The organism is Microbacterium sp., assembly GCF_031178445.1.
GTDB lineage: Bacteria > Actinomycetota > Actinomycetes > Actinomycetales > Microbacteriaceae > Microbacterium.
The window spans coordinates 1-115343 of record NZ_JAPSIY010000002.1 but is presented as its reverse complement, the minus strand read 5'-3'; the positions used below and the strand labels follow the sequence as shown (position 1 = coordinate 115343).

The 115343-nt window shown below is 69.0% G+C and carries 97 protein-coding genes and 5 tRNA genes (1 of these 102 running past the window's edge); 41 read left to right on the top strand and 61 right to left on the bottom strand.

Annotation, left to right across the window (positions count from 1 at the left end; translation table 11 throughout):
- A protein-coding gene (locus RIN43_RS03390; protein WP_309127470.1) for an alpha-L-fucosidase crosses the window boundary here: on the top strand, nt 1-256 show its 3' end. Its footprint begins 956 nt before the window's first position; the window shows 256 of its 1212 coding nt (coding positions 957-1212); its start codon lies off the left edge, out of view; its stop codon occupies nt 254-256.
- A 76-nt stretch (nt 257-332) separates the two neighbouring features.
- Here RIN43_RS03390 and RIN43_RS03385 read toward each other — a convergent pair whose 3' ends face one another.
- Nucleotides 333-2948, bottom strand: a complete 2616-nt coding sequence (locus RIN43_RS03385) for a polysaccharide lyase family protein (protein WP_309127469.1) — start codon at nt 2946-2948, stop codon at nt 333-335.
- Nucleotides 2949-3151: 203 nt separating this feature from the next.
- Here RIN43_RS03385 and RIN43_RS03380 point away from each other — a divergent pair, with 203 nt between their 5' ends.
- The 8 genes from RIN43_RS03380 (at nt 3152) to RIN43_RS03345 (ending at nt 11082) form a co-directional block, all read left to right on the top strand.
- Nucleotides 3152-3532: an L-rhamnose mutarotase gene (locus RIN43_RS03380; protein ID WP_309127468.1), complete on the top strand. Its 381-nt coding sequence runs from the start codon at nt 3152-3154 to the stop codon at nt 3530-3532.
- Complete coding sequence (gene rhaI / locus RIN43_RS03375; RefSeq protein WP_309127467.1) at nt 3529-4692, top strand: L-rhamnose isomerase; 1164 nt, start codon at nt 3529-3531, stop codon at nt 4690-4692. The genes RIN43_RS03380 and rhaI overlap by 4 nt, the downstream gene beginning before the upstream one ends.
- Nucleotides 4689-5990, top strand: coding sequence for an MFS transporter (locus RIN43_RS03370; protein WP_309127466.1), 1302 nt, complete (start codon nt 4689-4691; stop codon nt 5988-5990). Before rhaI ends, RIN43_RS03370 begins: the two co-directional genes overlap by 4 nt.
- 35 nt (nt 5991-6025) lie before the next feature.
- Entirely contained in the window at nt 6026-8062 is a 2037-nt protein-coding gene (locus tag RIN43_RS03365) for a bifunctional aldolase/short-chain dehydrogenase (protein ID WP_309127465.1), read from the top strand.
- Nucleotides 8059-9480, top strand: a complete 1422-nt coding sequence (locus tag RIN43_RS03360; protein WP_309127464.1) for a rhamnulokinase family protein — start codon at nt 8059-8061, stop codon at nt 9478-9480. Before RIN43_RS03365 ends, RIN43_RS03360 begins: the two co-directional genes overlap by 4 nt.
- A gap of 58 nt (nt 9481-9538) precedes the next feature.
- Nucleotides 9539-10357 (top strand): alpha/beta hydrolase fold domain-containing protein, encoded by an 819-nt coding sequence (locus tag RIN43_RS03355; protein WP_309127463.1) that lies wholly within the window; start codon nt 9539-9541, stop codon nt 10355-10357.
- Nucleotides 10358-10453: 96 nt separating this feature from the next.
- The gene (locus tag RIN43_RS03350; RefSeq protein ID WP_309127462.1) at nt 10454-10636 is read left to right on the top strand and encodes a hypothetical protein; all 183 of its coding nucleotides are present in this window, start codon (nt 10454-10456) and stop codon (nt 10634-10636) included.
- 59 nt (nt 10637-10695) lie between these two features.
- Nucleotides 10696-11082, top strand: a complete 387-nt coding sequence (locus tag RIN43_RS03345) for a VOC family protein (protein ID WP_309127461.1) — start codon at nt 10696-10698, stop codon at nt 11080-11082.
- An 18-nt stretch (nt 11083-11100) separates the two neighbouring features.
- Here RIN43_RS03345 and RIN43_RS03340 read toward each other — a convergent pair whose 3' ends face one another.
- Nucleotides 11101-11703: a TetR/AcrR family transcriptional regulator gene (locus tag RIN43_RS03340; RefSeq protein ID WP_309127460.1), complete on the bottom strand. Its 603-nt coding sequence runs from the start codon at nt 11701-11703 to the stop codon at nt 11101-11103.
- 97 nt (nt 11704-11800) lie between these two features.
- Between RIN43_RS03340 and RIN43_RS03335 the strand changes: the two genes are divergently transcribed.
- Genes RIN43_RS03335 through RIN43_RS03320 form a run of 4 tightly spaced genes read left to right on the top strand, consistent with a single transcriptional unit; the run spans nt 11801 to nt 17163 of the window.
- Entirely contained in the window at nt 11801-13081 is a 1281-nt protein-coding gene (locus RIN43_RS03335) for an MFS transporter (RefSeq protein ID WP_309127459.1), read from the top strand.
- A 58-nt stretch (nt 13082-13139) separates the two neighbouring features.
- Nucleotides 13140-15407 (top strand): glycoside hydrolase family 3 C-terminal domain-containing protein, encoded by a 2268-nt coding sequence (locus RIN43_RS03330; RefSeq protein ID WP_309127458.1) that lies wholly within the window; start codon nt 13140-13142, stop codon nt 15405-15407.
- Nucleotides 15404-16249 (top strand): SDR family oxidoreductase, encoded by an 846-nt coding sequence (locus tag RIN43_RS03325; protein ID WP_309127457.1) that lies wholly within the window; start codon nt 15404-15406, stop codon nt 16247-16249. Before RIN43_RS03330 ends, RIN43_RS03325 begins: the two co-directional genes overlap by 4 nt.
- Nucleotides 16249-17163 carry an alpha/beta hydrolase gene (locus RIN43_RS03320; protein ID WP_309127456.1) on the top strand — a complete coding sequence of 305 codons (915 nt, stop codon included), beginning with the start codon at nt 16249-16251 and terminating at the stop codon, nt 17161-17163. The genes RIN43_RS03325 and RIN43_RS03320 overlap by 1 nt, the downstream gene beginning before the upstream one ends.
- 404 nt (nt 17164-17567) lie before the next feature.
- On the opposite strand, the gene RIN43_RS03315 is transcribed toward RIN43_RS03320, so the two are convergent.
- The 5 genes from RIN43_RS03315 to serS all read right to left on the bottom strand — a co-directional run bounded on the left by RIN43_RS03315 (nt 17568) and on the right by serS (nt 21279).
- A tRNA-Ser gene (locus RIN43_RS03315) sits at nt 17568-17659 on the bottom strand.
- A 71-nt stretch (nt 17660-17730) separates the two neighbouring features.
- Nucleotides 17731-18987, bottom strand: a complete 1257-nt coding sequence (locus RIN43_RS03310) for an LCP family protein (protein WP_309127455.1) — start codon at nt 18985-18987, stop codon at nt 17731-17733.
- A 22-nt stretch (nt 18988-19009) separates the two neighbouring features.
- A tRNA-Ser gene (locus RIN43_RS03305) sits at nt 19010-19094 on the bottom strand.
- Between the two features lie 119 nt (nt 19095-19213).
- Nucleotides 19214-20008, bottom strand: a complete 795-nt coding sequence (locus RIN43_RS03300) for an HAD family hydrolase (RefSeq protein ID WP_309127454.1) — start codon at nt 20006-20008, stop codon at nt 19214-19216.
- Nucleotides 20005-21279, bottom strand: a complete 1275-nt coding sequence (gene serS, locus RIN43_RS03295) for a serine--tRNA ligase (protein ID WP_309127453.1) — start codon at nt 21277-21279, stop codon at nt 20005-20007. Before serS ends, RIN43_RS03300 begins: the two co-directional genes overlap by 4 nt.
- An 83-nt stretch (nt 21280-21362) precedes the next feature.
- On the opposite strand from serS, the gene RIN43_RS03290 reads away from it, so the two are divergent.
- The gene (locus RIN43_RS03290; RefSeq protein ID WP_309127452.1) at nt 21363-22361 is read left to right on the top strand and encodes a diacylglycerol kinase family protein; all 999 of its coding nucleotides are present in this window, start codon (nt 21363-21365) and stop codon (nt 22359-22361) included.
- A gap of 1 nt (nt 22362) precedes the next feature.
- On the opposite strand, the gene RIN43_RS03285 is transcribed toward RIN43_RS03290, so the two are convergent.
- The 3 genes from RIN43_RS03285 to RIN43_RS03275 all read right to left on the bottom strand — a co-directional run bounded on the left by RIN43_RS03285 (nt 22363) and on the right by RIN43_RS03275 (nt 24874).
- Nucleotides 22363-23106, bottom strand: a complete 744-nt coding sequence (locus RIN43_RS03285) for a hypothetical protein (protein WP_309127451.1) — start codon at nt 23104-23106, stop codon at nt 22363-22365.
- A gap of 40 nt (nt 23107-23146) precedes the next feature.
- Nucleotides 23147-24607 carry a cardiolipin synthase gene (gene cls, locus RIN43_RS03280; protein ID WP_309127801.1) on the bottom strand — a complete coding sequence of 487 codons (1461 nt, stop codon included), beginning with the start codon at nt 24605-24607 and terminating at the stop codon, nt 23147-23149.
- Between the two features lie 90 nt (nt 24608-24697).
- On the bottom strand, nt 24698-24874 hold the full coding sequence (locus RIN43_RS03275) for a hypothetical protein (protein WP_309127450.1): 177 nt from the start codon (nt 24872-24874) through the stop codon (nt 24698-24700).
- A gap of 138 nt (nt 24875-25012) precedes the next feature.
- Here RIN43_RS03275 and RIN43_RS03270 point away from each other — a divergent pair, with 138 nt between their 5' ends.
- Nucleotides 25013-26125 carry a DUF4192 family protein gene (locus tag RIN43_RS03270; RefSeq protein ID WP_309127449.1) on the top strand — a complete coding sequence of 371 codons (1113 nt, stop codon included), beginning with the start codon at nt 25013-25015 and terminating at the stop codon, nt 26123-26125.
- 17 nt (nt 26126-26142) lie between these two features.
- Here RIN43_RS03270 and RIN43_RS03265 read toward each other — a convergent pair whose 3' ends face one another.
- Complete coding sequence (locus RIN43_RS03265; RefSeq protein WP_309127448.1) at nt 26143-27327, bottom strand: MarP family serine protease; 1185 nt, start codon at nt 27325-27327, stop codon at nt 26143-26145.
- A gap of 16 nt (nt 27328-27343) precedes the next feature.
- On the bottom strand, nt 27344-28867 hold the full coding sequence (gene lysS / locus RIN43_RS03260; RefSeq protein WP_309127447.1) for a lysine--tRNA ligase: 1524 nt from the start codon (nt 28865-28867) through the stop codon (nt 27344-27346).
- 89 nt (nt 28868-28956) lie between these two features.
- Here lysS and RIN43_RS03255 point away from each other — a divergent pair, with 89 nt between their 5' ends.
- Nucleotides 28957-30801: a DUF2207 domain-containing protein gene (locus RIN43_RS03255; protein WP_309127446.1), complete on the top strand. Its 1845-nt coding sequence runs from the start codon at nt 28957-28959 to the stop codon at nt 30799-30801.
- A gap of 6 nt (nt 30802-30807) precedes the next feature.
- On the opposite strand, the gene RIN43_RS03250 is transcribed toward RIN43_RS03255, so the two are convergent.
- On the bottom strand, nt 30808-31848 hold the full coding sequence (locus tag RIN43_RS03250; RefSeq protein WP_309127445.1) for a LacI family DNA-binding transcriptional regulator: 1041 nt from the start codon (nt 31846-31848) through the stop codon (nt 30808-30810).
- Nucleotides 31849-31971: 123 nt separating this feature from the next.
- Here RIN43_RS03250 and RIN43_RS03245 point away from each other — a divergent pair, with 123 nt between their 5' ends.
- Complete coding sequence (locus tag RIN43_RS03245) at nt 31972-34626, top strand: family 20 glycosylhydrolase (RefSeq protein ID WP_309127444.1); 2655 nt, start codon at nt 31972-31974, stop codon at nt 34624-34626.
- Nucleotides 34627-34731: 105 nt separating this feature from the next.
- Here RIN43_RS03245 and RIN43_RS03240 read toward each other — a convergent pair whose 3' ends face one another.
- The 9 genes from RIN43_RS03240 to RIN43_RS03200 all read right to left on the bottom strand — a co-directional run bounded on the left by RIN43_RS03240 (nt 34732) and on the right by RIN43_RS03200 (nt 45335).
- On the bottom strand, nt 34732-35556 hold the full coding sequence (locus tag RIN43_RS03240) for a serine hydrolase (protein ID WP_309127443.1): 825 nt from the start codon (nt 35554-35556) through the stop codon (nt 34732-34734).
- Nucleotides 35553-36608, bottom strand: a complete 1056-nt coding sequence (locus tag RIN43_RS03235; protein ID WP_309127442.1) for a C45 family peptidase — start codon at nt 36606-36608, stop codon at nt 35553-35555. Before RIN43_RS03235 ends, RIN43_RS03240 begins: the two co-directional genes overlap by 4 nt.
- The gene (locus RIN43_RS03230) at nt 36605-37441 is read right to left on the bottom strand and encodes a serine hydrolase (protein WP_309127441.1); all 837 of its coding nucleotides are present in this window, start codon (nt 37439-37441) and stop codon (nt 36605-36607) included. The genes RIN43_RS03235 and RIN43_RS03230 overlap by 4 nt, the downstream gene beginning before the upstream one ends.
- On the bottom strand, nt 37438-38412 hold the full coding sequence (locus RIN43_RS03225) for an LD-carboxypeptidase (protein WP_309127440.1): 975 nt from the start codon (nt 38410-38412) through the stop codon (nt 37438-37440). The genes RIN43_RS03230 and RIN43_RS03225 overlap by 4 nt, the downstream gene beginning before the upstream one ends.
- Nucleotides 38409-40061, bottom strand: coding sequence for an ABC transporter ATP-binding protein (locus tag RIN43_RS03220; protein ID WP_309127439.1), 1653 nt, complete (start codon nt 40059-40061; stop codon nt 38409-38411). Before RIN43_RS03220 ends, RIN43_RS03225 begins: the two co-directional genes overlap by 4 nt.
- Before the next feature lie 3 nt (nt 40062-40064).
- Nucleotides 40065-40976: an ABC transporter permease gene (locus RIN43_RS03215; protein WP_309127438.1), complete on the bottom strand. Its 912-nt coding sequence runs from the start codon at nt 40974-40976 to the stop codon at nt 40065-40067.
- A complete protein-coding gene (locus RIN43_RS03210; protein WP_309127437.1) occupies nt 40973-42016 on the bottom strand; it encodes an ABC transporter permease in 1044 nt (347 codons plus the stop codon). The genes RIN43_RS03215 and RIN43_RS03210 overlap by 4 nt, the downstream gene beginning before the upstream one ends.
- A 61-nt stretch (nt 42017-42077) precedes the next feature.
- Nucleotides 42078-43922, bottom strand: a complete 1845-nt coding sequence (locus RIN43_RS03205) for an ABC transporter substrate-binding protein (RefSeq protein WP_309127436.1) — start codon at nt 43920-43922, stop codon at nt 42078-42080.
- A 300-nt stretch (nt 43923-44222) separates the two neighbouring features.
- Complete coding sequence (locus RIN43_RS03200; RefSeq protein WP_309127435.1) at nt 44223-45335, bottom strand: M20/M25/M40 family metallo-hydrolase; 1113 nt, start codon at nt 45333-45335, stop codon at nt 44223-44225.
- A 107-nt stretch (nt 45336-45442) separates the two neighbouring features.
- Here RIN43_RS03200 and RIN43_RS03195 point away from each other — a divergent pair, with 107 nt between their 5' ends.
- Genes RIN43_RS03195 through RIN43_RS03170 form a run of 6 tightly spaced genes read left to right on the top strand, consistent with a single transcriptional unit; the run spans nt 45443 to nt 52261 of the window.
- The gene (locus RIN43_RS03195; protein ID WP_309127434.1) at nt 45443-46207 is read left to right on the top strand and encodes a GNAT family N-acetyltransferase; all 765 of its coding nucleotides are present in this window, start codon (nt 45443-45445) and stop codon (nt 46205-46207) included.
- Nucleotides 46207-46884 carry an SIS domain-containing protein gene (locus RIN43_RS03190; protein WP_309127433.1) on the top strand — a complete coding sequence of 226 codons (678 nt, stop codon included), beginning with the start codon at nt 46207-46209 and terminating at the stop codon, nt 46882-46884. Before RIN43_RS03195 ends, RIN43_RS03190 begins: the two co-directional genes overlap by 1 nt.
- The gene (menC, locus tag RIN43_RS03185) at nt 46881-47996 is read left to right on the top strand and encodes an o-succinylbenzoate synthase (protein ID WP_309127432.1); all 1116 of its coding nucleotides are present in this window, start codon (nt 46881-46883) and stop codon (nt 47994-47996) included. The genes RIN43_RS03190 and menC overlap by 4 nt, the downstream gene beginning before the upstream one ends.
- Nucleotides 47997-48011: 15 nt before the next feature.
- Nucleotides 48012-48881, top strand: a complete 870-nt coding sequence (locus RIN43_RS03180) for an aminodeoxychorismate lyase (RefSeq protein WP_309127431.1) — start codon at nt 48012-48014, stop codon at nt 48879-48881.
- A 3-nt stretch (nt 48882-48884) separates the two neighbouring features.
- The gene (locus RIN43_RS03175; RefSeq protein ID WP_309127430.1) at nt 48885-50630 is read left to right on the top strand and encodes a membrane dipeptidase; all 1746 of its coding nucleotides are present in this window, start codon (nt 48885-48887) and stop codon (nt 50628-50630) included.
- Complete coding sequence (locus RIN43_RS03170; protein WP_309127429.1) at nt 50627-52261, top strand: serine hydrolase domain-containing protein; 1635 nt, start codon at nt 50627-50629, stop codon at nt 52259-52261. The genes RIN43_RS03175 and RIN43_RS03170 overlap by 4 nt, the downstream gene beginning before the upstream one ends.
- On the opposite strand, the gene RIN43_RS03165 is transcribed toward RIN43_RS03170, so the two are convergent.
- The 10 genes from RIN43_RS03165 to hpt all read right to left on the bottom strand — a co-directional run bounded on the left by RIN43_RS03165 (nt 52177) and on the right by hpt (nt 60745).
- Nucleotides 52177-52878, bottom strand: coding sequence for a DUF2520 domain-containing protein (locus RIN43_RS03165; protein WP_309127428.1), 702 nt, complete (start codon nt 52876-52878; stop codon nt 52177-52179). The two genes, RIN43_RS03170 and RIN43_RS03165, sit on opposite strands and share 85 nt — an antisense overlap.
- 4 nt (nt 52879-52882) lie before the next feature.
- Complete coding sequence (locus tag RIN43_RS03160) at nt 52883-54607, bottom strand: PH domain-containing protein (protein WP_309127427.1); 1725 nt, start codon at nt 54605-54607, stop codon at nt 52883-52885.
- Nucleotides 54604-55155: a PH domain-containing protein gene (locus RIN43_RS03155; RefSeq protein WP_309127800.1), complete on the bottom strand. Its 552-nt coding sequence runs from the start codon at nt 55153-55155 to the stop codon at nt 54604-54606. The genes RIN43_RS03160 and RIN43_RS03155 overlap by 4 nt, the downstream gene beginning before the upstream one ends.
- Before the next feature lie 169 nt (nt 55156-55324).
- On the bottom strand, nt 55325-55789 hold the full coding sequence (locus RIN43_RS03150) for a DUF3180 family protein (RefSeq protein WP_309127426.1): 465 nt from the start codon (nt 55787-55789) through the stop codon (nt 55325-55327).
- Nucleotides 55786-56340 carry a 2-amino-4-hydroxy-6-hydroxymethyldihydropteridine diphosphokinase gene (gene folK, locus RIN43_RS03145; protein ID WP_309127425.1) on the bottom strand — a complete coding sequence of 185 codons (555 nt, stop codon included), beginning with the start codon at nt 56338-56340 and terminating at the stop codon, nt 55786-55788. Before folK ends, RIN43_RS03150 begins: the two co-directional genes overlap by 4 nt.
- Nucleotides 56340-56708, bottom strand: a complete 369-nt coding sequence (gene folB, locus RIN43_RS03140) for a dihydroneopterin aldolase (RefSeq protein ID WP_309127424.1) — start codon at nt 56706-56708, stop codon at nt 56340-56342. Before folB ends, folK begins: the two co-directional genes overlap by 1 nt.
- A gap of 1 nt (nt 56709) precedes the next feature.
- Nucleotides 56710-57522 carry a dihydropteroate synthase gene (folP, locus tag RIN43_RS03135; RefSeq protein ID WP_309127423.1) on the bottom strand — a complete coding sequence of 271 codons (813 nt, stop codon included), beginning with the start codon at nt 57520-57522 and terminating at the stop codon, nt 56710-56712.
- On the bottom strand, nt 57519-58127 hold the full coding sequence (folE, locus tag RIN43_RS03130) for a GTP cyclohydrolase I (protein ID WP_309127422.1): 609 nt from the start codon (nt 58125-58127) through the stop codon (nt 57519-57521). Before folE ends, folP begins: the two co-directional genes overlap by 4 nt.
- 1 nt (nt 58128) lies before the next feature.
- Entirely contained in the window at nt 58129-60126 is a 1998-nt protein-coding gene (ftsH, locus tag RIN43_RS03125) for an ATP-dependent zinc metalloprotease FtsH (protein ID WP_309127421.1), read from the bottom strand.
- 67 nt (nt 60127-60193) lie between these two features.
- Nucleotides 60194-60745 carry a hypoxanthine phosphoribosyltransferase gene (gene hpt, locus RIN43_RS03120; RefSeq protein ID WP_309127420.1) on the bottom strand — a complete coding sequence of 184 codons (552 nt, stop codon included), beginning with the start codon at nt 60743-60745 and terminating at the stop codon, nt 60194-60196.
- 101 nt (nt 60746-60846) lie between these two features.
- On the opposite strand from hpt, the gene RIN43_RS03115 reads away from it, so the two are divergent.
- Nucleotides 60847-61425: a DUF937 domain-containing protein gene (locus tag RIN43_RS03115; protein ID WP_309127419.1), complete on the top strand. Its 579-nt coding sequence runs from the start codon at nt 60847-60849 to the stop codon at nt 61423-61425.
- 111 nt (nt 61426-61536) lie between these two features.
- On the opposite strand, the gene tilS is transcribed toward RIN43_RS03115, so the two are convergent.
- Nucleotides 61537-62526, bottom strand: a complete 990-nt coding sequence (tilS, locus tag RIN43_RS03110) for a tRNA lysidine(34) synthetase TilS (protein ID WP_309127418.1) — start codon at nt 62524-62526, stop codon at nt 61537-61539.
- A gap of 118 nt (nt 62527-62644) precedes the next feature.
- Here tilS and ppa point away from each other — a divergent pair, with 118 nt between their 5' ends.
- A complete protein-coding gene (gene ppa / locus RIN43_RS03105) occupies nt 62645-63136 on the top strand; it encodes an inorganic diphosphatase (RefSeq protein ID WP_309127417.1) in 492 nt (163 codons plus the stop codon).
- A 67-nt stretch (nt 63137-63203) separates the two neighbouring features.
- On the opposite strand, the gene RIN43_RS03100 is transcribed toward ppa, so the two are convergent.
- Nucleotides 63204-64592, bottom strand: a complete 1389-nt coding sequence (locus RIN43_RS03100; RefSeq protein WP_375163702.1) for a M23 family metallopeptidase — start codon at nt 64590-64592, stop codon at nt 63204-63206.
- A gap of 218 nt (nt 64593-64810) precedes the next feature.
- Here RIN43_RS03100 and RIN43_RS03095 point away from each other — a divergent pair.
- The 8 genes from RIN43_RS03095 to RIN43_RS03060 all read left to right on the top strand — a co-directional run bounded on the left by RIN43_RS03095 (nt 64811) and on the right by RIN43_RS03060 (nt 69148).
- Nucleotides 64811-64883, top strand: a tRNA-Glu gene (locus RIN43_RS03095).
- A gap of 27 nt (nt 64884-64910) precedes the next feature.
- Nucleotides 64911-64984 (top strand) — tRNA-Asp (locus RIN43_RS03090).
- A gap of 66 nt (nt 64985-65050) precedes the next feature.
- A tRNA-Phe gene (locus RIN43_RS03085) sits at nt 65051-65123 on the top strand.
- A gap of 149 nt (nt 65124-65272) precedes the next feature.
- A complete protein-coding gene (locus RIN43_RS03080; RefSeq protein WP_309127415.1) occupies nt 65273-65428 on the top strand; it encodes a hypothetical protein in 156 nt (51 codons plus the stop codon).
- A gap of 324 nt (nt 65429-65752) precedes the next feature.
- Nucleotides 65753-66271, top strand: a complete 519-nt coding sequence (locus RIN43_RS03075) for an AAA family ATPase (protein WP_309127414.1) — start codon at nt 65753-65755, stop codon at nt 66269-66271.
- An 84-nt stretch (nt 66272-66355) separates the two neighbouring features.
- Nucleotides 66356-67276, top strand: a complete 921-nt coding sequence (locus tag RIN43_RS03070; RefSeq protein WP_309127413.1) for an NADP-dependent oxidoreductase — start codon at nt 66356-66358, stop codon at nt 67274-67276.
- 142 nt (nt 67277-67418) lie between these two features.
- Nucleotides 67419-67688, top strand: coding sequence for a hypothetical protein (locus tag RIN43_RS03065; RefSeq protein ID WP_309127412.1), 270 nt, complete (start codon nt 67419-67421; stop codon nt 67686-67688).
- Between the two features lie 56 nt (nt 67689-67744).
- Nucleotides 67745-69148 (top strand): threonine/serine exporter family protein, encoded by a 1404-nt coding sequence (locus RIN43_RS03060; RefSeq protein WP_309127411.1) that lies wholly within the window; start codon nt 67745-67747, stop codon nt 69146-69148.
- 24 nt (nt 69149-69172) lie between these two features.
- Here RIN43_RS03060 and RIN43_RS03055 read toward each other — a convergent pair whose 3' ends face one another.
- The 3 genes from RIN43_RS03055 to RIN43_RS03045 form a co-directional block, all read right to left on the bottom strand.
- Nucleotides 69173-69385, bottom strand: coding sequence for a DUF6458 family protein (locus RIN43_RS03055; protein WP_309127410.1), 213 nt, complete (start codon nt 69383-69385; stop codon nt 69173-69175).
- Nucleotides 69386-69506: 121 nt separating this feature from the next.
- Complete coding sequence (locus RIN43_RS03050; protein ID WP_375163701.1) at nt 69507-70649, bottom strand: low temperature requirement protein A; 1143 nt, start codon at nt 70647-70649, stop codon at nt 69507-69509.
- A gap of 71 nt (nt 70650-70720) precedes the next feature.
- Nucleotides 70721-71953: a glycosyltransferase gene (locus RIN43_RS03045; protein WP_375163699.1), complete on the bottom strand. Its 1233-nt coding sequence runs from the start codon at nt 71951-71953 to the stop codon at nt 70721-70723.
- A gap of 108 nt (nt 71954-72061) precedes the next feature.
- Between RIN43_RS03045 and RIN43_RS03040 the strand changes: the two genes are divergently transcribed.
- The 4 genes from RIN43_RS03040 to RIN43_RS03025 all read left to right on the top strand — a co-directional run bounded on the left by RIN43_RS03040 (nt 72062) and on the right by RIN43_RS03025 (nt 77366).
- Nucleotides 72062-74344: an ABC transporter substrate-binding protein/permease gene (locus tag RIN43_RS03040; RefSeq protein WP_309127407.1), complete on the top strand. Its 2283-nt coding sequence runs from the start codon at nt 72062-72064 to the stop codon at nt 74342-74344.
- Between the two features lie 9 nt (nt 74345-74353).
- Nucleotides 74354-75133 carry an amino acid ABC transporter ATP-binding protein gene (locus RIN43_RS03035; protein WP_309127406.1) on the top strand — a complete coding sequence of 260 codons (780 nt, stop codon included), beginning with the start codon at nt 74354-74356 and terminating at the stop codon, nt 75131-75133.
- Between the two features lie 62 nt (nt 75134-75195).
- Nucleotides 75196-75459, top strand: a complete 264-nt coding sequence (locus RIN43_RS03030) for a glutaredoxin domain-containing protein (RefSeq protein WP_309127405.1) — start codon at nt 75196-75198, stop codon at nt 75457-75459.
- 131 nt (nt 75460-75590) lie between these two features.
- Nucleotides 75591-77366, top strand: a complete 1776-nt coding sequence (locus RIN43_RS03025; RefSeq protein ID WP_309127404.1) for an aldehyde dehydrogenase family protein — start codon at nt 75591-75593, stop codon at nt 77364-77366.
- A 1-nt stretch (nt 77367) separates the two neighbouring features.
- Here the strand turns inward: RIN43_RS03025 and pip are convergent, their stop codons facing one another.
- Nucleotides 77368-78333, bottom strand: a complete 966-nt coding sequence (gene pip / locus RIN43_RS03020) for a prolyl aminopeptidase (protein ID WP_309127403.1) — start codon at nt 78331-78333, stop codon at nt 77368-77370.
- Nucleotides 78334-78452: 119 nt separating this feature from the next.
- The gene (locus RIN43_RS03015; protein WP_309127402.1) at nt 78453-79328 is read right to left on the bottom strand and encodes a neutral zinc metallopeptidase; all 876 of its coding nucleotides are present in this window, start codon (nt 79326-79328) and stop codon (nt 78453-78455) included.
- A gap of 45 nt (nt 79329-79373) precedes the next feature.
- Between RIN43_RS03015 and RIN43_RS03010 the strand changes: the two genes are divergently transcribed.
- Nucleotides 79374-80363 (top strand): malate dehydrogenase, encoded by a 990-nt coding sequence (locus RIN43_RS03010; RefSeq protein WP_309127401.1) that lies wholly within the window; start codon nt 79374-79376, stop codon nt 80361-80363.
- Between the two features lie 58 nt (nt 80364-80421).
- Nucleotides 80422-80886 (top strand): recombinase family protein, encoded by a 465-nt coding sequence (locus RIN43_RS03005; RefSeq protein WP_309127400.1) that lies wholly within the window; start codon nt 80422-80424, stop codon nt 80884-80886.
- A gap of 97 nt (nt 80887-80983) precedes the next feature.
- On the opposite strand, the gene RIN43_RS03000 is transcribed toward RIN43_RS03005, so the two are convergent.
- From RIN43_RS03000 to eccCa, 3 genes are all read right to left on the bottom strand, one after another.
- Nucleotides 80984-81271, bottom strand: a complete 288-nt coding sequence (locus RIN43_RS03000; protein ID WP_309127399.1) for a WXG100 family type VII secretion target — start codon at nt 81269-81271, stop codon at nt 80984-80986.
- Between the two features lie 18 nt (nt 81272-81289).
- The gene (locus tag RIN43_RS02995) at nt 81290-81601 is read right to left on the bottom strand and encodes a WXG100 family type VII secretion target (RefSeq protein WP_309127398.1); all 312 of its coding nucleotides are present in this window, start codon (nt 81599-81601) and stop codon (nt 81290-81292) included.
- 159 nt (nt 81602-81760) lie between these two features.
- Nucleotides 81761-85762 carry a type VII secretion protein EccCa gene (eccCa, locus tag RIN43_RS02990; RefSeq protein ID WP_309127397.1) on the bottom strand — a complete coding sequence of 1334 codons (4002 nt, stop codon included), beginning with the start codon at nt 85760-85762 and terminating at the stop codon, nt 81761-81763.
- A gap of 86 nt (nt 85763-85848) precedes the next feature.
- On the opposite strand from eccCa, the gene RIN43_RS02985 reads away from it, so the two are divergent.
- Nucleotides 85849-87186 (top strand): hypothetical protein, encoded by a 1338-nt coding sequence (locus RIN43_RS02985; RefSeq protein ID WP_309127396.1) that lies wholly within the window; start codon nt 85849-85851, stop codon nt 87184-87186.
- A complete protein-coding gene (locus tag RIN43_RS02980) occupies nt 87183-88637 on the top strand; it encodes an FHA domain-containing protein (protein WP_309127395.1) in 1455 nt (484 codons plus the stop codon). Before RIN43_RS02985 ends, RIN43_RS02980 begins: the two co-directional genes overlap by 4 nt.
- Nucleotides 88638-88706: 69 nt before the next feature.
- On the opposite strand, the gene RIN43_RS02975 is transcribed toward RIN43_RS02980, so the two are convergent.
- The 19 genes from RIN43_RS02975 to RIN43_RS02885 all read right to left on the bottom strand — a co-directional run.
- The gene (locus RIN43_RS02975; RefSeq protein WP_309127394.1) at nt 88707-90023 is read right to left on the bottom strand and encodes a hypothetical protein; all 1317 of its coding nucleotides are present in this window, start codon (nt 90021-90023) and stop codon (nt 88707-88709) included.
- Nucleotides 90024-90035: 12 nt separating this feature from the next.
- Nucleotides 90036-90395 carry a hypothetical protein gene (locus tag RIN43_RS02970; protein WP_309127393.1) on the bottom strand — a complete coding sequence of 120 codons (360 nt, stop codon included), beginning with the start codon at nt 90393-90395 and terminating at the stop codon, nt 90036-90038.
- 127 nt (nt 90396-90522) lie between these two features.
- Nucleotides 90523-91326, bottom strand: a complete 804-nt coding sequence (locus tag RIN43_RS02965; protein ID WP_309127392.1) for a DUF2510 domain-containing protein — start codon at nt 91324-91326, stop codon at nt 90523-90525.
- A 239-nt stretch (nt 91327-91565) separates the two neighbouring features.
- Nucleotides 91566-92324 carry a hypothetical protein gene (locus tag RIN43_RS02960; protein WP_309127391.1) on the bottom strand — a complete coding sequence of 253 codons (759 nt, stop codon included), beginning with the start codon at nt 92322-92324 and terminating at the stop codon, nt 91566-91568.
- A gap of 2 nt (nt 92325-92326) precedes the next feature.
- Nucleotides 92327-93199, bottom strand: coding sequence for a hypothetical protein (locus tag RIN43_RS02955; protein WP_309127390.1), 873 nt, complete (start codon nt 93197-93199; stop codon nt 92327-92329).
- A gap of 27 nt (nt 93200-93226) precedes the next feature.
- Nucleotides 93227-94909: a type VII secretion target gene (locus RIN43_RS02950; RefSeq protein ID WP_309127389.1), complete on the bottom strand. Its 1683-nt coding sequence runs from the start codon at nt 94907-94909 to the stop codon at nt 93227-93229.
- A 16-nt stretch (nt 94910-94925) separates the two neighbouring features.
- Nucleotides 94926-95663, bottom strand: a complete 738-nt coding sequence (locus RIN43_RS02945; RefSeq protein ID WP_309127388.1) for a hypothetical protein — start codon at nt 95661-95663, stop codon at nt 94926-94928.
- Nucleotides 95664-95806: 143 nt separating this feature from the next.
- On the bottom strand, nt 95807-97087 hold the full coding sequence (locus RIN43_RS02940) for a S8 family serine peptidase (RefSeq protein ID WP_309127387.1): 1281 nt from the start codon (nt 97085-97087) through the stop codon (nt 95807-95809).
- The gene (gene eccB / locus RIN43_RS02935) at nt 97087-98403 is read right to left on the bottom strand and encodes a type VII secretion protein EccB (RefSeq protein WP_309127386.1); all 1317 of its coding nucleotides are present in this window, start codon (nt 98401-98403) and stop codon (nt 97087-97089) included. The genes RIN43_RS02940 and eccB overlap by 1 nt, the downstream gene beginning before the upstream one ends.
- A 3-nt stretch (nt 98404-98406) precedes the next feature.
- The gene (eccD, locus tag RIN43_RS02930; protein WP_309127385.1) at nt 98407-99759 is read right to left on the bottom strand and encodes a type VII secretion integral membrane protein EccD; all 1353 of its coding nucleotides are present in this window, start codon (nt 99757-99759) and stop codon (nt 98407-98409) included.
- A gap of 74 nt (nt 99760-99833) precedes the next feature.
- The gene (locus tag RIN43_RS02925) at nt 99834-100547 is read right to left on the bottom strand and encodes a hypothetical protein (protein WP_375163698.1); all 714 of its coding nucleotides are present in this window, start codon (nt 100545-100547) and stop codon (nt 99834-99836) included.
- A complete protein-coding gene (locus tag RIN43_RS02920; protein ID WP_309127383.1) occupies nt 100547-102190 on the bottom strand; it encodes a protein kinase in 1644 nt (547 codons plus the stop codon). The genes RIN43_RS02925 and RIN43_RS02920 overlap by 1 nt, the downstream gene beginning before the upstream one ends.
- Nucleotides 102187-103620, bottom strand: coding sequence for an FHA domain-containing protein (locus tag RIN43_RS02915; RefSeq protein WP_309127382.1), 1434 nt, complete (start codon nt 103618-103620; stop codon nt 102187-102189). Before RIN43_RS02915 ends, RIN43_RS02920 begins: the two co-directional genes overlap by 4 nt.
- On the bottom strand, nt 103617-104435 hold the full coding sequence (locus RIN43_RS02910) for a protein phosphatase 2C domain-containing protein (protein ID WP_309127381.1): 819 nt from the start codon (nt 104433-104435) through the stop codon (nt 103617-103619). The genes RIN43_RS02915 and RIN43_RS02910 overlap by 4 nt, the downstream gene beginning before the upstream one ends.
- Complete coding sequence (locus RIN43_RS02905; RefSeq protein WP_309127380.1) at nt 104432-105790, bottom strand: RDD family protein; 1359 nt, start codon at nt 105788-105790, stop codon at nt 104432-104434. Before RIN43_RS02905 ends, RIN43_RS02910 begins: the two co-directional genes overlap by 4 nt.
- Entirely contained in the window at nt 105787-108177 is a 2391-nt protein-coding gene (locus RIN43_RS02900; RefSeq protein ID WP_309127379.1) for a transglutaminase-like domain-containing protein, read from the bottom strand. The genes RIN43_RS02905 and RIN43_RS02900 overlap by 4 nt, the downstream gene beginning before the upstream one ends.
- Nucleotides 108174-109433 (bottom strand): DUF58 domain-containing protein, encoded by a 1260-nt coding sequence (locus tag RIN43_RS02895; RefSeq protein WP_309127378.1) that lies wholly within the window; start codon nt 109431-109433, stop codon nt 108174-108176. Before RIN43_RS02895 ends, RIN43_RS02900 begins: the two co-directional genes overlap by 4 nt.
- Nucleotides 109433-110404 (bottom strand): MoxR family ATPase, encoded by a 972-nt coding sequence (locus RIN43_RS02890; RefSeq protein WP_309127377.1) that lies wholly within the window; start codon nt 110402-110404, stop codon nt 109433-109435. The genes RIN43_RS02895 and RIN43_RS02890 overlap by 1 nt, the downstream gene beginning before the upstream one ends.
- A gap of 42 nt (nt 110405-110446) precedes the next feature.
- On the bottom strand, nt 110447-115343 hold a 4897-nt coding region (locus tag RIN43_RS02885; RefSeq protein WP_309127376.1), incomplete at its 5' end, for an Ig-like domain-containing protein.

Here is a 115343-nt window from a genome sequence, read left to right as displayed (position 1 = left end):
GGCGTCAGGCGTGATTCCCGATGTTCAGCTGCGCACCCTCGAAGGCATCGCGGCATGGCTCACCGCGCTGAAACCCCGTACACTCCGGCGGCGCGCACTGTCGGCCGAGGAGGCCGCCGCCATCGCCACGACGGATGGCAGCTGGGTCCGCGGGTGGGTCAGTGAGGGTGAGCTCGTCGTGATTGCCGAACGAGGCGAGTCGCTGCCCGATCGCATCGCGGACAGCGGGGCGCACGTGTACACACTGCCGCGCTGAACGCAGCGGACGCGACGAGAGCGAACCTTCGGACCGGCCTCTGGCTCGGCCTCCGAAGGTTCGCTCTCGTCGTGGGTCAGGACGCGATCTCGAGGCGGATCGCGTCGTAGGCCGCCTCGTTCCAGAGGTGCTCGGCGCCGTCGTTGATCTGCAACGTGATCACGTTCCCCTCGGGCTTGAGGATCGCTGCGTCGAACGTGAACTCGCGGTGGAAATTGCGTCCGCCTCGGCCGCTGCGGTAGGTCGCCCCGCGTGCGTCGTCGGGCTCGAACGTCCACACGAACGGCTCGCCATTGACGCGGATGGTGAGGTTGCTCTGCTCGGGCGGAACCGGCAGCGCCGACCCCATGGCCCACGCGGCGAGCCAGACCGACAGCGTCGCCTGCGCGCCGGCGGCGACGGGCTCGTCGAGGTCGAACAGGATCCGCCACGGCTTCTCCTGCCGCGTGACATGCAGCCGGTACGTCGACTGATCGCCGTCCGGCGACACCACGTGGATCTCCAGCACGGTGTGCTGACCCGAGACCGCGACGTCGAGTCCGCTGGCCGGGATCGTCACGCCGTCGATCTCGACCCGGGATCCACCGCGTGCCGTCGCCAGCACGCGCACGGTTTCGCGATCGTGCGGGAAGTCGACCGCGAAGTCCGATCGGAACGAGCTGAAGCCGGGTACGAGCTCAGCTCCGTCGACGCTCAGCGATTCGAGCACGGGCACAGCGGCATCCGTCGCCACGATCTCAATCGCGTTGATCCGGCCGTCGCCAGAGGCGACGACGTCGAGGCGTCCGCCTGAGACGACGACGCGAGCGGTATGCGTCGCATACTCACCCGTGCCAGACTGCAGATTGACCGGCTCGGCGTCGCCGATCCTGATGGTCGTCTTGTTGCCGGCGATCGCGTCTCCCGAGATCACGGTGACGTCGTACTCGCCGTCCGCCAGGTCGACCGAGAACGTGCCTCCTCCCACGACGAAGTCACGCCGCAGATCCCCGTCCTCTCCACGATCGCGGAAATCGGTGACGCGATCGAGCCCGAATCCGCCACCGGCGCTGTACAGCGTGTCGCGGGCGACGCGCTCGTAGCCGTCGGCGACCGGACTCGACGAGCTGCCGAAGTCGAAGAGTCGCACGCCTTCCGCATCCTCCGGCACGACCGAGCCCTCGGGGGCCGACACCTCATAGGAGCGCTGGTAATGCAGGTAGTTCCAGTCTTCGTCACTGCTCTCGCCGACGATGTAGGTGACGCCGTCCGGGAACTGCTCCCGGTACGTGTGGAACAGCCCGTACTGGCGGAAGTCGCGCCCATTGCGGAACTCGCGCGAATCGCGAGTCGGAGAGCCGATCTGGAAGATCGTCTCTCCATGGCGCTCCGGCTCCCAGATCATCTTCCCCAGCCGCACGTCGCTTCCTGGCTGGATCGTGACGTCGTCGATGACGTGCTCTCCCCAGATACCGTCACCGTAGATCGTCAGACGGTAGGTGCCGGCGCGCACGCCGTCGATCGAGAACTGTCCGCCGTTCTCGACCTCGCTCCAGTAGTTGTAGCCGAGCACCGTGTCCTGCATGGGCGTGCGATTGTCGGACAGCACGACGACAGCGCCGGCGAGATCCTTCGGCGATACGCCGGGGAGGTTCACCTTTCCCCGCACCCGCGAACGCTGGCGTTTCGGCGTCCACCCCTCAATCGCCAGCCGATCGTAGAAGTCGGCGTGAGCCGCAGGGCGGGCCTGCTTGTCGGCATCACGTCGCAGCGCTTTCGCGTCGGTGCCCTTGTTGAGGTACACGTAGTACGGGCCGTAGGTCTTCTGCCATGCCTGTCCCGCCGTGACCCGCACCGGGCGGGTGCCGTAGTGCGTCGCGTGCGGCTCGACGAGGAGCACGGGACCGGCATCGCGCTGATGCAGCACGAGGTCCTGTCGTACCGGTCCGCCCGAGAACGACTCGAGGTTCGGCAGCGCGGCCCAGATGCCGTATCCGCTGCCGTACAGACCGTGCAGTCGATGGTTCTTCATGTACACGGCCCAGTCGTACTTGGTGTAGTAGCGACGCGGGTACGCGGTTCCGGTGCCTTCGAGGTCGGTCGTGGCGTCCATGACGGTGCGGCCGGCCGACATCTCCGCGCGCGTCGGCATCTTCGCCGCTGCCTCGCGCCAAGGGGTCGCGTTCTCGTCGTCGGGCACCGACACATGTGTGAACGTGTCGCCGGCCATGTAGAAGACGTAGCGGTGCTGGTCGATGCGGAATCCGTGGAACTCGGCCGGGTGGTCGTAGCTGTATGCGAGATGGATGCCGGGTTCACCGGCACGGATGATGTGGTGCCGCACGAGGTAGCAGGGCATGCCGCTGGACGGTGCGTGACGGAAGGCGATGTCGACGAAGTCCTGCTCACGACGCACGAAGATGCCGTTGTCGGCGCCAGGCAGCGGGAGAGCGCTGCCCTCACGCCCCGCGTTCATGTCGTAGTTTCCGCGCCCTACCATCTCGACGCCGTCGTAGATGAGCGAAGTCATCCGACCATTGGACTTGTCTATGACGACACGGACGAGGCCATTGTCGACGATCACCTCCGTGGCCGTCTCGTCGAGCGCGGGTGGATCCTGCGCGGTGCTGGCGAACGCGGGACTGGCGAAAGCGCCGCTTACCAGCGTTGCTGCCGTGATTCCGGCGAGTTGACCGAATGTTCGACGCGTCATTGCGGGTACTGGTGTCATGGCCGGGAATGTAACACACCCGAGAAAACGCTTTCAAGCAATTCCTCGGATCTTTCCAGATCGCCTGGCGCAGGCCGCAGGAGCGCTGCGCCTGAACAGAGAACCGCATCGAGCAGGTTGTTGCGATTTCCGGCAAGGGGGTCGTAGGATTGCCTGAAACGATTCAACGGAGAGATGTGAGACGCATGACTCGCCACTGCTTCCAGCTGCGGGTGCGCCCCGAGCTCGTCGACGAGTATCTGGCCCGGCACACCCCTGTGTGGCCGGAGATGCTGGCCGAGATCGCCGCGGCGGGCCGACGCAATTACTCGCTCTTCCTCGGTGAGAACGGCGTCCTCGTCGGCTACTACGAGACCGACGACGACGAGGCGGCACAGGCGTACCTCGCGGCATCCGAGGTCGCAGCGCGGTGGGAAGCCGAGATGGGGCGGTTCTTCGTCGATCTCGACGGCCGTCCGGATCAGGCCGCCACCGCTCTCCCCGAGGTGTTCCACCTCGAAGACCAGCTCGCCGCGGCCGAGGACGCGACGACATCCGACAACGACGACGAAGGCAGCGCCGCATGAGCATCCTCTCCCCCAAACACCTCGACGCTCTCGAAGAGCAGTCGATCGAGCTGCCCAGCTGGGCGTTCGGCAACTCAGGCACCCGATTCCGGGTGTTCGGCACGCCGGGCACACCCCGCGACCCGTTCGAGAAGATCGCGGATGCCGCGCAGGTGCACAAGCACACCGCCCTCGCCCCCACCGTGGCGCTGCACATCCCGTGGGACATGTGCGACTTCGCCGACCTGCGCAAGCACGCCGAGGACCTCGGCGTCTCGCTGGGCACGGTGAACTCCAACACCTTCCAGGACGAGGACTACAAGTTCGGCGCGCTCACCCACGAGGACGCCGCGGTGCGCCAGAAGGCCATCGACCACCACCTCGCCTGCATCGACGTGATGGACCAGACCGGGTCGCGCGACCTGAAGATCTGGCTGGCCGAGGGCTCCAACTACCCCGGCCAGGCCGACATGCGCGGCAGGCAGGACCGCCTGCACGAATCGCTGGAGAGGATCTACGCCCGCCTCGGCGACGAACAGCGCCTGGTGCTGGAGTACAAGTTCTTCGAGCCCGCGTTCTACCACACCGACGTGCCGGATTGGGGCACCTCCTACGCCCAGGTGAGCGCTCTCGGTGACAAGGCGATGGTCTGCCTCGACACCGGGCACCACGCGCCCGGCACGAACATCGAGTTCATCGTCATGCAGCTGCTGCGCCTCGGCAAGCTCGGTTCGTTCGACTTCAACTCGCGCTTCTACGCCGACGACGACCTGATCGTCGGCGCCGCCGACCCGTTCCAGCTGTTCCGCATCCTGTTCGAGGTCGTGCGCGGCGGCGGGCTGAACAACCCCGATGTGACGTTCATGCTCGACCAGTGCCACAACATCGAGGAGAAGATCCCCGGTCAGATCCGCTCGGTGCTCAACGTGCAGGAGATGACCGCTCGTGCCCTGCTCGTCGACCGCGACGCGCTTGCCCGAGCACAGAAGTCCGGCGACGTGCTCGCCGCGAACGCGGTCTTCATGGACGCGTTCTACACCGACGTCCGTCCCGCCCTCGCCGAGTGGCGCGAGAGCCGCGGCCTGCCCGCGGACCCGATGGCCGCCTTCGCGGCATCCGGGTACCAGGAGAAGATCGCCGCCGACCGCGTCGGTGGCGTGCAGGCGGGATGGGGAGCATGACCGTGACCACTCAGAAGCGCACCCTCACGGCGTGGAAGGCCACCATCGCGGTGGCGATGTCGAACTACATCGAGGCGGGTGCGATCATCGCGCTGGCCACCAGCCTCACCCTGTGGCAGGGCGAGTTCGGATTCGATGACGGAGCCGTCGGCCTCGTCGCCGCCCTGAGCGCCAACGCCTTCGGCGCGGCGATCGGCGCTGCGATCGGCGGTCCGCTGTGCGACAGGCTCGGCCGGAAGTTCATCTACACGTACGACCTCATCGTGTTCATGATCGGTGCGCTGCTCGTGACGTTCTCGCCGAATTTCGCCGTGCTCCTCGTCGGCGTGGTGCTCATGGGAATCGCCGTCGGCGCCGGCGTGCCTGCGTCCTGGACGTACATCGCAGAGGAAGCGCCCAGCGAGCACCGTGCCGCCCACGTCGGCACCGCACAGCTCGCCTGGTCGATCGGCCCCGCGATCGGCTTCCTGCTCGCCGTCGTGCTCGGGCCGCTCGGCATCGTCGGCTCGCGCCTCATCTTCTTCCACCTGTTCGTCATCGCCGCCGTCACCTGGTGGGTCCGTCGTGGCCTGCCGGAGTCGAAGCGCTGGAAGGAGCAGCGCGAGTCGTCCCAGGAGCGCGGCGAGAAGGTCTCGATCTTCTCCGGAATCGGCGGCCTGCTCTCCGACCGCAAGAACCTCGGCGCCCTGCTCTTCCTGCTCGGCGTCTACGGCCTGTGGAACACGGTCGCCGGCCAGGCCGGCATCTTCCAGCCGCGCGTGTACGAGGCGGCGGGTCTGCACGACGCCACCCAGCAGAACCTGCTGCAGGTTCTGGTGTGGACCCTCACCGCCGCTGCCACCTACTTCGGCTTCATGCGCTACGGCGATCGTGTCAGCCGGCGCTGGCTGTACTTCGGCGGTGCGCTGCTCGGCGTCATCGCCTGGGTCGTGCTCGTCTTCGCCCCTCCCGGTCTCTTCTCCCTGCTGTTCTTCGCCGTCGCGTGGGGCATCTCGGCCGGTATCGGCGCGCAGGCGTTCTACGGCCTGTGGACCGCTGAGCTGTTCGCGACGCGGTACCGTGCGAGCGCCCAGGGAGTGCTGTTCATGCTCGCCCGCGTGATGGTCGGCCTGCTGAGCCTGGTCTTCCCCGTGCTCCTCACCACTTGGGGTCTCGGCCAGCTGGGCCTGCTGATCATCGGCCTGCTGGTGGCCGCGCTGCTCATCGGCACGATCTGGGCGCCGAAGACCGAGGGCAAGACTCTCGAGCAGATCGAGCACGAGCGCTATGGCACGCCGGTCGAGGCCGCGCGCGTCTGACATCCATCTCCTCACCTCGCGAAGGACTCCGACTCATGACCAACCCCACCGCCGCCGCTCTCATCGCGCGTTCCAATCGCCTGGGCGCCGATCCGAAGAACACCAACTACGCGGGTGGCAACACCTCGGCCAAGGGCACCGAGACCGACCCGGTCACCGGGCAGCCGGTCGAGCTGCTCTGGGTGAAGGGCTCGGGCGGCGATCTGGGCACGCTCACCGAGCAGGGCTTGGCCGTGCTGCGCCTTGACCGCATGCGCGCGCTCGTCGACGTCTATCCCGGCGTCGACCGCGAGGATGAGATGGTCGCGGCGTTCGACTACTGCCTGCACGGCAAGGGCGGCGCGGCTCCGTCGATCGACACCGCCATGCACGGGCTCGTGGATGCCGCGCACGTCGATCACCTGCATCCCGACTCGGGCATCGCGATCGCCACGGCTGCCGATGGCCCCGAGCTCACGCAGAAGATCTTCGGCGACAAGGTCGTCTGGGTGCCGTGGCGTCGCCCCGGCTTCCAGCTCGGCCTGGACATCGCCGAGATCAAGAAGGCGAACCCTCAGGCGATCGGATGCATACTCGGCGGACACGGCATCACGGCGTGGGGTGACACCTCGGAGCAGGCTGAGGCCAACTCGCTCTGGATCATCGACGCGGCAGCTGCCCACATCGCCGAGCACGGCGAAGCCGACCCCTTCGGCGGCGTCCGCGCCGGGTTCCAGGCGCTTCCCGAGAACGAGCGCCGTGAGCGAGCAGCCGCACTGGCGGGCACGATCCGCGGCATCGCCTCGACCGACAAGCCGATGGTGGGCCACTTCACCGACTCGGACGTCGTGCTCGACTTCCTGGCGTCGGAGAAGGCCCCGGCTCTCGCAGCGCTCGGTACGAGCTGCCCCGACCACTTCCTGCGCACCAAGGTCAAGCCGCTGATCCTCGATGTCCCGGCGACGGCATCCGTCGATGAGCAGATCGCCCGCCTGCACGAGCTGCACGCCGAGTACCGCGCCGACTACCAGGCGTACTACGACGCGCACGCGACGGCCGACTCCCCCGCGATCCGCGGAGCCGACCCGCTCATCGTGCTGGTCCCCGGCGTCGGCATGTTCTCCTACGGCGCGAACAAGCAGACCGCCCGCGTCGCCGGAGAGTTCTACGTCAACGCGATCAACGTCATGCGCGGGGCCGAGGCGCTGTCGACGTACGCCCCCATCTCGGACGCCGAGAAGTTCCGCATCGAGTACTGGGCGCTGGAAGAGGCCAAACTGCAGCGCATGCCGAAGCCGAAGACCCATCAGGGTCGCATCGCGTTCGTCACCGGCGCCGCGTCCGGCATCGGCAAGGCCATCGCCACCCGCCTCGCCGCCGAGGGTGCCTGCGTCGTCGTCGCCGACCTCGACCTCGAGAAGGCGCAGGCCGCGGCCGCAGAGCTGGGCAACGCGGACGTCGCCATCGGTGTGGCCGCGAACGTGGCGGATGCGGATGCCGTCCAAGCCGCATTGAACGAGGCGGTGCTCGCTTTCGGCGGAGTGGACCTCGTCGTCAACAACGCCGGCCTGTCGCTGTCGAAGCCGCTGCTCGAGACCACCGAGAAGGATTGGGACCTGCAGCACGACGTGATGGCCAAGGGCTCGTTCCTGGTCTCCAAGGCCGCGGCGAAGGTCCTCATCGACCAGAAGCTGGGCGGTGACATCATCTACATCTCGTCGAAGAACTCCGTCTTCGCCGGGCCCAACAACATCGCCTACTCGGCGACGAAGGCCGACCAGGCGCACCAGGTGCGGCTGCTGGCGGTCGAGCTCGGCGAGCACGGCATCCGGGTGAATGGCATCAACCCCGACGGCGTCGTGCGCGGTTCGGGTATCTTCGCCTCGGGCTGGGGCGCCAACCGCGCGGCGACCTACGGGGTCGCGGAGGAGGACCTGGGTCAGTTCTACGCGAACCGCACCATCCTCAAGCGCGAGGTCGTGCCCGAGAACGTGGCGGATGCCGTCTACGTGCTCACCGGCCCTGAGCTGTCGCGCACCACGGGACTGCACATCCCGGTCGACTCCGGCGTCGCCGCGGCATTCCTGCGATGACGGGGGCGACCGTGCTCCGCGCCGTCGCAGCCGTCGACCTGGGTGCCACCAGCGGTCGTGTGGTCATCGGCAGGGTGGGTGCGGACACGGTCGAGCTCGAACTCGTCTCTCGATTCCCCAACGGGCCGGTGGAGCAGGCGGACGGGCTGCACTGGGACTTCACGGCGCTGTACGAGAGCATCGTCTCGGGGCTCGCCGAGGCCGTGCGGCGCGAGCCCGCGATCGAGAGCATCGGCATCGACTCGTGGGCGGTCGATTACGGGCTGCTGCACGACGGGAGCCTTCTGGCCGAGCCCTTCCATTACCGCGATCGGCGCACCGAGCGCGGCGTGCAGAAGGTGCACGCCAGCGTGCCGCTCGCCGAGCTCTACCAGCGCAATGGATTGCAGTTCCTGCCGTTCAACACCCTGTACCAGTACGGTGTCGATGACCGACTGGACACGGCGGATGCCGCACTGCTGATTCCCGACCTCGTCGCATACCTGCTCACCGGCCGTCAGGTGGCCGAGCGCACCAACGCCTCGACGACCGGCCTGCTCGATGTGCACACGTCGGAATGGGACCTCGACCTCATCACGCGACTCGGGATCCGCGCCGGCGTGCTTCCTGAGCTGGTGAGCGCAGGCGAGAGGATCGGCCGGCTGCGTGCCGAACTCGCCGAACGCATCGGCAAGGACCTGCCGGTGATCGCCGTGGGCTCGCACGACACGGCATCCGCCGTGGTCGCCGCTCCCCTCGCCTCGCCGCACGCGGCTTACATCTCCTGCGGCACCTGGGGGCTCGTCGGGCTCGAGCTCGCCGCGCCGGTGCTCTCGGATGCCGCCCGCGAGGCGAACTTCACGAACGAACTGGGTGTCGACGGTCGCATCCGCTTTCTGCACAATGTGACCGGGCTGTGGCTGCTCAGCGAGACGATCCGCGCGTGGGAGGCGCAGGACGGTGCGTCGATCGATCTGCCGGCGCTGCTCGCCGAGGCCGCCGCCGTCACCACGGATGTGCCGCTGTTCGACGCGAACGACGCCACTCTGAGCGACCCGGGCGACATGCCGGCTCGCATCGCCGCCGTGCTGCGCGCGGCGGGAGCCGAGGCGCCTGCCGACCGGCCGGCGTTCGTGCGCACGATCCTCGAGTCCATCGCCGCCGCGTTCGCGGATGCGGTGCGCGTCGCCGGTGAACTCGCCAGCCGGCCGATCGACAGCATTCACGTGGTCGGTGGCGGTTCTCTCAACGCACCGCTCTGCCAGGCCACGGCCGATCGTGCGGGCCTTCCCGTGCTCGCCGGTCCTGTCGAGGCGACGGCTCTGGGCAACGTCCTGGTGCAGGCGCGCGCTCTGGACGCCGCACCGGAGTCGCTCGAAGATCTCCGGGCTCTCGTCGCGCAGACGCACGCACCCGTGCGGTACGAGCCTCGACACTGACGTCGCCGTCATACCAGGCTGCGGAGCGCAGCATGACGAGTGCACCAGAATCGAACCCATGACACACGCAGCGCTCGACGGCCTGGTCCGCGTCTATCCCGCGGAAGACGGGCCTCTGCAAGGCTCGGGCCTCGTCTGGGCGCACGGTGGCGGCTTCGTACAGGGCGATCTCGACATGCCCGAGGCGGATGCCGTCGCCAGGGCCTTCGCCGCCCGCGGCGCGGCCGTCGTGTCTATCGACTACCGCCTCGTCGGCGACGGCAGCGGCCGGTTCCCCGCAGCCTCCGACGACATCGTCAGAGCATGGTCGTGGGCTCACGACCGGGCGGCCTCCCTCGGGGTCGATCCCGCTCGCCTGATCATCGGCGGGGCCAGCGCCGGCGGCAACCTGGTCGCGGGTGCGGTGCTCAGGATGCTGGGACACGCGCCGGCAGCATCCGTGGCGGCGCTGCCGACGGGGGTGTTCCTCGCCTACCCCACGCTGCTGGCCGAGCAGCCCGCGCCCGATGCCGCGCTGCGGGCAGCGCTCGACGCTGACCCGGCCTTCGATCACTTCCCGCCGGCGAGGGTGCGCTCGATGTACGAGACGTATCTCGGTGGCCCGGTGAGGCCGGAAGCCCCACTGACGGCGATTCCGGGGCTCGCGACGCCTGCGGACGTCGCCGGCTTTCCGGCCACGATCATGGTCAACGATGACGTGGACGAGCTGCGCGTGTCAGGTGAGCTGTTCGCCTCGACCCTGATGGCGGCCGGGGTGCCGGTCGCACTTTCGACCGAGCCCGGCACCACTCACGGGCACCTGAACCGGCCAGAGGAGCCCGGCTTCGGACGCACCATTCAGCGCGTGGTCGAATGGATGGCGGCGGCCACCGCCTGATCACGGGCAAGCGTCCCACACGCGGAACGGTCCTCGCCCGTGACCCCTTGCGAGCGAAGGGTCTGTCGGGGCTACGGTGGGTTCCGAGGAGGAATCATGTCGACGGATGACCAGGTGATCGAACCAGGGTCCGGTGTCGACCTTGCCATCGAGCGGGCACTGGAGGCGGCGAACCTGCGTGCGGGAGATGCTCCCGCTGCTGCGGCCGTGATCGTCGAGGTTCGGCACCCCTCCGCTGCCGAGGCGGGCGACTTCGACGCAGCGGCCGATGGCGACTAGTCACCGGATTCCCCAGTGACCTCATGAGAACGTCTCGTAGCGGTTCTGCGATCCGCGGCGTGGATCACGTCGTGATCGGGGCGAGCGACTGGGCGGAGACCACGGAGTTCTACCGTCGGGTCCTGCACGCCGAAGTGATTCCGCTGGCGGGCGAGCGCGTGTCACTACGGATTGGCGTCTCGCAGTTGAACGTGCACGGTCCTGGCGTCGACCTGTCCTCGAACGTCGCGAGGCTCCCGGTGCGGCCAGGCAACAGCGACGTCTGCTTCGAGTGGGACGGTCCCATCGAGTCGGCGATCGCTCATCTGAACGCCTGTGAGGTGACGATCGAGACCGGCCCCATCGCTCGACCGGGCGCAAGGGGCGAAGGCGTCAGTGTGTACTTCCGGGATCCGGACGGAAGTCTGCTCGAGTTCATCAGCTACTTCCGCGGCCGGCCGGGCTGACCCGCGACCGTCTCCTGATCAGTCCTGGGGAGGCCCGTCGAGCACCGCGTCGAAGATGCGGAACAGGGTCGCCAGTGCCGCGGTCATGTCGATCTCGGGGTCGAGCAGCCAGCGCATCTGCAGCCCGTCGGTCGCCGCGAGCAGCAGCAGGGCGACGGCGTCCGGCTCGACGGCGCCGCGGTGTCTTTCATCGAGGTGGCGCTCGACGGTCTCGGCGATCCGCCGCCCGATGTCCGCCTCTCGGCGCAGGAAGAAGTCGTGTGCGGGATGATCGGGGTCGGTCGCCTCGACCGACAGGCGGGTGAACAGCTCGACCATCCCCGGGATGCGGGCGTTGCGTTCGACGACCTTCAGGTAGGCCGCCTCGAGATCGCCCAGCGACGCCGTTGGGTCGGCGAACCCCGACTCGTCGAGCTCGTCGCGCAGGCGCAGCACCTCGGTGAGCAGCTTCTCCTTGGTCTCGAAATGGTGCAGCACGCCGGTCTTGCTGAGGCCTGCCGCCTCGGCGATGCGGGTGACGGATGCCGCGGCGTAGCCCTCGGTGTCGATCACCTCGAGTGCCGTGCGAAGGATGCTGTCCCTTCTCGCCTCGCTCTTCGCATACGAACCGCGCTTTCCCATGCTTCGAGTAAACCCGAGGATTGCGGAAATGAAAACAGACTGCCAGACTGTTTTTGCATTCGCGCTCCTGGCGGATGCTGCGAGAAGAGGACATCGAGTGTCGACGACGACATCACCACCGGTCGAGCGCCTGCTGGACGGGGAATACGACGGACCCGTATCGGTGCGGGGCCCCCTTCGCCGGCTGCTGCTGTGGCTCGCGCCTGCGTACATGGCGATCTTCGCCGTGTGGGGCGCAGTCCCCGGTATCCTCCTGGCGCTGCAGGTCGAGCACATAGATCCGGTCAACAAGGTGGGCAACCTCGCACTGGTCACCACGCTCGGTGCGATCTTCTCCATGATCGCGCAGCCGATCGCAGGGCTGGTGTCCGACCGCACACGCTCGCGACTCGGGCGAAGGGCACCCTGGATGCTCGTCGGCTCCGCGCTCGGAGGCGCGCTGCTGGTCGTCCTGGGTTTTCAGAGCACGGTCGCCGGGGTTGCCATCGGCTGGATCGCGGTCTCCGTCGCGTACAACTTCGCTCAGGCATCACTCGGCGCGATCATGCCCGACCGCATCCCTCGGCTGGCGCGCGGAAGCTTCTCGGCAGTGAGCGGTCTCGGCACGCTGATCGGACTGCTGGGCGGGCAGTTCTTCGGCGCCTCGATGAGCGGCAGCATCCCGGTCGCCTACCTGGTGCTGGCGCTGCTCGGATTCACGATGTTCCTTCTCCTTGCGCTCTTCAACCGCGATCGCCCCAGCGTCCAGATGAAGCGCGAGCCGTTCTCGTTCGCGGTGTTCGTCTCCACCTTCTGGGTCGACCCGCGGCGGCATCCCGACTTCTTCTGGGCGTTCACGGGACGCCTCCTGCTCAACCTGGCGTACTACGTCGTCGCCGGCGGCTACCTGCTGTACGTGCTCGCCGATCACATCGGGCTGGGCACGGCGGCGGCCACCGCGACCGTCCCCCTGCTGGCGCTGGCCAGTGCACCAGGAGCCGTCGTCGCGACCACCTTCAGCGGCCCGCTCTCCGATCGACTCCGACGACGCAAGGTGTTCATCGTGACCTCTGGACTCGTCTTCGCGGCCGCCGTGAGCATCCCGCTGTTCTCCCCCACCGTCGAGGGGATGATCCTCACGTTCGCGCTGGGCGGGCTCGGATACGGCGTCTTCCAGTCGATCGACGCCGTGCTGATGAGCGAGGTGCTTCCGAGCGCCAGCTCGTTCGGCAAGGATCTGGGCATCGTGAACATCGCCATCACCCTGCCGCAGAGCCTCGCACCCGCACTCGCCGGCGCGATCGTGCTGACAGCCGGATACGCCTGGCTCTTTCCGATCGCAATCGTGCTATCGGTCTTCGGCGCTCTCGCCGTCATCCCCATCCGCTCCGTGCGCTGACCGCTTCAAGCATCACCGCCCCGGGTCGATCCGAACCGGGCCCGACCGAAGGACTCATATGGCATCGCCGATCTCAGCCGACGACCTCACCCTCTCCGAGAAGGCCTCGCTCGCCAGCGGCGCCGACGCGTGGCGCACGAAGCCGATCGCGCGACTCGGCGTGCGATCGGTGATGATGACCGACGGGCCGCACGGTCTTCGCAAACAGGTGCCCGGCGCAGAGCAGAGCGGCCTCGGCGAGAGCGTTCCGGCGACCTGCTTCCCGCCCGCCGTCGGTCTCGGCGCCAGCTTCGACGTGGACCTCGTCGAGCGCGTCGGGGCGGCGATCGGCCTCGAGGCGGCTCTCGAAGACGTCGCGGTGGTGCTCGGACCGGGGATCAACATCAAGCGCTCGCCCCTGTGCGGCCGCAACTTCGAGTACTTCTCGGAGGACCCTCTGCTCTCCGGTGCCCTCGGCGCGGCGATGGTGAAGGGGATCCAGTCGGCCGGCGTCGGAGCTTCCCTCAAGCACTTCGCCGCCAACAACCAGGAGACCGACCGCATGCGGATCTCGGCGGACATCGCCCCTCGTCCGCTGCGCGAGATCTACCTGCGCGGCTTCGAACACGTCGTTCGGCAGGCGCGCCCGTGGACGGTCATGTGCTCTTACAACCGCATCAACGGCGTGTACTCCTCGCAGAACCGGTGGCTGCTGACAGACGTCCTCCGACGCGAGTGGGGCTTCGACGGGCTGGTCGTATCCGACTGGGGTGCAGTCGACGACCGGGTCAGCGCTCTGCACGCAGGTCTGGATCTGGAGATGCCGGGTGGTGACGGTCGCACCGACCAGCAGATCGCCGCCGCGGTCGAGTCCGGGGACCTCGATGTGCGCATCCTCGACGCCACCGTCGAGCGGGCCCTCGAACTCGTGCGACGAGCGGGCGAGCGACCGGCGCCGTCGACCGCTCTCGATGTCGACGCGCATCACCGCCTGGCCAGGGAAGCGGCCTCGCGCTCAGTAGTCCTGCTCAAGAACGACGACGAGACGTTGCCGCTGACATCTGCGGCGCGCCTCGCCGTGATCGGCGCATTCGCGACGCAGCCGCGCTACCAGGGTGCGGGCTCCTCTCTCATCAACCCGACCCGGCTCGACAACGCATTGGACGAGATCCGCGCCCTCTCCGAGGCTCCCGTGACCTACGCCGCCGGCTTCAGCCTCGACCCGGCGTCCGACGCCACCGCTCTGCGTGACGAGGCTGTCCAGGCCGCGTCCGCGGCCGACACCGCGATCGTGTTCCTGGGGCTGCCTGCCGAAGCCGAATCCGAGGGATTCGACCGGGAACACATCGAACTGCCCGTCGAGCAGCTCGGTCTGCTCGAAGCGGTGCTCGCCGCGAACCCGCGCACGGTCGTCGTGCTGTCACACGGCGGAGTGGTCGCACTGCCGTTCGCCGATCGGGTTCCGGCGATCCTCGACGGGTCGCTGCTCGGACAGGCGGGCGCTGGCGGCACCGCCGACGTGCTGTTCGGCGAAGTCAACCCGTCCGGCCGGCTGACCGAAACGGTGCCATTGCGGCTGGAGGACACCGCGTCGTTCGGCAACTTCCCCGGGGAGCAGGGCCACGTGACGTACGGCGAAGGAGTGCTGGTGGGCTACCGCTGGTATGACGCGAAGAACCTCGACGTCGCGTTCCCCTTCGGACACGGGCTCTCGTACACCACGTTCAGCTACGGCGACACGCAGGCAGTCATGCGCGACGACGACGTGCTGATCCGCGTGCCCGTCACCAACACCGGACAGCGAGCCGGGCGCGAAGTGGTGCAGGTGTACGTATCGGCGCCGGAGTCGCGTCTGACCCGAGCACCGCGGGAGCTGAAGGCGTTCCGCTCCGTGATGATCGAGCCGGGCGAGACGGTCGAAGTCGAGCTGACCGTCAGCCGCGAGGACCTCGCGCACTGGGATGTGGAGAGCGACTGCTGGCGCGTGGAGGGCGGGTCGCGCGTGTTCGGCATCGGCGCGTCCAGCCGCGACATCCGCGGCACCGCAGTGGTGCAGGTCGCGCCTGACTCCTCGACAGCGCCGCTCACGCGCTCCTCGTCGCTCGAGGAGGTGCTCGCCGATCCGCTCGCCGCGGAACTGATCCGGCAGACCGTCTTCTCGATGTCCACCCAGATGCCGGGGGTGGCGGCCGTCCTCGACGACGACGTCATGATGCGGCTCATGGCATCCTTCCCCGTCGGACGGTTGCCGGGGTACGGCGGGCTGCCGATCACCTCAGAGATGGTCGACGGCCTCCTCGCCGCCGCGAACCAGGCGCGTGCCGCCGGTGCCGGGGAGACGCGGTGAGAATCCAGCGCCGCCGGCGCGCTCTCCTCCTCGCAGGACGGCGTGTGCTCGTCACCGGTGGCGGCAGTGGCATCGGGCGTCGCATGGCGCTCGAGGCGGCGCGCCGCGGCGCCGCCGTGATCATCTGGGATCTCGATGCCGACGCCGCCGCGCGAACATGCGAGCAGATCGAGAGCCGCGGCGGCTCAGCGTCCGCCCAGGCCGTCGACGTGTCGGACGAGGCGGCCGTCGATGCCGCCGCGCGCAGCGCAGGAGCCGTCGACGTGCTGATCAACAACGCCGGCATCGTCTCAGGGTCGATGCTGCTCGATGCGTCGAGTGCGGGCATCCGTCGCACCTTCGACGTCAACGTCCTCGCCCTGTACTGGACGACGAGGGCGGTGCTTCCCGGCATGATCGAACGCGATCGCGGCACGATCGTGAACATCGCCAGCGCCGCCGGCCTGGTGGGAGTGGCCAGGCAGACCGACTACTCGGCGAGCAAGTTCGCCGCCGTCGGGTTCACCGAGTCCCTGCGGGCGGAGCTTCGCGCGACGCAGAATCGTACGGTGAGCACGATGCTGGTCTGCCCGTACTACATCGACACCGGCATGTTCGACGGGGTCAAGACGCGCTTCCCGCGCCTGCTGCCCATCCTGAAGGAAGCAGACGTCGCTCGCGCGGTGATCGACGGCATCGAAGCCGGACGTGAGCAGTACATCGCTCCGCCGCTGGCCCGTTTCGTACCGGCGCTGCGGCTTCTGCCGGTGCGTGCCTTCGACCGGACGATGGACTTCTTCGGCATCAATCGCACCATGGACGGATTCGTCGGACGAGCGCGGCGCGACGGGGCGGCCGGCTGATGGATGCCGCACGAGTCGACCCCGAAGTACGCGCGGCACGTCGCAGACACCTCGACCTTCCCGTCGACAGGCGCTGGGCGCGCGCTCTCGTCCGCTTCGGCGCCCGGTTCCTCCCGCCCGTCGCGACACCGGGCGTCACCCTCGACCGCGTGCGGGACGGTTCGGTGCGAGCGCGCGTGCACCGCCCGGATACCCCGCGTTCGAGGGCCGCCCTGCTGTGGATCCACGGTGGCGGGCTCGTCCTCGGTGCGGCGGTCATGGACGACAGGTTCTGCGGGGAGGTCGCGAAGCGCCTCGGCATCACCGTCGTCGCCGCCGAGTACCGGCTCGCCCCGGAGCATCCGTACCCGGCAGCACACGACGATCTGCTCGCGACCTGGGAATGGATGCGCTCGCACGCGGAGACGCTGGACTTCGACCCTGACCGCGTGGCGATCGGCGGCGGAAGCGCGGGCGGCGGCCTGGCGGCATCCCTGGCGCTGCGACTGCACGACCGCGGAGGCGCCCAGCCCGCGGCGCAGCTGCTCGTGGCCCCCATGCTCGACGACCGCACCGCCGATCGGCGGGAACTCGACCAGGTCGATCACTGGGTCTGGAACAACCGCAGCAATCGAGCCGGCTGGGCGGCCTACCTCGGATCCGCAGCGGGTGGGGATGACGTCCACGAGTATGCGGCGCCCGCTCGGCGCGCCGACCTGAGCGGCCTCCCGCCCGCGTGGATCGGAGTCGGCGATCTGGACCTCTTCCTCGACGAGGACGTCGACTACGCCCGCCGCCTCGTCGCGGCCGGTGTCGACACGACGCTCGACGTGACCCCGAACGCACCGCACGGCTTCGAGGGCTGGGCACCGGATGCCGCCATCTCCCGAGATTTCCGGCAGCGCGCGCAGGACTGGCTCATGAAGGTGCTCTGAGTCGTTCGGCGCGGCGCCACGTCTGGGCGGGGCGGAGACGGAGGGATTTGAGTCCCTCGCGGCCACTCCACACGCCGCCACGTCAGGAGATCGGCTCACGTCGACGACGACGGGCGGCGTGCGGAGCCTCCGGCCGCGTGGGGCCCCGGCTGGCAAAGTGCCACCCGTCACAGCGAGAAATCCGGCTCCCGAGACTTCGTCCCGGGCACCGGATTTTTGGCGGAGACGGAGGGATTTGAGTCCCTCGCGGCCACTCCACACGCCGCCACGTCAGGAGACCGGCTCACGTCGACGACGACGGGCGGCGTGCGGAGCCTCCGGCCGCGTGGGGCCCCGGCTGGCAAAGTGCCACCCGCCTCGGAAAAAGGTTCAGCCCCGAGACTTCGTCCCGGGGCTGAACCTTTTGGCGGAGACGGAGGGATTTGAACCCTCGGTCCCCTTGCGAGGACTCCACCTTAGCAGGGTGGTGCACTAGGCCTGACTATGCGACGTCTCCATGTGCCCGACCGGAATCGAGCACGTCATGCAATCATAACCGGTCGGGCAGGGTCAGGCGAACCGGGCCGGTCAGCGGCGCACGTTGCCGTTCGAGCAGGTCTGCACGGCGGCTGACGTGCCCTTGATCGACGAAGGCAGCTCGACCACATCGGGCGACGGGGTGCTGCTCTCAGTGGGCTCCGGCGTCGCCGTCTCGCCGGTCGTCGGAGCCGGGTCCTTCACGACGACACCGTCGTTGTTGGTGTTCTCGTGGGTGATCTGCAGCTGCTTGTTCGCGGCGATCGCATCCCAGAGTGCGGCCGCCGCCGACTCGTCGGGCACGACCTTGTTCCGGTCGTACGGGTCCTCGACGGTCGGGTACTGCACGAACACGATGTCGTCGAACGCGACGTCCTTCACTGCGAGCGCGATCTGCACGATCTTCATCGGATCGGCCAGCGAGGTGGACGCCTCGAGGTTGTTCAGACCGGTGTCTGCGAGCTTCAGCATCGTCGGCACGTTTCCGAGCACCTCACCACTGATCAGCTTGCGCGACAGGCTCGACATGTACTGCTGCTGGTTGCCGATCCGGCCGAGGTCACTGCCGTCGCCTACGCCGTGGCGGGTGCGCAGGAACTGCAGCGCCTGCATCCCCTGGATCGTGTGGTCGCCCGCGGCCATGTCGAGTCCGGTGTAGCGGTCCTTGATGGGGTTCGCCAGGCACACGTCTACACCTCCGATCGCATCGGTGATCTCGATGACACCGCCGAAGGTCACTTTCGCCGCGAACTCGATGTCCTCGCCGGTCAGCTCGGAGATGGTCTTCGCCACGCAGTTCAGGCCTCCGCCCTCACCACCGTGGCCGTACGCGATGTTCAGTGGCTGCTTGCTCATCGCGGAGCTGGTGTTGCCGTCCTGGTCGGTGCACTCCGGGATGGGAAGCATCAGGTCGCGGGGAAAGCTCACCGCTGTGACGCGGCGCGGCTCGGACGACACGTGCACGAGCAGGTTGACGTCGTTCAGCGTGCCGCCGGCATCGGACCCGGTGCACCGCTCACCGAAGAGGTGGGCGTACTTCTCCTCGCAGGTGTCCACACCGGTCAGCAGGATGTCGAAGCCGCCCTTGTACGCCGCGATGTCGGGCGGGAGCTCCTTCTGGCCCTCGAGCTCGACGGCGTTCGCGCTGACGGTGGTCGTCCAGCTCGACAGGACGTAGCTGACCACGCCCAGTCCGCTCACGAGGACCACGGCGAGCGCTACCCCGATGAGCTTCATCAGCTGGCCGACAGCGGTCGGCGAATGCAGCTGACCGTGACGCGCGACGGGATGCCTTCTCGACTCGCTCACTCGGTACCTTTCGGAGATTCTGCGGAGGGTGTGGGATTCGAACCCACGAGACATCTCTGCCCACTGGTTTTCAAGACCAGCTCCATCGGCCGCTCGGACAACCCTCCCTCGCCCGGTTCGCACCGGACGATACAGGCGTCGAGTCTATCCGGTTCCCTGCGGAGCCGGATGCGCCGACCACCCATTTTCGCGTGCCCACCTGGAGAAGCGCTGGGCGGTCCGCATGTCAGAGCAGTGTGCGCAGCGCCGTCGCCAGGCCGCCTTCGTCCACATGCCCCGTCATCTCGCCCGCCGCATCCCGCACCTCGTCCGGCGCCTGCCCCATGGCCACGGCGCGGCCGCCGCCGGACAGCGCCCACGCGAACATCCCGACGTCGTTGCGGCCGTCGCCGGCGACGAGAGTCCGATCGGATGCCGTCCCGAGGCGCTCACTCACGCGGGCCAGCGCCGTGCCCTTGTCGACTCCCTGCGGGGCGATGTCCAGCCAGGCGGTCCATCCGATCGCGTACGAGACCTCGTTCAGACCCGCCTCGGCGACCAGCCGCTGGAAGTCCGCCTCGTCGTGCTGCGGCGACACCACGACCACGCGCGAGACCGGGTGCGAAGCGAGCTCACCGAAGGTCACCTCACGCCCGCCGTCGAGTGTCCAGTCGTCGAGCAGCGCGGTGTACAGCCGCTGACCCGATCCCAGCTCGACCATGTAGCGCGCCTCCGGCAGCCGGTCGCGCAGCAACGAGAGCACGGGTTTCGGGTCGAACACCTCGACGCGCCAGCGTTCCCAGCCGTCTCCGTCACGGCGCATGATGACGGCGCCGTTCGAGCACACCACGTACTCCGACGTCAGCCCGAGCAGGTCGACATATCGCTCCGTGGCCGACCAGCTGCGGCCGGTCGCCAGCATCACCTCGTAACCGGCATCGCGCACCTCCGCCACGGCCTCGACGACCCCAGGGCTGAGCGTTTCGTCCTGCAGCAGGATGGTGCCGTCGATGTCCAACCCGACCAGGCCGCGCGCGGTCATGCGGTCGGCACCGGGCTGAGCACCTCGAGCCCGCCAAGGTACGGCCGCAGCACCTCTGGAACGAGCACGGAGCCGTCCTCCTGCTGATGCGTCTCGAGCAGCGCGACGATCCACCGGGTGGTGGCGAGAGTGCCGTTCAGCGTCGCGACATGCTCGGTCTTACCGCCCTCCTCGGGGCGGTGGCGCACATCGAGACGGCGCGCCTGGTAGGTGGTGCAGTTCGACGTCGAGGTGAGCTCGCGGAACGCCTGCTGCGTCGGCACCCAGGCTTCGATGTCGTACTTGCGCGCGGCGCTCGAACCCAGGTCTCCGGCGGCGACGTCGATGACCCGGTACGACAGGCCGAGCGAGGTCAGCATCTCCTCCTGCAGCGCGACGAGACGCAGGTGCTCGGCCTCGGCATCCTGCGCCGTCGTGTACACGAACATCTCGAGCTTGTTGAACTGGTGCACCCGGATGATGCCGCGGGTGTCCTTGCCGTAGGAGCCGGCCTCGCTGCGGTAGCAGGTCGACCAGCCGGCGTAGCGCAGCGCTCCGCCGGAGAGGTCGACGATCTCGTCCTTGTGGAAGCCGGCGAGGGGCACCTCGCTGGTTCCGACCAGATACAGATCCTCCTTGTCGAGGTGGTACACCTCGTCGGCGTGCTCGCCGAGGAATCCCGTGCCCTGCATGATCTCCGGCCGCACGAGCGTCGGCACGATCATCGGCGTGAAGCCGTTGGCGAGGGCCTTGTCGAGTGCCAGATTCATCAGCGCGATCTCGAGGCGCGCACCGATGCCCTTCAGGAAGTAGAAGCGCGCCCCCGACACCTTCGCGCCGCGCTCCATGTCGATCGCGCCCAGCAGCTCGCCGAGCTCGAGGTGGTCGCGCGGCTCGAACCCGAACGCGGGCGTCTCGCCGACGCGGCGCAGCTCGACGAAGTCCGCCTCGCCCCCGGCGGGCACTCCGTCGATCACGACGTTCTCGATGAGCGCGAGAGCGGATGCGGCAGCATCCGCCGCTTCGTTCGCCACCTGCTGCGCCTGCTTGACACGGTCGGCGAGGTCCTTCGCCTGCGCGACGAGCGCGGCCTTCTCGTCTTTCGGGGCTTTGGCGACCTGCTTGCCGAAGGCGTTCTGCTCGGCACGCAGCTCCTCGAAAGCACTCAGCGCGGTGCGACGCGATCGATCCGCCTCGATGGCCGCGTCGACGGTTTCGGGCGCGTTGCCGCGCGCGATCTGTGAACGTCGGACGAGTTCCGGCTCGTCGCGGAGGAGGGTGAGATCGATCATTGTGCAAGTCTATCCAGCGCGCCGGAACGCCCGACCGGCGCCGGCAGCCAGGGCCGAGACCGCGCTGGCCGTAGAGTTGCCGCATGGCGGAATCGGAACGGGAGCGCGGGCACGCCGCGCTCGTGTTCAACCCGGCGAAGGTCGACGGACGCCGGCTGCGATCGGCATTGCTCGCGCAGTCGCACGAGCACGGCTGGGACCCTCCCCGGTTCTATGAGACGAGCATCGAGGACCCAGGGCGGGTGATCGCCCGACAGGCGCTCGAAGCTGGCGCCTCCGCCGTGCTCGCCGCCGGTGGTGACGGCACCATCCGTGCTGTGTCCGAGACCATGGCTGGCACCGGCATCCCGTTCGCCGTGATCCCGGGAGGCACCGGCAACCTCTTCGCCCGCAACCTGGGGCTGCCGCTGCTCGACCCCGAGCACGTGATCGAAGCGGTCTTCACCGGCTTCACTCATCCTGTCGACATGGGATGGGCGAAGCTCACGCGACCGGACGGCACCGAGACCGAACACGGCTTCGTGGTGCTCGCGGGCATGGGCCTGGACGCCGACATGATCGCCAACACCCGCCCCGACCTCAAGCGCTCGCTGGGATGGGTGGCCTACCTCGACGGCGCCGCCCGCTCGCTTCCCGGCGCGAAGCCGTTCCGCGTGGTGTACCAGCTCGACGACGGACGGCTGCACTCCGCGAAGGTGCACAGCGTGCTGTTCGCCAACTGCGGCGCACTGCCAGCCGGAATCGCGCTGCTGCCCGACGCGTCACTCGATGACGGCGAGATGGACGTCGCCGTCATCCAGCCGACCGGCCCATTGGGCTGGCTGGGCATCTGGCGCAAGATCTGGTGGGACAACTCGGTGCTGCGCCGCACCCGCGCAGGACGGCGGGTGCTCGAACGCCGCGGCAAGGACAGGTCGATCCACTTCCTTCGCGGCAGCGTGGCCGAGGCCGCCATGGTCGCGCCCACCTCGATCGAGCTCGACGGAGACGAGCTCGGCACGGCGGTGCGGATGCTGTGCCGCATCCAGCGTGGCGGCCTGACCATCGCGCTGCCCGCCGGTCACGACACCTCGCGGTTCTGAATCAGCCGCGGCCGAGCACATCGACGGTGCCGTCGAGGCCACCGCCCTTCAGCGTGAGCGCAAAGGGCGCGTCGTCGTCGCGGTCACCGGTCAGGCTGATGACCGTGAGCCGCGGCGCCATGTCCATCGTGCACACGCCGTCGTTGTCGGCGAACGTGACGGTGGCCCCTGCGTCCGACTGCGTGACCTCTTCGGCCTCGGGGCGGCACGATGACGAACCCCATGTCAGTAGCACGATGCCGTCGTCGTCGAACCATCCCGCGGAAGGCTGATAATCGGTGTCGATCGCTGCGGGGTCGGCGAGCCCGTCGAGGTCGGCGTCATCCGAGACGTCGCCGTGCGTCACTCGCAGCTCGACATCGTTCGTCACGTCGACACCCTCGGGCACGGGCACGAGGATTGCATGCGGTCCCAGATCCGACAGGCACACCGCATTCTTCTGCTCGGGGTCGCTCAGGGTGACCGACACGACCTGTCCCTCGGCCGTTGCCTCGGCCAGAGCGGGCTGGCAGGCCTCGCTCGACGAACCCCACGTCACGATCCCGAACGACCGACCGCCGTCCAGCCAGGCCGCCTCGATGTCATCGGGCATCGGGCCGATCGTGTCATCCGACTGCGGCGGCGCCGAATCCGCTCCTCCGGTGCTCGTGGGTGCCGGCGATGCGGGCCCTGCGGAGCACCCGGAGGCGAGCAGTGCCACCGCGGCGAGCGCGAAGACGGACGAGGCGAGGCGAAGACGGCGCATACCCCGATAGTGTCAGCAGGCGACGGATCGTCTCAACCGATCACTGCAGTGCAGAGGTGAGCCGGGCGAGGTTGTCGAGCACTGTGGAGCGCAGCGGCTGCTGCATCCATTCCTCCAGGGTCAGCTCGCGACTGAGCGCACGGTACTCGTCTTCGACGCTGCGCACCTCGGCGACGAACTCCTCGCCGCGCACGAGCATCGACACCTCCATGTTCAGGCCGAAGGAGCGCATGTCCATGTTGCTGGAGCCGATCACGGCGACCTGATCGTCGATGGTCAGGCTCTTGGTGTGCAGGATGTACGGCTTCGGGTACATCCAGATGCGCACCCCCGCCTTGAGCAGCGCCTCGTAGTAGCTGCGCTGCGCGTGGAAGACGATCGCCTGATCGCCCTCCTCGGAAACGAACACCTCGACCTGCACGCCGCGGTCGACCGCGGCGGTGACCGCGAGCAGCAGCGCCTCATCGGGCACGAAGTACGGGCTGACGATCATGATCTGGCGTTTGGCCGCGTACAGCAGCGCGAGGAACAGGCGCAGGTTGTTCTCGACCTCGAACCCGGGCCCCGACGGTACGATCTGGCAGTCCAGATCGCCACTGCCGGGCTCGACGTGCGTGATGTCGATACCCTCGGGCACGGTGTCGGTCTCGGCATAGTAATCACTGAGGAAGACCGCGTTCACGCTCGAGACGACCGGCCCGTCCACGCGCACCATCAGGTCGACCCAGTGCAGCCCGCGCTTGATGTTCTTGGGAAGGTTGTAGGAGGAGTCGGTGATGTTCTGCGATCCGAGGAATCCGACTCGCCCGTCGACCACGAGCAGCTTCCTGTGGTTGCGCAGGTCGGGACGCTGGATGCGCCCACGCAGGGGTTGGACAGGCAGCATCAGGTGCCAGTCCGCTCCCATCGCGTCGAGCCGCCGCACGGTCTCCCTGTACTTCGGCTTCCAGCGGTTGGCCCAGTAGTCGAGCAGCACGCGCACCGGAACGCCCCTCGCCGCCGCCTCCTCCATGGCGCGGAAGAAGCCGTCCGTCGACGCGTCGGACTGCAGGATGTAGAACTCGACGTGCACGTACTCGCGCGCGCCGCGAATGGCGTCCGCCATCTCGTCGATGGAGCGCTGGTAGTCGCTGATCAGGTGCGCACCGTTGTCGCCGGCCAGCGGCAGTGCGCCCATGCTCTGGCTCATCGTGACCAGCGGCGGGAACCACTCGGGTGCGTTGGGACGCAGGGTGCCGAAATGCAGGTGGCTGGCGGTGTCGCCGATGTACTCGTTGATCCGCTGCTGCTTGCGGCGGCGCGCTCGGGGCAGCTTCGGGTTTCCGATCAGCAGGAAGAGCAGCACGCCGACGACGGGGATGAAGAAGATCGCCAGCAGCCACGCCATCGCCGATGTCGGCCGACGGTTGCGGGGGATGGTGATGATGGCGATGACACGGACGGTGATGTCGACGATCGCGTAGGCGGTGACGACCCACCAGGCCGGATTCTCGAAGTTGATCACCGCCGCTCCCCTCCTCGCGGCGCCGAAGGGCGCTCTGGTTCAGAGTAGCCGCAGGCGCGGACTTCGAGCTGAGACGGGACCCGCCGCTCAGGACGCCTTGGGCGGCAGTCCCCGCGCGGCGCGCTCCTCGGCCTCGATCTGCGCGTGCACCTTCCGCTCGGTGCGATCGAATCGCAGGATGCCGCGCAGCACGAACGCGAAGACGATGCTGACGGTGAGGGTCGGCAGAATCGACCACAGTGCCGCGATCCAGAAGTTGTCCACGCTGCCATGGTACGCGGCGTGGCTGTGCCGGGGCAGGATGCCCCCGATCGTTCTGCACAGCTGCGGATCCAGGTCGATCCGTCCACAACGCGTCGTTCTCCGCCCCACCTGCCACCCCGTCTTCGCCACACTCCCGGCATGAGCACTGTGATGAGAGCAACAGATTCGGCCGAGTTCCTCGGCCTCGTACCGGCCCTGGCCGGCTTCACGCCACGCGACAGCATCGTGCTGCTTCCGTTCCACAGCGGCCGCACGCACGGCGCCATGCGCATGGATCTACCCGATCCCGCCGTCGATCCGGAAGAGTTCGCGGATGCGGCGCTGCACGTGCTGCTGCGCGTGCCCGACGTCGAGGCGGTGGCAGTGGTGGTGTACACCGATGATCTCGCGCAGCAGGTGCCTGACGGCCTGCTGCTGCCATGGGTGCCTCTGATCGAGGCGCTCCTCGGCACCGTGCACGAGACGGGCGTGCACATCGTGGAGGCGCTGTGCGTCACCCCTGACGGCTGGAGCGACTACCTCGAACACGAGAGCGCGCTGCGCGCGCTGTCCACGATCCCGGCCGCACCCGGTCTGCCCGGCGTCGGCGACGTCTCCGGCGACCAGCTTGCGGGTGCGGCGCTGCCTCCCTCGGACCTCGCCGAACGGGAACGAGTGGGCAGGGCGCTGTGCGATCTCGGCGAGGTGCTCGACCGCGAACTGCGCGGTGCGCCTCTGACCGGGCACCAGAACCCTCAGGCCCTGGCGGCGGCGATGCTGCTCGACGACGTACCCGCGTTCGCAGAGAATCTGCTCGACAAGCCCGACGATCTGCAGCCGTTCACCTGCGCCACGCTGCTGTGGTGCCTCGAACGACCCGCCATCCGCGACGCGATGCTGGTGCAATGGGCCACCGACCTCGGCTTCGGCAACCGCGCACTCGCAGCCCAGCTCGACTTCGCCGGTGCGCAGCAGACGATACCCGACGCGATCGGGCAGGTGTTCCTTGGCCGCGGCGCGCGTCCGGACCCCGACCGGTTGGGCTGTGCCCTGCACATCGTGCGGCTGGCTGCGGCGCGAGCGCCGCGGCACGCCAGGCCGGGGGCGCTGACCGCGGCGGCATGGCTGTCGTGGGCGCTGGGCCGCTCGTCGCACGCCGGCGCGTACGTCGACGAGGCACTGCGGATCGAGCCGGAGCACCGCATGGCATCGCTGATAGGCACCATGCTGTCGGCGGCCGTGCTGCCCGAGTGGTCGCTCCGGCGCGGCTGACCCGCGGCCGCATGCGCTCAGCCGATGCAGGCCCCCGTAGCCACCCGCTCCTGCGCGGCATCCAGGCCCGAGATCACGGGCAGCAGCTCGTCGTTGGTCATCGCGTACCCGACGTCTTCCTTCACCTGGTCCTTGGCGAAGACCATTCCGACGACACCGCCGTCCTGCGTGAGCAGCGGCCCGCCGGAATTGCCGGGGTTGATGTCGGAGCGCAGCACATACACGCCGCGATCGGCAGCGGTCTGTCCGTAGATGTCGTCGACCGGCGCCGTCACCGTCGAGACCACCCCTGCGGGAACGGTGCGGAACGGGCCGCCGTACGGGTATCCCAGCACGGCACCGCCATCGCCGGCTGCGAGAGCATCGGCGAGTGCGAGCGGGCGTGCGTCGACATCGGCGGCGACGACGGCGATGTCGTCGACCGGGTCGAAGTACACCACCCTCCCGTCCCGCGCCGGCTCGCCCGGCAGCTCCACCACCGGTGCATCGACGCCCGCGACGACGTGCGCATTGGTGAGGATGCGGTCCTCCGCGATGACGAACCCCGAACCGGTCGGGATGGTGCTGCACTGATGTGCCACGCCGGAGATGCGGGCAACCGATGCGGCGGCCGCCCTGACCTCGGGCGTCGCGATGTCGATGGCGCCGGCATCGGGTGCGGCGTCGAGATCCTGCGGGTCGAGCAGTCCTTCGATCGTGGGAAGCACCGAGTCTCCCAGCACGAGGGCGTGCAGGCGCGCCGCGGCCTCGGCCAGGGGTGCGGGCGTGTAACGGTCGATCGTGCGCAGCACCACGGAGGATGCCACCGCGCTCGACACCACCGGGACACCCGCCGATGCGACGGCCGCTCCGGTCATGGCGATCGCCAGAGTGCCGGCCACGAGTGCGGTGAGCCCGCCCAGCATCCGCTCCACGATGCGCAGGCGCAGCCTGTCGGCGCCGCGGCGCACGAGCGCGCCGATCGCGGAGCCGATGCTCACGCCGAGCAGCAGCAGCACGACGGCGCTGCCGATCACGATCAGGCCGTGCCATTCGCTCTCCGGCAGCGCGCGGGCCACCCACGGCAGCACCCAGGGCGCGGCGAGGGCTCCGGCGACGAGGCCGCACAGCGCGCCGAGCACCGAGAACAGGCCGACGCTCAGACCGGTCGCGAGTGCGGCGATCAGCAGCACCGCGATCAGCAGATCGACCAGGTTCGGCATCAGATCCGCCCGGGGCTCACTTCACCAGCGGGAAGAGGATGGTCTCGCGGATGCCGAGCCCGGTGACGGCCATCAGCAGACGGTCGATACCCATGCCCATGCCGCCGGACGGCGGCATGCCGTGCTCGAGCGCGCGGAGGAACTCCTCATCGATCGGCATGGCCTCGACGTCTCCTCGGGCGGCCAGCTTGGCCTGCTCGACGAAGCGCTCCCGCTGGATGACCGGGTCGACGAGCTCGGAGTAGCCGGTGGCAAGTTCGAAGCCGCGCACGTACAGATCCCACTTCTCGACGACCCCGGCGATCGAGCGGTGCTCGCGCACCAGCGGCGAGGTGTCGACCGGGAAGTCCATCACGAAGGTGGGGCGCACCAGGTCGACCTTCACGAAGTGCTCCCACAGCTCCTCCACGAGCTTGCCGTGCGTGGGGTGCGGGGGGATGTCGACTCCGTGCGACTCGGCGAAGGCGATGAGATCCTCGACGGAGTCCTGCGGGGTGACGGTGCGACCCGAGGCCTCGGACAGCGAGTCGTACATCGACACCCGATCCCACTCACCGCCCAGGTCGTACTCGGTGCCGTCGGCCCAGGTGACCGTCGTCGATCCGGCCACGGCGATCGCGGCGTTCTGCACGAGCTCCTGCGTGAGCTGCGCCATCTGGTTGTAGTCGCCGTAGGCCTGGTATGCCTCGAGCATCGCGAACTCGGGGCTGTGCGTGGAGTCTGCGCCCTCGTTGCGGAAGTTGCGGTTGATCTCGAAGACCCGCTCGATGCCGCCGACGACAGCGCGCTTCAGGTACAGCTCCGGTGCGATGCGAAGGAAGAGCTCAGTGTCGAACGCGTTCGAGTGGGTGATGAACGGGCGGGCGGATGCTCCGCCGTGCTGCACCTGCAGCATCGGCGTCTCGACCTCGAGGTAGTCGTGCGAGGCGAACGTCGAGCGCAGGCTGGCGTTCACGGCTGCCCGGGCGCGCACCGTCGTGCGGGCCTGGTCGCGCACGATCAGATCGAGGAACCGGCTGCGGACGCGGGTCTCCTCGCTCAGCTCGCCGTACACGTTCGGCAGCGGGAGGATCGCCTTCGCCGCGATGGCCCAGTCGTCGGTCATGATCGACAGCTCGCCGCGGCGGCTGGAGATGACCTCGCCGTGCACGAACACGTGATCGCCCAGGTCGACGAGCTCCTTCCAGCTCGCCAGCGACTCCTCGCCGACGTTCGCGAGCGAGACCATCGCCTGAATGCGCGAGCCGTCGCCGGCCTGGAGCGTGGCGAAGCAGAGCTTGCCGGTGTTGCGGCTGAACACCACGCGGCCGGCGACGCCGACCACCTCGCCCGTCTCGGCACCGGCCTCGAGATCCCCGTAGGTCTCGCGCAGGGCCGGGATGCTGTGCGTGACGGGCACGCCGACGGGGTACGCGCCGCCACCGGCGTCGGCGCGGTCGGCGACCAGCTTGTCTCGCTTGGCCAGGCGCACCGCCTTCTGCTCGAAGACGTCGTCTTCCAGCTCGGCGGGGACGGCGGTCGGCGCAGGCGCGTCAGTCATGGGTATGGCTCCTCGGAAAGTCCCTGCAAGTCTACCGGCGAGCCCGTCGCCGACCGCTGTGAGAGGCCGGCCCGGGTTAGCCTCTCAGCATGCGCGCCCTCCCGAACCTCCGCCGGATCGATCTCCGCCGCCGGCTCATCGCAGCGGCCGCGGTGCTGCTCGCCCTCCTCGCGGGGTCGGTGCTGTCGGCATCCGCCGCATCCGCCGAGGTCGATGTCGACGACTTCGACTACTCCTCGTGGAACGCGCGCTACGAGGTCTCGCTCGACGACCACGGCCGTGCGGTGGCGCACGTCACCGAGACGATGGTCGCCGAGTTCCCGGGCTCCGATCAGAACAAGGGGATCGTGCGCGGCTACCCCGAGCGCTATCAGGGCGCAGGACTGAGCCTCAGCATACGCTCCGTGACTGACGGCGCAGGACGTCCGGTGCCGTACGAGACCGAATCGGACGACGGCGTGCTGTACGTCCTGACCGGGGACGACTCCTACGTCCACGGCAGCACCACTTACGTGATCGAGTACACGATGCGCGATGTGATGATCGCCGGCGGCGAGACCGGCCGAGATGAGTTCTACTGGGACCTGCTGCCGCTCGACAGCACGCAGGCGATCGGGTCGTTCCGGGCCGACGTCGTCTTCGACCCCGAGCTCGCCGGCGCCCTCACCGGTGACGCGGCCTGCTATCGGGGCGAGCAGGGGTCGGCGCGCACCTGCTCGCTCGACGGTCCGGCGGATGTGGACGGAGCGGCGATGTTCTCGGTGAGCTCCGGCGAGCGCGCCGCGGGCGACGGGGTCACGATCGCGGTCGGCTTCGAACCGGGAACGGTCACCCAGCCGGAATCACGGACACCGAATCCGCTGGCCGACATCGGCCCCGCCGTCGTCGCAGGGGGCTCCCTCGCGGCCGGGGCCGGTGTTCTCGGCAGCGTCGCCGCGTTCACCCGCCGTCGCCGCGTCGCGACCGGCGTGATCATCGCGCAGTACGACGTCCCGGCCGACATGCCGCCGCTCGCCGCCGCCCCGCTGATTCCCGGCGCGGACCACCCGGTGCCCGCACAGCTCGTCCACCTGGCCGTACGCGGCGCGCTGCGCATCGAGGAGGCGCCGTCCGCCAAGGGCGGCGCCTCCCGTCCATCACTGCGCCTGCTCGACCGCGGCGCCGCCGCATCCGACCTCGACCTCCGCACCCTCGACGCGCTCTTCGGCGGGGAGAAGACGGTTCGCACCCTGCCTGCGAAGAGCGAGAAGTTCAGCGGGCGCATGGCGAAGCTGCTCGACCGCGGTGTCGAGGATGCCGCGCGGCGAGGCTGGACCACGAAGGAACGCAGCCCGCTCGCGGCCGCGTTCGGCTGGATCTCGGCCGGGCTTCTGGCATGCGCCCTGGCCTTCCTGATCTGGAGCATCTCGCTCGACAGAGACACCCTTCCCCTGGCGGTGATCGCGTTCATCGTGGCAGCCGTCGGCACCCTGTTCACCCTGTTCATCGCGTTCGCCCGGCACACGGTGCTCACGCCCGATGGCGCGCGGTGGCACGAGCACCTGATGGGCGTGCGCGAGTTCATCCGGGTCGCCGAGGCCGACCGCATCCGGATGCTGCAGTCGTACGAAGGGGCCGAGCGCCGCGCCGACGGCGGCGTCGACACAGTCCTGCTCTACGAGCACCTGCTGCCGTACGCGATGCTGCTCGGCGAGGAGAAATCCTGGGCGAAGGTCCTGGAGCAGACCTATGCCGACGCGGGAACGACGCCGGCGTGGACGGATGCCGCACGCGGCACCGGCTTCGCCCTGTGGATGTCGTCGTTCTCCTCCTCCACGCAGTCAGCCGCCACCTACAGCTCGCCGACGTCGGGCTCGTCGTCCGGAGTCGGCGGTTCGACCGGCGGCGGATTCTCCGGCGGCGGCGGAGGAGGCGGCTTCTCGGGCGGGCGCTGACCCCGGTCAGTGCGCCTGCGGCGCGTCGGCGATCGAGCCCCGGTCGCGCAGCACGGCCGCTTCGATGGCGATCGCTTCGGCGGAGTGCTCGGAGATCTCGGCGAGTATCGCCGCGGCGGAGCGCCGTCCGAGTGCGAAGGGGTCACGCCACAGCGCTGACAGCGGCGGCGATGTGGCTTCGCACAGAGGCGAGTCCTCCCACGACACGATGCTCAGCTTCTCGGGCACCGCCACCGCGTCGGCTCTGGCGCAGCGCAGCACCGCCACGGCGAGCTGATCGTTGTCGGCGATGATGGCGGTGGGCTCGGATGGGCGCAGCGCTCGCCACGCGGCAGCAGCCTCGTCGGCCCCGTAGTGCGTGTGGATCACGGTGAGGGGCGCAACGCCCGCTCGCGTCATCGCCTCCCGGTAGCTCTCGGCGCGGTCGACCGCGTGCGCGAAGTCGGAGGGCCCCGCGACATAGGCGATGCGACGGTGCCCTCTCTCGCGCAGCACCTGCACAAGCTCGGCCATGGGCGACGCGTCGTCGGCGCCGACCGCGGCGAGAGTCTGCTCGGCGTGCCCTTGACCACCAACGAGCACAGCAGGCATGCCGAGCCGGACGAGCACCGCGGGTCGCGGATCGTCGATGCGAGGGTCGACGACGATCACGCCGTCCACGCGGCCCTGCGCCGCCCACCGGCGGTACACCTCGATCTCGGATGCCAGCGAGTCGGCGATCTGGAACGTCAGCGTCATGCCCCGCGGCGACAGCGCCGCCTGGATTCCCGCGATGAATCGCAGGTAGAACGTGTCGCTCGCGAGGGCGTCGGGCTCTCGCGCCAGCACCAGCCCGATGGAATCCGTGCCCTGCCCTGCCAGCGCCCGCGCCGCCGTGTTCGGCTGCCAGCCGCGCTCGCGCGCCGCCTCGACGACTCGAGCCCTGGTCTCCTCGCTCACCCCGGCCTTGCCGTTCAGCGCATAGGAGACGGCCGCGTGCGACACTCCGAGTTCGGCGGCGAGTTCGCGGATCGTCAGTCGCGGGGTCGGGCTGTCCGCAGTGGCCATCCTGCGAGCGTATCGCGCGGCATGGGACGCACGATGATCCCCGCTCGAGCGCTTCACGAAGCGCAGCTTAACCGTGTAATCTCGAACGGACCAGCATCCGGCAACCAAGAGGAGTACGAAGACGTGCGAAACAGAAGAACGATGGCGCTGGCGTCATGCCTGGCCGTGGCAGGCGCCCTCCTGCTCGCGCCGGGCGCGCCGACCACGCCGGCCGCAGCAGAAGAGGGTCCCGCACTGATCGACGGCGGGTTCGAGTCGGGAGAATGGGGCGCCCAGACCCAGCACAACCATGCCTCGCTCGTGACCCCCGGAGCCGACGGCACCGGCACGGCCGCGCAGATCGGTCTCGCCTACGCCGACGCCACCACCCAGACCCCCATCGGCGGCAACCTCCCGGTGCGCGGCACCGGTGTGGACCGCGGCATGGTGAACAAGACGGTCACCGGCGTGCAGCCCAACACGACCTACCGGTTCTCGGTCACACTGAAGGGCAAGGGCATCCGCTGGGGCATCTTCGACACCGAGAACGCGCCCTACTACCGGGGCCTGGCCCGCGGCGACGGCGGCGGAGAGTACGCAGCCGGCATCACCACGCCCGGTGACGGCACGCAGTGGAGCACCTACACCACGACGATCACCACCGGGCCGCGCACGACAGAGCTGAACGCGTTCTGCCTGGTGGGCGGCAACACCTCTCCGGCGTTCTGCGACGACTTCCGCATCGCCGAGGTGGGCCCCGCCACCACGCCGCAGGAGGCTCCGGCCTCATGGGACGCCCCGCCCCTCGGCGAGAACGGCTTCCCCGTGACCATCCCCGCCGTGCAGAGCTTCGCAGCCGGCGACGGGGAATGGGATGCCCCGCTCCAGGAGTTCATCGTGGATGCCGCATCCGCGGACCGCATCACGGATGAGGTCGACCTCGGTGCGGCCAGCATCCGCGAGCTGGGCGTCACCGACGACGCGACCCTGTCGATCGGCGACGAGCCCGCCGGCGAGAACAGCGTATTCATCCGCCTCGGCGACGTGCCGATCCCCGACACCGCGCCGGAGAACGCGCGAGAGCTCTCGGCGGAGGCGTACGCCATCGAGACGACCGAGGAGGGCGTGACGATCACCGCGGGCGGCGAGCCCGGCGTGCTGCACGCACTGAGCACGCTCGGCCAGGCGCTGCAGAGCACCGAGGCCGCGACCGGCACGGCCTCGCTGCCCGTCGGCACCGCCGTCAACTGGACCGACATGCGCTTCCGCGCGCTGCAGGTCGACTCCGGCCGCCGCTTCTACTCGATCGACTGGCTGAAGGATCAGATCAAGGACCTCGCCTGGACGAGCATGAACACCATGGTCCTGCGCGTCAAGGACGGTCAGGGCCTGCGCGTAGAGAGCGAGGTCTTCCCCGAGCTGGTCGATCACCTTCCCGACGGCGGCTCGTGGTCCAAGGCCGAGGTGCGCGAGCTCGTGGAGTTCGCCCGCCAGTACCACGTCACGATCATCCCCGAGTTCGATATGCCCGCCCATGCCACGCTCGACTCGAAGGTGTTCACAGAGCCCGGATACATGCTCGCCGGCGAGGCGTACAACTACTCCCGACCCGACGTGCGCGAGCGACTGGCCGACGTGGCGGTCGAGATGGGCGGGCTGTTCGACGCCCCCTATGTGCACATCGGCGCCGACGAGTTCATGGCGCTCGACGAGCAGACCGTGCTGCGCGACTGGATCCGCGAGGAGACCGGAGACGACTCCGCCACCACTCGAGACTCGTACGCCTGGTTCCTGAACTACGTCAACGCCGCGCTGGAGGATGCCGGGCGCAAGACCATGGTCTGGAACGACCAGCTGAACGGGCGCAACAAGGTCGTGCCGCTTGACGAGGACATCACGGTCATCTTCTGGGCCGAGATCTACGGCTCGGTCGACGCCAACGATCTGCTCGCCGAAGGGCGCCAGGTGATCGGCTCGTCGTCCGACCTGTACCACGACCTGTGGCCCACCATGGGCACGGCCGACCTCACCTCGGGCGACACGCGCAACGGATCGGTGATCAACCGCCCGCTGCCCGAGTACGCCTGGAAGCACTATCCCGACCCGTACACGTTCTCGGGCGGCTGGGGCGATCCGTATCCCGCGCTTCCAGAACTGCGTGACAACGTCGCCGGTCAGTTCTTCCCGATCTGGGACGACGCGCACGGCTGGGCTCCGGAGCACGTGCTGACCCAGACCCTGCTCCCCCGCCTGCGCCTTTTCGCGCAGACCGTCTGGAACTCGCCGCAGCAGGTCGACTCGTTCGCGCAGTTCGACCCCTACCTGCGCTTCCTCGGCCATTCGCCGTTCTTCGGCGAGGAGCCGGTGCTCGAGGTGCCTCGCACCCCCGAATGGGACGTGTCGGTCGACGTCGACCCGAAGGCGGGTTCAGCGGTGAAGCCGGGCACGAAGGCGACGTGGACCATCACCCTCTCAGCCGGCGACGCCGAGGTGAAGGGGGCACAGGCCGACATCGACCTGGCGGACGTGCTCGACAACACGGCCGCCGAGAAGGTGTCAACGACCGCCGGAACCGTGGCACGCAGCGGCTCCGACGTCACCTGGAAGGGCGATCTTCCCGTGGACGGCGAGGTCCGCATCACCGTGACCGCGCGCGTCACCGGCCCCGTGAAGGCGCCGAAGGACGACTCTGCATGGAACGATCGCGTCGTGCTGTCGGTCAGCGGCACCGCGCCGCGCGCGAACCTCACCTCGTGCGAAGGCTGCACGGATGCAGGTCTGACGGTGCGCAAGCCCTGACCGACGCGACACCGCGCCGACCGGAGATGGAGAACGCAGGTTCCCGAGCCGAGGAACCTGCGTTCTCCATCTCTGCATCGCGCGGGACCGTGCGCCCTTCCGCGATCAGCTGCTCGGCGAGCCCAGTTCGGCGCGGATCGCGTCACCGGCGTTGCGCATCACCTGCAGCGCTCGATCGCGCGCAGGGGTGCCCCGCTCCCAGTTGATCAGCACGGCGTAGGCGATCCGCCGCGTTGGTGACATCACGAGCCCCATGTCGGCACGAACGGTGCTGATCGTGCCTGTCTTGTTCCACAGCCAGACGTCCCGGTCGAAGAAGTAGTGCGCGAGGGGATCGAGCCCGAACGGCGAAGCGACCATCGACAGATCCATGCCCGCCCCGAGCCAGCGTTGCAGCGTGTCGCTCGACGCAGAGCTGAGGTCGACGGCATCGGCCGTGCGCTGCACGAATCGCAGCAACTCCTCGGCGCTGGCATGGGAGAGGGTCCGCGGCGCCCCCGGCGGCAACGGCCAGCGAACGACATCGTCAAGGCTCGAACCGGCGTAGCCCAGCGCGCGGGTGTGCGCGCCGACCTGGTCCAGGCCGATCACGCGGCACAGCGTGTTGGTCGCCGCGTTGTCGCTCGTCGCCCCGATGAGCGCGGCCACGTCATAGAGGGTCAGCGAGTCCTGTTGCAGCAGGTACCAGATACCGGAGTTGTCGATCTGCTCCACCGGCCTGCGGGTCACCCGCTCCTCGAGGCTGCGCTCGCCACGATCGACCTCGGTCAGCAGCCGGTGCAACAGGAAGATCTTGCCGACGCTGGCCGTGTCGAGGACCCGCTCCGACTGGTGACGGAAGAGCTCCACGCCGGTGTCGATATCGGCGGCGATCGCCGAGATCGCAAGCCCCGGGAAGTCCCGCTCGAGCGCGTCGAAACCGATCGTCACAGCTGCACCCGCTCTCCTCGTGCGAAGGCGCTCAGCCTGCCGCGCCAGCGCGGCCCGCTGCCCTGCACGAGCACCTCGTCTGCGGCGGTCTCGACGACCGCTGTCACACTCGTCCACAGATCCTCCGAGCGACCGAGGACCCCGGGGGCGCGCAGCGCCGCGAACACGTCCTCCGCGTCCGCGGGCGTCGCGCAGGCCGCCTCGAGGGCGCGCAGGCGGCTGCGACTCTCCCGCAGCCACGGGTCGTCCTCCGGCACCGCGAGACCGTCTCGGGTGCCGTCGAGAAGACGCAGGTGGTTGGTGTGCCGATGGCGACCCGAGGCGGCCTCGACCCGACCGGCCGCGTTCTCGATCAGATCGACGCGCCCCGCGGCATCCGCCACGTCGAATGCGAAACCGCCCGCACAGGGAACCTCCGAGAGCGTGGCGCGCGCCGCGTCTCCGGTGACCTGACGCTGCGCGTGCCGTGCGACGAGATGACGGCCTGCCCCCGCAGTGCATGCGGTGACGACCGGGACGTGGTCCATCCCGAACGTCAGACCGGCCTCGGTCGTCACGAACGCGTTCGACGGCAGCATCCCGGGGTACCACACCGCCGTCAGTGCGGGATCTCCCTCGATGTCGAGCGTGACCAGGCGGATCTTCTCGTGCAGTTCGCCGTCGCCGTCTTCGTTGTGCCCCATCACGGCCCCCGACCCGGTGACGAAGGCCATGTCGCTGCACCCTGTGCCGTCGCGTCCGAGGTCGCCGCGCAGATTGCGGGCCCAGATCTCGCGCTCGGGAATGCCTGCGCCCTCGGCGATCCAGGCGAGCTCCTGTGATTCCAGCGGCAGCAATGCGCGCGTCGAGGCGATGACGGCATCCAGCCGGTCAGCCGCGACGCCGTCAGCGCGGCGCACCTGCGCCTCCCATGAGCCGCCGGGAAGGTGCCGGAAGGAATGGATCTCGTCCGCGTGCTCCTCGCCGAGACATCGCATGACCTCGGCGCGCTCACCGCGGAAGACGCTCCACGACAACCCGGAGACGGGTTCCAAATGCGTGATCTTCGTCATGCGTCCGCCTCGGCGCGGCCGCGACCGGTGACATGCCGACGAATGCCCTCCCCCAGCCCGCGCATCGCGTCGATCACGGGTGCGCGAAGGTCTTCGGATCGCCCCTTCCAGTTGGCCGCGACCGCGTACGCGACTGTCGCTGTCGGTCCTTGCAGCCAGCCGATGTCGATGCGCGCGAAACTCGTGCTCCCGGTCTTGTGCCGCAGCAGCATCCCCTGATACTCGGGGTCGGGGTGCGCGAGCGGATCGAGCATGAACGCGTCCGCGAGCATCGACGTGTCCGTGCCGGTCGCCAGCCAGGCCAGCACCTGCTCGCTCACGGCGGGCGAGACGACATCGCCTGCACCGAGCCGGCGCATCAGGTCGGCGAGCTCGCGTGCCGTGCCGTACGACGGGGTCCAGGGCATCTCGGGGGTGCGCTCGTTGCGGATGTAGTCGTGCAGCGAAGTGTCGCGGTAGCCGAGCTCAGCGGCGACCGCGCGTACGTCATCGACACCGCACAGCGAGATCAGCGCGTTGGTGGCGAGGTTGTCGCTGACCGCGCCGACCAGCAGGGCGGCATCGTGAACCGTCAGGGCCTGATCGAGCATCCGGTAGAGCAGACCGGAGTCGGCCACGACGTGCTCAGCCGGTATCCGCACTCGCTGATCCTGGCTCAGCCGTCCGTCGGCGAGCCTCCTGGCGACCTCGATCAGCAGGAACACCTTGCCGATGCTCGCCGTCTCGCAGACGGCATCCGGCTCATGCTCCGCCAGGGCGTCCCCCGTGAGGGCGTCCACCACGCGCACCGACCACCGCGCCCGCGGATCGAGCGGCGGCATGGCGATGGTCATGACGATTCCTCGTCGACGACCAGCGCGACACCGTGATCGCCGCCCCCGAAGGAGGCGTGCAGTCTGCCGCTGACGTTCAGCGGCACGCTCAGCGCATTCGGATCGTGCCCGAATCCCTGCTCCCACAGCACCGGCACGCCGAGATCCGCGAGGTACTCCTGCATCAGCGCCTGCACGGCGGCGAGGTCGCCGCATCCGTGCCACGATCCGAGCACGATCCCGGATGCGGCCGTCAGCCGACCGGCGCGCTGCAGCTGCAGCAGGAAGCCGTCGAGCCGGTAGAGCTCCTCGTTGATGTCCTCGAGGAACAGGATGCCGTCCTGGCATCGCTCCGCCTCCGGCGCACCCTGACTTCCGGCGAGCAGACTCAGGTTGCCTCCGGTGAACAGACCCGCCGCGTCCCCTTCGGCGAGCACGCCGGTCGCAGGACCGATGATGCTGCGCCCGCCCCACGGCTCGAAGAGCCAGCGACGAGTGTCCTCCCGCGCCTTCTCCGAATCGCGGAACACGTCGTTGCCTGCCATGGGGCAGAACAGCGTCGGCACGTCGAGATGAACCCGGAACGCCTCGTGAAGGGCCGTGATGTCCGACGAGCCGGTCAGCAGCTTGGGGCGCCCGTCGCGCCTGGTGGACGCCTCGCGCATCGCCGTCCAGTCGATTCCGTCGAGCAGGCGCATTGCGCCGTAGCCGCCGCGTATGCACACGACCGCGTCGGTGTCGGGATCCGACCACGCCTCGACGAGATCCTGACGACGCCGGTCGTCCGGTCCGGCGAGGTACTCGGCGCGCGGATGCGGCTGCAGCACGTGATCGCCGACGATCACGTTGAGCCCCCACGCCTCGTAGTAGGCCACGGCCCGCGCGAGGCTGTCGGGCTTGCCGAGCCCTGACGGAGACACGAATCGCACGGTGTCGCCGGGGCTGAGAGGGGCGGTGCCGAGATATGCGTCCTTCGTCGCAGCAGCGGTCACGCCGTCGCCCTTTCGATGGTGGGAGCCGCAGCGAGCAGCTTCCTGGTGTACGGATGCTGCGGGTCGAGCAGCACCTGTTCGGTCGGCCCGTGCTCGACGATCTCACCGTCCACCATCACGGCGACGGTGTCGGCGATGTTCCACGCCAGGCCCAGATCATGGGTGATGACCAGGGCGCTCAGCCCGAGCCGCTCCCGCAGCGACAGCAGCAGCGCCAGGATCTCGCCGCGCACCGACGCATCCAGGGACGCCACCGGCTCGTCAGCGAGGAGCACCTGCGGGCCCACGGCGAGCGCCCCCGCGATCACGGCCCGCTGGCGCTGACCGCCGGAGAGCTCCTGCGGGATGGCCCCGAAGTACTTCTCCGGCGGCGTGAGCTCGGCATCCGTCAGGCTCTGGGCCACGCGTTCCCGCTCGTCACCGCGGTAGCGCTGGACACGCAGTCCCTCCGCTACCGACTCGTACACGCTGAGCTTCGGGTTCAGGGCTGCGGCCGGGTCCTGCAGCACCATCTGGACCTCGCCGCGGAAGGCCCGCAGCGCCTTGCCCGCTCGGGGGAGGTCGGCGCCCCGGAACTGCACCACCGATCCTTCGTCCGCGCTCTGCAGGCCGATCAGCGTGCGCGCCAGGGTGCTCTTGCCGGAACCGGATTGCCCGACGAGGGCGAGGATCTCACCGCGATGGATGTCGAGATCCACCGACTTGACCGCCCGCATGGTGCTGCCGCCGGAACGATAGGTGACGCTGACACCCCGCGCGCGCAGCAGGACCTCCTCGGTCATGGCGTTGGCGGCAGCATCCGGGTCCTGCGAACGCTCCCTCCTCGTCACGGGGTTCAGACGCGACTGCGGATCACCGATCGTCGGGAACGCCTCGGCGAGCTGCCTCGTGTACGGATGCTCCGGGCGCGTGCAGATCTGCTGCGCGTCGCCGAGCTCGACCACCCGTCCGTCGCGCATCACGGCGATGCGCTCGCAGGCCGTCGCCAGCACCGAAAGGTCATGGCTGATCATGAGCAGCGAGATGCCGCGCTCTGCCACCAGCCGGCTGATCATGTCGAGGATCTGCTTCTGCACGATCACGTCCAGAGCGGTGGTGGGCTCGTCGGCGATGATGATGTCGGGCTCGCAGGCGAGCGCCATCGCGATCATGACCCGCTGCTTCTGCCCGCCCGACAGCTCATGCGGGTAGGAGTCCGCCTTGCGGACCGGAAGGTCGACGGCCGCCATGAGCTCTCGCAGCCGCGCCGCCCTGGCCTTGTCGGTCTTCCACTTGTCGGTCACGTGCAGCTGCAGCGCCTCGAGGATCTGGTTGCCGACGGTCTGTACGGGGTTGAGCGAATGCATCGCGCCCTGGAAGACGATGGACGCCTCAGCCCAGCGCAGCGCTCGCAGCTGTCCGAAGCTCAGCGACTGCACATCGGTGTCGCCGATGAGGATGCGTCCCTCGATCCGTGCGGAGCGCGGCAGCAGTCGCAGCACGCTCATCACCAGGGTCGACTTTCCCGACCCGGATTCGCCCGCGATCCCGAGGGTGCCGCCGGAGGGCAGGCTCAGCGAGACGTCGGAGACGGCCGGCACCTCGCCTCGATCGTTGCGGCCGGAGGTGCGATAGGTGATCGAGACGTCTTCGAATGTCAGATCGGGCATGGATCACCGGTTCCTCAGGGTCGGATTGACGATGTTCTCCACGGCACGGCCGACCAGGGTGAACGCGAGCACGACCAGGACGATCGCGAGACCGGGCACCAGCACGTACCACCAGTAGCCGCTCGTCGCCGCGGAGACATCCATGGAGTTCTTCAGGATCGCTCCCCACGACTGCAGCGTCGTGTCGCCCAGCCCGAGGAACGACAAGGTGGATTCGGCGATGATCGCCGATCCGACCGTCAGGGTGGTGTTCGCCAGCACCAGCGGCAGCACCGCGGGCAGCAGGTGCTTCACGATGATGTGCCAGTGGCCGGCACCGAGGACGCGGGAGCGCTCGACGTAATCGCGGCTCTCGACCGACAGGGTCTGCGACCGGACCACACGTGCGGTACCGGCCCACGACGTGAGGCCGATGGCGATCACGATCGTCCACACCCCGCGTGAGAGCACCGAGGACAGCACGATCGCGAGGATCAGCGAAGGCAGCACGAGGAAGAAGTCGATGAGGCGCATGAGCAGGCCGCCCCAGAATCCGGTGAAGTGACCAGCGGCTATGCCGACGATCGTACCGATGACCATCGACATCGCCGTGGCCGCGAAGCCGACGACCAGCGACACCTGGGCGCCCCACAGCATCCGGACCCAGATCTCGCGACCCTGGTGATCGGTGCCTAGCGGATGCTCCCACGAAGGCGGCGCGAACCGGGGCGCCCCGTCGAGCCGGGTGACGTCGAGCATCCACGCGGGCGCCAGGACGGGCGCCAGCGCCGCGAGCACGATGATGACGACGAGGAAGCCGATGCCGATCATCCCGGCGCGATGCCGGGCGAACTCGCGGCAGAACTCCGCGAAGGCGGCGCGGCGGCGGTCCCACGTCATCGCCTGGGGCGAGCGGAGTGCTGGTTGACTGCTCATGCCTGCCTCACTCGGGGGTCGAGGAACCGGTAGATCAGATCCGCGATGAGGTTCATCGCGATGATGATGGCGGAGAACACCACGAAGGTCCCCTGAAGCAGCGGCAGGTCGGGCCCCGAGATCGCCTCATAGGTGAGCTTGCCGAGTCCCGGCCAGCTGAAGACGGTCTCGACGGTGACCGCACCTGCGATCAGACCGCCGATGTGCATGAAGACGAGCGTGACGGTGGGCAGCAGCGCGTTCGGCACGGCGTGACGCCGACGCACGAGGTCTTCGCGCAAGCCCTTGGCGCGGGCGGTCGTGAGATAGTCCGCGCTCTTCTCCTCCATAACCGAGGCGCGCATGACCATGACGTACTGTGCGTAAACCACGGCCACCATGGTGATCACGGGGAGCACCATGTGCGATGCGACATCGCCGATCAATCCGAGGGGATCGGACGGCGGATCGGGCGAAAGCATCCCTCCGGTCGGGAACCAGCGCAGCGTGCCGCCGAAGATCATCAGCAGGATCAGGCCGAGCCAGAAGGTGGGCACCGACCACAGCACGAGCGAGGTGCCCGAGGTCACCTTGTCGAACAGCGATCCGTGGTTCCAGCCTGCCCGCTGACCGAGCCAGAGTCCGAGGGCGATCGCGAGGATCGCCGAGGTGCCGGTGAGCAGGATGGTGTTCCAGAAGTAGTCGCCGATGAGAGAGGCGACCGAGGACTTGTAGACGTAGCTCTCACCGAAGTTGAGGGTCGCGACGTTCGCGAGGTAGTCGCCGAACTGCTGCCACATCGGCTTGTCCAGGCCCATCTGGTGACGCAGCTGGGCGGCCTGCTCGGCGTTGAGCTGACGTTCACGGGCGATCGAGGCCACTGGGTCACCCGGAAGGATGCGGAAGGCGAAGAAGCCGAGCAGGATCACCATGGCCATGCTCACGGCGGCGCCGCCGAGCTTGCCGAGGAAGTAGCGCCAGCCGGACACGCTCCGGGGCGGCTCATCGAGCCCTTCCTCTTCCAGGATCACCGCCCCGGTGGACGGCATCATCTCGGTCATCCGTACCTCCTTGCACAGGGTGGGGCCGCTCGCGGCATTCGCCGCGGGCGGCCCCAACAGCTCACTCTACGTCGGCGATCCGTCGACGTCGGAGCAGCATGAACACCACGACGCCGATGATCAGCACGACGATCACGATGCCGACGACGATCAGGCCGACAGGGGCGCCTCCGGCGTCGGCCGCGGATGCGTCGTCGACCGGCTTGAGCGTGCTGTAGCCCCAGTACCCGGCCTGGTTGGCGATGATGCCGCCCTCCTTCGGCTGCAGCGTGAAGCCGGTGAAGCGGTCGGAGCGGTACGCCTCGAGCGAGTTCGCGTACCAGGTCGCGATCTGAGCGGTATCGGTGTAGTTCAGCGCCAGCATGTCGTGCACGATCTGCTGTCGCTTGGTCTCATCGAGCTCAGCGCGCTGCTGCTCGTAGAGCGCGTCGAACTCGGGGTTGCAATAGCCGTCCTGCGAGGTACCACCCGAGCCGTCGGTGCCGGTCGGGAGCGTCGAGCACAGGTTGATGCCCAGCTGGTAGTCCGGGTCGGGGTTCACGCTCCATCCGCTGAAGTAGATGTCGTAGTCGCCCTGCACGGCCTTCGTGCTGATCGTGTCGGAATCCGTGGACTCGACATTGATCTTCACGCCGATCTCCTCCATCCACGGGACGAAGTACTCGGCGATCGACTGCTCCTGCAGGTCTTCCGCGTCCACCAGGAGGCGCAGTTCGAGCTTCTTCCCGTCCTTCTCACGCACGCCGTCTGCGCCTACGGTCCAACCGGCGTCCTCGAGCTTCTGCTTGGCCGCTTCGGGGTCGTAGCCCATGATCACCGGGTCGTCGGCGGGCAGCGTCCATTTGCTGAACGACGCGGGAATGAAGCTCGTCGCCTGCACACCCAGGCCGTCGAGCACGTTCTCGAGCAGCTTCTCGGTGTCGGTGCCCAGTCGGAGCGCCTGGCGCACCTCCCTGTCCTTGAGCGCCTCGTGGCCGGTGCCATAAGGCACGCCGTCGCGAGTGATGAGTCCGACGTTGATGCTGAACGAGTGGTAGCGACGGCCCTCACCCGAGTGCACGGTGATGCCCTTGGCTCCCTCGAGCGCCTCGTACTGGGTCGGGCTGAGACCGGTGACGAGGTCGACCTCACCGGAGCGCAGCGCCTGGACCTGCGCATCGGAGTTGGTGTAGTACACGTACTGGATGCGGTCGACCTCCGGCTTTCCGCGCCAGAAGTTCGGGTTCGCCTTGAGCGTGATGCGCTGGTTCGCCTCGTAGGACTCGAGCAGGTACGGGCCGGAACCGACGACATCCTTGTCGTTCGCGAACTCCGCCGGGTTCTCCACCGCCTCCCAGATGTGCTTCGGCACCACGGGGATCTCGAGGCCGGGGTTGGAGGCCTGCGGTCCCTTCAGCGTGATGGCGACGGTCTTCTCGTCGCGAGCCTCGACGCTCTCGAAGTTCGTCACCAGGTTCCCGTTGGCGACCGCCAGCTCGGGCACCTCCATCATCTGGGTGTAGGTGTAGACGACGTCATCGGCCGTGATCGGCTCGCCGTCGGACCACTTCAGGTCGTCCTGAAGGGTGAAGACCCAGGTCGCGCCGCCGTCCTCGGTGTCCCACGAATCGGCGAGCCCCTTCGTCGGCGAGCCGTCCTCTGCGTCGTTCTGCACGAGGTACTCGTAGACGTAGCGGATGATGTTCGTCGGCGTGAGGTAGATCGACACGAACGGATTGAACGAGTCCACGAAGCCCGACGTGGCGATGCGGAACGTCGTCGGAGACGGCGTGGATTCGGCCGGGGCCTGCTGACCGGCGGCCGACAGGTCTGTGGCGTGCGCCGCTCCGGCGGGCACGGCGATCAGCAGCGCTGCTATCGCCAGCGACGCGATGCGGTGCCGGTGTCTGCGATGGGATACGGACATGTGCGGGGGTTCCTTTCGTCGGGGAATCGTGAACCCTGGGATGGGAGCAATAGAACAGCAAGACTGCCCCCAAGGTCAACCTATTCGTGTCGGATGATCGCGATTGTCTTGCGATCGCAACATGCGCGAAACACTCCATGCAGCTCAGACATCCGCTCAGTATGCCTCTGATCCGCAGATGAAGACCCTGAAATAGCGGGCATCTCTGATCTCATCACCGAACGCGCGCGCATCTTCGCCACACAGCCGTCGTGTGGCACGTTCGGCCACCTCGCATGAGATACGTTTCGTATCCTCGCGCTAGTCGACGATCAGCAGCGCCTCGAGCAGCGCGACGCGCTCGACGAGCGAGGCGATCACGATGTGCTCATCCACCGCGTGGGCACCGCCACCGCGAGCGCCGAACCCGTCGACCGTCGGCAGTCCGAGCGATCCGAGCAGGTTCGTATCGCCCGCGCCGGCCGCCGGCCGACCGGTGATGCGCTGCCCGACTCCGTCCGCGGCGCGCGAGATCTCATTCAACAGGTCCTCATCGGCGGTCGACGCCCGCCACGCCGGTCGATGACTCAGCACCTCGATTCGAAGCGAGGCGCCGTCTCGCCTGGGGCGCAGCGCCCGAATGGCCGCGAGCACGCGGCTCTCGCATTCGGGCTCGACGAACCGGAGGCCGATCTCGGCCTCCGCCTCCGCGGGGACGACGTTCGCCCTTCCCCCGCCTCGGATGGTCCCGACATTGCACAGCACCTCCGAGGGCAGTCCGGGGTCGCTGACGATCACTCGCAGGGCGTGCAGCTGATCGACGAGCTCGTCGATCGCGGAGATCCCGCCCTCGGGGTCGAGCGCGGCATGGGACGCGCGGCCGGAGACCGAGAGACGCACCCGAGTGCTCCCCCGCCGGCCGACCTTCAGCGCGCCGTCCGGATGCGGCGACTCGAACCCGATCGCCGCGCGCACATCGACCGCGCATTCCCTCAGCAGCCCGGTGGTGGTGGGCGAGCCCACCTCTTCATCGCAGACCACGATCGCTCGGAAGGCGCGGTGGCGGCGTCCGCGCACCCGCTCGGCCGCGGCCAGCATGATGAGCAGGCCGCTCTTCATGTCGTAGACGCCAGGGCCGCGTACGACTTCGCCGTCGTCGACCCAAGGCACCTGCGCCTGCAGAGTCCCGGCGGGCCAGACCGTGTCGGAGTGTCCCACGAGCATCAGCGGAGCCCCGTCTCCGGCGACATCCGCGATGACGCTCGTCCCGGCGTCGGTACACACGGTCCTCACCTGCGCGCCGGCGGCGCGCCACCACGCGGCGAGCAGGTCGGCGATCCGTCCGCTCGCAGCCGCGTCGAGCGATGGCGTCTCGATGCGGGTCAGCTGCGCGAGCCGGTCCACCAGCTCCCGTGCCTGCTCGGTAACGTTCATCAGTCCTCCTGCGCCATCATATGAGTCATATCCACCGAGTCGACCGCAGAAGACATCAGCAAAATCAACCCTTCAACTTCGGTTGATCCACACATAGGATACGTATCATGCCGGAACCCACCACCATCCCCCTGCGCGGAGAAACGCTCGTCGGCGATGCGGCGTTCCGGGAAGCCGCTGAACTGTACACCCGGGTCTTCCAGTATGAGGAGCCCGAGTTCTCGCTCAACCCCAATCTGCTCAGCGCCCTCGCCAAGAACGGCGGCTCCGCGGTGGGCGTGCACGACGAAGGCAGGCTGGTCGGCTTCGCGTACGGATTCGCAGGCAGGGATCGCAGCGGCGCCGAGTACCACTACTCGCAGGCGGCCGTCGTCGACCCGGACTATCAGGGGCGCGGGATCGGCCGCCTGCTCAAGGCGTGCCAGCGAGAGGTGGCGCTCGGCTGGGGGCAGCGCCGTATGAGGTGGACCTTCGACCCGTTGCTGAGCCGCAACGCGCACTTCAACTTCGCCGCACTTCAAGCAGAGGGAACCGGTTACGCCGTCGACTACTACGACCGGCCGCGCACCGACCGGATCATCGTCGACTGGGCGCTCGATCGCACCGCCGACCCGTTCGAAGGTGTCCGCACGCTTCCCACCCCGTCGTTCAGCTCCGCAGACTGGGGGCGCGTGTTCAGAGCGACCGAGAACGGCATCCGGACGGCACGTCTGCCCCTTCCTGTCGCAGGCGCCTCAGCGTTCCGCGTCGGAGATCTGCAGGCGAGCATCCGCGACGGGATGCAGGCCATCTTCAGCACAGGGCTCGTCCTGGTCGACTGCACCAGACTGGACGATGAGACGGCGGTCTATCTCGCCGCGGAGGGTCAGTGATGACACGCACAGAGGACGAAGGAGACCGCGCGCTGGTCTCACCCGGCGCGCGGTTCGGCGAGCGCTTCCGCACCAATCTGTCGGCGGAGGTGCTCCAGGCGAAGATCATCGAGACAGAGACGCGATCGCTGGCACGCACATTCGACGAGCTCACCCGCACTGGCGCCGTGTCGCGGGCGGCGACGCTGATCCTCGGGGCACGCAGACGATACATCGCGGGCAGGGGTAAAGCCGTGGCCTACGCGGATCTGCTCGCCGCCGACCTCTCGGCGACGCTGTCGAACGTGTTCCTCGTCGACGACCGTTCCCTGTCGCCGCTCACCGTGCTGACCGACGTCCGCGCGACCGATGTGCTCGTGCTCTTCACCATGCGGCGCTACCGAGAGGAGTCGATCCGGTTCGGCGAGCGCTTCCGCAGGGCGGGCGGTGAGCTCATCGTGGTCACCGACAGCGACGACGCGCCCCTCACCGATGTCGCCTCGGCCGTGATCAAGGTGCATACGCACTCCGCCTCGTACGCGGACTCTCCCACGGCGGTCGCCGCCGTCTGCCATCTGCTGAGCACGCTCACCACTGCCAGTGCGAAGGGCGCGAGACGCCGGCTCGCCGCGCGCGACGAGCTGGCCGCGGACCTCGGACTGCACCATCCGGATCACGACGGAGAGAACCGCCGATGAGGATCGAGCATCTGACGCTCTTCGAGGTGTCGCTGCCGCTCGTGCACAGCTTCGAGACCAGCTCGCACCGCAAGAGCGGCCTGCAGCACATCCTCGTCCGGGCGACCGACGGGGACGGACGGTCCGGTTGGGGCGAGATCGCCTCGCCGTCAGACCCGTACTTCACGTCGGAGACGACGGGCACGGCCTGGCTGATCGCGAACCGCTACCTCGGGCCCGCAGTCCTCGGCAGCGACTGGGATGAGCCCGCGGAGCTCGAGACGGCATGGGCGAGGATCCGCGGACACGAGTTCGCGAAGGCGGGCTTCTCAGCCGCCGCGTGGGATCTGCATGCCCGGTCGCAGGAGCGCTCCCTTGCCGCAGCCCTCGGCGGCACCAGGAGCGAGGTCGTCGCGGGCGTCTCGCTCGGGATCGAGCCGAGCATCGACCAACTGCTCGCCCAGGTCGAACGACAGGTGAGCGCCGGCTACCCCCGCATCAAGCTGAAGATCGCTCCCGGGTGGGATGTCGAACCGGTCCGCGCGGTGCGCTCGCAGCACCCCGACCTGGATCTGCACGTGGATGCGAACGGCGCCTACCCCGACACCGAAGACGCCGCGGCGGTCTTCCGGCAGTTGGACGAGTACGCGCTCACGATGATCGAGCAGCCCTTCACCCCGCGCGATTTTCCGGCGCACGCCCGCCTGCAGCGCCGGCTGGAGACGCCGATCTGCCTCGATGAATCAGTCGTGGCGCTGGCGGATCTGCGCACGATGATCGAGACGAAGGCCGGAAGGGTGCTGAACATCAAGGTCTCCAGGATGGGCGGCCTCTCCGCCGCGAAGCGTGCCCACGACCTCGCGATGGAGGCCGGCATCCCCGTCTGGTGCGGCGGGATGCACGAGTTCGGCGTCGGAAGAGCCGCCAACGTGGCGATCTCCTCCCTGCCGAACTTCACCCTGCCGTCGGATGTGTCCGGCTCCGACAAGTACTACGAGCGTGACGTGATCGTGCCGCCGGTGATCGCCGAACGCGGGCGGGTTCCCGTCCCCCAGGGTCCGGGCATCGGCTACGACGTCGACACCGACTGGGTGCTGAAGAACACAGTGCGCACCGCCGAGCTCGTCGCCTGAGTCCCGAGGATCATCATGAAGCCGCTCATCCTCTTCCGGGTCGATCCGCGCGCCGTCGACCCGGCATCGGCCCTGCAGCGCGTCGAGCCCGATGCACCGCTGCTGACGGCCACAGACCTCGCAGCCACGCGCGGAGACGGCGTCTTCGAGACGATCGTCGTGGTCGACGGCATCCCGCAGGCGGTGGAGGCGCACCTCGACAGATTCGAAAGATCGGCGAGGCTGCTCGATCTGCCCGCGCCCGATCGGGCGGTGTGGCGACGGGCCGTCGAGGCGGTCGCCGCCGAGCTGAGAGTGCCACGCGGTGCGGTGAAATACGTCCTCTCGCGCGGCGACGAGGCGACGGGCGCGCTCACCGGCTGGGCACTCGGATTCGCTCCGCTGCGCCAGCGCGCCGAACCGCCTGCCGAGACCGACGCCGTGCTGCTCGACCGCGGCTATCGCTCCGACGTGGCGAAGACATCCCCGTGGCTGCTGCAGGGCGCGAAGACCCTGTCGTACGCGGTGAACATGGCGGCGAATCGCGAAGCCCGGCGCCGCGGCGCCGGAGAGGTGATCTTCGTCTCGAGCGACGGGTACATCCTCGAGGGTCCCAACTCGACCGTGATCGCCCGCATCGACGGCGAGTACATCACACCGCCCGTCGAGTTCGGCATCCTCCCCGGCACGACTCAGGCGGATGCGTTCGACGCGCTGCGCACCGAAGACGAGCGGGTCGCCGTGCGCGCTCTCACCCCCGCCGATCTGTTCACCGCCGACGCGCTCTGGCTGTGCTCCAGCACCAGGGGCGCCGCTCCGGTGCGATCGCTGGACGGCCGGCCGGTGCCGGTGGACCATGATGTCACCCGGCGCATCTTCGCCCACCTCAATGCTCGAAAGGCCTGATACATGATCCCGGTGATCGACGGACACAACGACCTCGCCTGGGCGCGGCGGGAGCACTACGACCTGTCCACGACCGGGCTCGAAGGGATCGTCCCAGATCTGCACACCGACGCGATAAGGCTGCGCGCGGGCGGCGTCGGCGGGCAGTTCTGGTCGGTGTGGGTCGATCCCGTGCACGAGGGTGCCGCGCAGGTGACCGCCACGCTCGAGCAGATCGATTTCGTCCATCGTCTGGTGCACGACCATCCCGATGTCTTCACGTTCACGCGCACCGCTCATGAGGCGCGCACCGCGATGCGCCACGATCGCATCGCCTCTCTGATCGGCGTCGAGGGCGGGGCGCAGATCGACGGGTCGCTCGGCGTGCTTCGTCAGTATGCGCGGCTTGGCGCGCGGTACATGACGCTCACGTGGAACCACACCACCGACTGGGCCGACGCCGCCACCGATGCACCGCGCCACGACGGGCTCAGCACCTTCGGGCGAGCGGTCGTGCGCGAGATGAACCGCATCGGCATGCTGGTCGACCTCGCGCACGTTTCACCGGCCACCATGCGCGATGCGATCGAGACCAGCACGCGACCGGTGATGGTGAGCCATTCAGGCGCCGCCGCCCTCTGCGATCATCCGCGCAACGTCCCCGACGACGTGCTGGCGGCCATCGGCGCGATGGGAGGGATCGTCATGGTCGCCTTCGTGCCGACGTTCCTCAGCCAGGCTCGCCGTGACTGGTCCCTCGCCGGCGAGGAGGGCGAACCGCCGGCGGTGACCGTCGCCGATGTCGCAGACCACATCGAGCACATCCGCGCGATCGCCGGGGTGCACGCGGTCGGGCTCGGCGCCGACTACGACGGAACGGACGCCATGCCCGCAGGCCTCGGCGACGTGTCCGGCTACCCCCGGCTCCTCGACGAGCTGCGCCGCAGGGGATGGTCCGATGACGATCTGCAGGGCCTGGCGTGGCGAAACGTCCTGAGGGTGCTGGAGGCGTCGGATGCCGACCATCTCGCCTTCCTCTCGGGCCAGGAGGATCGCCCCCGCGTGCTGGTGATCGTGAACGCCGATTCCTCGGGACCCCGGCGCCTGCTGCGCTGGCTGGATGCCGAGGGGGTACGCACGGATGTGCGGCACGGGGCGCACGGCCTGCCTGACGACCTCGACGCCTATGACGGCCTGGTGATGCTCGGCGGGGGCATGATGCCCGACGACGACGAGAAGGGGCCGTGGCTGCCGCACGAGCGGAAGCTCGCATCCGAGGCGATCGAGAGGGATCTGCCGACCCTCGGCATCTGCCTCGGGGGCCAGCTGCTCGCTCAGATCGCCGGTGGCGAGGTGCGGGAGTCGTACGGGGCGAAGGAGCGCGGTTCGACGTCGATCGCCACAACGGACGAAGGCGGTCGGGATGCCGTGATGTCGGCCCTCGGCGCGGCCTCGCCCATGATCGAGAACCACCAGGATCAGATCACGGCCCTGCCGCCCGGTGCGGTGCTGCTCGCCTCAAGCGATGCCGTGACCGTTCAGGCCTTCCGGATCGGGGCGCACGTCCGGGGCGTGCAGTTCCACCCGGAGGTCTCGGCGGACGACCTGCAGTGGTGGCAGGAACCGACGGATCCCGCACCTGGCGACCGCCCCCTCGCCGAGATCGTGGCCGACGCCCATCGTGACGACGCGGAGAACACGGCCGCGAGCCGCATGCTGGTCAGCGGCTTCGCCCGGGAGGTGCGCGAAAGCGCGGAGCGTCGACGGTGAGCAACATCGTGCCCGCAGCGCCGAGCACCGGGATCGCGGGGTTCGCCGATCTGCTCCGGTCCGCGCTCGACGATTCGAGGCATCTCGCCCCGGCCACGGCGGCCGCCGTGGCCTGCCGAGGCGAACTGGTCGCTGTCGACCTGCACGGCGCGCCGAGACGGGATCCGGCTCGAACGGCCGAGGGGACGGTCTTCCGCATCGCGTCGATGACGAAGAGCTTCCTCGCCGCCACCGCTCTGGCACTGCGCGACGACGGCGTGCTCGATCTGCACGCTCCTGCGGCGGAGTACGTACCCGGTCTCGCCGCGGCGACGTTCGGCGGTCGGCCGGTGTCTCTCAGCCTGGCCGCCCTGCTCTCGAACCGCGCCGGCCTCACCGAGGACAACGCGTGGGGCGACGAGCATCTCGGAGAGCCGCGGACGCACATCTCCGAACTCGTGGAGTCCGGCCTGCCGCTCTCGACGTTCCCCGACACCGAGTACCAGTACTCCAACCTCGGCATCTCGATGATCGGTCGTGCGATCGAGGCGGTCGCGGACGCGCCGGTCGAACGCGTCATGCGCGAGCGCATCATCGAACCGCTGGGGCTGAGCCACACCAGACCGGAGGCGTCGCAGTACCCGCAGGGCAGCGACCTCGCCGCCGGTTTCCGCACCTTCGACGAGGGCAGGACCTTCTCTCCGGAGCCGTATGTGGGTTCGGGTGCACTCGCGTGCATCGGCAGCCTGTTCTCGACGCTGGGCGACATCGCCCGGTGGATGCACTTCCTCGGATCGGCCTTCTCCGATTCCCCCCTCGCCCCTGATGTGCTGAGCGCGGAATCGCGAAGAGAGCTGCAGTCGGTGAGAACGATGATCCCGGCGTCGGGTGCCCGTTTCGAGGGCAGGGACGTCGACGGCGTGGGGTACGGCTATGGCGTCGTCGTTGAGCACGACCGACGATTCGGTCGCATCGTGCAGCACGCGGGCGGGCTGCCCGGCTTCTCCTCCCATATGCGATGGCACGTCGCCAGCGGCGTGGGAGTGATCGTCTTCGGCAACTCCGACGCCTTCCGCGCCGGGGCTGTCGCCTCTCGGGCGCTGAACGACGCCCTGACCGCCGTGGATGCGCCCGCCGCGGTCGTGCGGCCCTGGCCGCAGACCCTCGCGGCGGCATCCGCCCTCGATGCGCTCGTGCTCGACGACCGTCCCCTGTCGGATGTGTCCGGTCTGCTCGCGCGCAACGTTCTTCGCGACGTTCCTCTGGAGGTGCGTGCGGCGCGGATGCGCGCGGCGCACGACGAGGTGGGCAGGCCGCTGCGCACCGCAGCACCCCTTGCCGATCGCGTCGTCACGGCGCGCGACGCGGCGTCATTGCGCTGGCGCATCCCGTGTGAGCGCGGCACGCTGATCTGCGACGTCCATCTGATGGGTCTGCGGGAGCCGATCGTGCAGTCGTTCTCGGTGCGGGTCGGCGATGGCACCCGGCCGCGGGGCGAATCCGCGGATGTCTCCGAGCACTACGCGGTGCAGCTTCCCCGAATCACAGAGGAGAGCCTGCACCCGGCTCAGAGGCCCGCCGGAGGCTCGAGCGGGGCGGATGCCTCTCGCAGCGCCTGCTCGACCGTCGACGACACGAGCGCCGAGAGGTAGCCCCCGGGGTTCTCGACGCCCACCCCTCGCAGCAGAGCGGTCGCCTGTCCCACGATGGAGCGGGAGAACGCGGATGCCGTCGCGATCGCCTCGGCGTACGCGGCACGATCCTGCTCGGCGATGACGACAGGCTCGCAGCCCATCTCGACGGCTAGTGCCTGCGCGATGGGCAGAACGGCCGCCGGCGCCGTGACCGCGGCGAAGGCCACCTGCAGCTGCCGCAGGTCGATTGTGGTGCCGGTGAAGGCGATCGCGGGGTGCACGGCGAGCGGGATGGCGCCGCGCTCTGCGGCGGGGCGCAGCACTTCGATGCCGTGCTCCGGATCGGTGTGAAGCACGAGTTGACCCATCTGCCAGCCGCCGAGCTCGGCGATGCCTGCGACCAGTCCTGGCAGTTCCGCGTGCGGCACCGCGATCACGACCAGCTCGCTGCGGCGCACGACCTCGAGGGCGTCGAGCACGGGCGCGCCGGGGAGTACCGCGGCCGCCCTGTCGTCGTCTGAACCGGAGGTGATGCCCGTGATCGCATGGCCGGCGCCGGCGAGGGCGGCGCCGATCACGGGTCCCACCCTTCCTGCACCGATGACGCCGACTCCGAGCCGGCCGTCCCGCCTCATCGGTTCACCCTGCAGGAGGCGCCGGCGTGACCTGCTGCGCCCGGTCTTCTGCGGCGTACTGCCCCCAGCGGTGCGTCTGGTCGCGCGAGGCGGCGAGCGCGGCGGCGCGGCTCACACCGTCGAGGAGCGCGATCGCATCCTCGCGCTCCAGCCCGGAGAGGCCGCCCGAGATGGGCCCGAGCACGGAATGCACCTGACCCGCCGAGACCCGCTGCATCCGATCGATCGGACCCTGCGAGATCGAGACGCCCTGCAGCCTCGCCAGCGGGAAGACGGCCAGCTTGCGCCAGACCGTTCCCCGCCGGAGCAGCACGCCGAACTCCGTCAGCGCGTACCCGTGGCGCCGCCACGACAGAGGCCGGCGCCAGCGCGCCCGCGCCGGGATGGTCTTGTACGGGTCGCCGTCCACCGGTCCCAGGATGCCGTGCTCCCACACCAGCGGGATGTCCGCGGCGGGAGCATCCGGAAGGATCAGCGCGAGCACCCGCTCCACGTCGGCCCTCTTGCCCACGGGCAGCACGACGTTGAACTGCTGCGCGCTGCCGGACTGCTGCTGCGCGGCGCTCTTCCCGCTCATGCGGTTGATCCTGATCGTCCACCAGCCGAACGGCCGCCACAGCAGCGACTGCGTGACCTCCACGGCGAAGATGCGCCCCGGCGGGATCGTCTCTGTCACGGTCGTGAGCAGCCCGTAGGTGATGCGCACGCCGTCGGGCGTGGGAGCGATCGAGTAACGCAGCGACTTGGAGATCTGCGCCCAGGTGATGCCGACCGCAGCGATGACCATCGGGATTCCCATGCCGAGGCCGATGCCGAGCATCGCGATCGCGATGGCGCCGTTGTCCTCGCCATCGGCGCGCATGCCTATGAGGGTCGCACTCATGGCGACGGCCGCGATGATGACGAAGAACACCACCCACAGCAGCGCATGAAGCAGCTGCGAGCCGACCAGACGCCCGGTCGGTATCTTCACGACGCTTTCCGGCGCGACGTCGGCGAGGTCGACGCCCTCGATGAGGCCGGAGACGCCCGCGTTAACCGATCCGACGAATTCGGCACGAGTTCGTGCCGGCGCGGTTCCGGTGCGGGCGTGCTCGCGAGCGGCACGTGCGCCCGAGGCCAGACGCAGGATGTCGGCGCGCACCGACTCGGCACGCGAGGTGGCGAGGTACTCCAGGGGCACGTTCGCGTCGTTGCCGGCGCCCACGACCTCGAGCTTCGCGAGACCGATGATGCGGGCTGGGAAGGGGCGCGTGAGGTTCACGCCCTGCACGCGGTCGAGCGGGGCTCGGCGGTGCGAACGGAAGATCATGCCCTTGCGGACCTCGACGTGGTCGCCGGTGATGCGGAACTGCTGGAAGCGCCACACCAGCCAGAAGATCGCGATGAGCACGAGCACCAGCCCGAGCACGCCGAGCAGCGCCACCAGGATCAGGTTGTTCTCCAGCACCCAATTGAGCGGGTCGGCTCCGGCGTAGTCGACCGCGTCGTCGTCGAGCTCGCCGGGCGCGAACAGATTCACCAGCCAGCCGACGACGCGGTCGCGCATATTCGCGATGACGATGCCGGCGATCACGATGAGCGCCAGACCGCCCTTGAACAGCGGTGTCAGCGGGTGCATCCGATGCCATTCGCCGTCCGCCAGCGAAGAGGACCCGCCTTCGGGAAGGACCTCGTCAGCGCCGGGGGCCGCCGGCTCGGCGATGCCGGGGCTGCGGGGGTCGCTCACAGCCCGGTCCGCCGGGTCTCGGCGACCTCGATGAGAGTGTCGCGCAGCGCCTCAGCCGCCTGCTGGGTCAGCCCGGGGATCTGCACGCCGGTCGTGGCCGCCGCGGTGACCATCTTCAGCTGCGAGACGCCGAACGCCCGATCGAGCGGCCCCTGCGTGATGTCGACCAGCTGCATGCGACCGTAAGGCACAGCCACCATGCGCTGCCACAGGATGCCCTTGCGGAACACGACGTCGTCTTCACGCAGCATGTAGCCCAGCGCCTTGGCCTGGCGAGGCAGGATGATCAGCGTGAGCAGGGTGATCACGATGATCAGGCCCGCCGGGATCCACACCCAGCTCTGGTCGAGCACGAGAGCCAACACGAGCGCGGCGATCACGACGACCGCGATGAAGATCGCGTTCTGCACGAACTGCGACACGACGTACCGCGGCGAGATCTGGTGCCAGGCGCCGTCGAGCGCGAGACCCGCCGGGTTACGCGGCGTGCGGAGCGCGTCGTAGGTGCCCTGGTCGAGCGCAGCGGGCGCGGACGGCCCGGTTCCCACCGGGGCGGATGCGGCCTGGTCCGGGGCCGACTCCGGGGCCCGCGCTGCAGGGGCGGGAGGCTGCGTCACTACGGCATCCGCCGCCTGCTGCTGGGCAGGAACCGGCGCGGGAGGCGCGACCGGCGCGATGGGCGGGGCCGGCGGTACCGGCACACCGGAGCTGTTCGGATCACGCGGTGGGGTCGTCTGGCTCTCGGTCATCAGGATCCTTCGGCAGGGTGCAGAACTGTTCGGCGAGCAGCGCCGCCCCGATCAGCACCACCGAGGCGACGACCAGGGCGACCAGCGCCACAGTCGACCCTACCGGCGCGGGCACGGGGCGTGTGGACAGGAACGCGAGCAGTCCGGCGCCGAATCCGGCCAGGATCGCACCCAGGAGACTGGACGCCCTGGCCAGCGTCGCCGCGCGCAGCGCCCGGAACGGATCGATGCGGCGCCCGCCGCGCACGCTGCGCCGCACCGGCCATGCCACGGCGAGCACCGCGGCCGCCAGCAGGCCGACGAGCACCGGAAGGAAGGCGGACGGGATGAACGTCGCCCGCCCTGTGACCGTGAGCAGGTGGTCGAACCCGAAGCCGGCGGCGGCCGACAGCAGCGCGAGCACCACGAGCACTCCCGCGGACGTCCTCTTCATCGGTCATCCACGGTGTGCTCGGGCGAGCCCTTCAGGCTGCGCACCAGGTCATCGACCCGGCCATGCCCCGGAAGCACCGCCTCGGGGTCGACGCTCAGCCAGGGTTCCAGCACGAACAGCCGCTCGGCTGCTCGCGGGTGCGGCACCATCAGATGCGGTTCTTCGCTGCGGAGCTCGCCGTACGCGATCAGATCGAGGTCGAGCGTGCGATCGCCCCAGCGCGTTGCGCGCACCCTCCCCTGCTCCTCCTCGACGGCATGCAGCATGCCCAACAGCACGGAGGGCGCCAGCCGGGTCGTCATCAGCGCGACCGCATTGAGGTACGCAGGAGCATCCGGATCGGGCCCGTCGACGCGCACAGCGACCGTCTCGATCGGCTCAGACATGACGAAGTCCTCGACCAGCGGCAGGCGCCGCAGCCGCTCAGCGGCCGCCCGCAGCATCTCACCACGGTCGCCCTCGTTCGATCCGAGCGCGACCACCGCCACCTGGGCTTCGCGCCCCGGCCGCGGGTCGGGTCCCGCCGGCAGATGAGTCAGCCCGCGGTCCATCACGCCCTACTCCTGCGGATCGTCACCGAGACGTCGGCGAAGGTCTGCTCGATCGGAGCGTGTGGCTTGTGCACGGTGACGGTGGCCAGCACCACCCGGTCGTCCTCGAGGGCGGCGTCCGCGATGCGCGCGGCGAGGGTCTCGATGAGATTCACCGGCTCCCCCGCGACGATGGCGGCGACACGGTCGGCGAGCTCGCCGTAGTGCACCGTGTCGACCACGTCGTCGGATGCGGCGGCGTCCCGCAGCGACAGGTTCAGCGTGAGGTCGATCGTGAACTCCTGGCCGTCGCGGCGCTCATGATCGAACACCCCGTGGCGACCGAACACGGTCAGCCCGGTGAGACGGATCTCATCGAGGTGGTCCATGTCACTCTCCATCCCATGCGCTGACGACGGCCAGGGCGTCCCTGGTCGCGGCGACATCGTGCACCCGCACCGCCCAGGCCCCGGCCCTGGCCGCGAGCACGCTCGTGACGGCGGTGGCGAGGTCACGGCGGTGCTCGGCGTCGCCGCCCGCATCGGAACCGTCGACACCGAGCGCCTCGGCGAGGAATCGCTTGCGCGAGGTGCCGACCAGTACGCGATGACCGAGCGCGATGATCTCGTCGAGACCGCGCAGCACCTCCCAGTTCTGCTCCCCCGCTTTCGCGAAGCCGATGCCCGGATCGAGGATCAGCCGCGACGGGGCGATGCCCGCCGATGCCGCGGCGGAGACCCGCGCACGCAGCTCATTCGCGACCTCACGCGCGGCGCGCCCGTACTGCGCCCTGGCGTACATGTCGCCGGACGGCCCGCGCCAGTGCCCGATCACGAAGTCGGCATCGGATGCGGCGACGGCTGCCAGCATCCCGTCATCGGCGAGCCCCCCGGACACGTCGTTGACGATCCGCGCTCCGGCACGCGCTGCGGCCGCTGCGGTGCCGGCGTTGAGGGTGTCGATCGACACCGGGATGCCGTCGGCAGAGAGAGCCTCGACCACCGGCAGAACGCGGCGCTGCTCCTCCTCGACAGGAACCCTCGACGCCCCCGGGCGGGTCGATTCGCCGCCGACGTCGATGATCGCCGCCCCCTGGGCGCGCAGCATTCGGGCCCGCGCGATCGCGGTGTCGGGATCCATGAAGCGACCGCCATCACTGAACGAGTCGGGCGTGACGTTGAGGATCCCCCAGATCGCGGTCATCGGGCTGTCCCGGTTGCCGCTCCGCCGGCGCCGATCAGAGCGATGAGCTCGGCGCGTGCCGCGGGCTCGGTGAACTCCCCGCGCGCGGCGATCGTCAGCGTTGAGGCCTCCGGCTGCCGGCCGCCGCGCATCGTGACGCAGCCGTGAACGGCGTCGAGCACCACCAGCACGCCGCGCGTGTCGAGACTGCCGGCGATCGCGTCGGCGATCTGCTCGCCGAGCCGCTCCTGCACCTGCGGACGCGTCGCGAGGATCTCGACGACCTTCACCAGGGCGCCGAGCCCCACGACCTGCTCGCCGGGCAGATAGGCGATGTGCGCGTGGCCTGCGAACGGCAGCAGGTGATGCTCGCAGACGGACCGGAACCGGATGTCGCGCAGGAGCACCGCACCCGAGGGAAGCGTCTCGGGTGCAGGGCCGCGCGAGACGCTGATCGTGTGGGCGAGCGGCGCCGTCGCGTCCTCGTTCACCCCGGCGAAGAACTCCGCGTACAGCTCGGCCATGCGGCTCGGGGTCTGCTTGAGCCCGGGCCGTTCCGGGTCCTCGCCGATCGCTTCGAGCAGCTCACGGGTGAGCCGCTCGATGCGCGCCTTGTCGACAGTCACGTCAGGCCGTCGCCGGTCGCGCCTGCCCGCCGGTCGCCTGCGCTCCGGGGCGGCGAGCGGTCTGCGTCGAGGTCTGCGCGGCGACGCCCTGGTCGGAACGGCGAGGCACCTCGACGGGCGGCAGCGCCGATACCGGGCGCTCATCGCTGGAGAGCCACTGCGGGCGCTGAGGGAGCTTGCGCACGTCGGTGAAGATCTCGGCGATCTGGTTGTGGTCGAGCGTCTCCTCCTCGAGCAGCGCCAGGGCGAGGCGGTCGAGGATGTCGCGGTTCTCGCTGAGCACCTGGTACGCCTCGTTGTGCGCCTGCTCGATGAGGGCGCGCACCTCGACGTCGACGGTCTCCGCGATGGACTCCGAGTACTCGCGTCCGCGGCCCATGTCCCGGCCCGCGAACGGCTCCCCGCCCTCGGATCCGAGCTTGACGGGGCCGAGCGCGGTGGTCATGCCGTACTCGATGACCATCTTGCGGGCGATGCTGGTGGCCTTCTCGATGTCGTTCGAGGCGCCGGTGGTCGGGTCGTGGAACACGATCTCCTCGGCGACGCGACCGCCCATGGCGTACGTCAGCTGATCCTGCAGCTCGTTGCGGGTGACCGAGTACTTGTCGTCCAGCGGCATCACCATCGTGTAGCCGAGCGCCTTGCCGCGGGGCAGGATCGTGATCTTGGTGACCGGGTCGGTGTGGTTCATCGCCGCGGCGGCGAGCGCATGCCCGCCCTCGTGGTACGCGGTGATGAGCTTCTCCTTGTCCTTCATCACGCGGGTGCGGCGCTGAGGACCTGCGATGACGCGGTCGATGGCCTCGTCGAGAGCACGGTTGTCGATGAGCTGAGCGTTGGAGCGTGCGGTGAGCAGGGCGGCCTCGTTGAGCACGTTCGCGAGGTCGGCTCCGGTGAAGCCGGGCGTCTTGCGTGCGACCACCTCGAGGTCGACCGACTGCGAGAGCGGCTTGCCCTTGGCGTGCACCTCGAGGATGCGCTGGCGCCCCTTCAGGTCGGGTGCGTCCACGCCGATCTGCCGGTCGAAACGACCGGGGCGCAGCAGCGCGGGGTCGAGGATGTCGGGGCGGTTCGTCGCCGCGATGACGATGACATTCGCGTTGGGGTCGAAGCCGTCCATCTCGACGAGCATCTGATTCAGCGTCTGCTCGCGCTCGTCATTGCCGCCGCCCATACCTGCGCCGCGGTGACGGCCGACGGCGTCGATCTCATCGATGAAGATGATCGCCGGGGCGTTCTCCTTGGCCTGGTTGAACAGATCGCGCACGCGGGATGCGCCGACGCCGACGAACATCTCGACGAAGTCGGAACCGGAGATCGAGTAGAACGGAGCGCCCGCCTCGCCGGCGACGGCACGGGCGAGCAGCGTCTTTCCCGTTCCGGGAGGGCCGTAGAGGAGGACGCCCTTGGGGATGCGGGCGCCGATCGCCTGGAACTTCGCCGGATCCTGAAGGAACTCCTTGATCTCGTGCAGCTCTTCGATGGCCTCGTCGGCACCGGCGACGTCGGCGAAGGTGACCGTCGGGGTCTCCTTGTTGACGAGCTTCGCCTTCGACTTGCCGAACTGCATGACCTTGCTGCCGCCGCCCTGCATCGACGAGAGGAGCCACCAGAACAGCAGTCCCAGCAGCACGAGGGGAAGCAGGAGCGAGAGGAAACCGTCGAACCATGTGGCCCGAGGCACCACGTCGTTGAACTGGTCCTTCGGCTCGGCGGAGTCGATCGCCTGGACGACCTGCTCGGCGCGCGCCTGCACATAGTAGAACTGCACGCTCTCGGCGCCTTCGTACGGCTTCGAGAGGGTCATGTCGACGCGCTGGTCGCCGTCGGTGTTGATCACCTTGGTCACGCTCGTGCCCTCGAGCAGCTTCAGCCCCTCCTGGGTGGTGATCTGCTTGGGGGCGTTGAGGTTCGAGATCAGCAGGAAGCCGCCGAACAGCAGTACACCGATCAACGCGATGTAGATCAGCGGACTCCGGGAGATCTTCTTGACATCCATGATCCGTTCAGCGTACCGCTCGCAACTGAGGCGCCTGCTGTGCGTTCACCGACGGCGTACGCCGCCGTCAGGAGTAGACGTGCGGTGCGAGGACGGCGACGTCGCGCAGGTTGCGATAGCTTTCGGCGTAGTCGAGTCCGTAGCCGACGACGAACTCGTTCGGGATGTCGAAACCGACGTACTTGCAGTCGATCTCGACCTTCGCCGCCTCGGGCTTCCGGAGCAGGGCGAGCACCTCGAGCGACTCGGCGCCGCGCGACTCGAAGTTCTCCAGCAGCCAGCTCAGGGTGAGACCGGAGTCGATGATGTCCTCGACGATCAGCACGTGCCGGCCGTTGAGGTCGGTGTCGAGGTCCTTGCGGATCTGCACCACGCCGCTGGATTTCGTGCTGGCGCCGTAGCTGGACACCGCCATCCAGTCCATCGGCGTGTCCATGGGCAGGGCACGGGCGAAGTCCGCCATCACCATCACGGCGCCCTTGAGTACGCCGACGAGAAGCAGGTTCTTGCCTTCGTAGTCGGTCGCCACGCGCGCCGCCAGCTCGTCGAGCTTGGCGCGGATCTCCTCCTCTGTGACGAGGATCTTGGCGAGGTCTTCGGGGATGTCCGCTGCGCGCATGGATCGATTTTAGGCGACGGTTCGGGTCACGCCTTCTCGGCCGCGCCCTGCGGCGTTACTGTGAGCGGAAGAGCGGGCGCCGGCTCGCGGGGAAGGAAGACATGGACTTCGACGAGATCCTGAAGCAGGTGCCGATCGACGACATCGCCGAGCGCTTCGGCGTGAGCCATGACGTGGCTCGGCAGGCTGTGCAGGAGGGCGGTGCGGTGCTGGTCGGCGGGCTGGCGAAGAACGCCCGGACCGACGAGGGATCGTCAGCCATCGAGAAGGCGCTGAACCGCCACGAGGGCTTCTCGGGAGCCTCGAAGGTGGACGACGTCGACCAGGCGGACGGCGACAAGATCGTGAAGCACGTGCTCGGCGACGAGAAGGACGACGTCGTCGAGAAGCTCACCAAGTCGGAGAAGACCGCGGGCGGGATCGACTTCGGCAAGCTGCTGCCGATCCTGGCGCCCATCATCATGGGCCTCATCGCCAACGCGAACAAGGGCAAGGGCGGCGGCATCGGAGACATCCTCGGCGGGCTGCTCGGCGGCGGCAAGCAGGGCTCGTCGGATGCAGGGGGCGGGCTCGGCGACATCCTCGGTGGGCTGGGCGGTCTGCTCGGCGGCGGCTCGTCGTCGAACTCCGGCGGCGGCATCGGTGACATCCTCGGCGGCCTGTTCGGCGGGAAGAAGTAACCGCCGCGGCCGGTGGTCATTCCGCGACCACCTTGTTGACGGAAGACCGTCGAAGTCACATCAACAAGGTGGTCGCGCGCGAACTGGATGGTCGTCGACGGCGCCGATCGTTCAGCGCGCGGTGAAGACGATCCGCCCACCGCGGCGCTGAGCCGAGCATCCGGGCAGGTCGGTCGGGCCCTGGCCCGACCACTCGGTCGCGAGGCGGGCGACTTCGAGGGTCTGCGTGCGGGTCAGCCCGACTCCGAACTCGCTGTCGACGACGAGACGGATAATGCGGTTGCGTAGCGCCGCGGGGTTGGCGGCGAGCGCGGCCGCGCTGACCGAGATGCCCGCTTCGGCGTGCTCGACGATGTCCTCGATGGTCTCGTGGATCATGTCGTCGAACGCCTCGGCATCCTCGCGCAGCTGCTCGGCGGTGCGGGCCAGCGCCTCGGCGATGCCGGGGCCGAGTTCCTCCTCGAGCACCGGCAGCACTCGTTCCCTGGCGCGCACCCTGGCGTAGCGCGGGTCGGTGTTGTGCGGGTCGTCCCACGCTTCGAGCCCGGATGCCGCGCAGAACGCGCGCGTCGTCGCACGGCGGACGCCAAGCAAGGGGCGCAACCAGCGCACACCGTCGCCGTCCTGGCGCACCGGCGCCATGCCCTGAAGGCTGGCCGCGCCGGAGCCGCGCGCCAGCCCGAGCAGCACCGTCTCGGCCTGGTCGTCGAGGGTGTGACCGAGCAGGACCGCTGCCACTGCCTCATCGGCGGCGCACCTTCGCAGCGCTGCATAGCGGGCGTCGCGTGCGCCGGCCTCGGGGCCGTCGGGATGCCGCGAATCCACGTCGACTCTGAGCACAGTCGCTTCTGCGCCGAGGGCTCGTGCCTGGTCGGCGGCGCGCTGCGCGACCGCATCCGATTCCGGCTGCAGTCCGTGGTCGACGATCGCCGCGAGCACGTTCGATCCGGACTTGCCGGCTTCGAACACCGCGGCGGCCGTCAGCGCGAGGGAGTCGGCGCCGCCCGATAACGCGACCACGATCCTGGATGCTCCCAGCGGGCCGATGACGGAGCGCACGGCGCGGCGGACTTCGGCGACGGCTGGATCGAGCGACGGCATTCCTCTACGGTAGGCGCCGCACGGCCGGAATGCGCACGCGGGTAGTCTTGTGCGGGGCATCCCGCCGACCTTCCCGTATCCGAGCATCCGACTCGATCCGATCCAAGGAGAACAACGCATGGGCGCACACGACGCCGTCATCGAGATCCCGCGGGGCAGCCGCGTGAAGTACGAGGTCGACCACGAGACCGGTCGTGTGCACCTCGACCGCGTGCTCTATACGACGTTCGGCTACCCGGCCGACTACGGCTACTTCGACAACACCCTCGGTGAGGACGGCGACCCGCTGGACGTGCTCGTGCTGCTCGACCACGCGATCTTCCCCGGTGTCGTCGTGAACGTGCGCCCGGTGGCCGTGCTGAAGATGAGCGACGAGGCCGGTGGCGACGACAAGCTCGTCGCCGTGCTGTCGAAGGATCCCCGCTGGCAGCACATTCAGGACATCGGCGACCTGCCCGAGTACACCAAGAAGGAGATCGAGCACTTCTTCGAGCACTACAAGGACCTCGAGCCCAACAAGTGGGTCAAGGTCGACGCCTGGGGCGACGCCGCCGAGGCGCAGCGCATCCTCGACGAGGCGATCGAACGCTTCGGCGCCGAGGGGCACTGACCTTCAGCCGATACACGAAACCCCCGGTTCGCACCGGGGGTTTCGTCGTCTCAGATGGCAGTCGCTGTCAGAGCGCTCCGCGCGCGGCGAGCCAGTTGTAGGGGTTCGTCGTGCCGCCGCCCGAGGGGTATACCTCGAAGTGCAGGTGACAGCCGAAGGAGTTGCCGGTGTTGCCCGCGTAGCCGATGACCTGTCCGGCGCGCACCGACTGCCCGTAGCCGACGGCGATGCGCGACATGTGTCCGTATCCGGTGCCGACGCCGCCGCCGTGGCGGAGCTTGACGTAGTTGCCGAACCCGCCGTTGTAGCCGGCGTACACGACCGTGCCAGACGCAGCCGCGAAGATCGGGGCGCCGCAGCCGTTGGCGAAGTCGAGTCCGAGGTGCCACTTCGACGAGCAGTAGCCATTGGTGCACTGCTGACCCCGCGGCCCGTAGCCCGACGAGATGCGGCCGCCGTGCGGGCGGACCCAGCCGCTTCCGCCGCCACCGCCGCCACCGCCGCCACCACCGCCGCCGCCGCCCCCACCGCCGCCGCCCTGGTTGTTCTTGGCGGCTTCTTCGGCGGCCCTGCGCGCAGCCTCTTCCGCTGCCTTGCGGCGGCGCTCTTCTTCGGCCTTCCGGATGCGCTCGCCCTCCTGATAGGCGGCGACCGTCTTGGCGGTGGAGTCCTTGAGGGCGCTGAGCTGCGCCTCGAGGGTCGAGAGGTTCTCCTGCTTCGCGGCCAGGGCGGCCTGAGCGGCCTGAGCGGCCTCCTGGGCCTTGACCATCTTCTCTTCGGCGAGCTTCTGCAGGCGATCCCGCTCGTCACGGGCAGCCTTGGCCTGGTCGGTCAGCGATTGAGCCTGGTCTCGGGCCGCGACCGCGTTGTCGTAGACGGTGCGGTTGTACTCGAGCAGCTTGTCCATGCCGCCGAGGCGGGCGAGCAGGCTGTCGGCGCCTTCGGCCGAGCCGGAGAAGAACAGTTCGAGGGCGGTCTCGTCGCCACCGTTGCGGTACAGCTGCGTGGCCACCTGGCCGGCCTTGACTGCCGCCTCGTCGGCCACCTTCGCCTGAGCCTGGGCCTGTTCCTCGAGTTCGGCGGCCATCGCGGCCTGCTCGTGGTAAGCCTGCTGAGCCTCGTAGAACTCGTCACCGGCGGCCTTCGCCGCGGCTTCCTTGGCCGCCGCATCCGCGGTGAGCCGCTGAATGAGCCCCTGGATGCGCGTGATCTCAGCGCTCTTGGCGGCTTCGCTCGCCTTGGCGCGCTTCACGTCCTCCCAGGAGGGGTAGTCGGCCGCGTAGGCGGCGCTGATGCCGGAGGAGACACTGAACGCCCCGACGCCAAGGGCGCCAAGGGCTCCGACTGTGAGGGCGACGCGGCGGCTGACCGTCGAGGAAGGCCAGAGCGCGCGCCGCTCGGCGGGCGTGGGTGCGCAACCGCAGGCCTCGGATGCTGCATCAGCATCCGTCTTCAACTCGTTCACACGGCCCCTTCCGCCGGGATTCACAGAAGTAACAGTAACAACATTCGTCACATCTGCAACAGGTGAGGGCGCACGTGCTGACACACGTGGTTCTCCCATGGTGCGCCCGAAACGCCCGGGATGGAAGCAGACTCGCCTCCGATTTCGTTTTCCGTCGCGGCATCCCTTATGCTTGAGCGTCGGCAAGGGAAACCCCCGGGGATCCCTTCGGCCCCATCGTTTAGCGGCCTAGGACGCCGCCCTTTCACGGCGGTAGCACGGGTTCGAATCCCGTTGGGGTCACTCGGTCGGATACAATTGAAAAGTTTTGGCCCTGTAGCGCAGTTGGTTAGCGTGCCGCCCTGTCACGGCGGAGGTCGCGGGTTCAAGTCCCGTCAGGGTCGCTCCAAGCGACGAGCCTTCTTTCGAGGAGGCTCGTTGTGTAGGACGCGACAGCATCGCCGTCGCGCGGCTCTGTAGCTCAGTTGGTAGAGCGTTCGACTGAAAATCGAAAGGTCACCGGATCGATGCCGGTCGGAGCCACTGTCCCTCAAGAGGCTTCTACTCTTGGGGGACTTTTCGTTTAGGCCTCGCCATCGCTCCCCGGCGCGCCGCATTCTCGACGGTTGCGCGTAACCACGCACGGGCGAATCCCCTTTCGACGGAACGCGCTTGAGCGTAGCGTCGGCAGCATGTGGACAGTGATAGTGATACTCGTCGTGGCGTGGGCCGTGCTTTCCGTGGTCGGCTTCGTCTTCGAAGGCCTGCTCTGGCTGGGAGTGATCGGCCTGATCCTCTTCGTGGGAACCATCGTGTTCGGGCTCGTGCGAGGGCGCAGCCGATCCTGAAGCGGGCACGCCGGTTCCTGGTGGCCTGCTCACCTCACCTCACCTCAGTCTGTATGGCCGCACATGTACGGCGCGTACAGTTCGAAGATGAGTGAGAACAAGGGATCGCAACACACCCCGCCCTCGAACCGGGACGCGGCTCGGTACGAGCGCTGGCCAGGTTCCGAACCCACCGTCGAGACCTCCGCGCGCGAGGAGAAGTCCCGCGCCGACAAGCCCAAGACCATCGCTTCACGCCGACCACAGAGTCGGTGATCCTCCGGGCGGATCGCGGTGCACGCGCGACATGCCCCTCCGCCACCGCCGACCAGCGATGATGGACGCATGCAGGTCGGCTCGGCATCCACACGTCTCGTCATCCTCCGCGGCGACTCCGCATCGGGCAAGACGACCACGGCACTCGCACTTCGCCCTCTGCTCGGACCGCGCACGGCACTGATCCACCAGGATCACTTCCGGCGCGAGCTGCTCGAGAATCCCGATCGGCTCCAGCGTGCCCGCGACGCCAGCATCCTCATCATCGGCGCCGCGCGCCAGTCCCTCGATCTCGGCTACGACGTGATCCTGGACGGCATCTTCAATCTGCGCGACTACGCCGAACCACTCGATGCACTCGCGCGCGATCACCTCGGCACGACGCGCGTCTACCAGTTCGATGTCGGGCTCGATGAGACGATCCGGCGTCACGAGCGGCGTCCGCTGCGCGCCGCTTTCGGTCCCGAGAAGCTGCGCGAGTGGCACGACGGCTGGCAGCCACTGCCCGAGACGCCGGAGGCGCGGGTCACGGCGAGCGTCACGACAGACGCGCTGGTCGCACGCATCCTGCGTGATCTGAACAGCTGACGCCGACGTCGGCGCCACCGCCTCCACGGCATGGAAGAGTGGATGCTGTTCCGCATCCGTCGCCGCTCACCCAGGAGGAACAGCATGCGCGCCGTCGTCTACGACCGCTTCTCGAAGAATGTCGACGATCTGGAGGTGCGCGAGGTCGACGAGCCGAGGCTGCCGCCCGCGTCGGTGCTGATCGAGGTGCGCGCCGCCGGCGTGAACCCCGTGGACTGGAAGCTGATGGCCGGTCACCTCGACTTCCTCTTCCCCACCCGGTTCCCGGTGATCCCGGGCTGGGACGTCGCCGGCGTCGTGATCGGCGTCGGCATGGACACCCCGGAGTTCAGCGTCGGCGACGAGGTGATGGCATACGCCCGCAAGGACGTGCTGAGCGACGGCACTTTCGCCGAGCGGGTCGCCGTGCCGGTGCGCGCGGTGACCCGCAAGCCGGCATCCCTCACGTGGGAGCAGGCGGCAGCGCTCCCCCTCGCCGGTGGCACAGCTCTGCGCGCGATCGACGCTCTCGGCGACCTCGAGGGTCGCACGGTGCTCATCCACGCCGCGGCCGGCGGCGTCGGAGGCTTCGCCGTGCAGATCGCTGCGGCACGAGGAGCGCGCGTGATCGGCACGGCCTCGGAGCACAACCACGATTACCTGCGTGTGCTCGGCGCGGAACCCATCGCGTACGACGACGGCCTCGCCGATCGCGCGCTCACCCTGTCCGGCGGGCCGGTCGATGCCGTCGCCGATTTCGCCGGCGGCCAGCTGCAGACGACTCTGGCGGTGCTGCGCTCCGGCGGGTCTCATGTGTCGGTGGCCGACTCCTCGGTGACCGCGCACGGCGGCCGCCACATCTGGGTGCGTCCCGAGGGCGAGGAGACCGCACGCCTGGCCGCCATGGCCGGCGACGGCGCACTGCGTGTGCAGATCGCCGGCACCTTCGGTCTCGATGGCGTCTCGGATGCCTTCAGGGCGAGCAGCGCCGGCCATTCGCGCGGCAAGCTCGTCATCGTGCCGTGAGCCACCGCCGATCCGGCGCCGCCGCTCGCTGCGAGCAGCGGGCTCGGTAGCAGAGCATCACGCTCACCGTCAACGCCTGGAATCCGCGGCACACCCGCGCGCAGACTGAACCTCGGGGAGGTCGGAAGCTCAGGAGGCCGTTATGTCGAACGACGTGCAAGACCGCTTCACGCTGAACCAGGTCTCTCCGGATGACTGGGTGATCTTCGACACGTCGCTGTCGGATGCCACGCTTCGGCTCGTCGCCTGCGTGAGCGAGCACGACGGCTTCGTCGAGGTGCGCTGGTTCCGCCATGTGAGCCTGCCCACCCGGTTCCTCGATCGCACGGAAGCGCTGGACGCGCTGCGAGCGACCGCGGTACCAGGGCGCAATGAGACAGCCGATCGCGAAGCGGCTCTCGTGCTGCACTGATACCGTTCTGAACGGTCCCGATGCGCGGGACTCACCATCGCAGATCAGCTGGAGCCATGCCCGCCGAACGCCGCAAGAGGCTGCTCGCCACCGTGCACCGAGTCATCCGCACAGATCCCTCGCGGGTCGCCCCGACCCAGGCTCTGCCCGTCATCGACGACACCGTCTCGGCGAAGATACTCGACCTGGCCATGCGCGTCGGTGATGCCATGTTCGCGGTCGGCGCGTCAGCGCACGAGGTCACCTTCGCCATCACCCGCATCACCGACGCGTACCACCTCCACGGTGTGCAGGTCGACGTCACCTACAACTCGATCACCGCCTCGCATCATCGCGGCGACGATGACGCCAGGCCCATAACCCTGCTTCGCGTCGTGCGCGCGGCATCCCCTGACCATGCCAAATTGCAGCGACTTCAGGCGCTGACGGTCGAGATCGTCGAGGGGCTCGAGCTCGACGCCGCCCGCGCCGCCTTCCGTGAGATCCGCCGTACACCGTTCCTGTACCGGCCCTCAGTCGTCGTGCTCTCGCGGGCGCTGCTCGCGGTGGGCGTCGCGCTCATGTTCGACGCCTCACCGATCATCGTCCTGCTCAGCTTCGTGGCTGCGCTCTGCGCGGCCCTGGCGCAGGCGGGCCTCGCGCGTCTGCGCGTGCCCTCGTTCTTCAGCCAGATCGCCGGTGCGTTCGTGACCACGATCGTCGCGCTCGTGGTCGCCGCGCTGGGCACTGCGGGGATCGAGCCGTTCGTTGACATCCGACCTTCGATCATCGTCGCCTCCGGCATCGTGCTGATGCTCGCGGGCCTCACCGTGGTCGGTGCCGCGCAGGACGCGATCGACGGGTTCGCCCTGACGGCCGGCGGGCGCATCCTCGATCTGACGCTGCAGACCATCGGCGTCGTGCTCGGCATCCTGATCGGCCTCGAGTTCGCGCGCGTGCTCGGGTTCGGCATCACGACCCCGATCGACGCCATCCCGTTCGGCCCGCTCCCAGTGCAGCTGGGTGGCGCGGCCATCGTCGCGATCGCCGTCGCGCTGTTCAACGGTGCCGGGCTTCGAACCATCGTCGTGAGCGCGGTGCTGGGTCTGATCGCGATTGTCGGCTACGACGGGATGCTCCGGCTCGGCGTGCACGAGTCCGCGGCGAGCGCGGTGGGTGCGCTGCTGGCCAGCTTCGCCGGCACCCTCGTCGCGCACCGCTTCCACGTGCCGTCGGTGGCCGTCACCACCGCGGCGATCGTGCCGCTGGTTCCCGGGCTCTCGGTGTTCCGGGGTCTGCTGGGGTTGATGCAATCCGACGGCACCGCAGACGCACTACTGGTAGGGATCGGTCCGCTCATCTCCGCCGCCGCAATCGGCATCGCGCTGGCGGCGGGGGCATCACTGGGCCTGTATCTGGGAACCCCTGTGCGCGCGACCCTGACGAGTGTCACCAGGTCGCGCGCACGCGTTCGCCGTTGACGTCAGTCGACGTCGGGCTCAGGGTCAGACCACGTCGTCATCCACGACGCGACCGTCGACGGTCCTCCGGTTGCGCCGCACCAGCAGCATGACGAGGCCGATGAGGAACGCGACTGCACCCGCGACCATCAGGATGTAGCCGATCATGTCGAGGTTGGCCCACTCGACCTCGACGTTGATCGCGAATGCGAGTATCGCGCCGATGACGAACAGGACGATTCCGGTGCCGATGGTCATCATTCACTCCGTTCGTTACGACGAGCCGGACGGCTCTCGATGAGATCCAGAGTGGCGGCGGCACGATCCCGAGCCAATGGGGTTGACAACGACCTCGCCGATCAGGGCGGGAAACACCCGGCTAGCCGACCATTCCGCGCTGATCCACTGGCCGGCGCAGCACCAGCACGACCACGATCGCGACGAGGATCACCGCGGTCAGCGTGACCGGTACCGGCAGCACCGGGTCGAGCAGCACCAGCACGGCCCCGGCCGGCACGACGGCGTTGACGAGCGGATCGGCCGCCCTGCGGATCGCCACGAACCAGATCGCCAGCAGGAACACCGCGATCGGCACGCTGGCCGTCAGCGACGCCGCGGCGGACGGCAACTCCGTGTGCCCGGTCAGCTCGTCGATCTGCACCTCGACGCCCGCCGAGAACGCGGCCGCGGCGGCGAATACGAAGTAGTGCGCATAGCCGTAGGTGAAGGACGTGCGTGCGGTCGCGATCGCCGTGTGGTGCGGCGGCCAGAAGTAGATCCACCACATCGCAGCCGCTGAGACGAGCGTCACGACCGCGATCCAGATAAGCGGGCCGAGCGTGTCGACCTCTTCACGCGCGCCGATGATGGCCGTCGCTGAGGCCAGCAGACTCTCACCGAGCACGATGAGAGTGAACAGGCCATAGCGCTCGGTGATGTGCTGCGGATGCCACGGTGTCGTGCCGGCACGCTCCGCGACGATCGGCACGGCGATCTCGGCCAGCATCAGCATGACGAAAACGATCAGCCGCATCGAGTCCGGCACGAAGAGGAACGCGATCCAGAGCACCTGCACGATCGCGATTCCCGACGCGTAGGTGCGCGCGGTGCGACGCAGCGCGGCGTCCGCCCGCGCGGCGCGCAGCCACTGCCAGATCATCGCCACGCGCATGACGACGTAGGCGATCACCACGACGGTGAAATCGGGCTCGTGCTCGTCGAAGACCGGCCCGATGCCGGCCGCCAGCACCACCACCCCGCCCATCTGCACGATCGTGATCACGCGGTAGAGCCAGTCGTCCACCGCGAACGCGGTCGCGAACCAGGTGAAGTTCATCCAGGCCCACCAGATGGCGAAGAACACCATCAGGTAAGAGACGATGCCGGATGCGGCATGCCCCGCCGAGAGCGCGTGATGCAACTCGCTCGACGCGATGCTCACCGATATGACGAAGACGAGGTCGAAGAACAGCTCGAGCGGGCTGGCTGCACGATGTGGTTCTCCCGGGTCACGCGGCCGCATTCGACCGAGCCGGAATCGCGTCGCCACTGCGTTCTGATCCACCGCGCCAGACTAGCCGCACATCGGCGGTGTCAGAGCTCGCCCGGGCGCATCGCCTCGGCGTCGATCGCTCTGATGATGCGCTGCGCGGCGGTGTCGACGGGCGGCTCGCCCGCGGCATCCGCGTCGCGCCGGCGCCTGGGCGCGTACACGACGAGAGCGTGGAACAGGAAGCGGGCGAAGAACGCCACCACCAGGGATATGGCGGTCGCGATGACGCTGGAGATGTGCCAGGTCTCGACCATGAGCGCCATCACGGGGATGCGCAGCGCCGCCTCGACGCCGTTGAACGAGACGGATGCGGCGAAGCGCACCCACAGGCTCGACGCCTCAGGGCGCAGGTCGTCGAAGACGAACCGCTCCTGCAGGATGAAGTTGCCGATGATGGTCGCGGCCGCCCCGATGACCGCCGCGAGCACGTAGTCCATGCCGAGATGCGTGAGCGCCCACATGATGCCGACGTTCGCGACCGCTCCGATGGCGCCGATGACCGCGAAGCGGCCCATCTTGCCGAACCGCAGCCGGGCGAGGTGCATCGCGAACGTCGCCCCCTGCCGCAGGGTGGCCTTGGAGTCGCCGTGCCGGCGCTCTCCGAACGTCATCGGCACCTCGGCGACACGCAGTTCCCCGCCGGCTCCGCCTCGCACGAGGATCTCGAGCAGGATCTTGAAACCCTGAGGGCGCAGGCCGCTCAGCTCGATGCGGGAACGGTCGACCAGGAAGTACCCGGTCATCGGGTCGGTGCTGCGCCACAGCCGGCGCGGGAACATCGCTTTGGTGAGCCAGGTCGCCGCCCGTGACACACCGAAGCGCAGCGCCGTCCCCAGTCCGCCGGAGTCGCCGCCGCCGATGTAGCGCGATGCGGCCACGACATCCGCGCCGCCCTGCGCGAACCGGTCGATCATCGCCGTGAGCAGCTCGGGCGGATGCTGCAGGTCGCCGTCCATCACGATGCACACGTCGTTGGCCGCGTGGATCAGCCCCTCCGCCACGGCACCGCCGAGGCCCCCGATGTTGCGGTCGCGGTGGATGGCGCGCACGGGAAGCGGGGCGGATGCCGCGACCCTGACGATCTCATCGATGGTGCCGTCGGAGCTGTCGTCGACGAACAGGATCTCGGCCTCGCGGCCGGCGAGCGCGACGGCCGTGCGGGCGATGAGCTCGGCGACGTTCGCACGTTCGTTGAACGTCGGCACGATGACCGTGATCGCAGGGTCGGCGGCGGCGTTCACGTGCTCTCCTCCCCGTTCGCAGACGGCCGGCATCCATCGTGTCATCTTTCGCTGAGCGCCGAGTCACACCGGGCGTCGCCCGCCGGGCGACTAAGGTTGCACGGGCCCAGGCAAGACCGGTCTACGAGACGACGAGGACATATGACCCTGCTCAGACATCCTGCGAGTTGGTGGCGCGAGAACCGCCTGCCCCTGCTCGCGGGCATCACCGCACTGCTCACTCTGCTGCTCAGCGTCGGCGGCGCCGTCGGCGTCGCGAACGCCGCGACGAAGTCCGAGGGCGTCGAGGGGAAGACCTTCACGATCGCCACCGACACCACCTGGGCTCCCTTCGAGTTCCAGCGCGACGGCGAGCTGCGCGGCATCGACATCGATCTCATCCGCGCGGTCGCCGAAGACCAGGGCTTCGAGGTGAAGATCGACGTGCTCGGCTTCGACGGCGCGCTCGCGGCCGTCACCGCAGGTCAGGCGGATGCTGTCATGGCGGGGATGTCGATCACCACCGAGCGCAAGAAGAGCTTCGACTTCTCCAACCCGTACTTCGACTCCGGCATCCAGATGGCGATCGCCTCGGATGACGACTCGATCAAGGGCTATGAGGACCTCGCCGGCAAGACGGTGTCGGCGAAGACCGGCACCGAGGGGTACGCGTTCGCGGAAGAGCTCGGCAAGGAGTACGGCTTCACCGTCACGGGCTTCCAGGATGCAGCCGACGCGTACAGCGACGTGACGGCGGGCAACTCCGCCGCCACGTTCGACGACTACCCGATCCTCGCCTACGGCATCGCCACCGGGAACGTCGACCTGAAGACGGTGACCGAGCAGGAGAAGGCATCCAGCTACGGCATGGCCGTGAAGAAGGGCGAGAACGAAGAGCTGCGCAGGGCGTTCAACGAGGGACTCAAGAACCTCATCGAAGACGGCACCTACCAGGACATCCTCGACGATTACCTCGGCGATGCCGCGCCCGAGGCGAAGACGATCGGCGAGGGCAAGGCCGCGCTCGGCAACGAGAAGCTCGACGTCGGCAAGCCGGGTGAACTGCCGAAGAACCCGAACTTCGCGACCGACACCCCGGCGACGAACGGCACCTTCACCATCGCGACCGACACGACGTTCGCGCCGTTCATCTACCAGCTCGGCGGCAAGGACGTCGGCATCGACATGGACCTGCTGAAGGCCATCGCAGCGAATCAGGGTTTCACCGTCGAGGTGAAGACGCTCGGTTTCGATGCTGCGCTGCAGGCGGTGCAGGCAGGACAGGCCGACGGCGTGATCGCCGGCATGAGCATCACAGACCAGCGCAAGAACGTGTTCGACTTCTCAGACCCGTACTACGAGTCGGGCGTGCAGATGGCCGTCGCGCAGGACAGCGACGTGTCGACCTACGAAGACCTCAAGGGCAAGACCGTGGCCGTCAAGACGGGCACGGTGGGATACGACTTCGCCGAGCAGCTCGGGTCTGAGATCGGCTTCGAGGTCAACGCCTTCCAGGATTCCGCCGACATGTACAACGACGTCGCCACGGGCAACTCGGCCGCGACGTTCGAGGACGCCCCCGTGCTGCAGTTCGGGATCGCCTCCGGCAACGTGCCGCTGAAGATCGTGACCGACCCGGAGCCGGGCGCCGATTACGGGTTCGCGGTGCTGAAGGGCCAGAACCCGGAACTGCTGGAGATGTTCAACGCGGGGCTGCAGAACGCGAAGGACAGCGGCGTCTACCAGATGATCGTCGACCGCTACCTGGCCATCGACGACACCTCGGCATCGGACAACTCCTTCTGGACTCTGCTGCAGACATCCTTCCCGCCTCTCTTGCAGGGGCTCGGGCTCACACTGCTCGCCACCGCTCTGGCGATCGTCTTCGCCATGGCGCTCGGCATCCTCTTCGGCATCCTGAAGCTGTCGGCCAACCCGTTCCTGCGCGGGCTGTCGGGCGCGTACGTCAACATCTTCCGAGGCACCCCGGTGCTGGTGCAGGCGTTCTTCTTCTACTTCGGAGTGCCCGCCGTCACCGGTCAGCCGCTCGACGCGCTGACCGCCGGCGTGATCACGCTGTCGCTGAACGCCGGCGCCTACATCACCGAGATCGTGCGCGGCGGCGTGCAGTCGGTCGACCCGGGACAGATGGAGGCGTCGCGGTCACTCGGCCTGGGCTGGGGCGCGTCGATGCGGCGTGTCGTGATGCCGCAGGCGTTCAAGATCATGACGCCCAACCTCATCAACCAGTTCATCATCACGCTCAAGGACACGTCGCTGCTGTCGGTGCTCGGCTTCGCCGAGCTGACCTACCAGGGCCGCATCGTGATCGCGTCGACGTTCCGGTCGTTCGAGATCTGGATCATCGTCGGTGCGATGTACTTCATCGTGATCTGGCTGCTCACGGTGCTGTCGAACTGGTTCGACCGCAAGTTCAACAAGTAGGGGATGAGCATGACGAACAACGATCAGACCTACACCCGCCCTGTGACCACAGCGCCGGGCAACCCGATCGAGGTGCGCGACCTGCACAAGTCGTTCGGCAAGAACGAGGTGCTCACCGGCATCGACCTGACCGTCTCGAACGGCGAGGTCGTCGCGGTCATCGGCCCTTCGGGCTCCGGCAAGTCGACGCTGCTCCGCTGCCTCAACCGGCTGGAAGCCGTCACCAGCGGCGAGGTGCTCATCGTCGGCGAGAACATCGCGAAGGCGAAGGGCAAGAACCTCGACGCCGTGCGACAGCGGGTGGGGATGGTGTTCCAGCACTTCAACCTCTTCCCGCACATGACCGCGCTCGAGAACGTCGCACTCGCCCCCATCGAGCTGAAGATGCTCAGCAAGGCTGAGGCGAAGAAGCGCGCGGTGGAGCTGCTGACCCGGGTCGGCCTGGCCGACAAGGCCGACGCTCGCCCTGCCTCGCTCTCGGGCGGCCAGAAGCAGCGCGTGGCGATCGCGCGGGCCCTGGCGATGAGCCCCGAGATCATGCTGTTCGACGAGGCGACCAGTGCGCTCGACCCCGAGATGGTCGGCGAGGTGCTGCAGGTGATCCGCGACCTGGCGGCATCCGGCATGACGATGGTGCTCGTGACGCATGAGATGGGCTTCGCACGCGAGGTGGCCGACCGCGTCGTCTTCATGGCCGACGGCAAGGTCGTCGAGACGGGCACGCCCGCCGAGCTGTTCGACGACCCGAAGGAAGCACGCACGCAGGACTTCCTGTCGAAGGTGCTGTGACGCAGGCCTTGGGAGGGCGCCGCGCGGAGCCGGTGCCCTCCCACGGCCCGTACCCTGGAAGTATGACGACTCCTGCATCCGACTCCATCACCATGTTCGGCGCCGACTGGTGCATCGACTGCCGCCGCACCAAGAAGCAGCTCGACGAACTGGGTATCGAGTACACGTACGTCGACCTCATGACTGACCCCGCTGCGGCCGACGTCGCCAAGGACATCTCGGGTCGCACCAACATCCCGGTCGTCGTCTACCCGGATTCCTCGCACCACGTCGAGCCCTCGAACGCCGATGTCGAGTCGAAGCTGCGCGAGCTCGCGCTGATCTGAGGCGGCCGCGCGCCGACCCCGCGCGCTGAGAAGTCCGCGGCTCACCGCGGGCGCACGTCGGCCTCTCCGCGGCCCATCGCAAGCGCCGCCGCGGCTCGTCGTAGGCTGAGACGACGCCGAAGGAGACGACGATGACCCAGGATGCGCCCGTGAAGGCTGCCGCGAAGAAGGCCGCACCTGCGGCATCCGCCCCTGCGCTCGGCGATGCGGAACGCGACGCGCTGGATGCCGACATCGCCGCCCTGCACAAGGGCGCGCACAGCTGGGCAGCGCTCTCCCTCCCCCAGCGGATCACACTGCTGCGCACGCTGCGCACGAGTGTCGCCGCCACGATCGACGACTGGGCGAACGCCGCCGCAGACTCCAAGGGGCTGCGCAGCAATCACCCCCTGCGCGGCGAGGAGTGGCTGAGCGGCCCCTACTCGGTGCTGGGCGCCATCGATGCTTATGCGGCCACCCTGTCGCGACTGGCCGAAGGCCGCGGCGCGCTGGACGGCGTCCGCATCGGACGAGCTCCCGGCCGCCGCACCCGCGTCGACGCCTTCCCGCTCACCGGCATCGATCGTGTCCTGCTCTCGGGTTTCAGCGGCGAGATCTGGCTCGAACCCGGCGTCACCCCGAGGACGGCACGCGCATCAGCCGGTCTGGCGCAGCTGACGCCGGCGGTATCGGGCGGAGTGGGCCTCGTGCTGGGAGCGGGGAACATCACCTCTATCCCGGTGCTCGACGTCATGTACGAGCTGTTGGCGCACAACCGGGTGGCGCTACTGAAGGTGAATCCGACGCAGGACGCCCTGGTGCCCGTCTTCGAGCGTGCGCTGGCGCCGCTGATCGAGCCCGGGTTCCTGCGTATCGTCCGCGGCGGCCCCGCAGTGGGCGGGTACCTCACCGCGCACCGCGACCTCTCGCACGTGCACATCACCGGATCGGCAGCGACCTTCGACGCGATCGTGTGGGGCTCGGGGGCGGCGGCCAAGCGCAGGCGACGCGAGGGCCGGCCGCAGCTGAAGAAGCCGATCACCGCTGAGCTGGGCGGGGTCTCGCCGATCATCGTGGTGCCGGGCGATTGGACCGACGCCGACCTGACCTACCAGGCCGAGCACGTCGCGACCATGCGCCTGCAGAACTGCGGACACAACTGCATCGCCGGGCAGGTGGTGATCATGTCGTCCGACTGGCCGCAGGCCGCGCAGTTCCGGGCGGCGCTGCGACGTGCCTATGCGAACGCGCCGGAGCGGCCGATCTGGTACCCGGGGTCGCCCTCGCGTCTGCGGCAGGCAGCCGAGGACTACCCCGATGCGCTGGTGCTCGCCGACCGGCTGCTGATCGACGTGTCCGCGGACCGGGATGCCGCGGCACTGCAGACGACGGAGTACTTCGGCCCCGTACTGGGCATCGTCGAACTGCCAGGAACCGGACAGGACTTCCTCGATGCGGCGGTCGCGCATGCGAACGATGAACTGCAGGGCGCCCTGGGCGCGAACCTGTTGGTCCACCCCGCCACGGAGCGCGCCCTCGGCGCCGGCTTCGAACGGGCGATCACCGCCCTGCGGTACGGCTCGATCGCCATCAACGCATGGACCGCTTTCGGGTTCATCACGCCCACGCTCACCTGGGGTGCGTACCCCGGCAACGACATCGACGAGGTCGGCAGCGGCATCGGCGTCGTGCACAACGCCCTGCTGCTCGACCAGGTGGAGCGCTCGATCGTGCGCGGGCCGTTCCGGCCGTTCCCCCGCTCGCTGCCGATCCTGAACGGCGGCGGCCGATTCACGATCCTGCCGAAACCACCCTGGTTCGTGTCGGCTCGAACGGGCGCCGCCGTCAGCGAGGGACTGACCCGGTTCCGCGCGCGTGGCGGCGTCCCCGGCCTGGTGCGCACGCTGCTGCGGGCGCTGCGGGCCTGACTCAGAGTGCGGCGAAGCGGTCGGTCGCGGCGCGCAGGGCGCGCTGAATGCCCGGTTCGGATGCGGCATGGCCGGCATCGTCGACGATCACCAGGTCGGCTTCGGGCCAGGCTGTGTGCAGATCATGCGCGGTCATCATGGGCGTGCAGACGTCGTAGCGGCCCTGCACGATCACCGCCGGGATGCGCCTGATGATGTCGACGCCGTCGATCAGCTGCCCTTCGCGCAGCCAGCCGCCGTGCATGAAGAAGTGGTTCTCGATGCGGGCGAACGCCGTGGCCTGCGACTCCTCGGTGGCCTTGGCCACATGCTCGGGGTCCGGTCGCAGCGTGACGGTCGACGCCTCCCAGCGGGTCCAGGCGACGGCGGCCGGCACGTGCACGGCCGGGTCGGCGTCGAACAGCCGGCGATGGTACGCCTCGATCATGCGGCTGCGCTCGAGGGGCGGGATCGGCTCGAGGTACTCCTGCCAGAGGTCGGGGAAGAGTGCGGCGGCGCCGCCCTCGTAGAACCATTCGAGCTCGTGCCGGCGCAGGGTGAAGATGCCGCGCAGCACGAGCTCCGAGACGGCATCCGGATGCGCCTGGGCGTACGCCAGCGCCAGCGTGCTGCCCCACGATCCGCCGAACACCTGCCAGCTCTGAATGCCCAGGTTCTTCCGCAGCAGCTCGATGTCGGCGACGAGATGCCAGGTGGTGTTGAACCGCAGGTCGGCGGCCGGGTCGCTCGCGTGCGGGGTGCTGCGACCGCATCCGCGCTGGTCGAAGAGCACGATGCGGTACACCTCGGGGTCGAAGAACCGCCGCTGCCACGGCGACGTGCCGCTGCCCGGGCCGCCGTGCAGGAAGACGACCGGCTTGCCGTCGGGATTGCCGCTCTGCTCCCAGTAGATCCGGTTGCCGTCTCCGACGAGCAGGTCGCCCGTCTCGTACGGTTCGATCGGTGGATACAGCGCGTCAAGATTCATCGGTCCCTCCCCAGGGTGCCCGTGTGTCGGGCCCTCTCACCGTAACCGAAGTCGGTATACCGGCGCGGAGCGCCACGGAGTGGTCGCTGCTCTGGACGATCGGACGCGTACGTCCGCGCTCAGAGCTCGCCCGCCGGCACCGCGAACGTGTCGCAGACGCCGAGACCGTTCTTATACCCGTTCGCGAACCAGTACTGGCGCTGCTCGCTGGTGCCGTGGGTGAAGTTCTCGGGGCTGACGAACCCGCCCGACTCCTGCTGGATGTGGTCATCGCCGACCGTGTACGCGGCGTTGACCGCATCCGCCAGCTGTGCGTCGGTCGGAGTCTCGAGATAGGGCACGCCGTTGTCGTCCTCCAGCTCGGTGACATCGCCCAGCCACGCGCCGGCGTAGCAGTCGGCCTGCAGCTCGGTGCGCACGCCGTTGCTGTCGGGGCCGGTGCCGTTGTTCGGGTGATCGTCCATCACGCCGGTGATGTTCTGGATGTGGTGACCCCATTCGTGACCGACGATGTACAGCTGAGCGAGCTCGCCTGCGGATGCTCCGAACTGCTGACGCATGATCGCGAAGAAGTCGGGATCGATGTAGACGCCCTGCTCCGGCGGGCAGTAGAACGGTCCCACCGCGTTGGACGCAGTGCCGCACTGGGTGGGAGTCTGCCCCTCGACCACAGTCATGGTCGGCGCGACGTAGCCGTCGACATGCTGCTCCCAGAAGTCGTTGAGCACGACCTCGGCGCCCGCCATGCGGCAGTCGTCGTTCGCGTTCGCGTCTTCACCGGTGCGGCACTCGCTGAGTGTCTCACCGCCCGAAGCCGGCGGGTTCTCCCCGCCGGGGGCACCGCCGACGAGACCGGTCAGGTCGGGCCCGCCGAGCATCGCGACGACGAGCGCCACGAGCCCGAGCACGCCCACACCGCCGCCCGCGATGACAGCGCCGCGCCCGCGGCGCCGGGTGCTGTGGCCCGAGATGTCGGCGTCAGGGTTGAACGTCATGGGACGAGAGTACCCCTCGCCTCGCGGCGCACGTAGGCTCATTCCATGGCGACGACGATCACGATCACGGGGGCCGGCGGACAGATCGGCTACGCGCTGCTGTTCCGCATCGCGGCTGGCGACATGCTCGGCCAGGACGAGCCGGTGCGACTGCGGCTGCTCGAGATCCCGCAGGGGCTCGGCGCCGCCGAGGGCGCCGCTCTCGAGCTTCAGGACGGCGCCTTCCCTCTGCTCGAGCACGTGGAGGTCACCGACGACGCGGCAGTCGGTTTCGAGGGCGCGAACCACGCTCTGCTCGTGGGCGCCAGACCGCGCGGGCCCGGGATGGAGCGCGGCGACCTGCTCGCCGCGAACGGCGGGATCTTCGGCCCGCAGGGCGCGACGATCGCAGCCAACGCCGCCTCCGACATCCGAGTGACGGTCGTGGGCAATCCCGCCAACACGAACGCGCTCATCGCGGCCTCCGCCGCCGACGGCGTTCCTGCCGAGCGTTTCACGGCTCTCACCAGGCTCGATGAGAACCGGGCGCGCGCGCAGCTCGCGCTCGCCTTGGACGCACCGGTGGCGAACGTCAGGCGCGTACCGATCTGGGGCAACCACTCCGCGACCCAGTTCCCCGACATCTCGCACGCCACCGTCGCCGGCGAACCCGTCGCGGAACGGCTGGCCGGACGGGTGGGCGACGTGCGGGCGTGGCAGGAGCAGACCTTCATCCCCCGGGTGGCCAAGCGCGGCGCCGAGATCATCGAGGTGCGCGGATCGAGTTCCGTGGCCTCGGCCGCGAGCGCGACCATCGATCACGTGCGCGACTGGGTACTCGGCACCGCGGACTGGACCAGCGCCGGTGTTGTCTCGCACGGCGAGTATGGCGTGCCGGAGGGGTTGATCTCGTCGTTCCCCGTGCAGTCCGTCGAGGGACGCTGGCGGATCGTCGAGGGACTCGATCTCGATGCGTGGGCACGCGAGCGCGTGGATGCGTCAGTCGCCGAGCTCGCCGAGGAGCGGGACGCGGTGCAGGCGCTCGGTCTGATCTGACGCGGCCGCACCCTCCTGAGTCGGTGGACTCGGGCAGAATGGATGCGGAGGTGCGATCATGAGCGACGCGACGAACGCGAATGGGGTGGATGCCCCGGCAGAGGTGGCACTGACCAGCCCTCTGAACCTGCCGCACGCCGCTGCGACCTGCCCGAAGTGCCTGGCGAACGACGATCACGACTGGTGGTCGGCGCGCCCCGAGGGAGCCCGCCTGGTCGGCCTGGTCGTCGCGCGCGATGGGATGCCGTCGGTGACCGAGCAGCGCACGGAGCTGACCCGCTTCGGAGTGCCGATCGAAGGGTTCCGGCATCCGGCGCCCGAGATCCTGGAGACCTGGGGCGACCGGCTCACCCGCCTGCTCGACACGCTGCAGCCCGGCGATGTGCTCGTCGTGGCGAACGTGCACGCGCTCGGCCGCGACCGGGACGAGGAGACGCGCACGGTCGCGGCGCTGCGCAGACGCGGAATCATGGTCAAGGTGCTCGGCCACCAGGCGCGGCACCTCGCCGACGCCGCGCGCTGAGTCCTCGACCGCAGAAACGAATCGGCCCCCACTCCCGAACTGATCGGGTGTGGGGGCCGTTCATGCATCCGCCGTCAGTGGCGGCGCACCGCGGGCATCACCAGCGGTTCTTGTTGCGGTTCTCGTTCGACTGACCGTCGCCGGCGTCCTGGATGACCTGCTTGCCGATCTCGGCGAGCAGCGCCTTCATCTCGGTGATGGCGGCGGTCCACTGGATCTTGGCCTGGATGTAAGCCTCGGAGGCCTCACCCGTCCAGTCGCTCTGAAGGGGCTTCAGTGCGCTGTCCATGTCGTTGAGCTTGGTCTCGATGTTGTTGGCCGCGCCGCCGATGTCGGCACCCGCCGTCTCGACGGCGCCGAACTGCATCTTGTATCCGCTGTTCATGATGTTTCCTCTCCGGCCTCAGCCGAGACGGCCCTGGAACTTCGTGTGCGACTGCGCCGACGCGTCGTCGGTGGCGGTGTACGTCGTCTGCGAGTCGAGCAGGTTCTGCTCGAACTGGTCGAGCGTGTTCGTGATCCTGCGCGACTTCTCCTGCCACTGGGCGAACGTCGCCTGGAACGCGTTCGAACCCGATCCGGCCCATGCCGCACCGATGCCGGAGAGCTTGTTCTGGATCGCGTTCAGCTCAGTGACGATCTGCTGCTTCGAGTCGCTGACGATCTTGGCACCACGCTGCAGAGCACCATCCGCTGCGGAGACTTGTGTGTTCACGGTCACCTCCTGGTCTGAGGGCGTGTTCGCCCTGAATCTCTTTCAGCCCTGAGGGCCGTGACGCCGATCTCCGGCGACAACTAACACCTTACGGTTCACGCCCGGGGATGCCTATGGGTAGCTCTGCCCACGCAGGCCTGCCCATGCCTGAACCCCTCGTCACAGCTGCGATGAGGGAGCGTACGCGAGCTGCATGATCTCGAGTCCGCGCTCGCGGGTGATCACCTTCGCCCGGCCTGGCACGGCCGGCGTGGCCTTGATGTTCCCGATCAGCTGGCCCTCGTCGGGGCTTCCCGACAGCAGGATGCCGGGTGAGGCGAGATCCCGCAGCGTCTGCATCACGGGCTCGTACGTGGCGCGCGATGCACCGCCCGCGCGTCTGGCGATCGTGAGATGCAGCCCGACGTCGGAGGCCTGCGCGAGCAGCGGCTGCAGCACGGCGATCGGGTTGCCCGACTGCGTAGCCACCAGGTCGTAGTCGTCGACGAGGATGAACACCTCGGCGCCCGACCACCAGGAGCGCTCACGCAGCTGCTGCGGGGTGATGTCGGGCCCCGGCATGCGACTGCGCAGATAGTCGGTGAGGCCGGCGAGCTCTTCCGCCGCCTGGTCTGCCGTGGTGAAGTAACCGGCGAGATACTCCTCGGGGATCTCCGCCAGAAGCGCACGTCGATAGTCGACGACGAAGAACTGCGCCTGCTTCGGTGACATCGTGCGCATGACCTCCTGGGCGAACCCGCGCAGGAAACTCGACTTGCCCGACTGGCTGTCGCCGAACAGGTAGAGATGCGGGTTGCGCCGCACGTCGAACGTGGTCGGGGCGAGCTCGGCCTCGTCGACGCCCAGCAGCACCTGCTTCTCGCGTGGCGTGCCATCGGCTCGGCGCCGCAGTTCGGCCAGCTCCAGCATCTCGGGCAGCAGACGCAGTTTCGGGGCACGAGGGCCCTTCCAGGCCGCGTTCACGCGCTCGATGAGGTCCTCGACCCCCTCGCTCAGCGTCTGCGGGTCGCCGGAGCCGTCGATCCTCGGCAGGGCAGTGAGCATGTGGTGCTTCGACGGCGCGAGACCGCGACCGGGGCGCCCCTGAGGGACGTTGACGGCGATCTTGCGGTCGATCTCGGAGTCGCTGGTGTCGCCGAGGCGGAGCTCGAGCTTCGAACCGAAGGTGTCGCGGATCGCGGTGCGGAAGTCCATCCAGCGCGTCGTCGTGACCACCAGGTGCACACCGAAGGTGAGCGCGCGCCCGGCGAGTGCCTGGATCTCGAACTCCATCTCGTCGAACTCCGACCGGATCGTCGGCCATCCGTCGATCAGCAGGAAGACGTCGCCGTAGCCGTCATCCGCCCTGCCCTGCGCGCGCAGCCTGCGGTACGTCTCGATGGAGTCGATGCCGTTGGCGGTGAAGTACCGCTCACGGGCGTTCACGATCCCGAGCACCTCTTGGAACATGCGCCTCAGCACATCGGGCTGGTTCCTGCCCGCGACGCCCGCGACATGCGCCATCTTCGCGAACGGCGAGAACGTGCCGCCGCCGAAGTCCATCACGTAGAACTGCACCTCGAGCGGAGTGTGGGTCAGCGCGATGCCCGTCAGCACGCTGCGTGCGAGCGTGCTCTTGCCGCTGCGGGCGCCACCGACGATGGCGAGGTGACCGCCCGCGCCCACCAGGCTCATGACCAGGCTGTCGCGACGCTGCTCGAGCGGACGGTCGACGATGCCGAGCGGGAGCGTGAGCGGGCCGGCCTCCCGCCAGCGTCGCGAGATCAATCCGAGTTCGGGATGCTCGGCCAGGTCGCCCAGCATCTCGTCGAACGTGGCAGGCACATCCAGCGGCGGCAGCCACACCTGATGCGCGGGGATGCTCTTGCCCTTCATCCGCGACACCGCGATGTCGAACGTCACCCGCTTCTCGGCAGGCTCGTTGCTGGGCGCTGCCGGTTCCGCAGACTGCTCCGCCGGCGTCTCCTGCACGACGACCGGCGCGGCCGTGAAGGCCCTCGCCTCGATCGCGCGGACCGGCTGTTCGGTCTCGGCAGTCTCCGGTACGGAGCCCGGCCGCCGCCGGCGCGTCTTCGGCGGGGCGGAGACGTACGCCGCCCGGAACTGGGTCAGGGTCTCGGCATCCGACTTCAGGATGCCGTGCCCGCCGCCGCCCGGCAGCGTGAACGCGTCCGGCACTCCGATCACTGCGCGCGAGTCGGCGCCGGAGAACGTCTTCAGGCCGATCCGGTACGACAGGTGCGAGTCGAGCCCGCGCAGCTTGCCCTCCTCCAGGCGCTGCGTCGACAGCAGCAGGTGGACCTGCAGCGATCGACCCAGTCGACCGATGGCGACGAAGAGCTCGGTGAAGTCGGGCTTGGCTGCGAGCAGCTCGGAGAACTCGTCCGCGACGATGAGCAGAGCGGGGAGCGGCTTGAGATCGGTGCGCCCGCCCTTGCGCGCCGCCTCGTAGTCGGTGACGTTCGCGAAGTTGCCCGCATCGCGCAGCAGCTCCTGCCGGCGCGTCATCTCACCCTGGATCGCGTCCTGCATGCGGTCGACCAGCGTCAGGTCGTCGCCGAGGTTGGTGATCACCGCCGAAACGTGGGGCATGTCCGCCATGCCCGCGAAGGTCGCACCGCCCTTGAAGTCGATCAGCACGAAGTTCAGCGCCTCGGACGAATGCGTCATCGCCAGCGACAGCACGAGCGTGCGCAGCACCTCGGACTTTCCCGAACCGGTCGCGCCGATCAGCATGCCGTGCGGGCCCATGCCCTGCTGCGCCGACTCCTTGATGTCGAGGATCATCGGCTGACCGGATGCCGTGAGCCCGATGGGAACCCGCAGCCGATCACGCGCCGAGCGGGGCTTCCAGGCCAGCTCGGGGTCGAAGTCGCGCACATCGGGCAGACCGAGCAGATCGGTGAGCTCGGCCGAGATCGTGCGCGCTCCGCCTCCCGCGGCCTCCTCGTCCTCCACCGCCTCGACCAGGCCGGTGAGCCGGCGGGCGACCGCCTCGGCCGATGCGATGCCGAGGAAGTCCGGCGCCGCGTGCACGACGCCTGCGCCGCGACGCGCGACGGTCAGCTGCGGGGCGCCGTCGTCCGAGCCTTCGATGACCAACCGGATCGTGTACGGGTCGGTGAGCTCGGCCCACGAGCGCGGGATGTCGACGACGGTCACGCCGTCGATGCCGCCCTCCTCCGTCAGCGGGTTGCCCCTCGGCAGCTCCACGCCGTCGGTGATGACCACCACGTGGGGCAGGGCGCCGGCGCCCTGCCCGCTGACCGGCCCGCGGGAGCGGAGATCGGTCAGGAGCGGTTCGACGTCCGACCACGACGAGCCGATGCGGCGGGCGCCGCCGACCGCATCCGAGACGCTGTCGGACTGCGCATGCGGGAGCCACTTCATCCACTCCCAGTACGGCAGGTCCTCCCCCGACGCGATCACGGCGATCTGCAGGTCCTCGGGCGCGGCGAACGTCGCCAGGTGCATCACGAGGGCACGAACCAGGCCTCGCGCGCGCACCGTGTCGCCCGTCGCCTCGAGGCGCGCACAGGTGGCGATGTCGATGGCGAACGGCAGGTCGGGAACCTGGTCGTGTGTGAGCACGAAGCGATGCGCGGCCGAGGCGCTGACGGGGTCGAGCTGCGCAAGCGCGGGGATCGGCGCCTCGTCGAGCGTCATCGCGAGCGGCTGCGTCGCCGTTCCCAGCCTCGCCACCAGCAGCTCCTTCTCGCCGGCGGTGCGCTCCCACACCCGCGAGCCCTCCTCGACGATGAACGGGAGGGTCTCGGGCGCCGGCAGCATCCATTCCTCGTACCGCCGCTGGCGCGTCGCCACCTCGCGAACCGCATCCCTCGTCTCCGCAAGGTACGCGAGGTACTCCCGGCGGGTGTTCTCGACGTTGGTGGAGTGCTGCGACTTCTGCCGCCACATCTGCCCGCCGACCATGGACAGCGCCATGAACAGGAACATCCCGCCCATGATGTACGTGCGGGTCGCGTCGCCGCCCTGCGTGAGGGAGAGCACCGCGACGGAACCGAGACTGCCCACCATCGGCAGCGCCATCATCAGGGTGTTGGAGGCCCCCTCGGGCTTCGGGAGCTCCGGCGCCTGCTGCAGCGTCAGCTGCCCGCCTGCCGGCGGTTTCGGCGCACGGCGGCTGGTGGTGTTGCTCACGACGGGCCCTCCTCGAGTCGCATACTATTGTGGCAGGATGCGGGCATGAAACGGTGTCGTGCCGAGGATCGTCGAGGGGCTGGGGCATGTCAGCGAAGACAATTCGTCTCACCGTCGCGGATGCTCACAGCCGTCACGATCTCGTCGTCCCCGCCGACTCGACGGTCGCGGAGCTGCTGACCGTCGGCGGGGTCGACCTGAAGAGGTACGTCAGCACGACCACGTCCGGCGCGGCCATCGAGCTCGACAGCGAAGTGTCGGTCACGCCCGGTGACGGCGGGGTGATCTGGCTGTTCGACCGCACCGCCGAGTCCGCCGGCGGCAAGGCTCCGCGTACGAAGGAGACCGCATCGCGAACAGCGTCCGGTCGCGAACGCTGGACGGCGCTGTGCCTGCTGCTGGCCGTCGGCCTCGGCCTCGTCGTCTGCACCCTCTTCGCTCCGACCCCGGCCAGCATCCTGACCTCGGTTGCGGTGCTGCTCGCGGGCGCGATCGGTCTGCTCGCCCAGCCGGTGGGCGATGAGAACGCCTATGTCGCCTTCTTCGCTCCCCTTCTCGCTGCGGGGGCCGGAGCGATCGCCATCGCGGGCTTCCGCGACGCGGGCGCGATGATGGCGACCGGAATGGTGGCAGGCGCCACCGCGGCCTGCATCCGGCACGCGCTGGCCCGCGCACGCGATCGCGAATCGGCAGGCGCCACCGCCGTCATCGCCTCGCTGTGGTCGGTGTTCGCCGTCCTGAACGCCGCCGCGTTCATCGCCGACGTGCCGGCCGCGGCGATCACCGCCGTGCAGGCCGCCTGCGCGGTGCCGATCTTCCACTACATGCGTGGGAGCGCCCTCGATGTCGACCCCGACGACCTGATCGACACCCCCTTCGTGATCCGCGACGCGCAGGGGATCCGTGCGCGCCCGCCGGCCGAGCCGTCGCCGATTCACGCCGATCGTGCCGCCCACCGGTTCCTGCTCGCCAGGCGACGCTCGGAAGCCGGCACCGTCACAGCGTGCGCGCTGGCGCTGCTCTCGACGCTGTACACACTGCTGAACATCGGTCAGGGGACGATCGAGACGTGGTGCCTCCTGGGCGGATCGTTCGGGATCGGCGGCTACTTCCTGCTGACCTCGCGCAAGTTGCGAGACGGCCTGGCGCGGGGTGCGGCGCTGGTCACCGGCGCGGTGATCTCGGTTCTCGCGAGCATCGCGGTCATCGCAGCTCTGCACGTCAACCCGCTTCTGGTCGCACTCGCGCTGGTGTTGAGCGGGATCCTCGTCGGGTGCATGACCGTCCCGCTCGCCCGGGACTGGCGCTCACTGGCATGGTCGCGAACGGGCGACATCATCGAGGGAATCCTGCTGGCCCTCGCACCGGCGGCCCTCGTGTACGGCTCGGGAATCGCCGGGCAGATTCTGGAGGTCTTCCTGTGACCCTCTCCCCTCCGGCCGCGCCTCCCGCGGCGACGATGCTCCGCTCCGGCCATCCCGGCACAGCACGTGTGAACGCCTCCGCCGGCAAGCGAGCCGGCGCCTACCTCATCGACTTCGCGATCGTCGCAGCCATCGGCGTGACCGTCTGGCTGCTCACAGGATCGCTGCTGCTCACGGCCGTCGCCGTGGTGGAGCTGTGGGCGATCGGCTGGGTGTGGGAGGGGCACACGGGCGCGACTCCGGGGAACCTGATCTGCGGCATCCGCACCGTGCGACGAGACAGTCTGCTCAGCGTCGGCGCCGGTGGTCTCCTTCTGCGCAGCCTGCTCATGGGCCTCTCGCATGCGATTCCGATCCTGCTTCCCGTCAGCCTCGCTGCCTCCGGCGCCCTGGACGGAGTCGCCCGTGCACGCGTGATCGATGTCGGCAAGGTGCGCGGGTCGACGACCGCCGAGATCGGGGGTACTGCGCAGCTCGAAGCACGGGTCACGCGGCTGGACGACCCGTCGGCTGCGCCGGAGCCGCTGCCGTCGCGACAGAGCCTCATCACGCGAGCGCCCGTCGGCCCGCGGACGGTGGCCATGCCCGTGCCCGAGCGCGCCGCGCCGGCTGCGCCGGCCACGGCCGCCACTCCCGAGCCGGCTCCTGCTGTCGCGTCAGGCCCCGGCACGGTGCCCGTGTTCGAGCTCGGCGACGGCACGGTGATCCGGGCCACGGGTCTGGGCTTCATCGGGCGCGCACCACGCGCACCCGAGTCGATCCCTGACGCCATCCTGGTGCGCGTGCCGGATGGCGCCCGCTCACTCTCCCGCACCCACGCCTCCTTCGGCGTGGAGGACGGGCAGTTGTGGGTGCAGGACCTCGGCTCGGCCAACGGCGCGTCGGTGCGCCACCTCGGCGGCACCGTCACAGAGCTCACGCCGCACAGCCCGCGCTTCCTCGTACCGGGCGACGTCCTGATCCTCGGCGGAGATGCCGAGCTCGCCTTCCGCCGGGTCGTCGAGCGTGCGGATGCGGCGGCTGCCGCGCCGCAGCCAGCCGCGCCGGCCGCCCCGATGGAGGCAGCAGCCCCCGCGCCACAGGCCCCGGTCGAGCTGCCCGCAGCGGCACCGGCCGGCCCGGTCATCGCACTGCAGTTCCAGGACGGGACCACGGTGCCCGTCCGCGGGACCGGATACATCGGGCGCGCACCCAGCCTTCCCGACGGTGAGAGGGCGGATGCAGCACTCATCGCCGTACCCGACGGCGATCGCTCCGTTTCACGCACCCATGGCCGCTTCGGCATCGTGGGAGGTCAGACCTGGTTCGAGGACCTCGGGTCGGGGAACGGCTCTTCGCTGCGCACCGGCGACGGCCGCTCCGGTCCGATGACGCCTCACCAGCGGTTCACCCTCGTACCCGGGATGGTGCTGCAACTGGGTGACTGCGTCGTGCGCGTCATCGCGGTCTGACCGCGTCACAGACGAGAATCCGCCCACCCGCAGTACGCGGGTGGGCGGATCATTTGGAGAGGAAGTGGCTTACCAGCCGAGTTCTTCGCGTCCGTCGGATGCCGAACGGCCTGCGGCCCCGGCCTCGCCCAGGTCGGGAGTGACGTCATCTTCGTCGGCCTCGAGTTCGTACGCGAGGAGGTCCTGACCGCGCCGCCGGTTCTTCTTGCCTCCGGCACCGCCTGCGCCTCCGGCGGCTCCCCCTGCGAGCATGCCGCCACGACCGCCGCCTGCCGCGCCCGTCTGCGCGACACCGGCCACGCCCCCGGCTCCGCCGGCGGTGCCGCCGGCTCCGTTGATTCCGCCCACGCCGCCGATGCGGCCGGCGCCGCCTGCGAGCCCGGCGCCACCGACCCTGGCCGCGCCTCCTGCCAGAGCCGCACCGCCGACACCGCCGACACCGCCGACGAGGCCGACACCGCCGGGCGCCACCAGCCCGCCGCCGGGAGGTATGACCCCGCCTGGAGGCATGACGCCGACGGGAGGTGTGACGCCGACCGGCGGCCTCACCGGAACGTAGCCGTCAGGGCCGCCGTCGATGTTGGGGCCGTCCGGGTCGTTCGGGTTCGGACGCACCGGAGGATAGACCTCCGGGTCTCGCGGGTCGGGATAGACGGGAGTGATCACCCTCGGCGGGTCATTGCGTCCCGGATCGGTGACGCCCGGTCCGTCATAGCCGCCGTTCCCGCCAGGGCCGGTTCGAGGCCCCGTCACACCCGGGCCGCCGCCGCCCGTGCGCGGATCGTCCACCGTCGGCGAGTTCGAATCGTCCTGGTCGTCGGAGGGATCCTTATCAGGCTCGTCGGGGTCGTACTCCGACGTGGGCATGCCATCGATGATTTCCTGCAGTCGCTTGTCGAGGGCGACGGTGAGCTTGCGCGCCGCCTCCTCCTGCTCCGCTTCGGCCTGCTCCTGGTACCACTTGGCCGCCTGCTCCGGCGTGAGCGCCGTCCCCGGCGTCACCTGGACCGGACTGCCGGTGGCCGCCGCCATGTCGATCGTGTTCTTCTGCGCTGGTGTCAGCTCAGTACCCGGCAGCCCCCCGATGCCGCCCGAGGCCTCTTCCAGTGCTTCGTTGGCCGCGTTGATGGCGGCGCCGAGCTCGGACTGGAACTTGCCGAATCGTTCCAGTTCTGCGTGAATGGCCTTGAGTCTGGTCTGAATGACCTCGCCGAGATCGCCTTCGAAACCCTCGGTACGCGCGGCTTTGGTGACGCCGGCTGAGGCCGTTCCCACGACGGTGACGACGGCTGTGCGCTGCGCGGCCTGGGCGACGCGCGTACCCGTCGCGACGATGTTCCCGCGGTTCGCCTTCAGCCGGCCGAGCCGCTCCATGTTCTGTCCCACAGTATCCTCCGGTCAGATCGCAATGGGCTTGTTCGGTCCGCGGCCTACCGCTCGATACAGCAGGTTCTGGTACTGCGACTTCTGGGTGTCATCCAGAAGGGTCGTGTCCTTCACAGCGCGATCCAGGTTCTCACTTGCTTCGCGGAGTTCCTTGCGAAGCTCCGTGAGCCACAGCACGCTGGAGTTGTACTTCGATGTCAGCGCGGCGGCGAGGTCGACAGACTTGCCGTCGGCAGTCCACACCAGACTGCTCTGACCCTCGCGAAGCGACTCCGCCGTCTCCTGGCACTTGTCGAGCATCTCCGTGCACTCGACAAGGAGCTTGAACTGACTGTCAGCCATCTCCGCGTCCAGCTGGATGATCTTCGCCATCAGCGACCCCCTCGCTTGTTCCTGTCCGCGACGATACTAGCCCGGGTGGGCCGCCTTCTCCATGGGGAGCATTCCCCATCGAGAAGCCGGGAGCGGCGACGGACGCCGCGGTTCAGCCGATGCGGCTCTACTGCGGACCGCACTCGGTGGCGGCGCTCACGACCACTTCCCGGAAAAGGTCGGCTTCCGTGCCGGCGACCTCCTCGGTGATCACCTCACCCGCAGCGACCTCCTGGAGAAGTGCGTCCGACACATCGGAGTCGTAGTAGTACTGACCGATGCAGGCGGCGACCTCGGGGGTCTTGTACTCCTCGAGTCCCGCCTCGCCCTCCAAGCCTGCGACGTACCCTTCTGCGATCGCCTCAGGCGTCGGGCGGCCCTCGCCGTCATCGGTCGGCTCCTCTGACGGCTGCTCACTGGTGACGGAAGTGGGGAAATCCGTGGGGAGCTGCTGCACGGCGTTGTCGACGAGCGAGACGAAAAGCACGACCGAGAAGACGATGCCGCCGATGATTCCACCCACGATCGACAGCACGATACCGACGATCGACGGCCACCTCTTCGTGTTCTTCCTGAACACCGCGATCAGCGAGACGACGAACGCGGCCAGCAAGACGACGATCCCGATGACGAAGGTCACCACAGTCGGGATGCAGGCGAGGATCGTTCCCAGCACAGCCAGCCCGAGTCCCACGTAACCCAGGGTGGGGGGCGGCCCCTCCGGCGCGGTTGCGGGCACGACCGGGGGCGCATGACGGAGTTCTGGGCTTGCCGAGGACACAGCGCCGGATGGAGTGGGGGCATCGGATGCAACCGGAGGGTGCGCGCCGACGGCGGTGTCTTCAGGCGCGAAATCGTCGGTCCACCGCGTGCCGTCCCACCACCGCTGGCGTCCGGAGCCGTCGTCGTACCAACCTGCCGGAGTGCTCATCCACATCCTCCTCGTCGAAACCGTCTGCACATCAACGACGTGCATCCCCCTCTTAGTGGCGCGAAGCACCGCTACGTGTATATCAGGTTCACCCGAGCGTCCTGGGAGGCGACGACGGGGACGCGAGCCCCACGAACCCCACAGCCGTCGTCCTACCAACCTGCCGGAGTGCTCACACGTGTCCCCTCGTCGAAGTCCTCGCGTCACGTTCACATACGAGTCGGCGCACGGACGACTGGTCAGACCGCCGCGGCGAGCGGCTCCTGCACCACGAACGCGTCGAGCAGCGCCAGATCGTCGGCTGTCACGATGCGGGCGCCGACCGCGTGCTCCACCAGACGCGAGCGCTGAGAAGCACGAATGCCGCCGTCGGCGCCGCGCTCGAGGCCGTGGATCCCCAGTCGGGAGAACTTGTCGCACAGAGTGCCCAGCCTCCTGTGGAACTTCTCGGTCGTCCATCCGAGTCGGCGTGCGACATCCTCGGGCGAGGGAAGCTGCACCGCGCCATCCGCTCGCTGCCGCAACAGCGGCTCGGCGAGCGAAGTCAGGAGGATCCGCTGCACCGGGGAGAGCAGTCCTGCGACGCCGTCGCCGGCGTCGTTCCACGCCGTCGACACCTGGTAGAACGGGCTCTGGGCCGTCAGCGAGAACTCGTACGTCGTCTCACCGGCGGTGAACATCACCGTCGTGGCGCGGAACACCAGCGGCATCGAGGCGCCGGGAGCGAGCCACGACTGCGCCAACCCGTCGGCCGAGGCGACAGATGCGGTCAGCCCGGAGCCGACGTTCGTCAGCCACCAGATTCCTTCGCGCTCGCCGATCTCCAGGAAGCGCCTGTGGACGTACTGGTTGTCGTCGATGGAGAGGTCGGTGCCTCGACCGATGACGAACGTCGTCCCCGATGCGATGTGCTCGGTGCGGTCGCCGAAGTCGAGCACGAGCCCGTCGCTCGCCGTCGTCGCGGGTGTCCCGCCCGCGGATGCTTCGGACACGGTCATGATCAGGCCGCGTGCCGCGGCCACGCCCCACCGGGGAACGCGCCGGTCGAGGCCAGCTCCTGGGTGACGTTCATCATGAACGCCGACGCGGCCTGGTTGGCGGTGAGGATGATGTCGACGAGACCGATGACGTCGACGATGAAGAACCCGACCTCGGCGATGATCGTCGCGACGCCGCCAGGTGCGCCGAAGACCGACACGATCTCGGCGATGCCGAGCGCCACGCCGATGGCGGTCGTGATCGCCGCGATCGAGAAGGCGACCCAGAAGTCGACGATCGCATCAGCGAACGTGTTGAGCTCCTGGTCGATCATGACGCACTTGTTGTAGACGTCCTCAGCGGCCGGCTGCTGCAGGTCGACCCGCGCGATGTACGCGTTGTGGGCGGCCCCCTCCCAGGTGCCCGTGCTGGGCAGCGAGGAGGTCACGATGGTCGCCGTGGCCTGCGTGGCCGGCGCACCCACGCTCTGCACCCAGCTCAGCCCGGCCTGGCGCAGCGTGGTCGGACTGCCGACGTAGGCGAAGATCTCGGCGGTCTTCGAGATGGCCTCGTTGACCTTCTCGAACATCTTGCGGATCAGGTTGTTGATCTTCTCGATCAGCTCCCCGATGAGCGGGATGTGCTCCGCGAGCTCGAGCACGCCGTTGATGATGCCGATGACGGAGTCGGCCGCGTCGACGAACTCCTGGAACTTGGACTTGGACTTGTCGACGTCGGCGGCATTGTCGCGGCCGCTGCCGCCTGACGCTCCGCCACGGTTCTGCGAGCCGCTCGGCGAGCCGTGCGGGCTCGGGCCGTCGAACGCGCTGGGCGGCAGGTCCGGGGAGCCGGAGCTGCTTCCAGGGCCAGGGCCGGGGATTCTGGGTCGTGCCATGATCTACGTCTTCTTCCCGTTGAGAGGTCAGCTGTTGAGGCGGTTCTGCCAGGCCGGTGCCGGCTGCGCGGAGAAACCGCCGCCATTCGGGAGGGTCGCGGGCGCCGGCTGAGCCGGCAGCGGCACGGGGTCTCCCTCGATCAGGTCAGGGTTGGGGCGTGCTTCGGCATCGGTCTCGTCGGGTGCCGGCGCGGCATCGCCCTCGCCAGGCATGGGAGTCACGTCACCGTCGTCGCCGGGCGCGGGGACCGCATCACCGTCACCGGGCGCAGGAGACACGTCACCGTCGCCCTCGCCCTCGCCCGGAGCGGGTGCCACGTCACCGTCGCCCTCGCCCGGAGCGGGAACGACATCCCCGTCGCCCTCACCGGGAGCGGGCGCGACGTCCGCGCCGCCGTCCACCTCGCCGTCGACGTTGGGCTCGGCGTCGACCTCGGCTCCGACCTCGAAGCTCGCCTCTCCGCCTGCGGCCTGGTCGCGCAGCTCCGCAGCCTTGTCACGCAGGTCGGCAGCCTTGTCGCGGAGCTCGGCGGCGTCCTCGCGGGCATCCGTCATCTCCTCGAAGGCCTCGTCCTGCTGCGCTTCGAGCTCCTCGATCTGCAGGCGGATCTCGGCCGCCTCGGCCCGCTGAGCGGCCGCTTCAGCGCGCAGCGCGGCCGAGTCGGTGCGCGTCTGGAGAGCCGCCTGCGAATCCCCGGCGGCCTGCTGCTGCTCGGCCTTGAGGTCGAGTTCGGTCGCGCGACGCTCCGTGTCGGTGGCACTGCGGTCGAGTTCCGCGGCGCGCTCCTCGAGGGCGTCGATCTGCTTCTCGATGGCTTCGACCTGCTCCTGCGCCTTCTCGGCGTGCTTGTCTGCCTGGTCCGCCTGCCGGTCGAGGGCATCGGCCCTGGCGTCGAGCTGGTCGGCCTTCGCATCGAGTCGTGCCTGTTCAGCATCGTCGCCGGTCTCGCCGTCGGTGTCGCCGTCGATCTGCGGTTGATCGAGGCCGCCGCCTCCGCCGCCGACGCTGCCGCCACCGGCGCTGCCACCGCCCGTGCCTCCGCCGCCGGTGCCGGCGCCGCCGGTGCCACCGCCGCCGGGGCCGTCGCCTCCGCCGCCCGGGACGTCCTTGGTCTGGTTGCTCTTGGACTGCTGGTCGGTCTCGTCGTACGCGTCGGCCGTCAGCCGGAGCGAGTCGGCGAAGCCGGTGTGCGCGTCGGGCGCGGTGCTCAGCAGCTGCACCATCGTCGCCTGGAAGGACTTGTACGCGCTGGCGGCCTCGCCGCCGATGAACGAGAACGCCGAGGTCTCGATGTCCAGGCCTTCGGCGGCCGACGCGACCTTGCCGTAAGACCCGGCCGCCGCATCCCAGAGCTCCGCGTCCTTGCGCAGGAACGACGTCTGTACGTCGACTTCACCCTCGGCTCCGAACGACGATGCCGGCGGCTGGGACGGGGGCGTCGGCAGCACTGACTCGCCCTCGGCGTCGGGGAGCGCGGCAGGATCCGCCTGATCCACGCCGCCACCGTCATCGACGCCGCCATGACCGAGGAGCCCCTCGGCTACGTTCGATCCCGCACTCACCACCTCGTCGAGCGGTGTCAGCGAGTCGAGGATGTTACCCGTCGCACCGAGGAAGTCACCCTCTGCGACGTTCTGCCCGAAGTCGACGATCTCATCCACCGGGTTGACCGCATCGACGAGATCGCCGAATGCATCACCAAAGCCCATAGCTACGCTTCCTCTCTCAGCGGATGGCGCCCATACGGCGCATCAGCTCGCGGGGGTTGTGGGCGATCTTCGCAAGCTGCTCGATCGCCGGGAACCCCTCGTACTTGTTCTCACGCTCGCGTGCGGCCATCGCCATCACGCCGTTCATCGCCTTCACGATCTCGCGTTCGATCACGCCGTCGTTCGTGTTGCGCACCCACCGCTCGTCCAGCGTCACGGCGGTGATCCTGTCGCCCTGGCGGGTGACGGTGACGGTCTTGGAAGCATTGACGCCGTCGCGCTCCTGACGCGCGCGCTGTGCGTGATGCGCTACGAAGTCCTGCTGCTCAGCATCCGCCGCGTCGTACATGGCGCGAAGCTGCTCGCGACCTTCGACCGCCCAGTCCGCGCTGGGATCGCCCAGCTGCACGGGGGCCGGCTTCGGCACCGTGACCTCGGCGGTCGCGATCGTCTCCTCCGCGTGGTCGGTGTAGCCCTTCATCCACTGCCCGATGCGCTGCTCGAGCGCGCTCTGATAGCACGTGCTGACGGCGAGACCGAGCGATTCCTCACCGATCTTGTCGCGCCAGTCCTCGTCGAGCACGAGCGCCTTCACGGCGCCGTTCTCGGACAGAGTGAGCTTCACCGCCTTCTTCTCGTCCTCCACGGTGACGGGAGTCAGCTCGCCCGACGCGGCCGACAGGGCCCGCAGCTCGCGCTGCAGCTCAGCTGCGGTCTCCTGCAGCTCCGCCATCAGCCGGTTGGCATCCGCCATGTCCATATTCACGCTGGGCTCCCTATCTCGTGGACCGATGAGGCCATCCTACGGAGCGGTGCAAGAGCGCCATAGGGGGAGGACTCCCCATGCGACACGCTGCGAACGAGTCGTCGAGCGAGCGCGGCGAAACGCTCGCGAGGTCAGCCGCGCGCGCGACGGGAGCGCCCGCGCGCGAACAGGAGCACGATGACCGAGACGGTCGCGCCCGCCCCCAGCGTCCAGCCGACGATCGCGCGCGCGGGATCCAGCGGGTCGGCGACCGGCTCGATCGAGATCGTGCGGGACTCGGCCGGTTCCGCTGTCGGAGACGGATGCGCCGCGGAAGGAGGCCCTGGAAGCATCCCGTCGTCTTCGAGGGCGAGCGCCTCGGCGGGGCGCACCTCGCCCCATCCGACCGTGTCGCCGCGCTCCGCAGGCGCGACGCGCATCGCGGACTGGGTGAGCCGGAACGCCCACTGGTCGGGGGTCTCATCCGGGAAGCGGGCCGCGACGAGGGCGGCAGCTCCCGACACCACGGCGGTCGCATAGCTCGAGGACGCCGAGTCGGCGTTGAAGACGCAGTCGCCTCCCGAGATGTAGGTCGAGGGCACCGCCTGGCCGGGAGCGGCGATGTCGACGTGGCCGCCGGCGTACGAGGAGTCCGGGTCCCAGGTGCCGTCGCGCAGCACGCCGGCGACTGCGAGCGCTCCTTCGAGCTCACCGGGATAGAAGTGAGCCGGATCCGGCCGGTTCGCGTCAGCCGTGTTGCGGTTGCCCGCGCTGGCGACGACGAGCGAGCCCTGCGAGCGGGCGTAGGCGACGGCACTGCGGTACTGCTCGAGCGACTGGGCGTCGGAGAGCGAGACGTTGATGATCTGCGCCCCGTGCTGTGCCGCCCATCGGATACCGGCGGACACCGTCGCCGCCGAGGGAGGCACGAGCTCCCGAGACGACTGACCGTCTTCAGGGGCGGCCTGGAATGCCCGGACGGGCATGATCTTCGCTTCGGGGGCGATGCCGACGACGCCGGATCCCTGCACGGCCCTGGCTGCGATGATGCCCGCGATCGCTGTGCCGTGGCCGAAGAGGTCGTCGTCTGCGGGGGCCGAACCGTCGCCGAAGCTGGTGTGGCCCGGGACGAGGGCGCCGGCGAGGTGGACGTTGCCGGCCTCGACTCCGGAATCCACGACGGCGACGGTCACGCCGCGCCCGCGGCTGAGCGTCCACGCGTCCTGCAGCCCGAGTCGTTCCACCAGATAGCTGGTTCCAGGCACCAGCACGCGCTGCTTGGGCGTGCACTGCTGCGATGTGGCGTCCACCACCGGCGCAGCCGTGGACTCAACCGCCTCTGCTGCGTGGGGGGACGTCGCCGCGCTCCCCGTGGCGAGGAGGGCCAGGATGCCGAACGCCGCCGCCGCACCGCGCACGCCACGACCGCGCATCAACTGTCCTGCCCCGGCGCCGTCCTCTGCGCGATGGCTCGCCCGAGCGCAGGGCCCTGCTCGAGCAACTGCGTCCACGTCGCCGGCACGGTCACCGACTCCTGGGCGCGGTAGCCCAGCAGCTCGAGGTCTGCTGCCGACTCGACCGGGAAGTACACGCCCGCTTCGGAGACGAAGCCGTACGTGGCTCCCGCGCCGCTGCTGCGCGACGTGATGGCGGCACCCGCGCCGGGCTTGACGCGCGTACCAGGCTCGAGCTCGACCGGGGATGCCGCGACCGATACGACAGGCCCGTCCTCGGTGGGGTTCATCTGCAGGCACGCGGCCGCAGGGTCCTCGGTTTCGACCGGCACACGCTCAGGCCAGTCCCCCGGCACGGCGTTCGAGTTCACGTTGCGAAGGTTGGTCGCCTCGGCGACGGTCATCACGACCGGATCGACGCCGACGTACGCGGTCAGCAGGGTGCGTGCGAAGGGCGTGGCGGGGACGAGATCGCCGCGGCCGTCGACGATGTACTCGGCCACGATCTCGCCGTCGGCCTGGGTCTGCACGGCCTGCCCGACCATGAGTCCCGCCGTGCCCGCATCCGTTCCGAGTTCACTGCCGAGATTCACCGCCAACGGCGTACCCGGAGACACGAGGTTGAGCCACAGCGCCGACACGGTCGGCACCGACTGCACATCGTCGATGCCGAGGAAGACGCTGGCGACGACGGCCACGTTGTCCTCCGCCACGGCATATCTCTTCGCGCCCTGGACGAACCAATACTCGCCGTCGTCGTCCTTCACGAGAGCGGCCTGGTCGCGCGGCCCGGTCGGGTCGTCCAGCAGGCGGGTGGAGATCTCCAGCGGCTGGGCGGCGGCGACGCAGCTGAGCCAGGGGCCGGTGTACTGCCTGTCGGGCGCGGGAAGGTGGTCGGGTGCGCCGTCGATTCCGACCGGGGTGGGATCGCGGTCGATCCCGTCGAGCTTGTCGGCGGGGACGGAGGTGATCGTCGAGGAACCCACGAGCAGGCGGGCGCTCGCGAGGTTCTTCACGGGGTAGAGCGTGTCGCCGAGGGCGACGTAGCGTGATCCCTCACCCTTGACGACGATGATCGCACCGTCGCCCCACCCCTTGGGGAGGCTGCCGGTGAAGGTTCCGATCAGCAGCGACACGATCACCGTCAGGATGGCGAGCGCGACGCTGACGACCACGCCTCGCAGGGGCTTACCGGGCGGGAGCTCTCTTCCTCCCGGCGCACCGCTGGTGAAGGCGGTCTGAAGGCGGCGCCGGTTGAATGCCTGCGCCTGCAGCAGCTCTGATTTCGACGCCATGGATCAGAACCAGCCTCCGGCGATGATGGCCAGGGGCAGAAGCAGCGCGATCGTCGCCCACTCGGCGAAGTCGGCGAACCGGGTGAGCCCGAGCCGCGCCTTCGGGCTGAGCAGGACCACCACGATGATGCAGACGGCGGCGGCGGCGAGACCGACGACCAGTCCCCCCACCCATCCGGGATGCGCGATGATCGCCGTGACGACGCCGAGCACGACGCCCGAGAGCACTCCCGACGTCACCGCGACGATGTCGAACCGGGAATAGACCTGTCGCGTGCCGAGGAACATTCCGATGTACGTCACCGCGCACAGCAGCAGGCCCCAGATGCCCGAGGCGACCACGGGCACCGTGGCCGCCACGACGATGAGGCACACCGCGATGCGCAGGGAGACCTGATGGCGATGAGCGCGCACGTAGAGCTTCGCGACGTCCTCAGGGGAGATGCGCGTGGGTGCGTCGTAGACCTCGGAGTCGTCGCGCGCCGACACGACGCGCAGCGGCACCGACGCGAGAGCGATCCAGGGGGCGCCGAGTCCCGCGATGCCTGCGATCGCCATCGCAGCCGCCAGCGTGGCGGCCACGGGGGTGCCCAGCCAGGTGATCACCGCACCGATCACGAGGAACGCCCCGCCGATGGCGACCGGGATGAGTCCGTACTCGCGCAGGCGCTTCAGGGCGAGCATGATGACGACACCGAAGACGAGCGTCGCCGCGCTGCCGACGACGAGTGGAAGACCCCATGCGTCGCCTGAGTGCACGATCGTGTACGCCGCGACTCCGGCGTAGACGGATGAGACCAGCGCAAGCGCCATCGCCGACTGCTGCGGCGCACTCGTGCGGTCCATCACCAGTGCGCAGACCAGCAGGACGACCGCAGCGGCGCTCGCACCCGCGGGGGTGATGATCGTGCCGATCTCCACCCACGACCAGATCGCGGGGGCGAGGCCGAGGAGCAGAAGGACGGATGCGACGACGGTCGCCGTCGTCACCGAGTTCTGCGCCGACCAGGCAGGCGCATGCTCCTCGACGACATCGGCGACGGCCTCGACGAGGTCGTCGTAGCGCTTCGGCGCCGCCGCGGTCGCGCCCTGCTCGAGCACGAGGAAGTCCCCGTCGTGCACGGACTGAGCGGCCAGGGTGCGGTCACCGTCGAGCGCGGTGCCGTCGGTGCGCACCAGACGGAAGCCCGAAGAGGCCGACACGTTGTCGAGCACGCGAAGACGCCGTGTGAGCGATGGGAGCATCTCGGAGACCGGGACACCGCCCGGCACCCCGACGTCGATGCGCTGGGATTCCCACTGCACCGAGATGCGCATGAGCCGCGTCGGCGCGACAGTCGTCGTCTGAGGCGACATGGATCCCCGCTTTCCTTGAACACGCGCGTTTCACAATATCGCGCGCCGGCTTCCTCGGCTGTCAGCGCCCGGCGCTACGCCCCGGTGTCGCCGCTCGCGCCGGTGAGCGCCGCATCGAGCAGGCTCAGGTCGTCTCGGGTCACCAGACGGCTCGACACGGCGTGCTCGACGAGCCGTGCCCGCCGATTCGTGGCGAGCTTGCCCTGACCGCCCCGCATGCCCTGCACGCCGATGCGATCGAACTTGTCGCACACGTTGTCGAGCTTGCGATTGAACCGTGTGCTCGTCCACCCCAGGCGCTCGGCCGCCTTCGCAGAACTCGGGATCTCGCTGGTGCCGGTCCCCTCGCGCCGCAGCACCGGCTCGGCGAGCGCCAGGATCAGAAGCTTCTGACTCGCCGTCAGCGGCACGTTGCCGATCGTCGACTCCCCCGCATCCGCACCGTCGCGCGGGGCGATCCGGAAGGCGGGCCCCTTGGCGTGGATCGTGAGCTCGTAGGTGGTGGGCCCTGCGGTGAAGACCACCGTGGTCTGCTCGAAGACGATCGGCAGCCTTGCACCAGGCGCGAGCCAGGCGTTCACGCCGCCCGAGGAGTCAGTCACGGTGGCCGTGAGCCGCGCCCCGACGTTCGAGAGCCACCAGAGCCCGTCGGCGTTGCTGATCTCGAGGAAATGACGGTGCAGGAACAGGTTGTCATCCAGTTCCAGGTCGCCCTGCCGGCCGACGTAGAACGGCGCATCCGGGTCGAGCGAGAAGTACTCCCCCGCGTACTCCACTGTGATCTCCATCAACCCACGCATCCCCTCGCCGGTTGAGGAGAGGACCGTCCGTCAGCCCGCTTGAGGACGACCTCGATGCACGTGCGGTCCGTCCGCGCGCCCTCGAGAGTGACGGTGCTCTCCTCGGTGAACTTCGCTTCTCCCGGGCCGTCGAGGGTGACCTCGTACCAGAGGTACGAGTCGCCTTCCTCCGGCTGCGGGTTCTTCCAGGTGAAGCTGACCAGACCGCCGTCGCTGCTGCCGGTGAGCTCGGTCACCCCTGGCACGATGCTCGCGATCGGATCCTGCGGCTCGGCGGTGTCCGATGCGATCGGCTTCGGCGCGGGCACCAGCGCATCGGTGATCGCGCCTGCGAAGACGACGCCGAGCACCAGCGCGACCGCGCCGGCCGCGGCGAGCACCCAACCCCACCACGGCACCCCGGGGCGCTTCGCGACGCTGTCCGCGGATGCCGTGGGAGCGTGCGAAGGCGCGGGCTCGGGCGTGGGCCGCGAGGCAGGAGCCGACGGCGCCGGGTGCCCGCCGGGGGCGACGACGGTGGGTCGCCGCAGCAGAGTCGCCTCGTCGTCTTCGGGCTCGGGCGATGCCGCGCGGCGCTGCGTCTCCTCGTACGCCTGCGCGGAAGGCGGCGCGTCGAAGCGGGGCACATCCGCCGACCGTTCGGGCTGCTTGCGCACCGTCGTGGCGGAGGGACGCGTCGACGACTGCGTGTCCGGGTTGATCGAGCGCACCTCGCGCACGCGGGTCAGGCCGTCGTCGTCGTCCTCGTCGCCATCGTGGTGCGGATGCTCGTCGACGATGTCGATCGGTGTCACCGAATGCGCCAGCTCGATCTGCACCTTCTGCAGAGCGCGGGCGAATGCGACGGCGCTCGGATACCGCTCCTCAGGCCGCTTCGCCATGGCGCGTGCCAGCGTGACCTGCAGGCTGTCCGGCACGTCGGCGCGGCCGAGGGAAGGCACCGCCATGCGTTCGATGCGCTCGATCAGATCAGCGCTTGTGTTGCGCTCGCCCTTGCGCTCGAACGGCGAGCGCCCCGACAGCAGGGTGTACACAGTCGCACCGAGCGCATAGACGTCGGTGCGCACGCCTGTGGTCGGGTTGTCGGCGAAGGACTCTGGCGGCGACCACGGGATCGACATTCCCGCCGCCTCGCCGGTGGTGCCCGTCGTCGAGGCGATGCCGAAGTCGGTGAGCGCCGGCCGGTTGTACGCGGTCACCAGGATGTTCGCCGGTTTGATGTCCCGATGCAGCACGCCGGCGCGATGCGCCGTCTCGACGGCCCCGCTCACCTGGACGCCGACCCGGAGGGCCTCCGCCACTGAGAACGGCTCCTTGCGGGTGCGGATCTGCAGGTTCGGCTTGGGACAGTACTCCATGACGAGGTAGGGGCGGCCGTCTTCGGCCACTCCCGCCTGGTAGATGGTGACGATGGCGGGGTGCGTCGACAGCAGCGCCATCACGTTGGCCTCGTTGGTGAACTCCGCCGCGGCGCCCGCGGTGAGCCGGTCGGCCAGCAGCACCTTGACGGCGACCTCCCGTTTGGGGAGCTGCTGCTCATAGAGGAAGACGTCGGCGAAACCGCCGGTGCCGAGGGGCCGGAGGTAGCTGAAGCCCGGCAGCTCGGGCGGCGGCGACGGCGCGCGCGTCATCCGACTTCCTCGAGCGTGACCGTCACCCCATCGCCCAGGTCGATCACGTCACCCCCGAGCACGAGCGTCTGCTCGCCGGGGTGCAGGCGCACCGGGTCCGCGCCGGGGCGCAGGAGGGTGGAGCCGTTGGTGGTGTGCAGGTCGATCACGACGACCGAATCGCCCTCGGGTCGCACCTCGAGGTGGTTGCGGGAGATGTCGGCCGACGGACTCTCGACGGCGATGAGGTGCGGCAGGGACGTTCCGCTCGCGCGCGTGGAGCGGGGCTTACGCCCGATGATGACCGGCCGGTCGAGGTCGACCGCCTGCCCTGTCGACAGGCGGATCCGCATCGCGAAGTCGTGGGACGCGTCCCCTGGCAGCACGGGAAGCACCTCGGTCGGTGCATCCGGCGCCGAAGTCGTTCCGCGCAGCCGTCGCGCCTCGGCGACCGAGATCGTCGCGCCGTCGTGGTCGCCGATGTCGAGGCCCGGCGCGGGGGGTGGGGTCACAGCCCACGGATCGGGAGTCGGAGGTGCGACAGTCGCCGGCACGATCGCCTCCGGCGCGGGCGGAGACGATGGAGAGAACTCGGCGCCGGAGCTCGGCGCGATCGTCGCGCTGAGGTCGTGCTCCGCCCCCTCACCGTCGTCGTCGCTCGCCGCGGCGACTTCGGTGTCCGCGATGTCGTCGGGACGGATGGTCTCGGTCGGCACCTCGTCGAGAGGGGTCGTCCTGGGCAAGAGCTCGTCGGGCATGATCGTGTCGGACGGCGCTTCGTCGTGCTCGGGCTCGTCCGGCGACGACGCGCCGGCCGCCTCCGGCTCGGCGTCCGCGTCTTCGTGCGCGTCAGGCTCTGCCGAGTACGGCTCGGGCTCGGACTCGAAGCCGGCCTCGGTCTCGGCGGCCGGCTCCACCGGCTCCGACTCGGCCGACTGCGCCTCGTAGTCCGGCGCGACTGGCCCGGGCAGAGCACCGGCGCCTTCCTCGTCTGCGTCGTCGGCGCCTTCCTCGTCCGGCGAGTCGAAAGGCTCGCCGACCCGGATGCCGGAGGCCAGCACGACGCCCGAGCGGATCGGGTACTCCGCCGCCTCCGGCGCTTCTCCGAAACCGATCTCGAATCGCGCGGGACCTGCGATGAAGCGCTCGCTCCAGGTCGTGATGTCCTCGCCCGAGAAGCTCTCGTCGCGGCCGGTGGTCACTGTCACGGCGCCGCGCACTGCGAATCGGGTGCCGTTGGCCCCGATGAGGGCGACGGCGAACGAGCCGAGGCCGGTGATGGCCCCACCCAAGAGCACGTCGATGGCCTCGGTCAGCTCCGGCACCCTGCGACCGAGCATCTCGGAGAGGGCGACGACCTTGTCGGCGCTCGCGTCTGCGGGAAGGGCGGCGACGCCGGACTCCTCGACGACGACCTGCCATTCACCCGTTCGGTAGACCACGCCACTCATCGCATTCCTCCATCCAGTGCGGCACGCGGACGCGTGTCGTCGATGTCATCCGCTTCGTCGGCCTGCACGTGAACTCCGCGCACCGACGCCACGGTCAACGCGTCGACGATCACGACGGTCACGTTGTCGCGCCCCCCGGCGCGCACTGCTTCTGCAGTCAGGATATCCGCAGCGCGCTGCGGGTCGGGTTCGCTTGCGAGCACCTCGGCGATGCGCGCATCCGTCAGCTCGGTCGTCAGTCCGTCCGAGCAGACCAGCATCCGGTCTCCGCGCTCGGCGGGGAACAGCCAGTAGTCCGCATCGCCTACGCTCCCCGCCCCGATCGCCCTGGTGATGATGTTGCGGCGCGAGTCGGTCTTCGCCTGTTCCGGAGTGATCTCGCCCTCGTCGATCAGCTCCTGCACATAGGAGTGATCGACGGTGATCTGCTCGAGCTGTCCATCGGCGAACTGGTAGGTGCGGGAATCGCCGATGTTGAGCACGAGCCAGTAGCCGAGGCCGTCGACCGTGGCGATCGCGACCCCGCTGAGCGTCGTGCCGGCACCGGCGGCGCCGTGATGGCCCAGCGTCCCGACCGCTGAGCGCGCCGAAGCCAGCGCATCCCGCACCTCTCCGATCGAGAGGGTCTCTGCGCCGATCAGCCGCGAGAAGTGCTCGATGACGGTGGCGCTGGCGAGCTCGCCCGCATCATGCCCGCCCATGCCGTCGGCGACGATGAACAGCGGCGCCGCAGCGAGAAACGCGTCCTCATTGAGCCTGCGGCGCGCGCCGACGTCGGTAGCCCCGGCACTGGCCGTGATGATCGGCGCACTCACACGTACCCGCCGATCGTCACGATGCGATCACCGATCTCGAGCGCATCCCCCAGGCGCACCGGGACGCGCTGGCCAGGAGGACACGCGATACGCACGCCCTCGCGAACGATCGTCGTCCCGTTCGTCGACTGGCGATCCATCACCCAGCCGCCGCTCGCGGTCGCCCCGGCTTCGAAATGCGTCTTCGACAGCGAACGCGTCTCGTCACGGACCGAGACGTTCGTCGCGCCGTCGCCGTCCTCGGGATTGCGTCCGAAGACCGTGCGTCCGGACACGGTCGCACGCTGTCCGTCGTCCCAGGTGAACACGAGACGGTGCCCCGGCACGCTGATGCGGGTGGACTCGATGTCCTCAGCGTCGTCGTCCTCCGATGCGTGTGAGCGCACGACGGGAGCCGCGGGCGCCGAGGGCTCGGCGGGTGCGGGCACGACGGTGGGGGGAGCCGGCGCGGAGGCAGGGGCAGCCGGGGACGCGACGGGCGGTGACGGCAACGCGGGCTCCGACGCGATATGCGGGGCAGGTTCGGGGCTCGCCGTTCTGCGCAGCGGCTCCTGGGTGACGCCGGGCACGAACGAGATCAGCGGATCGTCGGGCAGATCGCGGCTGATGCGCGGCGGCGACAACACCGTGTGCTCGGTGAACTCATCGTCTGCAGGCTCTCCCGGCAGCGCTGCGGCCTCGGCCGACGCCGCAGGCTCCGCCGCGGCGGGTACGGCATCCGGCACCGGCGGCCGAGCGAACGCCGCGGCCGGCGGGGCGAACCCGTTCGCAGGCTGAGCGAATCCCGGCATCGAGTCGGCAGGCATCGCGAATCCCGGCATCGAGCCGGCGGACGGCGGGGCGGCGGGCGCGTTGACATCGTCCGGGACCACCTGCGCGACGGAGTCCGCGTACGGCGCCGGGCCAGTTGCCGAGCGGTCGTCGAGCATCACGGCGCCTGCGACCTTGTCGTGCCAGCCTTGGAACCGACCCGAGCCGTCGAACAGCACGGTGAAGTAGCCGACGACGATCGATGCGGCGAGGCCCCAGATCACGTTGCGCAGCAGCGCGCGCCCGAAGCCGAGCGGCGCACCGTCCGTCGCGTTCGCCAGCCGGATGCCCTGTGTGCGCATCCCGATCGAGCCGCGGCCCGCCTGCATGATCGTGTACACGATGAGCCACGCGAGGCCCAGGATGCTGAACAGCGGTGCGGCGACCACGAGTGCGGTGAGCAGGCTGCCGCTCGTCGCGGCAACCACGATCATCGCGATGGTGGGGATGATGACGCTGACGACGCCGCCGATGGCCGCGTCGATGATGTAGGCGATCGCTCGCCGTCTGATCGGAGCGACGTCGCCGAGGGGAAGCATCGTCATGGGGTCTCGCTCTCGTGTCGCGCGGTGTTCTTGTCGATGTTGCCAGGTTCGCGGCGCACGCGTGCCGCCGCGGCATCCTTCAGGTCCTGCATCCTGGCGGCCATCCGGCCGTTCCCGGTGAGGGAGCGGATGCTGAGCCGCGCCTTCATGCGCTTCCAGAACCCGGCGTTCTCGCCCAGGCCGCCGACGACCGCGTCCACTTCGGCCCAGAACGCCTCGACGTCCTGCTCGCTCGGCTCGTGCGGTCCGAAGACCTGACCGTCTGCGCGGTCGGCGAGCGCGGTCACGGTCGGAACCTCGAGCGCGGCCGAGACCGTCGCCGCCTCCTCGATCCGGGTGGCGCCCGGCGCGAGGCGGGCGCCGTAATCGATCGCTCGGTCGGTGAGCTCGTCCCAGCCGCCGCTGATCCGGTCGGACGCGCTGTCGGCGCTGCGCCTGGCACGCCGCCTCGCGGCCTTCCAGGCGCCGATCACGATGAAGGGCGAACTGAGGATGAGCAGCACGAGCAGCGAGATCCCGCCGATGGCGAGGATGATCCCGATGATCCCCAGGATGTTCAGCGAGTCGTCCTGCGGCTCGCGGTCATCCGGCACGGTCGGGGGAAGGTCCACCGGCTCCTGCGGCGGGGGCGGCGGCTGCAGCACCTGCGGCTTCGGATCGACCTTCGGTTTGGTGTTCTGGTCGTTCGGGACCTTGTCCTCGGGCGGTGTGGGGCTGAACGGCAGCCAGCCGAAGCCCTCGAAGTTGACCTCGACCCAGGCGTGCACGTCCTCGCCCGTCGCGGTGAAGACGGGATCACCCGCCTTCTCCTTCTTCGGGTAGTAGCCCATGACCACGCGGGCGGGAATGCCGATCTCGTTCGCGGCGAGGGCCATCACGACGGCGTACTGCTCGTCGTCGCCGATCATCTGATCGCCGCCGAGCAGCGTGCCGATGCGCTCGGCGGTGTGACCCGCCCGTGAGAGCACCTCCCCCTCGAGGCCGTGGCTGAAGAAGCCGCCCTCGGCGAAGTACGACTCGAGCGCCCTCACCTTCTCGATCGGCGACTCGGCGTCGGTCGTCTCGTCGGCGGCGATGTTCCCGAGGTCCTCGGGGACGTTCGTCAGCTCGGGCAGCTTGATGTTGCCGAAGTCGACGCCCTTCAGCTGCTCATCCGTGACCTCCGCGGGCACGACCGCCTCGACCGTGTACGCGTCGCCCTTCTTGAGCCCGGCCGTGACGACCGTCGTGCCGGTACCGGTGTTGTGATAGGCGCTGCGACGCAGGTCTTCGGCCCTGGCACCGTCAAACAGTACATCGTCGGCGGCGGCGATGCCCGGCACCCACACACCGGAGTAGTCCACGACCTCGATCCGCAGCGACACCGGCACCCCCTCGGCCTCCGGTGCCATGTCCGAGCGCAGTGGCGTGAACGCGCTGGAGGTCTCGGGCCCGCCATCGGTGACGTTGTAGACGATGCCGTCCCAGTCATCCATCGCGGCAAGGCGGATGCGTGCACCCTCCGGCAGGCCGGAGACGGTGAACAGGGTCTTCTGCTTCTGGTCGCGCACCGTCTTGCGGAACGACTGGAGCGGGCTCGGATAGTCGCGCACGTTGAACGGCGGGATGATCGCATCGCGGAAGACGTGGCGCGGCTGGACCGGTGCCGTCGCGGCGCTCGCCGCCACGCCGCCGCCGGCGGCGACCGCGACGACGGCGACTGCGCCGATGAGACGCCGCACGCGCATATGCGCGGCTCTCGCGGGATCCGCCTCGGCGACGTCGACGGCGCTGTGCTGCGGCACCCACCAGCTGCGCAGCGACAGCCAGAAGACGCTGGCCGCGGCCAGGACGATGCCCTGCACGAGCGGGAAGGCCGGCTGCGGGACGCCGAGGGCGATGACGAGGATCAGAGCACCGACGATCGGGACCAACGCCCAGCCGACCCGGCGCAGCCGAAGCGCGAGCGATGCCGCTGTGACGCTGGAGACGAGCGCCACGATGAAGGGGACGAGGAGATGCCCGTCGGCCGCCGAGACGGGGGCGACGGTGGTGAGCAGCTGCTTCCAGGAGGTCACGACGCCGATGGCGAGTGCCACGAGCGTGTCGATCGACGGGACGACCCCGGCGATGGCCGTGTGCGGGAGAGCGAGGGCCCCGCCGAACACGAAGTACACCGCCACGGTGAGGCCCGTGATGATCAGGATGCCCCAGCCGCGCCACGCGCACAGCGCGGCGACGGCGAGACCGAGCAGGATGCCGCCGACGGCCGCGGGTGCGAAGCTCGGGCCCGCGAAGGTGGGCCAGAAGCCCGCGGACGCCACGACGAGAAGCACGGCGACAGCCGTGAGGTCGAGCACCCAGCGGCGGACGGGGTGGGCCACGGAGGTGGAGGCGGTGGCGGTCATGCGAGCACCTTCTGCAGGGCGAGGGGAAGCTGTTCGAGTGCGCCGATCGTGACCACGTCGGCATCGCCGATCTTGCGCAGCGCGGGCCGGTCGAGGCCGGTCTGCACGACGACGGCCAGCACACGGGCGCCGAAGGGCAGGCGCGCGCAGGCGACCCGCAGATCCTCGGTGGACACTGTCGAACCGCAGACGAGGACGACGACGCTGGCGAGGGGCATGTGGGCAGCGAGCACGCCCGCAAGCTCGGGGACCCCTCCCTCGCGCGGGCGGGAGTGCTCGACGGTCGAGAGGGAGTCGAGCAGTTGCTTGCCGGTGCCTGCGGCGAGCTCACGCCCCTGCACCCGGGCATCGACGCGCTGCGAATCGCGCAGGGCGCGCAGTCCGATGGAGCCTGCGACGGAGATGCCCAGCTCGAAGTCGTCGTCCACGCGGTAGTCGCCGCTGGAGCGGGACAGCCCGATGACGAAGTGCGAGCGGCGGGTCTCCTCGAACTGGCGCACCATCATGGTGCCGGTGCGCGCCGTCGACCTCCAGTGCACGTGACGCAGGTCGTCGCCGGGCTGGTACTCGAGCAGCGCGTGGAAGGACACGTCGTCGCGGGAGAGGTCGGTCGCCGGCATGCCCTCGAGGTCGCGGAGGAAGCCGAGAGACTGGCCGCCGAACAGCACGGTCTTCGGATGCACGTACAGGTCGACGGGATCGTCACGACGGTGTGCGCGTTCGAACAGGCCGAGCGGGTCGCCTCGCACCACGCTCACGGGGCCGACCTCGACGACGCCGCGGCGCTGGGTCGGGATGGTGAAGAGCTCCTCCGCCTGCTGACCGGGTGCGAGGCGCTGGATGGAGAACTCACCGCGCCCCGCGCCGACGGGGAGCACCACGCGTGAAGGCAGGATAGCTCGCGTGCCGCTGTTGGTCAGTGTGAGGGCGCCGACGGCCCTCTCACCGACGACGACGCGGGTGCGTGCCAGGTCGAGCGAGACGTCGTACTCCGTGCGGCCGATCAGGAACGCGGAGCACAGTACCACCGCCACGGCCAGCACGAGGGCGGCGACGATGAGCTCCTGCCATCCCATCAGCACTCCGCTGATCCAGAACGCGATGGCGAGTGCCATCAACGTCCAGCCGAGCGGGCGGACGACGGCGGCGATGCTCCGCAGCCGGTCGAGCGCGCGGACGGCGAGCACTGCGACGATGTCGCGCCAGCCGGCCTCGCGCTCCCCCGCCTGAGGAGCGGCGATCGTCCCTGATGACATCAGGCCGCCGTTCGCGCCTGAGGCGCAGCGACGCCCTCGAGCACGCGACCGATCACGCTGTCGGCGGAGGTGCCTGCGAACTCCGCCTCGGCGTCGAGCAGCAGACGGTGCTGCCACACCGGGCGGGCGAGCGCCTTGATGTCGTCGGGCAGCACATAGTGCCGGCCGTGTGCGGCCGCCCACACCTTCGCGATGCGGATCATGGCGATCGCACCGCGCACCGAGACGCCCAGCTTGATCGCGGAGTCCTTGCGGGTGGCTTCGGCCAGTTCGGCCGTGTACCGCAGCACCGCGGACTCGACGTGGACGGTCGCACCGAGGTCGGCCATGTCGGCGACGGCCCCCGTGGTGATCACCGCGCTCAGCCCGGCCGAGGGGTTGCGCTGCGCGGCACCGGCGAGGATGCTCTCGGTCACGGCGAGGTCGGGGTATCCGATCGACGTCTTGATGAGGAACCGGTCGAGCTGCGCCTCGGGCAGCTTGTAGGTTCCGGCCTGCTCGACCGGGTTCTGGGTCGCGATCACGAGGAAGGGACGGCCCGCCTCGTGCGTGACGCCGTCGACGGTCACACGCGACTCCTCCATGACCTCGAGCAGTGCGGACTGGGTCTTCGGCGATGCGCGGTTGATCTCGTCGGCCAGCACGATCGACGCGAAGATCGGGCCCTTGTGGAACTCGAATCGATGCGCCTGCTGGTCGTAGATCGTCACACCGGTGACGTCGGAGGGGAGCAGGTCGGGCGTGAACTGGATGCGGGAGCTGGTGCCTTGCACGGTGGCCGCGAGCGCCTTGGCGAGGCTGGTCTTCCCGGTTCCCGGTGCGTCCTCGAGCAGCACGTGACCTTCGGCCAACATGGCCGCGATCACGAGGCTGACGACGTCCGGCTTGCCCTGCAGCGCCTTGTCGACGTTCTCGACGAGACGGTGGAAGGTGCCCTGGAACCAGGCGGCCTGTTCGGGAGTCATGCTCATGTCAGTTCGTTTCTCTCGTTGTCTGATGTCTCACGGGCGCACCTATGGTCTCGCCCAGAATCGCTTCTCGGTGTCGACAGCGTCGCCCCAGTTCAGGACATCGACCCAGACGTCGACGCCGTCTCTGCCCTGGTAGCAGGACAGCTGCTGCGAACCGCTTCCGTTGAAGTTGATCGAGTACGTGGCCGTCCCGATCTTGCCGTCCGAGGTGTCGGAGTAGCAATGCACCGACCTCGTGCCGAGGTTGGCGTTCTCCCAGTTGACGACGAACTTGCGACAGCCGTTCACGCAACTCGCTGTCGCGTCGCCCTGTGTGACCCAGATCTTCGGCTGCGGTGGAGCATCCGTCGTCGCCCGATACGTGGGCGACTCGGCCGCGCCGCCCTCGGCTTCCACACGCACCTTGATGGTGTGCGTCTGGCTGTAGCCGTTGCCGCGGTCGACTGAGCCGGAGAGCGCGGATCGCCTCTCCCAGCCGCCGCCGTTGATGCTCGTGTACACCGTGATGGGGCGACCGTTATAGGAGTTGCTGGCGTTCCAGCTCAGACGCACAGAGGTGCCGAGGTTCTGCGCGTTGCCCGTCGGCGCGTGCGGCGCACCGAACGGCACGACCTGGTTCGACGTCCCCGCCGGCCCGGGGTTCGACTGCTGTCCGCCGACGACGGAGTAGGCGCGCACCTGCACGGTGTAGGTGGTGCCGTTCCGTGCGGGGATGTCCGACGAGCCGTTCCAGTTCGTCCACCCGCCGCCGGTGATCAGGTACTGGTAGCGGAGCTCCTCCTTCTTCGCACCGTTCCAGGCCGACTCGGGCATCGTGAACTGCACCCGGATGGCGTTGTCCAGAGGCGTCGCCTGCACGTTCGTCGGCGCCCCGGGCTGGCCGAAGGCACGCTGCGGCGCTGACTGCGGGCTGAGCTGCCCCCAGCCGGCCTTGTTCTTCGCCCTCACCGCGTATGTGTAATCGCTGGAGTTCGTGGGAACCGGCACCGTCTGCGAGGTCTGGCCGCCCCCGACCGGCACGCGCTTGAACTCCGCGCCGCCGCGGTAGACGACGAGGTCGTAGGCCGCGATGGCGTCGCCGTTCTGCGGCGCCGCGTCCCACGTCACGGTCATCTGCGCCTCGCTGCCGACTGAGGGCGCGCTACTCACCCTGGGCGCACCGACGGTGCCGGGCGGGCCGGCCGGGATCTCCGGCAGCGAGTACGCGCTCCACTCGGACGGGTCTGGTGCCTTGTTGTGGGCGCGGACGCGAACGGTGTAGCTCGTGCCGTTCTCCAACCCCTCCCACACCAGCGAGTTGCCCGTGACACCGGCCTTCTGCCCGATGCCCGACGGCGGGATCGGCGAGATCTCCAGCGTGTACGAATCCACCGGCGACCCGCTCGACGGCGGCGTCGTCCACGACACATCCAACGACTTGTCGCCGAACACCAGCGTCGGCGGAATCGGCGTATCAGGACGCGTGTCAGGGCGCGCGGGCGCGGACGGGGGCGACGCAGGGCCCTCGCCGACGCGGTTGTGCGCCGTCACCTCGAACGTGTACTCGACGTTGTTCGTGAGATTGTCCAAGGTGCAGGTCGTCGACGCGCACGTCTTCGAGTACGGCTGGCCCGACACCGACTTCACCGTGTACTCCGTGATCTCCGCCCCGTTGTTCGACGGCGACGACCACGCCAGTACGACCGTGCGGTCCTCCACGGCCGAGACGGTCGGCTTGCCAGGGGCCTCCGGGACACCCTGCACGGTGACGGTCACGCGACCGTCGACCTCCCGATCCGGGTCCTTGGTCGCATCCTGGATGCGGTAGCGCACCACCATCACCCCGACGAAGTCCGCTCCAGGCGTGATCTCCACCTCGTCGCCGACGACCTTCGCGGCGCCGGATCCGCTTTCGACCTGGGCGGTGAGCAGTTCGAGCGGCTCACCGTCGGCCTCGAACGGGTTGATGTCGTTCTGCAGCACCGGCACACGTATCGTCTCGCCCTGGTCCGCCTCGTCGATCGTGTCGGGACTCGCCACGGGAAGACTGCGGGTGGACGCCGTCACGAGCACCTCGACCGTCCCCTCCACCGGTTCCGTGGTGCCGTCGGTGATCTCGACACCGACGGTGACGACCGTGCCCTTCGGCGTGTTCGAGGCCGCCTCTGCGAGCAACTGATTCCCGTCGACGCGGGCGGACACGCCTTCGCCCGGAGCATCCGTGATCGAGAAGCGCAGCTTGTCGGCATCATCCGGATCAGGATCGGTCGTCAGAGCGGCCAGATCCAGCACGGTCGCCTTCTCGCCCGGGGCGACCTGCATCTGCCCGTTAACGAAGGTAGGCGGCTGGTTGTCGGGCGGCAGCACCACGATGGGGATCGTCAGCACGGCCTTTCGGCCCTCCGGGTCGTCAGGACCGGTGCCGTCGGTGACCTCGAACGTGAGCGCGTCGTCGCCGAAGTAGTTCTCCTTGGACGTGTAGACCAGCGTGGTCTCATCCTTGATGAGGTTGTCGCCGTTCGCGTTCACCGCACTGACCTTCGCCGCTTCCGTGAGGCGCACATCACCACCGCCTGCGACCGTGACGTACTCCGAGAGGGGCAGCTCCTTGGTCTCACCGCTCTTCACCTCGAGCGGTTTCGCGGAGGAAAGGGTGGGACGCAGTTCGCTCATCGCGGGGACGAAGATGAACGCCGAGGCGGTCTTGTCGTCCTGGTCGGTCACGGTGTACCGGATCAGCTGGCGGTTCTCCTCGACCGTCACCCGCGCCTTGCCGTCGTCCAGCAGGCGGGCCCCGGCCTCGACCTCGACCTGAAGGCCCTCCACCGTGCCATCGGGGTCTTCGTCGTTGCGGAGGATGTCGAGGTCGACGGTCAGACCGTCTTTCACATCCGACACCTGCACCCTGTCATCGCGGGCGATCGGCGTCATCAGCGGCACATCCTCATCGACGGTGACCGAGATCGCCGCGGTCGCCTCGGCGCCCTTCGCATCACGGATCGTGTACTGCAGCGAGGTCTCCAGCTCGCGGTCGGGCACGTCGATGATCACGCGGTCGCCCGACACCTCGGCCGTCACACCCTGCTCGTCAGACCGGGTCAGGCCGTCGGTGACGATCCCGATGCGGTCGCCCTCGGGGTCGGAGTCGTTGACCAGCACGGGGACCGCCACCGAGCGGCCCGGTCGCACGATCACCGCATCGCGCACGGCGTACGGCGCCTGGTTCATCGCTTCGGGCGGTGCGATGCCGACGCGGATCGTGGCGGTGCCCTCCTGCCCGAGCCGGTCGCGCACGCGGTAGCTGAAGGTGTCCACCCCCGCCGATCCGGCGAACGCCTCGTAGGTGAGGAAGTTGGGACCCAGGTCTGCGATGCGTCCCTTCGAGGGGGCCTGGTCGATGCCGAGCAGCTCGACCGAGTCGCCGTCGGCGTCGAGTCCGTCCAGCGGCACGGAGATGTTCACGCTCGAGCCCGCGAGTGCCCGTGCGGTCAGATCACGCGGCTTCGGGGCGGCGTTTCGCTTCTCATCGACGGGCAGGATCTGCACGGTCACAAGACCGCCGTCCTTCTGCCCCATCGAGTCGACCGCTTCGTAGGTCAGGTAGACGGTCTGCGGGTCCGACCCGGCACGGAAGCGCACCACGTCCTGCGAAACGAATGCCTCGCCGGCCTCAGGGTCGGCCGGGGGCTCGACGAGTTCAGGCATCACATGGAGCGTGTCGCCGCTCGGGTGCACGTCGTTGTCGAGCACGGGGATCGTGACGACATCTCCGGCGCGGACGACGACCTCGTCGTCGTTGGCCACCGGGGGCAGCAGCTTGGTCGGTGCGGGGATGGGGATGACGATCACGTCACCCTCCGCAGACTTCGATCCGTTCGAGATGCGGTAGCTGATGCGCACCTGCTCATCCAGCGCGCCTTCGTCACTGATCCGCAGGGTCTCGTGATTCAGCACCGACACGGCGATGCCGCTCTGCGGCGGCACCGTCACCGACTGCACCACCAGCACACCGCCCGAAGGGTCGGTGTCATTGCCCAGCACGCCGATCAGCGCCTCACTGCCCTTCGGCAGCAGAGCCACATCACGCACCGCCACGGGCGGCAGCTCGCTCTCCTGCTTATCGAGCACATCCACCCTCACCAGGCCCTTGGCGGGCTTCGGTCCCGCGGTGGCCAGGTACTGCACGTAATAGGTGCCGGCGGTGCCGGACTTGAATGTGAACTGCTTGTTCGGATAGTCGGGGACGATGGTGGCGCCCGGGGTCTCCTCGACCCGCGCCAGGCGCAGCTGCTCCTGGCCCGAGCTGGTGTCGTTGGACAGTGGTGAGACCGAGACCGTCTCACCCACGCGGGTGACGACGTGGTCGGCGTTGGTGAGCGGGTTCGTCGTGCCGGCCGGCTTCACATCCAACAGGATGGTGCCGTTGGAGACCTCGCCGAGCGCATCGGCGACCGTGACCTCGACGTTCTTGCGACCCTGAAGGCTCGCGACGGCCTTGTAGGTGATCTGCCCGTCGGTGGTGAACTCCACTTCGTCGCCAGGGGCGGCGGAGACGGACTTCAGGTAGATGTCGTCGCCCTCCGGATCGAGCCAGTCCGGGAGCACGTTGTACGACACGGTCCCACCGGTCTCGACTGACAGCTTTGTGGTGCGCTTGGGTCTCGGCGCCGAGTTCGATTCCCAATCGTGCACGGTGACGTTCACGATGGCGGTGTCCTTGCCCTTGCGTCCGTCATCGACCTCGTACTCGAAGGATGCCGAACCCTTCGCGCCCTCGGGGACGTCGATCTGCAGCGCAGCGCCGTTGAAGATCGGTTGCACGTCACCCACCGACGGTTGCTTGCCCGCGAGGGTCGCCGCCAGCACGTCGCCGTCGGGGTCGTTGTCGTTGTCGAGGACCGGAAGCAGCGTGCTGCCGCCCGGCCGCACGCCGAGCTCGTCGTCCTCGGCGGTGGGCGGG

Excerpts from the sequence above, each read along its gene's own strand:
- RIN43_RS03385 (WP_309127469.1), bottom strand. The coding sequence starts at position 2,948 with ATGACGCGTCGAACATTCGGTCAACTCGCCGGAATCACGGCAGCAACG.
- RIN43_RS03380 (WP_309127468.1), top strand. The coding sequence starts at position 3,152 with ATGACTCGCCACTGCTTCCAGCTGCGGGTGCGCCCCGAGCTCGTCGAC.
- rhaI (WP_309127467.1), top strand. The coding sequence starts at position 3,529 with ATGAGCATCCTCTCCCCCAAACACCTCGACGCTCTCGAAGAGCAGTCG.
- RIN43_RS03370 (WP_309127466.1), top strand. The coding sequence starts at position 4,689 with ATGACCGTGACCACTCAGAAGCGCACCCTCACGGCGTGGAAGGCCACC.
- RIN43_RS03365 (WP_309127465.1), top strand. The coding sequence starts at position 6,026 with ATGACCAACCCCACCGCCGCCGCTCTCATCGCGCGTTCCAATCGCCTG.
- RIN43_RS03360 (WP_309127464.1), top strand. The coding sequence starts at position 8,059 with ATGACGGGGGCGACCGTGCTCCGCGCCGTCGCAGCCGTCGACCTGGGT.
- RIN43_RS03355 (WP_309127463.1), top strand. The coding sequence starts at position 9,539 with ATGACACACGCAGCGCTCGACGGCCTGGTCCGCGTCTATCCCGCGGAA.
- RIN43_RS03350 (WP_309127462.1), top strand. The coding sequence starts at position 10,454 with ATGTCGACGGATGACCAGGTGATCGAACCAGGGTCCGGTGTCGACCTT.
- RIN43_RS03340 (WP_309127460.1), bottom strand. The coding sequence starts at position 11,703 with ATGGGAAAGCGCGGTTCGTATGCGAAGAGCGAGGCGAGAAGGGACAGC.
- RIN43_RS03330 (WP_309127458.1), top strand. The coding sequence starts at position 13,140 with ATGGCATCGCCGATCTCAGCCGACGACCTCACCCTCTCCGAGAAGGCC.
- RIN43_RS03320 (WP_309127456.1), top strand. The coding sequence starts at position 16,249 with ATGGATGCCGCACGAGTCGACCCCGAAGTACGCGCGGCACGTCGCAGA.
- RIN43_RS03300 (WP_309127454.1), bottom strand. The coding sequence starts at position 20,008 with ATGACCGCGCGCGGCCTGGTCGGGTTGGACATCGACGGCACCATCCTG.
- serS (WP_309127453.1), bottom strand. The coding sequence starts at position 21,279 with ATGATCGATCTCACCCTCCTCCGCGACGAGCCGGAACTCGTCCGACGT.
- RIN43_RS03290 (WP_309127452.1), top strand. The coding sequence starts at position 21,363 with ATGGCGGAATCGGAACGGGAGCGCGGGCACGCCGCGCTCGTGTTCAAC.
- RIN43_RS03285 (WP_309127451.1), bottom strand. The coding sequence starts at position 23,106 with ATGCGCCGTCTTCGCCTCGCCTCGTCCGTCTTCGCGCTCGCCGCGGTG.
- RIN43_RS03270 (WP_309127449.1), top strand. The coding sequence starts at position 25,013 with ATGAGCACTGTGATGAGAGCAACAGATTCGGCCGAGTTCCTCGGCCTC.
- RIN43_RS03265 (WP_309127448.1), bottom strand. The coding sequence starts at position 27,327 with ATGCCGAACCTGGTCGATCTGCTGATCGCGGTGCTGCTGATCGCCGCA.
- lysS (WP_309127447.1), bottom strand. The coding sequence starts at position 28,867 with ATGACTGACGCGCCTGCGCCGACCGCCGTCCCCGCCGAGCTGGAAGAC.
- RIN43_RS03255 (WP_309127446.1), top strand. The coding sequence starts at position 28,957 with ATGCGCGCCCTCCCGAACCTCCGCCGGATCGATCTCCGCCGCCGGCTC.
- RIN43_RS03250 (WP_309127445.1), bottom strand. The coding sequence starts at position 31,848 with ATGGCCACTGCGGACAGCCCGACCCCGCGACTGACGATCCGCGAACTC.
- RIN43_RS03235 (WP_309127442.1), bottom strand. The coding sequence starts at position 36,608 with ATGACGAAGATCACGCATTTGGAACCCGTCTCCGGGTTGTCGTGGAGC.
- RIN43_RS03230 (WP_309127441.1), bottom strand. The coding sequence starts at position 37,441 with ATGACCATCGCCATGCCGCCGCTCGATCCGCGGGCGCGGTGGTCGGTG.
- RIN43_RS03220 (WP_309127439.1), bottom strand. The coding sequence starts at position 40,061 with ATGCCCGATCTGACATTCGAAGACGTCTCGATCACCTATCGCACCTCC.
- RIN43_RS03215 (WP_309127438.1), bottom strand. The coding sequence starts at position 40,976 with ATGAGCAGTCAACCAGCACTCCGCTCGCCCCAGGCGATGACGTGGGAC.
- RIN43_RS03210 (WP_309127437.1), bottom strand. The coding sequence starts at position 42,016 with ATGACCGAGATGATGCCGTCCACCGGGGCGGTGATCCTGGAAGAGGAA.
- RIN43_RS03205 (WP_309127436.1), bottom strand. The coding sequence starts at position 43,922 with ATGTCCGTATCCCATCGCAGACACCGGCACCGCATCGCGTCGCTGGCG.
- RIN43_RS03200 (WP_309127435.1), bottom strand. The coding sequence starts at position 45,335 with ATGAACGTTACCGAGCAGGCACGGGAGCTGGTGGACCGGCTCGCGCAG.
- RIN43_RS03195 (WP_309127434.1), top strand. The coding sequence starts at position 45,443 with ATGCCGGAACCCACCACCATCCCCCTGCGCGGAGAAACGCTCGTCGGC.
- RIN43_RS03190 (WP_309127433.1), top strand. The coding sequence starts at position 46,207 with ATGACACGCACAGAGGACGAAGGAGACCGCGCGCTGGTCTCACCCGGC.
- menC (WP_309127432.1), top strand. The coding sequence starts at position 46,881 with ATGAGGATCGAGCATCTGACGCTCTTCGAGGTGTCGCTGCCGCTCGTG.
- RIN43_RS03180 (WP_309127431.1), top strand. The coding sequence starts at position 48,012 with ATGAAGCCGCTCATCCTCTTCCGGGTCGATCCGCGCGCCGTCGACCCG.
- RIN43_RS03175 (WP_309127430.1), top strand. The coding sequence starts at position 48,885 with ATGATCCCGGTGATCGACGGACACAACGACCTCGCCTGGGCGCGGCGG.
- RIN43_RS03165 (WP_309127428.1), bottom strand. The coding sequence starts at position 52,878 with ATGAGGCGGGACGGCCGGCTCGGAGTCGGCGTCATCGGTGCAGGAAGG.
- RIN43_RS03150 (WP_309127426.1), bottom strand. The coding sequence starts at position 55,789 with ATGAAGAGGACGTCCGCGGGAGTGCTCGTGGTGCTCGCGCTGCTGTCG.
- folK (WP_309127425.1), bottom strand. The coding sequence starts at position 56,340 with ATGGACCGCGGGCTGACTCATCTGCCGGCGGGACCCGACCCGCGGCCG.
- folB (WP_309127424.1), bottom strand. The coding sequence starts at position 56,708 with ATGGACCACCTCGATGAGATCCGTCTCACCGGGCTGACCGTGTTCGGT.
- folP (WP_309127423.1), bottom strand. The coding sequence starts at position 57,522 with ATGACCGCGATCTGGGGGATCCTCAACGTCACGCCCGACTCGTTCAGT.
- ftsH (WP_309127421.1), bottom strand. The coding sequence starts at position 60,126 with ATGGATGTCAAGAAGATCTCCCGGAGTCCGCTGATCTACATCGCGTTG.
- hpt (WP_309127420.1), bottom strand. The coding sequence starts at position 60,745 with ATGCGCGCAGCGGACATCCCCGAAGACCTCGCCAAGATCCTCGTCACA.
- RIN43_RS03115 (WP_309127419.1), top strand. The coding sequence starts at position 60,847 with ATGGACTTCGACGAGATCCTGAAGCAGGTGCCGATCGACGACATCGCC.
- tilS (WP_309127418.1), bottom strand. The coding sequence starts at position 62,526 with ATGCCGTCGCTCGATCCAGCCGTCGCCGAAGTCCGCCGCGCCGTGCGC.
- ppa (WP_309127417.1), top strand. The coding sequence starts at position 62,645 with ATGGGCGCACACGACGCCGTCATCGAGATCCCGCGGGGCAGCCGCGTG.
- RIN43_RS03080 (WP_309127415.1), top strand. The coding sequence starts at position 65,273 with ATGTGGACAGTGATAGTGATACTCGTCGTGGCGTGGGCCGTGCTTTCC.
- RIN43_RS03075 (WP_309127414.1), top strand. The coding sequence starts at position 65,753 with ATGCAGGTCGGCTCGGCATCCACACGTCTCGTCATCCTCCGCGGCGAC.
- RIN43_RS03070 (WP_309127413.1), top strand. The coding sequence starts at position 66,356 with ATGCGCGCCGTCGTCTACGACCGCTTCTCGAAGAATGTCGACGATCTG.
- RIN43_RS03065 (WP_309127412.1), top strand. The coding sequence starts at position 67,419 with ATGTCGAACGACGTGCAAGACCGCTTCACGCTGAACCAGGTCTCTCCG.
- RIN43_RS03060 (WP_309127411.1), top strand. The coding sequence starts at position 67,745 with ATGCCCGCCGAACGCCGCAAGAGGCTGCTCGCCACCGTGCACCGAGTC.
- RIN43_RS03055 (WP_309127410.1), bottom strand. The coding sequence starts at position 69,385 with ATGACCATCGGCACCGGAATCGTCCTGTTCGTCATCGGCGCGATACTC.
- RIN43_RS03050 (WP_375163701.1), bottom strand. The coding sequence starts at position 70,649 with ATGCGGCCGCGTGACCCGGGAGAACCACATCGTGCAGCCAGCCCGCTC.
- RIN43_RS03045 (WP_375163699.1), bottom strand. The coding sequence starts at position 71,953 with ATGCCGGCCGTCTGCGAACGGGGAGGAGAGCACGTGAACGCCGCCGCC.
- RIN43_RS03040 (WP_309127407.1), top strand. The coding sequence starts at position 72,062 with ATGACCCTGCTCAGACATCCTGCGAGTTGGTGGCGCGAGAACCGCCTG.
- RIN43_RS03035 (WP_309127406.1), top strand. The coding sequence starts at position 74,354 with ATGACGAACAACGATCAGACCTACACCCGCCCTGTGACCACAGCGCCG.
- RIN43_RS03030 (WP_309127405.1), top strand. The coding sequence starts at position 75,196 with ATGACGACTCCTGCATCCGACTCCATCACCATGTTCGGCGCCGACTGG.
- RIN43_RS03025 (WP_309127404.1), top strand. The coding sequence starts at position 75,591 with ATGACCCAGGATGCGCCCGTGAAGGCTGCCGCGAAGAAGGCCGCACCT.
- pip (WP_309127403.1), bottom strand. The coding sequence starts at position 78,333 with ATGAATCTTGACGCGCTGTATCCACCGATCGAACCGTACGAGACGGGC.
- RIN43_RS03015 (WP_309127402.1), bottom strand. The coding sequence starts at position 79,328 with ATGACGTTCAACCCTGACGCCGACATCTCGGGCCACAGCACCCGGCGC.
- RIN43_RS03010 (WP_309127401.1), top strand. The coding sequence starts at position 79,374 with ATGGCGACGACGATCACGATCACGGGGGCCGGCGGACAGATCGGCTAC.
- RIN43_RS03005 (WP_309127400.1), top strand. The coding sequence starts at position 80,422 with ATGAGCGACGCGACGAACGCGAATGGGGTGGATGCCCCGGCAGAGGTG.
- RIN43_RS03000 (WP_309127399.1), bottom strand. The coding sequence starts at position 81,271 with ATGAACAGCGGATACAAGATGCAGTTCGGCGCCGTCGAGACGGCGGGT.
- RIN43_RS02985 (WP_309127396.1), top strand. The coding sequence starts at position 85,849 with ATGTCAGCGAAGACAATTCGTCTCACCGTCGCGGATGCTCACAGCCGT.
- RIN43_RS02970 (WP_309127393.1), bottom strand. The coding sequence starts at position 90,395 with ATGGCGAAGATCATCCAGCTGGACGCGGAGATGGCTGACAGTCAGTTC.
- RIN43_RS02965 (WP_309127392.1), bottom strand. The coding sequence starts at position 91,326 with ATGAGCACTCCGGCAGGTTGGTACGACGACGGCTCCGGACGCCAGCGG.
- RIN43_RS02960 (WP_309127391.1), bottom strand. The coding sequence starts at position 92,324 with ATGACCGTGTCCGAAGCATCCGCGGGCGGGACACCCGCGACGACGGCG.
- RIN43_RS02955 (WP_309127390.1), bottom strand. The coding sequence starts at position 93,199 with ATGGCACGACCCAGAATCCCCGGCCCTGGCCCTGGAAGCAGCTCCGGC.
- RIN43_RS02950 (WP_309127389.1), bottom strand. The coding sequence starts at position 94,909 with ATGGGCTTTGGTGATGCATTCGGCGATCTCGTCGATGCGGTCAACCCG.
- RIN43_RS02945 (WP_309127388.1), bottom strand. The coding sequence starts at position 95,663 with ATGGCGGATGCCAACCGGCTGATGGCGGAGCTGCAGGAGACCGCAGCT.
- RIN43_RS02940 (WP_309127387.1), bottom strand. The coding sequence starts at position 97,087 with ATGCGCGGTCGTGGCGTGCGCGGTGCGGCGGCGGCGTTCGGCATCCTG.
- eccB (WP_309127386.1), bottom strand. The coding sequence starts at position 98,403 with ATGGCGTCGAAATCAGAGCTGCTGCAGGCGCAGGCATTCAACCGGCGC.
- eccD (WP_309127385.1), bottom strand. The coding sequence starts at position 99,759 with ATGTCGCCTCAGACGACGACTGTCGCGCCGACGCGGCTCATGCGCATC.
- RIN43_RS02925 (WP_375163698.1), bottom strand. The coding sequence starts at position 100,547 with ATGGAGATCACAGTGGAGTACGCGGGGGAGTACTTCTCGCTCGACCCG.
- RIN43_RS02920 (WP_309127383.1), bottom strand. The coding sequence starts at position 102,190 with ATGACGCGCGCGCCGTCGCCGCCGCCCGAGCTGCCGGGCTTCAGCTAC.
- RIN43_RS02915 (WP_309127382.1), bottom strand. The coding sequence starts at position 103,620 with ATGAGTGGCGTGGTCTACCGAACGGGTGAATGGCAGGTCGTCGTCGAG.
- RIN43_RS02905 (WP_309127380.1), bottom strand. The coding sequence starts at position 105,790 with ATGACGATGCTTCCCCTCGGCGACGTCGCTCCGATCAGACGGCGAGCG.
- RIN43_RS02900 (WP_309127379.1), bottom strand. The coding sequence starts at position 108,177 with ATGACCGCCACCGCCTCCACCTCCGTGGCCCACCCCGTCCGCCGCTGG.
- RIN43_RS02895 (WP_309127378.1), bottom strand. The coding sequence starts at position 109,433 with ATGTCATCAGGGACGATCGCCGCTCCTCAGGCGGGGGAGCGCGAGGCC.
- RIN43_RS02890 (WP_309127377.1), bottom strand. The coding sequence starts at position 110,404 with ATGAGCATGACTCCCGAACAGGCCGCCTGGTTCCAGGGCACCTTCCAC.